Here is a 114,473-nt window from a genome sequence, read left to right as displayed (position 1 = left end):
CCACAGAGGCGACGGACACGCGCCATACCGAGCGGACAGGAGACCGGCACCTGTCTCAAGGTGGGTCGCACGAAGACGCGGTTTAAATGGTGAGGCCCTTGTCGCCGCGCGAGATGCCGGTGGGCCCCGAGCGGACGACCTCGACGATCAGTCCTTCCGGAACCGCGTCGATGAAGGCGTCCAGTTTCTTGGACGCCCCAGTCAACTCGATCACATAGCTGGTATCGGTCACATCAATGATCTTGGCGCGAAAGATCTCGGTCAGGCGTTTGAGCTCCTCGCGGTCCTGCCGCTCGGCGCGCACCTTGATCATCATCATCTCGCGCTCGATGTGCGGACCCTCGGAGAGGTCGAGCAGCTTCACGGTGTCGATCAGCTTATTCAACTGCTTCTTGATCTGCTCGACCACGTCGTCGTTTCCGGTGGTGACCAGGGTCATCCGCGAGAGGGTCGGATCGTCGGTCGGGGCGACCGTCAGTGATTCAATATTGTAGCCACGGGCCGAAAAGAGTCCGGCGACGCGCGAGAGTGCGCCCGCCTCGTTCTCCAGCAGCACGGCAATGATATGTCTCATGTCTTAAGATCTCTTTCGCTCGGGACGCGGTCTAGGCCAGCTCGCGATCCGACAGACTCGGCGCCAGGTGCATCTCGTGGTGGCCCTTGCCGGCGGCGATCATCGGATAGACGTTTTCAGTCGGATCCACGATGACGTCCATGAACACGAGACGGTTCTTCATCGCGAATGCCTCGGTCATCGCGGCCTCCAGATCGGCCGGCCGGTCGACGCGCATGCCGACATGTCCGAAGCTCTCGGCGAGCTTCACGAAGTCCGGCAGGGCGTCGACATAGGAGTTCGAATAGCGGCTTTCGTAGAAGAACTCCTGCCACTGCCGCACCATGCCCATGTAGCCGTTGTTGAGCAGGATCACCTTCACGGGCAGCTCGTACTGAAGGCAAGTAGCCAGCTCCTGGATGCACATGAGGATACTCGCCTCCCCGGAGATACAGGCAACCTGCGCATCCGGAAACGCCAATTGCACGCCCATCGCCGCGGGTAGGCCGAACCCCATCGTACCGAGTCCGCCCGAGTTGATCCAACGCCGCGGCTTGTCGAACGGATAGAACTGGGCGGCAAACATCTGATGCTGACCCACGTCCGAGGTCAGATAGAGATCGCCGTTGGTTACCTTGTAGAGTGTTTCCACCGCGAACTGCGGCTTGATGGCGGTGCTGTTGCGGTCGTAGCGCATGCAGTCCACCGCACGCCACTCGGCGATCTTGGCCCACCAGTCGGCAACCGGCTGCTCGTCGGAGCGCGGGGGCAGCTCGCGATAGACCTTGAGCATATCGGAGAGCACGTTGGCCACCTGCCCCACGATCGGGACATGGACCTTCACGTTCTTGGAGATCGAGGAAGGATCCACGTCGACATGGATAATGGTCGCATGCGGGCAGAAGTGCTCGATCTTGCCGGTGACCCGATCGTCGAAGCGCGCGCCGATGGCGATCAAGACATCGGTCTCGTGCATCGCCATGTTCGCCTCGTAGGTGCCGTGCATCCCGAGCATGCCGATGAACTGCGGATCGGTCATCGGATAGGCGCCGAGCCCCATCAGGGTGCTGGTGACGGGAAAACCGGTCATGCGGACGAAATCCGTCAACTGCGCCGATGCCTCGCCGAGCACCACGCCGCCGCCGGTGTAGAAGACCGGCCGCTTGGCTTGGCGGATCAGATCCACAGCCTTGCGGATCTGCCCCGGATGCCCCTTGAGCACCGGGTTGTACGAGCGCATCTTCACGTCGCGCGGATAGTGGTACGGGATCTTGATGTTCGGATCCGTCACGTCCTTCGGGATATCGACCACCACGGGTCCGGGCCGACCGCTCGTCGCGATATAGAAGGCCTTGCGGATGGTGACCGCGAGATCGCGCACGTCCTTGACCAGGAAGTTGTGCTTTACGCAGGGCCGGGTGATGCCAACCGTGTCGACCTCTTGGAAGGCATCGCTGCCGATGACCGGGGTGGGCACCTGGCCGGTCAGGATCACCATTGGGATGGAATCCATATAGGCGGTCGCGATCCCGGTGACCGCGTTGGTCGCACCGGGGCCTGACGTCACCAGACAGACGCCGCACTTGCCGGTCGCACGCGCGTAGCCGTCCGCGGCGTGCGAGGCGCCCTGCTCGTGACGCACCAAGATATGTTTAACGGACTCCTGCCGAAACAGGGCGTCGTAGATGTGCAGCACCGCGCCGCCGGGATAGCCGAAGACGAACTCGACGCCCTCGTCGGCGAGCGCCTGAATGACGATCTCGGCGCCGCTCAGCTCGACACCACTCCGCTCCGGCCGCCCCGGTTCGGCCCCATCGGGTTGCGCTTCAGACAGTGCCACCTCGGTGACCTCCGATCAGTCCTGAGAAATGGTTCAAAAGCGGTCGAAGTTACCGCGATCGGTGTAGCTGGTCAAGCGATGCGCGGCCATGCTGTCCTCGGACTTGGTGTTGTATCACGGGGATGCAAGGAAAGGCTCCAGGTCGGCAGGCATAACCGTGGTCTGTCCCTGTTAGCCTCCAGGTCGGCAGGCATAACCGTGGTCTGTCCCTGTCAGCCTCTCTGTTAGCCTCTGTTTGCCACGACACCGTTGCCGCGGTCGTCCGGGATGCGCACTGTTCTTAAACCCTAGGGGTCGAATCCATGACGAAGGCGATTGCCGGTTTGCTCCTCTTCGCCGGCTTGCTCGGCACCGCCAGTCTGCCCGCAGCGGACGGGCTGCTCTCGCGCCTGCTCGGGGACGGCTGTTTCGCGGCCTATGCCGGAGCCATCGGCGATCGCCCCATCACCCTGCTGATCCGCCAGGGTCGCTGGCCAGACGACCCGACCGCCTGGTACTACCTGGACGACACGGGCCAGTATGACGCGGTCGCGAATCGCTTCGACTTTTCGGCGCTCCACATCGCGGATGACGGGAGCCAAGGGGATCAGGTACGGCTTTTGGAGCGAGCGGAAGAGACGGGGGCGATCATCGGGCGCTTTACCGGCCAGTTGGACGGCGAGGGTCGCATCGCCGGAGAGTGGCGTTCGGAAGCTGGGGGCGTGGTATGGCCTTTTTCGCTGCAACCGCTGCCCCTGTTGCGGCAGGGCAGGGCCCCGGCCTTTTCGATTCACATCCGGGAGGCCGTCTTGGAGATTGCCGGCGAGGAGCGGGTGGCGATCACCGGGGCCGAGGGTCTGCTGACTGATCTCTACACGGACTGCGGCCCAGACCCCTTCAGCCTCTTGGTTCGCCGCTTGAGCGGACCGCCCGATCTCTACGTGATCGAGATGGAAGGGTCTGGTGCCCCCGGATTCACCGACCCTCGCGATTGGATCTTCCTCCGTCCGGGTGCGGTACAGGATCCGCTCTACGTCGCCACCGAAGTCGTGATGTGCTCGACCACCGTTGGACTCGGCTGTTACTGCACCGACAACGAGCTGCGCTACTCCTATGAGGGCGGCGTGCTCACCATCGTGGACGAGGAGGATGAGACTTCGGACATCGAGCCCGAGCGCTATGGGAGCTGCGGCTGTATGAAGGTCGATCGGACGCTGCAAGTGCTCCGCGTCGAGGTGGCCACCGGCGCCTTCCGGTTGGATAAGCTGGTGGAGCTATCAGGCCTTGGAGGTGGCGACTGCCACGAGGACGGGCAGGGGCCAAGCCCGGAGAACGCCGAGCCGATCCATGACGCACCGTCGCCGACGCCCCAGGGCCAAGCCACCGCGGCCCTGCGGCCGCGGCTCTTCGACGACGGCATTTCCGCTTGGCTGCTCGTCCCCGCGGATCCGAGGGCATCAGTCTTTCGGATCAACCAAGTCCCCGCCGACCCCGCGCTGGAGATCCAGCCCGCCAAGCAAACCCCCGACGCCCAAGGGCCCGTGTCGGCAGAGCACTACAATGGGCCTGACACGCCGCTCAAGGCGGCCTGTTGGCTCTACAATCGGACCGATACGCCAGGGCGTTTCCAGGAACGGACCCATCCGCCGGCGGCCCGTGCCGACGCCTTCGGTCTGCCGCGAGAACCGGCGCCTAACCTGGTGCTGGTCGGTGTGGAAGCCATCGCCGAGTCGGCCTTCAACGATGGGGATGGCGCCTCTTGGACCCTTGGCGGACTGGCGGTGCGTTGGACTGAGGACGGCACCGCGCTGGTCGTGAGATACGAGGAAGCACCGCTGATGCTCTTTGATGGCGAGCATTGCTATCACCGGCACCTGACCGAGCCGGGGCGCTGGGGAGTGCCGTGGAGCGAGGGGCGCTACGCCGAGTTGTTCGGCCCTGCCAAGGCCGCGACGGGTGGCAACTGATTCCCGGGTGACCCACGAGACCATCAGGTGCAGTCGCGATAGCCAGTTACCGGAGCATCGATCCCGCCAATGGAGCTGCTGTTCATCATTCCCTTCTCCTTCCTGCTGCTCGGCGGCGGTGCGCTGGTGGCACTGGTCGTCATGGCGCGCACGAGCCTGCGTCAGCCCGCACCCGCCAAGACCGTCGGCCGTTGGCTGCTGGTGCTTGCGCTGTGCGCCGCGCAGGTGGGTTGCTGGCAGGCGGCCGACCGGTTCGGTCAAAACGTCGGGGGTGGCGCCGGAACGACCGGCCTGTTGCAGTGGGCCGTGATTGGTGTCGCCACACTGTGGCTGGTTCACCAGGTGTGGCGTCTCGTCCGGTCGCCCTGCCGGCGCAGCGCAACGCCCGATTGATCGCGCTCGCGAGAGTGGTCGAATAGCCGGCGGACGAAGTCCTTGCGTAGCCCACGTCCGAGCCGTTAACGCTCAAGACGGTCGATCCTTGTCTCGACGCATAGCACCCCGCGAGCTATGGGGAGCCGGTCCCCCTGCCGTGAGGGGCATCTCTATCCAGATAGACTCGGGACATTTGTACTTTGGTCTACAGCTCGGCACGGATTCGAGCCGCCGGGTCGACCTTACCGAACTCAACGGCAACGCGTCGGGCGTAAACGGCTCAGTCTGGTTCCAGGGAGACCGTAGACGCAGTCATGAATGTCTTGGAGAAAACCCAGCTCGTCCCAGGCATCCTCCGGCCAGCCTCCCGGCTCGACCCGATTGCCCAGCGTCAGTTCCTGGAACGCGAGATCGAACGCCTCGGGGTCTCCCCACACCAAGCGAAGGCTTTTCAAGGCGCCGGGAAAGCGCGACTCCAGGATCGAAACGTCGCCGTGATCATCAAGCGCGAGATCTTCCGTTGGTCGGGCGAGATGCATCGCGCGCAGCCAATCCGGGGCACCCGCAAAGCTGGACTTGGGATCTTTCCACACCGGCGGAAGCTGCTCGATCAAGAGGTCGACGAATGTCTTGATCGCAGGTGTCGGATGCTCGAATCCGAGCTCGAGACCGAAGAGCTCCGATTGGGCAAATCCATCCATCTTCACCCGCTCGACCTCGCGCACCCGTGCGCGCAACCGAAGGCCGGGTAGACCATCCGCCCCGCGAATGGAGAGACGGATGCTCTGGCCAGCCTCGTAGGCATCGAAGACGGTAATGCTGAGACGGCCGGCCGCGATCTGCTCGAGCATCTCGCGCATCGCTGCGGCGTCCTCGACCACAACCTCGAGCTCGCGCACCAGCGCATCTGCGTCTCGGACGGTCGAGTCGTCCGCCGCATCGAGCATCTTCAGAAGCTTTTCCAACCGAGCTTGGCTTCGGGGCGAGAGGCTCGCGAACCGCACCGCGACCTGGTGATGGCCGGACTCCAGCCGCTGCGCCCGCACGACCTCCGCGTCGATTGAAACCTTCTCCTTTCCTATCCAGGGAAACATCAAGCGGAGCGTCCCGGTCAAGGAAGCGAGCGGCACGGCGACGACGAACTGGGCGCCGCCCCAGGAAATGTCCTGATTCATCGCGGTGATCGGCTCGGTGAGTTTCGGAAGGAAGATCTCGATCGGGATGTGCACGGAAATGCGGCGCTGAGTGCGCCGATTCGCGACCGACGCCCTGTGGATTGGACTGCAATCCTCTGATCGTTCTGTCATTTCACACTCGAATCGAATCCGACCCGAGATGCCTTCGGATCGCGACAGTGTCGGGGTTGCCGACGCCAAAGGAGACGCCCCCGAAAAAGAGCGACACATCCGTACGGCGCACGAGACATGGGGTTGGCCGAGGTTTCCCGAAGTGATCGCTAAGTATATCTCGGGCGCTCCGAGATCGAGCACAAAGCCGCATCGAGACCCCGCATCGACGCCTTCCGGATCTATCCGGCGACTTCCAACCATCCAGCAGATCATCCCGCGGTTGTTTCGATACTGATTGAACCATACACTCCGCGCCTTTACGCCGCCGATAGACCTGCCGATGCGCACCTCTCAGTTCCCGATCCAAACCCTCAAAGAGACCCCGTCCGACGCGGAGATCGCCAGTCATCGCCTGATGCTGCGCGCCGGCATGATCCGCAAGCTCGCGGCCGGACTCTACACCTGGCTGCCGATGGGGCTGCGCGTCCTGCGCAAGGTCGAAGGTATCGTCCGCGATGAAATGGACCGCGCCGGTGCCTTGGAGGTTTCCATGCCGGCGGTGCAACCGGCCGAGCTGTGGCAGGAGTCCGGCCGTTGGGACCACTACGGCCCGGAGCTGCTGCGTCTTCGCGACCGCCATCAGCGCGACTTCTGCTTCGGCCCGACACATGAGGAGATCATCACGGATCTCGCCCGCAACGAGCTGAAGAGCTACAAGCAGCTCCCGATCAACTTCTATCAGATCCAGACCAAATTCCGCGACGAAATTCGGCCGCGTTTCGGCGTGATGCGCGCCCGCGAGTTCCTGATGAAGGATGCCTACTCCTTCCATCTCGACGACGCCTCGCTCGAAGACACCTACCGACAGATGCACGGGGCCTACAGCCGAATCTTCAGCCGCTGTGGGCTCGATTTCCGCCCTGTGCAAGCCGACACCGGCAGCATGGGCGGCAACGCCTCGCACGAATTCCATGTGCTGGCGGACTCTGGCGAGGACGCCATCGCCTTCTCCGACAGCAGCGACTACGCGGCCAACGTCGAGCTGGCCGAGGCCCTTGCCTTGGCCGACGCCGCCCCGGCACCGCAGGAGACCGCGCGCTTGGTCGACACCCCGAACGCACGCACCATCGCAGATCTGGTCGAACAGTTTGCTCAGCCGATCGAGCGCACGGTCAAGACCCTGGTGGTCGCCGCCTCCGCCGAAAGCACGTCCGTCCTGATCGCCCTGCTGGTCCGCGGCGATCATGAGCTCAACGTCCTCAAGGCCGAAAAGCTGCCAGGGGTCGCCGCGCCGCTGCGCATGGCAACGGAAGCCGAGATCCGCGAGGCGATCGGCGCCGGTCCCGGATCGCTCGGTCCGAAGGATCTGCCGATCCCCTGCATCGTGGATCGTACCGTCGCCGTGACCGGCGATTTCAGCGCCGGCGCCAATCAGGACGGCAAGCACTGGTTCGGTCTCAATTGGGGGCGTGATCTGCCGCTTCCCGAGGTCGCCGATCTGCGCAACGTGATCGACGGCGACCCGAGCCCGGATGGATCGGGCCATCTCCGCATCGCGCGCGGGATCGAGGTCGGACACATCTTCCAGCTCGGGCGCAAGTACAGCCAAGCCATGAAGGCGAACGTGCTCGGCGAAGACGGCCGTGCGACGACCCTGACCATGGGCTGTTACGGCATCGGGGTCTCACGTGTGGTCGCCGCGGCGATCGAGCAGCATCACGACGAACGCGGCATCTCTTGGCCGGCACCGATCGCACCCTTCCAAGTCGCCCTCCTCCCGATGAAGCTCGGCAAGTCCTATCGGGTTCGCGAGGCGACGGATCAGCTCTACGCGGATCTCAAGCAGGCCGGGGTCGATGTCCTGCTCGACGATCGCGACGCCCGCCCCGGCGTCATGTTCGCCGACATGGAGCTGATCGGCATCCCGCATCGGATCGTGGTCGGCGACAAGTCGCTTGACGACGGCCAGGTCGAATATAAGGGCCGCAACGACAGCGAGACGCAGCTCATTCAGATCGAGGAGATCGTCGGCTGGATGTCGGCGCGGCTACAGGCGGGCTGATTCAGTCGCCAGTCGCCAGTCGCCAGTCGCCAGTCGCCAGTCGATGCTCGACTCGAACACGGGCCGCGTCAAGACTCACTGCGCCCCGAGCAGTCAATGCCACCCGACGACCTCTAACGACGCTGGAGGCTGGAGGCAGGAAGCTCCCTAAACACTGGAACCGCAAGACACACAGGACATCACCCCAAATGACTAAAGAAGCCTCCTTCGACCGCGACGCGCTCCTCGCCTGCGGACACGGCGAGATGTTCGGTCCGGGCAATGCCCAACTGCCTGTGCCGAACATGCTGATGATGGATCGCGTACTGCGCATCGCCGATTTCGGCGGCGCCAACGGCAAGGGCGAGATCCTGGCCGAGCTGGATATCAAGCCTGAGCTCTGGTTCTTTCAGTGCCATTTTCCCGGCGACCCGGTTATGCCGGGGTGTCTGGGTCTGGATGCACTCTGGCAGCTCGTCGGCTTCTATCTGGCCTGGATCGGCAACCCGGGGCACGGGCGTGCACTCGGGGTCGGCGAGGTGAAGTTCACCGGACAGGTGCTCCCGACCGCGAGCAAGGTCACCTACCACATCGACATGAAGCGGGTCATCTCGCGCAAGCTGGTGCTCGGCATCGGCGACGGCGTGGTGCAGGTGGACGGGCGCACGATTTACACGGCCAAGGATCTGAGGGTGGGTCTCTTCACCTCGACCGAGGGCTTCTAAACCGCGTCCCGAGTGTCGCCCGCCGGTTCGGTCGATAACGAATCCTCGGTAGACACCGTACGCTTGGTGGGGGACGCGGTTTAGGGTAGTCGAAAAGCGCTTCGCCGCCCCAGGTTCCGCGCCCGGAAACCGGAGTCAGCGTAACGTGGAGCTGCTCGGTGCTCGCATCGGCGACCGCTCGGTAGAAGCGGGTCTGTCGGAATCGCGCCTCGTCGCCGGGATTCGCGAGGACCCGCATCAGGCAGTAAGCACCGAGATCCGGCACCACTGAAAACCCGTTCACGTTCATCCCTCGCTGCGATTGCAACGACACGCCGATTACCCTGGTAACCCTCTCGGACGGACGCCCCAACCGCGTCCTACACAACATCGAAGCCTGCTATGTTCGCGGAACGATCCACGCACCCGGAGCAGGTCGCGACATGCGATTCCCCTATGGATTGAGCGACTTCGGTAAGCTGATCCGCGAAGGCTATTTCTACCAGGACCGCACCGACCGCATCCCGCTGCTGGAAGCGGCAGGCGATCAACTGCTCTTCATCCGCCCGCGACGCTTCGGCAAAAGCCTGCTGCTGTCGATGCTGGAATGCTACTACGATCTCGGCCGAGCCGAGCAGTTCGACGCCTTGTTCGGATCGCTCGCCATCGGTCGCGACCCCACGCCGTCGCACAGCCGCTATTTCGTCATGCGGTGGGATTTCTCGCTGGTCAAGGCGCAGGGCGAGGTTCGGGACATCGAGGCGGCACTGCACCAACACATTAACGACCGTATCCTACGATTCCAGCAAGACTATGCAGACCACCTGACGACGCCTATCGTCTTGCACGCCGATAACGCCATCTCAACCTTCGAGTCGGCCTTGACAGTGGTCTCGCAGACCCCGCACAAGCTCTATCTGCTGATCGACGAATACGACATCTTCGCCAACGCGGTCCTGATGGCGATGCGCGAGCAATACGAAGCGCTGCTCTCCGGCGAAGGTCTGTTGAAGACCGTCTTCAAAGCGGTCAAGGCCGGTGCCGGCGGCCAGGGGCTCGATCGGGTGTTCATCGCCGGCGTCTCGCCGGTCGTCCTGAGCGACATGACCAGCGGCTACAACGTCGCCAAGAATATCTACCCGGAACCCGAGCTCAACGACCTCTGCGGCTTCACGGAGCCGGAGATCGCCGCCGTGCTGACCCTTCTGGCGAGCGACGACGCCGACTGGTCGCAGGCCGAAGCGCTGGACACCATGCGCACCTTCTACAACGGTTACCGCTTTAGCGAAGACGCCGAGGCCCGGATCTACAACCCGACCCTGAGCCTCTATTTCCTGGAGCATCTCGACAAACGCGGACGCTATCCGCGCCGGATGCTCGACGAGAATCTGGCGATGGACCGTTCGAAGCTCGTCTATATCGCGCGGCTGCCGCATCGAGCAGCGCTATTTCAAGATCCTCTCCAATCGGGACTGCCGCTGGAGCAACGAGCTGCTGCTCAAGACCGCCTTCCTCACGCTCCTGTTCAACGACCGGCTTTACATGATGGTTTCGGAGCTGGAGACCGAGCGTGGATACGTGGATCTCGCCTTGATCGTGCGTCCCGACATGCGACGCGTCCGGGCGCTGGATCTGCTGCTGGAGCTCAAGTATCTCGGCCCCAAAGAGTTGGGGCTCAGCGGCGAGCAGATCCGCGCTCACTCCCGCGAGGCGCTCGCCGCGCTGCCCGCGGTCGCCGCCAAGCTCGACGAGGCCGAGAAGCAAGCACGACGCTACGGCGCCGCCTTGCGCGAACGCTATGCCTTGACGGACCTGCACGCCTTCGCCGTCGTCGGCATCGGCCACGAACGCCTCGTATGGCGCGCGGTCGACGCCGCGATGGTTGACGAGCCCAGGTTGACCTGAATCCGGCGCGGTTTAGGTTCAAAGATCCAGCCGCATCTCCTCCGCATCGTGTGTGCGTTTCGCCTTTGACCGCTTCGGCTCGGCAGCGGGCGTCTCGCGCCAGATCAGAGGCTTGGAAAGTCCCTCCCAGCCCCAGCGCAGCCAGTCGAGCAGCCGCATCGCAAGCCAGAGTGCCCAGGCGAGCATGAGTGCGCGGTAGACCCACATGGGGACCGAGAGCACCCACACCTCCGGCAACGCGGGTCCGCCGCGATCCTGGTACCAGTTGAGCGTGGTCGCGGTCGAGCCGTTCCCCATGATCTGCATCTCGGGCGTACCCAGCAGACCCTGTTGAACGGCGCCGACCAGGCCCGCCAAGGCGAAGAGCGTCAGGATCACGAGGCCCGTCTGAATCAGGTTGAAGCGCCAGGCCGGACCTGCCAGAGGGTCCAAGCGATGCCGCAGGCCGAGCGCGAAGAGCCAGCCGATGACCAGCAGCACCACCCAGACCTGAGCCAGGATCAAGCCGACGCCGAGCAGGAGCCAGTCGTGAACGCGCAAAGGTGTCAGGCGGCTGCGACCCAGACCCGCGGCCAGCCCGATCAGCACCAGCAGGATCCCCCAGAAGAGCGCGGCCGGCCCGATCCGCGGACCCCAAGTCCAGAGGACCCAGCGATCATCCGGTAGGTTCAGCGTGAGATTCAGATTGACCGCCGGACTGCGCAGATCCGGCAGGCTTGGTCGGTAGCCGAGCCCCAGCGGCTGCGGCTCGCGCCAGGTCAACTCCGCCCGCGTCGAGCCGGGCGTCAGCGGCAGCTCGACCTCCGGCGCCGTGTCGGGCAGCGGAAGGCTGCGGCCGTCGAGGCTGAAGGCGATCGGCTCGGCGGCGTCCGGCAGTCGGATGACATGGCTGCCGCCTTGGCTGCTGCGGATCGCCAGGGTCAGTGTCGAGAGGGTCCCGCGCTGGCCCGGCTCGACGCGCGTGTCGACACGATCGATGGTCAATGTCGGCCCGGGGACGCCCGGTGGTCGGGTGAGGGTCAGGACCAAGGTCTCGCCCGGCAGGGGTCGCCAGTTGGGCAGCCATCGCTCGGCCGGACCCAGCCGATGGATCGGAGCGATGCCTGAGGGCTCCAGATGCCAGAGCGGTCCTACGTCGAGGCGCCAATCCTCGCTCAGGCGCGGATCCAGGGGGGCGACGAGGCGCAGCTCGCGGGTCGGCTCCAGACGCGACGACCAGGTCACCTCCGAGCGTCCGGCGGGCAGGTCCGCGAGAACCGCGGCACCCTCGACCTGGACGCCGGGCGTCTGCACCGACTCGCCCGGCAGCAGCGGCACCGGGATCAAGACCGGAAATTCGCTCGGCGAGAGACGCTGCACACGGGTGTCCACGCGCCAGTCGATCCCCATCCGCAGGGTCCGCTCGACGCGCAGCAGCGGGGGCAGCGCGCCCTGGGCGAGCGACGCCTCCTGCGGGGCGCCGGTGCCGGAGAGGCGGACGAGGCGAATCTGGGCACCGGCACGCCCGTCCGCATCCAGCCCTTCGAGGTTCCAGCCTTCGACGGTGGCCCGGATCAGACGCGGCGGCATCGGCAACGGGATCTCGACCTGATCGCGGCTCGCCAGCGGGCCGAGGAGCCTGACCTCGTGTCGGCCGGCGGGGAGCATGAGCAGGAGGCGACCGGCCGCGTCTTGGCGCAGGCCGTCCGAGGGCTCGCCGTCCACGCGAATCTCCGTCGGCAGCCAGCCCCCTGCCCCGCCCGGCACTGGCGCCGCGACCGCGACCGCGACATCGAAGATCAAATCCAGCACCAGGCGATCCGAATCCGCCGCGAGGACCATCAGGGGCAGATCGACACAGTGCGGCAGACAGTCCGGCGGGTCGAGCAGGCGGGTGCGAAGCTCCTGAAGCAGCTCGGGGCTTGGCAGATCCCCGGCGGAGGCAGGCTCGGTATCGAGCGCCGTTCCCAGCCCCAGGGCAACCAGCAGGGCGAGACCCGCGCTGTGATGACCGCGACCGCCGACGAGCCCGGCCAGCCGCAGACCGAGCAGCACGAGTAGAACGGAGCCGAGGAGCGACAGAACCAGGTTCAAGGTCGGGGTGAGCAACCAGAGGCGTGCCGATTCCTGCTCGCCGACGGGTCCGCTCCAACGCAGATCGACGCTGTTCCAGCGCCAGTCCGGGATGCCGGCTCCGGTTTGGAGACGCGCTTCGGGATCCATGAGGTCGATGGGCTCGGGCATCGGGGCCGCGGGCTCGGCCAGTGCGTCGGAAAGCCGCTCGCGTTTCGACATCGCATCCATGTCCATCGCGCTGCGCAGCTCGAACGCAGGCGCGGGAGCTGCGGTCGTGCCGGTGCCCGATCCCGCATCGCCCAACGCCATCCAAGGACGCTCCAGATGCGGAAAGAGCCCGTCGCGGACCTCGGTGACCAAAAACGGCAGTCCGATCACCACAAGTCCCAGCAACGCCAGTCTGAAATAAAGCGTCGCCAGGGTCCGCAAGCGCCGCAGACCGGTGCGCACGGGCGACTCCGGGATCAGCCGCAGCAGGGCCGCGGCGGCAAGAAGGTGTAGCCAGATCAGCCGCGGCGCGCCGGGCGCCTGCCAGGTCAGACCCAGCGTAACAAGGGCAAGCAACGCCCAACCCCAGCCCCAGATCCGGCCGATACCCAGTGTCGTGATCAGCACCAGAAAGAGATCCAAGAGGCTCCAACGGCCCACCCAGGTACTCGGCAGATTGTCGACGCCCCGGACCGTCAAGAGATCCCAACCCGGCGGAAGATAGAGCCGCGCGTCCACATTCTCGAGCTCGGTCGCCCAGCCGGAGGCCGGAACGCGCCCGGGTGCCGACTCAAGCCGAGCATCGGCGACCAGCTCAAGGTTGCCTCGTCTGACCTCGACCCCGGGCGAGGTCTCGTCCTCGAGACGCGTGATGAGCACCGGACGGCCGTCGAGGGTCACGGCGCCCAGCGCGAGTGCCGGGCCGGCGTCCAGACGCCACCCGCGCGACAACTGACCGCGGATGCGATCCTGCACGCTGTAGCCCTTGCCGTCGAAGTCGAGCCAAAGCTCGCGATCCAGGCGCAGACGGTCCGGCCCGGGATCCGGATCCCCTCGTGCCTGCTCGGTCAGACGCAGGACGGCGCCCGGCTCGGCCCGATAGACCGGCAGACGCGACCACTCTTCGGGGATCCCGGTCTGGCGCGGATCCACGGCATCGAGTCCGGAAGGTTCGACACGCCGCAGCGCGGGTTCCGCGGCGAAGGCCCAGATCTCCCGCTCCGGCCAGGGTGCGCCCGTTTCGCCGCGCGACAGCTCCAACACGTCGCCCTGATGATGCGCCACGACATCAAGATCCCAACGCCCGGGGCGTACCTGCACCCGCAGCATCCCGTCATCTTCGAGACGCGCCGGCAAGGGGCTGTCGATCCGCAAGGGGATCCCGCCGGGCAACAGCACGGGGCCCAGCCGCACCTCGCGCGCGCCGCCGGACACCTCGAGCCGAAGCAGGGTCAGCACCTCGAGCGGCAGAGTGTCTTGGATGCGTCGATAGACCTCCAGGCTCACACGATCGCCCGAGCGCTCCGTCTCGGATCCGGTCGGGTCACCGAGCCAGAGACGATTGGCTCGGTCCAATCGAGGCGTCGGCACCGCAAGTCCATCGCGCACCAACGCGACCAACCCGACCATGGGCGGGATCAGGAGCGCGTCCGGAGGACGATCCCAGACGAAGCGCCCGCTCACCCAGTGAACCCCGGCCGCGAGCGTCACCGTCGGCCGGCCGTCGCGCTGGACCACCGGCAGCGCGGCCCCGTCCGCCTCGACCCCGAGCGGCCAAGCATCCGCGTCGCCCGGCAGCGGCACCGCGGACTCGGCCAGGATCTGCCAGACCTGAGTGAAAGTCCCGCCCTCCCCGCTCAGCGTCAGATCCAGGCGCCCGGGCCATGCGCAGATGCGTGCGCCGTCGGCTGGATCGATCGGACAGAGACGTTGATCCTGTCCCTCGGGACCGCCTTCCAAGACCCAGGGGATCCAGGGCTGCAAAGCCGCGGGGACGTTCGGTGCGGAACCTGTTTCGGAGCCGAGTGCCCCGAAGCCGTCCGGAACGGTATCGATCTGCGCCCGCACGGGCGCCGACAGGATCAGGAGAAGCAGCAGCAGAGGTCGCGGAATGTTCGGCATATTGTCACAAGAAAGTAAGGGTCTTTCTGTAGATTGCGCCATGCCGATCGAGGCAGGCCCAATCCACGGGCCGCTTCCCGACCGGTCAACCGGCCCCCTGTCGAGGGCCAACTATGACGAGAAGCGGAGAGAAGGCAAGTGAAACCGCGCAATCTGATCCTCAATCTATCCGCCACGGCACTGCTTGTGGCGGCGACATCGGCAAGCGCAGCGCTGCCGAAGTATGTGTTCTTCTTCCTCGGCGACGGCATGGCAAATGCCCAGGTTCAAGCCACCGAGGCCTATTTGACGACCATCAACGGCGGGGATGCGACGGTCGCCGCTGACCTCATGCGCCCCGAGAATCGGCTCAACATGACCAAGCTTCCGGTTCAGGGCATGCAAACGACCTACGATGCCTACGCCTTGATGACCGACTCGGCGTCCTCGGCTACAGCCTTCGGGAGCGGGCTCAAGACCAAGAGCGGCGTCATCAATATGGACCCCGAAACCCAGACATCATGCTACAAGAGCGTCGCCGAGCTCGCCCATGAAAGCGGCAAGAAGGTCGGGGTGATCAGCAGCGTCTCGCTGGATCACGCCACACCGGCCGCCTACTATGCCAGCGTGCCGAATCGCGGTCTGATGAACAACATCGCGACCCAGCTTGCAAACACCGGCTACGAGTTCTTCGGCGGCGGCGGCCTAGTCGCACCGGAGGGGCCGGCGCGCTCCGGCGATACCGAGAACAACATTTGGGATCTGTTGAGCACGAATGGCTATACGGTACTCAACGACCGTGAGTCGATCATGGCACTGAAAACACAACCGATGGAGAAGGTTGTCGCGATCAACCCGACGCTCGACCGCAGCTCGGCCATGCCCTATGCAATCGACCGTCCGGAGGGCAATCTCTCGCTCAAGGAGATGGTCGAGGTGGCCATCGCGAGTCTCGAAGACCGTCCGAGAAAGCCCCTGGACATGGAGAGGGGCGCGGCCCGCAATGGCTTCTTCCTGATGGTCGAAGGCGGCAAGATCGACTGGGCCGGCCATGCGAACGACGCCGTCGCCAACATCAACGACATCTTGGACTTCGACGCCGCGGTCGGGGTCGCCATCGAGTTTGCGAGCCGGCATCCGAACCAAACACTCATCGTCGTCACGGGCGATCACGAGACCGGCGGCATGACTATCGGTCATGCGACGACCGCCTATACGGCCTATTACGACCGTTTGCTCGGTCAGAAGCACAGCTACGAGCACTTCCAAGCAAACCAGTGGGCCGAGCACAAGGCCGCCAACAGCGAGAGCATCTGTGCCGGCGATGCCTGGAAGGCGGACGACAATCTCGCCAATGATGCGGTCATGCTCGGACTCATCGCCGATGTCTTCGGCATGTCTTGGGCAGACCTGAACACCTACCAGAAGGAGAAGCTCGAAGACGCCTACGATAAGTCCATGTGCGGCGCCAACGACAACAGCACGGACGAGAACAAGCTCCTCTACGGCGGCTACGAGCCGATCGTCGTCACCATCACCCATCTGCTCAACGAGCGCGCCAGCATCGGCTGGACCTCCTACGCCCATACCGGCGTTCCCGTGCCCCTGTATGCACAGGGATGGGGCTCCGCTCTCCTGACGGGCTTCTACGACAACACGGATATCGCCAAGCGCCTTGCCCAGATCATGCGTTTGCCCGAGATGCCGGTCGCGAAGACATGTCCGTAGTCGCAACGACGGGTTAGATCGAACCCGCGCCTCCTTCGGGCGCCGCCTTCGCGGCGCCTTTATCGCGTTCAGAATGTTCAGATCCGAGGTATCGCTCCGTGTCGAGATTAGGTCGCGAATGGCTTTTTGCCGCGGTCATCGCCGTCGCCTGCATCCTCCTGCTCACCCTCGATTTAGCACCGCCCGGTGCGCCGGTCGAACAGGGACTGCATGCGCGCGGGTTGATTGTCGACGTCGACAACAGTCGCGTCCGCACGAACCTCATCATCAAGACCGAGGCCCAGGTCTTGGCCGTCCGATTGCTCGACGGACCGGCCAAGGGCGAGGAGATCGCCGTCACCAACATGCTCACCGGTAAGCTGGAGCTCGACGAATTCTACGAAACGGGCTCGGTCATCCTGGTCGAATACGACCTCGTCGACGGGCAGCCGGCCCACGGGATGGCGCGAGGTCACTATCGACTGCAGATGCAGTTGCTCCTGATCGGCTGCTTCGCCGTCCTCTTGATCGCCATCGCCGGAGTCACCGGGCTCAAGGCGGCACTATCCTTCATCTTTGCAGCACTGGTACTCTGGAAGCTGTACTTCCCGCTCCTGCTGCTCGGCTATCCGCCGATCCCGACGGGCCTCGCCATCGTCGCCGTGCTGACCGGCGTCATCACCTTCTCGGTGGGCGGACTCACCAGACGCGGTATCGCGACCTTCTCGGGATCCATGCTCGGCGTCTTGCTGACCTGCGGTCTCGCCGTCTGGTTCGCACACGCCTTCAACCTGCACGGCGCCATCCGTCCCTTCGCAGAGTCGCTGCTCTACTCGGGCTATTACGAGCTGCGACTGACCGACATCTTCATCGCCAGCGTCTTCATCGCCTCCTCGGGCGCGGTCATGGATCTGGCGATGGATATCGCCGCAAGCATGGAGGAGATCAAGCTGAGTAAGCCGGAGATCGGCGTCTTGGAGCATATCGCGTCGGGGCTCCGCGTCGGTCGCGCGGTCATCGGCACCATGACCACCACGCTGCTGCTCGCCTATTCGAGCAGTCACATCTGCATGTTCCTGCTCTTCATGGCCAAAGGTCTGCCGGCGGAAAACATTCTCAACGCGCCCTTCGTCGCCGCCGAGACCCTCAATATCCTGGTCGGAAGCTTCGGCCTCGTCACGGTCGCCCCCTTCACCGCCGTGGTTGCCGGGCTGCTCTATCGGGCGAAGGTCGTGCGGCCGAGCTGGATCCGAATGGTATCCAGAAACGAAACGGTCTGAACAAACCCGCCCCTAAACCCAAATCGCCGCAAAACCGTCACGAAATCATCACGTCCGTGTCACGGATTTGGCAGACACTTTCGCGACAATCGCGCACGGCCCATCCATGACACCCGACAACATCCATTCCGGAGGCTCTTGACTCATGCGAATCTCATCGCTCTTGAAAACAGTCGCTATCGCAGGCGGCCTCTCGGCCGCCGCCTTCTCGCCTGCCGTCTTTGCCGACGTCAAGCTCATCGGCTCTGGCGCGAGCTTTCCCGCGCCGATTTACGCCAAATGGTTCAAGGACTTCAGCGCCGCGAACAAGGGCGTCCGGGTCGACTACCAGTCCAAGGGCAGCGGCGCCGGCATCCAGGATTTCGTCAACCAAGTCGTCGACTTCGCCGGCAGCGACGCGGCCATGAGCGACGAGGAGATCGCGCAGGTCAAGAGCGGCGTCGTGCTGCTCCCCGTGACCGCGGGCGAGATCGTCCTGACCTACAACCTCAAGGGTGTGGATGAGCTCAGGCTGCCCCGCGACGTCTATCCCGCGATCTTCTCGGGCGAGATCACCAAGTGGAACGATCCGAGGATCGCCGCCGCCAATCCGGGCGTCGAGCTGCCCGACCAAGACATCACGGTCGTGGTCCGGTCCGACTCGTCCGGCACGACCTATGTGTTCACCGGCCATCTGTCCGAGATCAGCGAGTCCTTCAAGGCGAACATCGGTCAGGAAAAATCGGCGCAATGGCCGAAAAGCACCAAGTTCGTGAAGGCGCCCAAGAACGACGGCGTCACCGCGACCGTCAAGCAAACCCCGGGCTCGATCGGCTATATCGAGTACGGTTTTGCGAAGCTGACCAAGGCCCCGTCGGCGGTGCTCGAGAACCAGGCCGGCAAGTTCGTGGCCGCTGGCGCCGATACCGGCGCGGCCGCCCTGGCAACCGCCGAGTTCCCCGCAGGCAACCTGCCGGGCTCGAACGTCCCTGATCTGCGCGCCTGGATCATGGACCCGGCGGGCGATGAGGCCTACCCGATCGTCAGCTACACCTGGCTGCTCTTCCCGGAGACCCAGGACCCCGAGAAGGCCAAGGTGGCGCGTGACCTGGTCGAGTACGTCCTGACGGAGGGTCAGAAGAGCGCCGATTCCATGGGCTACATCCCGCTGCCCGCGAATGTAGTCGAGAAGGTCCGCGAGGTCTCTGCGCTGATCCAGTAATGAGTCAGCACGGCAGGACCGGGGGCTTCGGAGCATTTCGGGGGGATGGGGCGCGCCGGTTGACATGGGGTGAGCCGGCATAAGCGCCCGTGCGGAACCTCCGTCCGGATCGCCGTCACGGGCGACCCGGACGGATGGACCCACCGCATTCGATCCGCTCGGCAAGGCCGAGGAGACCGCAGGTCCATCGTTCCGATCGACGCACATCAGGCAGATTCAAACCCATGGCCGTGAATCCATTCCAGCATGCCGACTCGGCAAGCAGTATCTCCGGGCCACCCTCCGGAGGCGACTATCTCGCCGATTCCATTTTTCGCATCATCGCGCTCTCCTGCGCGTCCCTGATCGTTGTCCTGATCCTCTATATCCTTTGGGAGATCGGCGGTCTGGCGTTGCCGGCCATGGCGCAGCACGGTCTCGGCTTCGTCTCGGGTACGACCTGGAATGTCGGCACACAGGAGTTCGGCGTCCTACCGGAGATTTGGGGAACCCTCTACAGCTCCTTCCTGGCCTTGATTCTCGGCGGAACCTTCGGTGTGGGCATCGCCATCTTTCTCACCCAGGACTTCATCCACGCCCGTCTCGCTGCGGTCTTCCGGACCATCGTCGAGCTGCTGGCGGCAATCCCCTCGGTGGTCTACGGCCTCTGGGGCATCTACGTCGTCATCCCGATGCTGCGCCCGGTGGCCGAGTGGCTGCATCGCGACCTCGGCTTCATCCCGATCTTCGGCACCGAGCTGAGCGGTCCGGGCATGGCCCCGGCGGCATTGGTGCTCGCCATCATGATCCTGCCGACGGTCGCGGCCATCACGGTCGATGCCTTCCGGCGTATCCCCTACAAGGTCAAGGAGGCCGCTTACGGGATGGGTACCACCCGCTGGGAGGCCATTCTCAAGGTGATGCTGCCGACTGCCTCATCCGGCATCCTCGCGGCCTTGGTTCTGGGATTCGGACGGGCACTGGGCGAGACCATGGCCCTGGCGATGCTGATCGGCAACAGCAATCAGATCAATCTGTCGCTGTTTGCGCCGGCCAACACACTGGCCTCGCTCTTGGCCTCGAGCTTCCCGGAAGCCGGCCAGATCGAGGTGCAGGCACTCATGTATGCCGCCGTGGTGCTCCTCTTGATCACACTCATCGTCAACATCATCGGGCTGGGCATTCAGCAATACACGGTCCGCAAGTTCGAGGGCAAGGCATGAGCGACATCGATCTGACATCACGTCCGCAGGCGATGCAGCCGTTGAGCCTGGAGCGTCGGCCGTTCGAGCTGCGTGCGCTGACGAGCGGACTCCTGACCGGCCTCACCTGGGGCATCGCGATCTTGGGCAGTATCCCGCTCTTCTCGGTCATCATCATGTTGGTGGCCGAGGGCGGTTCCCGGCTGGACATCGAGGCCCTCACCGCCCTGCCGCCCGCCGGATTCGAGATGGGCGGCGGCTTCGGCAACGCCATCATCGGTACACTGGTGATGGTCGCCATCGCGGCCGCCATCAGCGTCCCGATCGGTCTGCTCGCGGCCATCTATCTGGCGATCCTGGATCCCTACAGTCCGTTGGCCGGAGCCTCGCGCTTCGTCGCCAAGACCCTGACCGGTTTTCCATCGATCCTAGCGGGTGTCTTCACCTACGCGGTGCTGGTCATCAACTTCGGTTATTCGGCAGTGGCGGGCGGTGTCGCCCTCGCGGTCCTCATGCTCCCGACCGTGGTATTGGCCGCGGAGGAATCCATGAAGCAGGTGCCTCAGAAGATGACGGACGCTGCCTTCGGCATGGGGTGTACCCGCAGCCAGGTGATCTGGAAGGTCGTGCTGCCGACCGGGCTTCCCGGCATCCTGACCGGTATCATGCTGGCCGTCGCCGGCGCGGCGGGCGAATCCGCGCCGCTGCTCTTCACCGCCCTCTTCAGCAACTACTTTATGTCCGAGCTGATGGAGCCGACCGCGTCGCTGTCGATCCTCATCTACAACTTCTCGGCCATGCCCTTCGACAACCAGATCGAGCTCGCTTGGGCCGCGTCGTTGGTTTTGGTTCTCATGGTCCTTGTCTTCAATATCCTGGCGCGCCTCATCGGGCAGTCCAAGGTGTAACCCAATCCCGAGGTATCAGTCATGAGCGCAACAGCTGAAGCAATGGCGCCAAGCGCGGCGGCCTTCACCCCGGTCGGACCGACAGTGATCGACTGCCAGCTCCAGAAGGTCTTTTACGGCGATTTTCTCGCCGTTCGCAACAGCAACGTCCCGGTCGAAAAGGGCAAGATCACAGGCTTCATCGGCCCGTCCGGCTGCGGCAAGAGTACGGTGCTGCGCAGCCTGAATCGGATGAACGACCTCATCCCGATCTTCCGGTTCGAGGGCCATGTCAAGTACCACGGTCAAGACGTCTACGGTAAGAATGTCGACCCGGTCGTGGTTCGGCGGTACATCGGCATGGTCTTCCAGCAGCCGAATCCCTTCTCCATGAGCATCTTCGACAACGTCGCCTTCGGTCTGCGGCTGAACCGCTACAAGGGCAACCTCGAGGAGCGTGTGCAGAAGGCGCTGGAACGCGCCGCACTCTGGAAGGAGGTGAAGGACAAGCTGAACAAGAGCGGCCTCTCCCTCTCCGGCGGCCAACAGCAGCGGCTGTGCATCGCCAGGGCGATCGCGACCGAGCCCGATGTCCTGCTGATGGACGAGCCCTGCTCGGCGCTGGACCCCATCGCGACCCGTCAGGTCGAGCAGCTCATGCTCGAGCTCAAGGAGCGCTACACGGTCGCCCTGGTCACGCACAACATGCAGCAGGCGACCCGCGTGGCCGACACCACGGCCTTCTTCGGTGTCGACATCTCGCAAGGCGGACGCACCGGCTATCTGGTCGAGATGGGCGAGACCCGCCAGATCTTCGAAGACCCCCAAGAGGAGCTCACCAAGCAATACGTCTCCGGCGAATTCAGCTGATCCTGTCGCAGCGCGCGCCCGCCGTGGTGCGGCTTGGTGCGCGCCCATCCATTTCAGTTCACGAGGACGGGCCATGACGAGTCTTCCCGGGGTTAGGCGCGCCGCTTCGGCGGTCTTTGTCTCCATCCTATTGACGGCATGCGGCGGGGAGTCGACGGAACCGACGACGGATTCCCCGACCGGGCTGCAGATTACCGGGGCAGGTGCCACCTTCCCCGAGCCGATCTACCAAGAGTGGCTTCGCCGCTACAACGAGGAGCAATCAGAGGCGCGCTTCAGCTATGAAGGCGTCGGCAGCGGCGAGGGCGTAAAGCGCTTCATCGCCGAGACGGTCGACTTCGGCGCCAGCGACTCCGCCATGACGGACGAGCAGATCGCCCAAGTCGCGCGGGGTACCAAGCTGATCCCGGCCACCGCCGGTATGGTCGTGCTCGCCTACAACCTGCCGGGCGTGGAAGGCGAGCTGCGGCTACCGCGCGATGTCTATGTCGACATCTTTCTGGGCAAGATCTGGCAATGGGACGATCCCCGTATCGTCGCGGCCAATCCGGATCTCGACCTTCCTTCGAAGCTGATCCAGACGGTGGTGCGCCGCGATGGCTCCGGGACCACCTTCGTCTTCACCAACCATCTCAGCACCATCAGCCCGGCTTGGCTGAACGAGGGTCCGGGTACCGGAACCCTGATGGAATGGCCCGGCGGGGCCATGACCGGCAACGGCAACGAAGGGGTCGCGCACAAGATCAAGATCAGCCACGGGTCGATCGGCTACATCGAATACTATTTCGCGAGCCGTCTTGGACTGCCGATTGCCACCCTGCAGAACAAGGCCGGTAACTTCGTCAGACCGGATGCCGAGAGCGGGCGACGCACCCTCGAGGCAGCGGCCGAGGCCCGCATGCCCGAGAATCTGCGGCTCTTCGTTCCCGATCCGGAGGCGCCGGATGCCTACCCCATCGTCAGTTTGTCTTGGCTCTTGCTCTATGGCGCCTATCCGGAGCCCGAGAAGGCGGCGGCGCTGAAGGCCGCAGTGACTTGGGCCCTGAACGAGGGACAGCCGATCGCCGAGGAGCTGGGTTACATTCCGCTTCCGGCCAACATCGTCTCCGCAGCGTCACGCGCCCTCGGAACCATCCGATAGTCGGAATCACATCCGTCGAGAAGGTCGATCCAGGGATGGATCCTTCGGAGACCGAGGCGCGGGCACGCGTCACGGTCAAGACGTCTCCCGCAACCACCGACATCGGCGCCGGCGCGATCGGCCGTTCTTGCTTCGGAGATCGCCTCATGGCCCCCATGCGTCTGAACCTCAACGCGATCGATACGTCTCTGCGCGCTGTTCAGATCGATTTCGACCGTATCAACCGAACCCTAAGCACACCCAGAGATCCGATGACCGAGATGGTCCGCCGGAATATGATGGCCAGCTACCGAATGGTCGACGAGGCACTGGCGAGCAGGTTTGACCCCTTCGAGGTGGGACATTCGCACTGGCTTCTGGAGCTTAACACCTGCGTGCTGTGCGGACAGGATGGCGAGAGGCGCCGGGAGTTCTCCATGCACATCGCCTCGACCGAGCGGCACTTCTACGAGCAGGAAGGCGCCGGCATCAGCGGCCTGATGGAGTGGCTTTCGCATCACCGGGACGAGAACGTCTGGTTTCGCGCGGCCGGTGTCTACGTCTACATCCTGAGCCGCCCGCAACTCTATATCGAAGGCAACCACCGCACTGGTTCCCTGATCATGAGCTATCTGCTTGCGCGTGAAGGCCAGCCACCCTTCGTCCTCTCCGTGGAGAACGCGAAGGCCTATTTCGATCCATCCACGCTGGTCAAGGAGTCGCGGAAACATAGCCTCGACATGCTGATCACGGTGCCGAAGCTCAAGAAACGCCTCGCTCGCCTCCTGCGAGGCAATGGCGCTCCCCAGTACCTCGTCCCTGCCACCTGACGCCCGGGCCGGAGGTCGCGGTTGGCGTATCACAAACGGCCGCGAGCCGCACGCATCGCTCGGCTGGACGGAACCTGCCGGCATCGATCAGCGCCTATCCGAGATTCCGACCCATGCTCGACTCCATCGCTTGGACTGCCTTTTGGATGGGCATCATCAGCGCCTGCTCGCTTCCGTTGGGCGCCCTGACGACCCGCTTCTGGACGCCGGGAGACCGCTCCACGGCCGTCCTCATGGCCTTCGGCGGCGGCGCCTTACTCGCAGCGCTGACCATCGATCTCGTCGGGTCAGCACTGGATTCGGGCAACTTCAACGCCTTGGCCCTTGGAGCCCTTGTGGGGGGCCTCCTGTTTGTGGGGCTCAACCAGGTCGTCAATGACTTCGGCGGATTCCTTCGTAAATCCTCGACCACCCTCGACTACCTGCGCCGTCAAGAGCATCGACGGGTCAAGCAGATCACCGCTCAGATCGGGCGGACGGATCTATTCCGCGATCTCGCGCGACGCGACTACCTGGCGCTCGCCCCGTCGGTCCGAAGCCTGGATCTCGCCAAGGGCACCGAAATCTACCTCGCCGGCGATCCCGCCGATGCAATCTATATCGTCGCCAGCGGCGATGTGGAGCTCTACGCGCCATCGGACCAAGACAAACCGATCGAGCGGATCCAAAGGAACGAGGCATTCGGATGGCTATCCTGCATCACCGGCGCCCCGACCAGCGAAGCAGCGCTGACTGCCACCGATGCCTCCTTATGGGTCATCCCCAAGGCCGCGATCGACTCCTTGATCCGCAATTCCCCGGAATTGAACCAGCGTGTGCATCGTCTTCTGCGAAGCGAGCAAATGGACGCGTACCTCGTTGAACGGCAAGCCATGGCTCCGGACGCGGCGCGAGCCTGGCTGGATCGGGCCACACAGACCCTGCTCTCCTCGGGGCGGGTACCGCCCGCACTGCCGGTCCAACGCAAGCGTGACCTGTTCCGCGACCGCCTTGCCGAAGTCCGGCGTTTTCCGATGATTCACAGCCTCCCTCCGGAGGAGCAGGAGTTGATCGCCAGCCGGCTCATCTACAAGACCCGGCGTCGCGGGGAGCACTTTTTCCATCGCAACGAGCCCGCGGGGCGGATGTTCTTCATCGAGCATGGCGCGGTCAGTCTCATCGACCCGCAAGCCGGCCACCGGGCTCCCGAGACGATTCACGAGAACGATGCCTTCGGGGGCTCGGCGATGCTCACGGGAGCGCGTCACACCGTGACCGCCGTGGCCACCGAAGACACCAACGCCTGGGAGCTGCGTCGGTCCGATCTCGACGAGCTGCTCCGGACGGCACCGGCCTTTGCTCAGCGGGTTCGGGCCTTCGTCGAGAGAGATGAAGCAAGGGACTATTTGACCGAGCGTCAGCAGTTTTCGGGGGAGAAGGCCGAACGCTGGCGGCGCTCGGCGCTCCGCGCACTGGCGGCACGTCAGCCCCTGCCGGCGGCCGCAGCCCTGAGCATGGCGCATCGGGAGGTCGCGGGTGCTCCGCTCGCCATCTTCCTCGGCATCACACTTGACGGCATACCCGAATCGCTCGTCATCGGCGCCAGCACGACTCAAGCATTGGTGAGCATCTCGCTGATCGTCGGTCTCTTCTTGTCCAACTACCCGGAAGCCCTGTCGAGCTCGGTCGGCATGCGTCGACAAGGGATGTCTTTCGGAAGAATCCTCTTGATGTGGTCGGGCCTGATGCTGATTACGGGCATCGGTGCCGCGGCCGGAAGCCAACTCTTCGTCGGAGCCGGACCCGAAATCTTTGCGCTCATGCAAGGATTGGCCGCGGGCGCCATGCTCACCATGATCGCCGAGACCATGCTCCCGGAGGCCTACCTCAAGGGCGGCTCGGTCGTCGGCCTCTCGACCCTCCTCGGCTTCCTGGTGGCCATTTACTCCAAGACACTGGAGCCGACGGAACCGCACAGTCCCGGTACACACAGCACAGGCTCCGAAACCTCGATCCGGATCGAGGGAACCCCTCAGGTGCAAACAAGGCATCCGAATCAACCCTAGACCCCGCAATCGCGGCAGCCCGTGCGCCGCAACGCACACCGAGATCACACAAACGCAACACAACCGTCGTATGTTCTAGGCCTAGGCCGGCAGGGTCCGGCGGATTCCAACCTCGCAGGCACTCTCCCCATGACCACGACGCCGACTTCTCGCCAACTGGAAAGGCCGATCGCCCAGCTCGCCACCCTCCGCGATGGTGCCGTCGAGTTCGAGCGAGCGTACAGCGCCGAGATCGAGAAGGTCGAGCCCGGCCATCGCAACAGCGCACGCAACTTCCTTCACTATCTGAGCATTCGTCAACACGACATCCGCAGTCTGCAACAAGACCTCGGTGCCCTGGGACTTTCTTCGCTCGGAATACTGGAGCCCCATGCCATGGCGAGCCTCAACTCGGTGATGGCCATCCTGGAGCAGCTCAGCGGCAAGGATTTGGGTGCGGCGCCGGAGCCGCCGGTGGATTTCCGTTCCGGACCCTTGTTGCTTCGGGATCACACCCGTGCGCTTCTAGGGCCCGAGCCCAGCGACCGATTTGTTCGCATCATGGTGACCATGCCCAGCGAAGCCGCCTCGGATGCGCAACTGGTGCAGGACCTCCTCATCGCTGGGATGGATGTCATGCGCATCAACTGCGCCCACGACGGTCCGGATGCCTGGTTCGCGATGGTGGACAACCTGCGCCGTGCAGAGCGTGTCGTCGGTCGTAACTGCCGCGTACAGGCCGACCTTGCCGGTCCGAAGCTCCGCACGGGCGCCATTCGGGCGAGCGGGCGGGTGAAGCGCTTGGCGCCCGATCGCGATGTCTTCGGTCGCGTCGCCAGGCCCGCTCGGATTTGGCTGACCACGACGGCCGCGGCCGAGCCGACCCCCGTCGATGTTCGCTTCACCCTCCAGATCGAGTGCCGTCTGCTCGCACGGCTCGCTGTCGGCGATTACATTGGTTTGACCGACACGCGCGGTCAACACCATGAGCTGAAGATCGTCGAGGCGGTCGGTCAATCATTCATCGCCGAAAGCGAGCGGACCGCCTATATTCAGGACGAGACCCAGGTGACGGGCCTGCACGACAGCAAGTCGATCGGGGAAGGGCGCATCGTCGGGATCCCCGAAGTGGTCAACCCCATCGGCCTTCTGCCGGGCGACACACTGATTCTAACCCGTCGCGACGAACCCGGTACCGAGGCCGAGCGCGACGCATCCGGTCGCATCGTCGCGCCGGCACAGATTCACTGCACCCTCGATGCAGCGTTCGAGCAGGTCGCGCATGGGCACCGTGTCTGGTTCGACGACGGTAAGATCGGCGGGCTCGTCCAGGAGAACGACGGCCAGCAGATCCGGGTCAAGATCACCCATACCGGACCCAGCGGCGCGAAGCTGCGCGCCGAGAAGGGCATCAACTTCCCCGACACCGCGCTTGAGATGTCCGCCCTGACCGACAAAGACATGGATGACCTTCAGGCAGTCGTCAAGCTCGCCGACATGGTCGCCCTCTCCTTCGTGCGCGGACCCGAGGATGTCGAGCGTCTGCATGACGAGCTCTACCGGCTCGGGGCGAACCGTCTCGGGATCGTGATCAAGATCGAGAACCGTCAGGCATTCGAGAACCTCCCCCGCATCTTGCTGGCGAGTCTCAACTCGCCTCCCGTCGGGGTCATGATCGCGCGGGGTGATCTGGCGGTCGAGGTGGGCTTCGAGCGACTGTCCGAAGTCCAGCAGGAGATCCTGTGGCTCTGCGAAGCGGCACATGTGCCGGTGATCTGGGCCACTCAGATCCTCGAAGGCATGGCCAAAAAGGGAGCACCGTCACGTGCGGAGGTCTCCGACGCTGCCATGAGTATCCAGGCGGAATGCGCCATGCTCAACAAGGGTCCGAACATCGTCGAGACCGTCCGTTTCCTCGACGGGGTTATCGGTCGCATGGACGAGCACTACGTTAAACGGCGGGCGACCCTGCGCAAGCTCTCGGTCGCACAGTTGAAGTAGATCTCTTCGAGCTGTCACGATTCGGTCGCCTTTCTCTGCCATGCTTTTCGGTAAGCGTCGGCTTTCTCTGCCATGCTTCTAGGTAAGCGTCGACAATGCAACGCCCTACCCCGAGCCGCGGCGCGGGATCCTGTTGGTCGAGGCGGTCGTCAAGGATATCGATCCGGAGGATCGGCCGCGGCCCGGTCGGATCTTGTCGCCTTCCCCGGCTCCCGCACAACGCCTTTGGAGGTCTTATGATCGGGAATCCATCACGTAGCCTTCTGCTCGGCGCCCTCGCGGTACTTGCCTTGGGTCCAGCACCCGGTTCCTCTCGAGCCGCCGCTTCGGAGAATGCCTGTTCTCCGGCGGCGAACCAGGTCGTGGTGCGTTTCACCTACGGCTCGGAAAAGGAATCCTGGATCGACGCCGTCACCGACGGTTTCAACCGCCAAGGCCAGACCACGACCTCCGGAAAGCGGATCTGCGTCCAGGCGATTCCGAAGGGATCGGGCGACAGCGTGAACGAGATCAAGGATGGTCGAGCAGGACCTGACGAGGTCCATGCCACCAGCCCCGCGTCGGATCTCTACGTCAATCTGGTCAACTACGAGGTCGGCGAGCAGCAGGGGGGCGATCTGCTCAAGGTCGAGGGCTTTCTCGTCTCCTCGCCGGTCGTGATTGCGGTCTGGGAGCCGGTGCTTGCGACCCTCGGGCCGATCGACCAGGTCGGATGGGCGGAGATCTTCAAACGCTCCGGCGAGGGCCAATTTCGCTACGGTCAAACCAATCCGGAGACCTCCAACAGCGGTCTGTCGGCGCTGATCGCTCAGTTCTACGCGGGCGCGGAGGCTCAGGCTGGACACCCGGTTCCCCGGCTCTCGACGGCAAAGCTCGAGGATCCCCAGATCCGCGACTTCGTTGCGAAGGTCCACGAAAGCGTGATCCATTACGGGCGCTCCACCGGCTTCTATGCCGAAAAGATGCGCTCGGACGGACCCGCTTACGCCGATGCAGCGGTGGTCTACGAGAGCGACGTCATCCAGGCCAATCACGTCATCCGGGAGAAGGGTCTCCCCTTCCCCAAGCTGGTGGCGGTTTACCCCGCGGAGGGCACCTTCGCCACCAATCACCCCTTCGCCATCGTCAAGCGCGACTGGGTCGACGCCGACGAAGACGAGGGCGCCAAGCGTTACTTTGCCTATCTGATGTCGCCGGAGGTCCAGGCGCAGGCGCTGCAGTACGGCTTTCGACCGAGCGTCGCCTTGGACGTCGATCCCAAGATCTACGGGATGGTCTGGAGCGCGGAGAACGGGGTGCAGCCCTTCGACACGGTTCATCGCTTTCTGGCCACTCCCGGCGGCAACGTGGTCCTGGCCGCACGCAACGCCTTCCGCGCCATCAAGAATCGAGCGCATGTCGTGCTCGTGATCGATCGCTCGGGAAGCATGGACGCCAAGCTCTTCGACCGGGAGCGGGGCGTCGAGCGATCGCGCATGGACCTTGCCGTCGAGAGTGCCAACCTGCTCGCGGAGAGCCTTCAGGATCGCGATCGCCTGTCGCTGCTGCTCTACAGCTACGATGTCGCCTATTCCGACCTGACGCCCAAGGGACAGCCGATCGCCATGGATGCGACCGGGAAGCAGCGTTTGGCCGCGGCGCTCGCCGGGGTTCGACCGGCCGGCGGAACCGCCATGCGCTCGGCGATCGCCACGGCCTGGACCGATCTGTGCGAGGCGATCAAGGCCAATCCGGATGACCGCTCGATTCGGGTCCTGGTGGTGCTGACCGACGGGGTCGACAACGCCTCGAAGGTGTCCGACAAGGACCTGATCCGCCGGATCGGCTTCGCGCAGTCCGACGGTCGCTCGGGGCATCTGGGCGACCCTGCATGCAAGGTTCCGGTCTTCGGAATCGCCTTCGGCACAGAGGCTGACGACGCCTCGCTCAAGGCGATCAGCAGCGCGGCGGGCGGCGAGACCCGCCGAGGCGATTCGGCCGAGATCCGCGAGATCTTCAAACGCTTCAGCGAGCTGCTATGAACGCCGGCACACGGGCGGCACATGCGGTGCCGAGGAGAACCTCGATGCTTCGACACGACAACCTTGACCGGGGCCTTGTGCCCCTCCCGATCGCAATCTTACTCGCCTGCTGGCTCGCGCTAATCGGTATCGCAGTCCCGTCGGCGCACGCCGCGGAGAAACTCTTCGATTTCGGCGACTTGAACGTCGATCTCTCGAAGGTCCAGGCCAAGCCGAGCCCGGATCAAGCCGGAGCCGGCGCGCAGGCGGATCAAGGCCCGAGCCTGGGCCTGAAGGACGCGCCGACCCAGGCGCTGCCCAGCACGCCCGAGAGCCCGGCCCCCGCCGTCCTGCCACGCGACGGACAGGAGGCGATCGACGAGACCATTCGCAGCCAGGCCGTGACGGTGCAGCCCGTCGCGGTCGCTGGGCCGAAGACCTCCCGCCAGGAGGTAATCTACCCGGTCTCGGAGGATCGCGCCGTCATCGAGGTCAAGATCGCCGCCGGATCGGAGAAGAAGGACTGGCTGGAAGAGGCGGCACGACGCTTCATGGCGGATCCCGCCCTCAACCGGATCGACGGCAAACCGATTCGTCTGGTGATCGACAAGATCGGCTCGACCCAATCGGCCATGCTGCTGGTCGAGGGTAAAAGCATGCAGGGAGGCCGCAACGAGTTTCAGGTCTGGGCACCTGCATCCAGCATCTTCCGCGGCCTGGTCGAGGAGGCCTTTACCGGCGGCAAGCTGTTCGAGACCGACGACTCGATCGCCCGCAGCCCCATGGTCTTCGTCACCTGGGGGCCGGTTCAAGAGGCGATCGACCGGACCATCCAGAAGTCGATGAGCTTCGACACCGTCACCGAGATCTACGCGCGCGAACTCGGCGGCGAGGGCATCGACCCCAACGGCCGCAGCTTTCAATTCGGCTTCACCCGCCCGCAGGACTCCAACAGCGGCGCGGTCGCACTCGTCACCATGGCCTACGAGTTCTTTGCGAAGGATCGCGCGCACTACAAGATTCGGCTCGAGGATCTGAAGGATCCGGACTTCCAGGCCTATCTCGCATTGATGAAGTATATGTCGGACCAGACCAAGGACAGTACCGGCAAGCTCGCCGAGCCCCTCATGCAGGCCGGCTACGGCGGACAGCCCTTGTCCAGCGTCTATGTCTACGAAAACCTCGGCGTGAAGCTCGCCTTTATTCGCCGAGTCAATGATCCAGCCGGGGCCAAGCCGGTGCTGCGTTATCCGAAATACAATCTGATCTCGGACCATCCCTACTATACGCTTCGTCATGGCAACTCGCGCGAGCAGGTCGAGGCCGCACGGCGATTCAAGGATTATCTCCTGACCCGAGACATCCAGCTCCTCGCATTACAGCGCGAAGGCTTTCGACCGGTCAGCACCGAGATCTCGAATCAGGAGATGAACGAGGTCCTGGGCGACTTCGTCACCGAGAACGGTCTGATTCCCGATCTGATCAAAGCGTCCCAGATTCTCATCCCCGCGCAAAGCGGTGAGGTGATTCTGGCCCTTATTCGCGGATATCAGGCTCTGGGAGATCCGGTCGGCCCGAATCTCTGACCAGATCATTCAAGTGCGCCGACCCGGTTGATTCACCGGCAAGATGAAGGAGAGATAACGATGACTCGCACGGACTTGATTCGAACATCGCTGATCGCGTTGACGCTCATGACGCTGGCTGTTACGACCAACGCGAAGGCCGCGAGCTTCGGCGACTATCTCAAGCAGATGGGCGCCTTTTCATTCGGTGGCCCCGAATTGGACACCGCGGATCTCCAAGGCAACCAGAAACAATGGGCGGATCGAGAGCGCTGGGTTCGGGAGGCGCTCGACCAAGCCTATCAGTCCTTGGCGCGCTCCGATCAGGACGTGAATCTGTTCGAGTTCCAGAACTATTACAACGTCCTTTCGATCGAGTGGACCCCGGACTACCTGACGGATCCGTCCAATATCGGCAATCTCAATGCCTATGCGACCTTCACCGAGTATCTGTCGCGGTACCTGAAGGTCAAACAGGAGTTGATCACCAAGATCGCAGAGCTCAATCGCCACTATGCCGTTCTGAAGCAGGTCGACCCGCGACAGCTGACGGGCCCCTTTCAACTCAATACCGGGGCCCAGGTGCAGTCCTATACGCAAAAGGCAGCCGGCGCCGTCGATGCCACCGCGCATCAAGCCGCGCTCGCCACCGCTGCCGGGGCCGTCGAGAAATACACGGCAGAGCTGAACCGGGCGATCGACTACGGCATCAAGCTGGAAAGCCACTTCAAGGAGGCGGCGGGCATTCCCTGACGCTCATTCCGAAAACCAGGTGAGATCAACCATGAGAAACGCTGTTATTCTCGCGACCGGTCGCTACCTCCCCAGTCAAGAGGTCACGAACCAGGATCTCGATTGGTTTCCTGCGGGGGCGCTCGGCAAGATCTCCGAAAAGACCGGGGTTTTGTCGCGACGCTCCGCAACCCATGACGAATGCACCTCCGATCTCGCCGCGCATGCGGCCCGCGACTGCCTTGAGAAGGCCGGGGTCGCGCCGGACGATCTGGAAGGGATCATCGTCTCCACGTCCTCGCCCGACCGCCTTCAGCCGGCGACCGCGACACGTGTCCAACACCTGTTGGGTGCCCGCCGGGCGTTCGCGTTTGATATCAATTCGGTTTGCTCGGGAAGCGTCTACGGCATTAGCCTGGCGGATGCGCTGATCAAATCCGGAAACTACGAGCGCATCCTCTTCATTGCCGCCGAGCTCTATACCAAGATCCTCAATAAGCAAGATTTCTCGACCTTTCCCTATTTCGGCGACGGAGCCGGAGCCATCCTCTTCGAAGCCGGCTCGGAGCGCGGGGTGCTCGACTCCGTGCTGCGCACCGACGGGAGCGCGTGCGACACCATCAGTGTCCCGGGCGGAGGGACCATGATGCCCTTCGATCGGATCACCAATCCGCGCTCCGCCTACTTTCAGATGGACGGAAAACGGGTGTACGCCTTTGCCATCGAGAAAGGCGCGGAGGTCATCCGCGAGCTTTTGACCCGATCGGGTATCGCCGCGGGAGATGTCGACCTCTTCGTCAGCCATCAGGCGAACATCAACATCATCCATGCGATTGCAGACCAATTGGAGGTCCCTCGCGAGCGATTCTTCGTGAATCTGGATCGCTACGGGAATACCGCAAGTGCATCCGTTCCGATCGCGCTGGACGAGGCAATTGCGTTGGGGAAGGCCAAAGAGGGTGATCTTCTAGTCACGGTTGCCTTCGGAGGGGGTCTGTCCTGGGGAGCCAACCTGATCCGACTCTGACGAAGCCGCGTGTATCGCGCCGCTGTCCGTCGAGCTCTCACCAGCCTCGTTCCATTCGTCATCCATCGACACACCTGCGGAGTCAACCATGGTCAACGCCGTCAATATCGACACACTCTCGACCTGCATCAAAGAGCTGTTTCCCGATGCGGCCGATGTGATCATCGGGTCCGAGACGCTTCTGGACGACATCCCCGGCTGGGACTCCATGTCGGCCGTCAATCTTCAAACCTATCTGGCCACAACCTTCGGCGTCACCATCCCGGAGGAGATGCTCAGCAGTGAGACCAGTGTCGGAGAGATCATCGAGCAGATCCGAAACGGGTGACATCATGATCCCGAATCCCGAGCCTTGGGACCCTCTGCTCGTGTCCACAAGCTTTTTGAAGCTCGCCCAGACCTGGTCGTATGACCCGGCCGGCCTACACAGGCGGTTCACCGAGGCCGCCGTCAAGATCAACCGGTCGGTCGTCGAGGAGATGGGCCGTGCCCTGAATGATTCATCCAGCCCGCACAGATCCGAACCCAATCAAGGTGTCGAGCCCGGAAAAGCCTGGTACCTCGACGCGGCCAAACGCAATCATCGGGTTCTGCGCGAGAGCCACGCGGCTTGGTCCGAATGGATGGCTGCCTCGATCGCGGACGCACCCGGCTTGGACGACGATCACCGCGAGCGCTGTCGGTTCTGGTCCGCCCAAGTCTCGGGGGCCTTGGCGCCGAGCAACTTCTTCTGGGCCAACCCCGGCGCCGTTCAGCGCTGTTTCGATACCGACGGCGAGAGCCTGCAGAAAGGCTATGCAAACTGGTTGAGGGATCAACAGGAAACGCAGGGACTGGTCGCGACGGTCGATCGGGACCGTTTCCAGGTCGGGGTGAATTTAGCGGCCACGCCGGGGGCGGTGGTTCACCGCAATCGTCTGATGGAGCTGATTCAGTATGCGCCAAGCACCGAGCGGGTGTTCCAAACCCCGATCGTCTTCATCACCCCTTGGATCAACAAGTATTACATCCTGGATCTCGCCCCCGAGCGCAGCCTGATGGCTTGGCTGCGCGATCAGGGTTTTACCGTCTTCTCGATCAGTTGGAAGAATCCCGACTCGGCGATGCAGGATGTCGGGTTCGAGGACTATGTCCTGGAAGGCGCCTTGGAGGCGATTGAAACAGCGCGGAGCATCGCCGGCACCGAGTCCGTCCACGCGGTCGGCTTCTGCATCGGCGGGACCGCCTTGGCCAGCCTCATGGCCTGGCTTGCCGACCCGGCGTCGCGGACCAACGGCGACCGACCTGCTTCCCCGGTTGCGCATTGGACGCTCTTCACGACCCTCGTCGACTTCTCGAACCCCGGCGAGCTGGAGCGCTTCACCTCCGAAGGCGCCGTGCAGTCGGCCGAGACCCTGATGGAGCGCGACGGCTATCTCGACGGCAAGGTGACTGAGACGGTCTTTCGGCTGTTGCGCTCCGACAGCCTGATCTGGCATCACGCCGTTCGCAACTATCTGTATGGCGACGCACCCTCTCGATCCGACGTACTCTATTGGAACAGCGACTCGACGCGACTGCCCAGACGGATGCTCTCCTTCTACCTTCGCGAGCTCTATCTGAACAACCGCTTGGTGTCCGAGCAGGGCCTGACGCTCGCCGGGCGCCAGCTCCGACTGAGCAACATCGAGCAGCCGCTCTATGCCGTCGGCTGCATTCAGGACCATATCGCTCCCTGGACAGAGGTCTTCCGAGTCCGCGACCATGTCCGCGTCCCGATCCGCTTTAGCCTCTCCAGCGAGGGTCACGTGGCAGGCATCCTGAACCCGCCGTCCGCGAAATCGCGTCGACGCTATTGGTCCGGGGATGTCGAGCTCGGTACTGCACCGGACGACTGGCTGGCCACCCAAACGCCTCTCCAGGGATCCTGGTGGACCGACTGGGCGGGTTGGCTGTCGGACCGCTGCGGACCGCAGGTCTCGCCTTCCTCCTTGGGAACCGCCGAGCATCCGGTGCTTTGCGCTGCACCCGGAACCTACGTCTTGGAGTAGTATCACCGCGCGGGCGCTCGATCGGCCTTTCGTTTGGTACCTTGAGAAGCTTCGGCACGCCTCCGGCCTACACTGCGGTGAAATGCCGGAGCCATGCGACGCGGCGCCCTCCGTCCGAGCCGCTCTTTCAAGGATCCCCATGACCAAGCTCACCTTAAGCCAGCTGTCCAACCTCCTGTTCCGTGCCTGCGACGACCTGCGCGGCAACATGGATGCCTCGGAGTACAAGGAATACATCTTCGGCATGCTCTTCCTGAAGCGGCTCTCCGAGTCGAACTTCATCCAGAACTTCGAGAAGATCCCGCTGCGCGACGAGAACTTCGAGTTCCCCGATCTGCTCGGCGCCGCCTACGAATACCTGATCAAGTACTTCGCCGACTCCGCCGGCAAGAAGGCCGGCGAGTTCTACACCCCCGCCGACGTGGTCCGCACACTCGTGGAGATCGTCGAGCCGCAGCCGGGCATGAGCGTCTACGACCCCACCTGCGGCTCGGGGGGCATGCTCATCCAGACGCGCGACTACATCCGCAAGATCGGCGGCGACCCGCGCGATCTCTCCGTCTACGGCCAGGAAAGCATCGGAACCACCTGGTCCATCTGCAAGATGAACATGCTCCTGCACGGCTGAGTGCCACCGAGAAGAGGCAAGAAGACCTGGTCGCCGCGGCCCGCGAGAAGATCGACCGGGACGAGGCGCGGAAGGTCATCGTCGAGCGACTGCATCGGCTGCTGGTGCAGACCTATGAGTTGTATCTGCGGGCGGATCAGCGGGCGTGTTTGGCAGCGCTGGAGAACCTCCACACCAAGTACGCCACGACCGCCACTGACATCGAGCGGAAGCGCGACGCGGCTAACGGACTGGCACTCACACGCATTCATGCCAGGACCGCGGCGACTACTGTAAAACACCTCTCAGTCCGAGATCTCGACAAGGCGTCTGACCTTTTCCCCTCTTTTGAGCAACAGCAGCGCATCGCCGAAATCCTCTCGACGGTCGACGAGGCCATCGAACAAACAGAAGCGCTCATCGCCAAGACGCAGCAGATCAAGGCGGGCCTGATGCACGACCTCTTCACCCGAGGGGTGGCCTCGGACGGTCAGCTTAAGCCCGCGATCCGGTGTTCCCGCACCCAGTTCGGTTTGCTGCCTCAAGGCTGGGTCACGGGCTCGCTTCTTGATGTCGCGGATGAGAAGAGGCAGCCGATTCTTACCGGTCCGTTCGGGGCAGATCTCGGTAACGACGATTTCGTGGACGACGGGGTTCCCGTTCTGAGAATCGGCAATGTTCAGGCAGGGTATCTTGAGCTTTCCGAGCTGCTATTCGTGACGCCGAGCAAGGCGCGAGAGCTTGCGCGCTACGTTGTGAGAGCCGGCGATCTGCTTTTCGCGCGACAAGGAGCGACAACGGGGCGCAATGCGCTGGCGACGAATCTCGTTGATGGCTGCCTTATCAACTATCACATCATTCGCGTTGCCCTTGACTGCTGCAAGTGTGCGCCCCTTTTTATCGAGGCCGCTTTCAATGGAGAAATCGTCAAGCGGCAGGTCGAGCGTGACAAGGGCCGAGGCACACGAGAAGGCATCAACACGGCGCAATTGAAAGCCTTGCAGGTGCCTCTTGCTCCGATCAATGAGCAGCGCATGATAGCCGAGATCCTTCTTGCTCATAACGATGAAATTCACTTGCTGATACTGGAGCGCGACAAACTAAGGAAACTCAAACACGGCCTCATGACCGACCTCCTTTCAGGAAGAGTTCTTGCGAGCGCGAACGCAACCATAGTGCCTGTGGAGGTCGCGGCAAATGTCTGAGGATCTTCACGTCGAAAGGCGCTTCCGCGACCAGCTCGACCCGCCGGGCTCGAAGGTCCTGGAACAAGGCCCGAGCATTATCCCATCGGAGCTGTCCGCACGGGCCGCACTTGCGACCGCCGAGGGAGGTCAGCCATGACGCTTCAGGAGTATCGGTTTCTTCAGGCGGAAAAAGGCGCCATCGAGCGCATGCTTGAAGAGATTCCGGAAGAGCATGTGATCGACCGCCTCGGTCTCGAATCCCGTAAAGACGAGATCGAGGCTTTGCTGGCGGCCGAGCCGCAGGCCGGCGCGGGCTCGCCCGACCTTTCGCGGTAGGCCGACCGATCAGCAGCGTTAGGACAGTATCCACACGGTGGCGCTTCGCTCACCCGACAGAACCCCCATCCTGGAGACCGGCCGGTGTCCCGGAGAGCAGTTGCCCGGACCCTTCTCGCGTGACCGCGCAACCCGACCTGCGATCAGATGCTACCGCCGGGCCTCCGGTGTAGACTTACACCAAAGCTGACGACTCCGGGCGGTGCCGGCCGTCCGTCGCGAAACGCGATCCCGCCGCACCTCGGACCGGTTCCTTCTCGCTTTTCCCTTTTTCACAAGTGACCAGGGATATCGGCATGACTCGACTAGAGCAGGTGATTCAGTGGGCATCGGCCTTGCCTTTAGAGATTCAGGACGAAATGGCCGATCAATGGCTCCAGGATATCGAGAATGAATTGGCCTGGCAGACGACTCTGCAGCAGCCGCAGGATAGATTGTCGGAGCTTGCGCGAGATGCGTTGCGGCAATCCGCTCAAGGCCGGACACTGTCAAAGGGCTTCGATGAAATCCGAGTTGATCCGTGAATTCCTGGGGCATTTCCGACATCTCCGAGGTCTAGAAATTGTTCGAGCCGACCCAGACCTACTCTACCCCGCGAAAGCGCAGCGGCAGCGAGAGGTTGACGCCGGCGCGCGCACTCGTTGCGGAGGCCGTGCGACGTTACTCGGTCTTGGGCATCGAGTGTTCGATACTCGAGGTCCAGAAGCTCGCCTATTTTATCGAGCGCTGCGTGACGTCCTTGGGACTGAGAGATCCCTTGCGCATGCAGTTCAAGGCCGATCGTTACGGTCCCTATTCGGATCGCTTGAGACATCTGCTGAACGACCTGGATGGTGCCTGGCTGACCAGCGAGAAGCGGCTTGCCGACGCCGGACCATTGGACCGCATCTATTTTCGAGACGAACGCCGTGCTGCGTTGGCGGAATATCTGGCGAGCGCGCCGGCTGCGGATTATCAACCGGCGCTCGCGCGGCTGAGCGAGGTCATCGACGGGTTCGAGTCTCCGCTCGGTATGGAGCTGCTTGCCACGGTCGACTGGCTGCTGGTACACGAGCGCGCGGAAGCCACGATCGAAGGACTACGCAAGGGCCTGCGCGAGTGGCCCGCCGGCAACGCGGCCGCACGTCGCAAGGAGGGCCTGTTCGATGATCGTCTGCTCGGGTTGGGGTTGGATCGGCTGGCGGCCTAAGCACGGGTTCGCGACGTGAGCGAATACCTCCACGTCGAAAAACCCTTCCTCGACCAGCTCGCCGCGCTGGGCTGGAAGGCCATCGACCAGGGCCAGGGCATCATCCCCTCGGACCCGGCCAAGAGCCTGCGCACGAGCTTCCGCGAGTGGTTCCTCTCCGAGGTCTTCCGCGAGTCGGTTCGCGCCATCAACCCGACCCGGGACGTTCAGCCCCGCCCGCGTCGGGTTACGCTTCGCTAACCCAAACCACTTGCTCGCCCAACTCGCCGCGCTGGAATCGGCATACCAGGAACCACCAGAATCGCGAAAGGAAAACGGAATCCATGCGCGCAAAGACTATCCCTGGCTGGACGTCCTCGGGCGTCCTACCCTCGATCAATCCTGCGTCGCCAACGTCCATGGATCGTTCACCGTATCAGGTCGGCATCTTCGACTTCGCGCTTCGGTTCGGCACCTCCTCCGACCGAAACCGAATCCTGCTTGGGCTCCTGGAATATCGTCAGGTCCTGCGCGAGCTGGGTATCGCCCGGGGATTTCAGTGGGTCGACGGCAGCTTCTTGGAAGACGTGGAGCGTCTGGAAGGTCGCGCCCCTAATGATCTCGATGTGGTCACCTTCGCCCATTTGCCCAGCGGCATCACACAACGGGATTTGATCGCCCGACGCCCCAATCTTTTCGACCGGAACCGTTGTAAGCAGGACTATCGCGTCGACGGGTTTCTCGTCCAACTGAACGGCGCGCCTCCCGAGTACCTGGTGGAGCGGTCGCGTTACTGGTACAGCCTTTGGTCGCACCGCCGCTCGGGCGTCTGGAAAGGCTATATTGAGCTGAGCCTCGACGCGGACGACGATCGCGCGGCTCGACAGAATGTGCAGCCTGACACCCTCGAAGAGGATGCAGACCTATGAACCTTGGAGAGTATCGCCAGCTTCAGGCCGAGCTCGGTAGCCTTGAGCAGATGATCGCGTCCACACCTGATGACTTCGTCATCGAACGGTTGGGGCTCGAAAGTCGAAAAGCGGACATCGAACATCTTCTCGCGGCCCATCCGGACTTGATTCGCGACCCGCTCCGCCTTCGTCTGACGTTCCGGGGCAAGCCGATCGTGGGCAGTTACGGCATGTTCGCCGAGTTCGGAGCGACAGCTGTAGGCACCTTTACTGATGCTGTCGCGGCGATCGGGGCGAGCATGAGCCGCTCGCTCGGAAAACGAGGTTCCCTACCACAGCGAGAAGAGTTTCGACTCTTGATTACCGGGACCACGACGGGATCGTTCGGCTTTGTGCTCGAGGAGCCGGCGGCGGAGGATCAGGCGAGCATGCTTCCATCGGCGCTCGATGCGGCTGTCGAACAGACCCAGGCGATCATGGTGGCGTCGACCGGGACGGATGATGAGCTGTCCGAAGCTTTGGCCGAGGTCGATCCGCGGGCGCTCGACGCATTGCGCAAGTTTTTGGAGGAACTGAGCAAGCACGAGGCTGTATGCGCCTTGGAGCTCAAGGAAGAAGTGTTTCGTTTTGCAGATGTCGAACAACTTCGCCGCAGCTCTGAGCGTTTGCGGCAAGACAATATCCATGAGTCAGACGAGACACTATTCGGTCATTTTCTCGGCGTGTTGCCTAAGCGCAGAACCTTCGAATTCGAAGTTGCGGATGCGCAGACGGTCATTGCGGGCAGGGTCGGTGAGGAACTTGAGGATGCGGCCCAACTGAACCAGGTGATTCAACGGCCCGTGAGCATACAGGTCCGTTCCCGGTACGTTGGCGCAGGGCGGCCACGGTACACGCTGATGGGCTATCGATGCGACACGAATCAAGAGGCTGGCGCTCGGGATGTCTGAGTACCTCCACGTCGAAAAACCCTTCCTCGACCAGCTCGCCGCGCTGGGCTGGAAGGCCATCGACCAGGGCCAGGGCATCATCCCCTCGGACCCGGCCAAGAGCCTGCGTACGAGCTTCCGCGAGTGGTTCCTCCCCGAGGTCTTCCGCGAGTCGGTTCGCGCCATCAACCTGACCCCGGACGGTCGGCCTTGGCTCACCGACCGCCAGCTCGACGACCTGCGCGATCAGATCCTGCGCCAGCCCAACCGCACCCTGCTCGAAGCCAACGAGACGACCCAGGGTCTCTTTCTCAAGGCGCAGGTCGACCGGAACAAGGTCACGGGCGAGTCCGACCCGGTCGTGATGATGATCGATTTCGCCCATCCCGAGCGTAACCGGTTCCACGTCATCAACCAGTTTCGCGTCGACACCCCGGGCTGCGTGAAGGGCTTCATCATCCCGGACATCGTCCTCTTCGTGAACGGTATCCCTCTGGTGATCGTCGAGGCGAAGATCGGCGACCCGAACACGGCGAACCCGCTGCACGCGGCCTTCGAGCAGCTCTTGCGCTACCGCAACGGCCGTCCCGAGACGATCGAGGCGGGACTGCGCGAGGGCGAGCCGCGGCTCTTCTACACCAACCTGCTGGTGGTGCGGACCTGCGGCGAGAAGGCCGAATTCGGCACCCTCACCTCGGGACACGAGCACTTCTACGCCTGGAAGGACATCTGGCCCGAGAGCAATCGGGCCTATAGCCGCCGCTCGGCATCGAGCGCGAGCAGGAACGGCTCATCCAGGGGTTGCTCGCCCCGGCGACGCTGCTCGATGTGCTGCGCACTTGCACCGTCTTCATGGATACCGATTCGGGCCAGCGCATCAAGGTGGTCTGCCGCTATCAGCAGTATCGGGCGGCCCGCAAGATCGTCGAGCGCCTGCGCTCGGGCACGGTGAAGCGCTTCGGCGAGTACATCGATACCTACAAGCTCATGGACGCCGTCCATGACGGCGCCACCCTGCAGATCCTTTACGAGGGCCGCACGGCAGACACGGCCATCAAGGACAAGCACGGCTTCGACATTAAGTTCGAAGACCTCTTCAAGGACCGCAGCCAGGAAGAGATCCTCGCGATCAAGAAGAAGTACGGCGCCAGCGGGGACATCCTCGAGGCCGAGAAACGCATCGAGGCCATCGCCAAGGATCTGGTCGACCATTACATCGACAACATCCTGCCCGACGGCTTCAAGGCGCAGGTCGTGTGTCACTCGAAGCTGGCGGCGATCCGCTATCGCAAGGCGATCCGCGAGGCGCTTCGGGAGCGGGTCGAGCGCGAGATGCGGCAGGCCCGGCCGGAGGCGGAACTGATTCGGCGCATCGCGTTTTTCAAGGCGGTGGCGGTCCTGTCGTCGGACCCGACCAATGAGCCGGCGGCCATCACCGACGCGCGCAAGGAGGCCAAGCGCTGGAACGCGGTGGAGAATTTCTGCCGGCCTTTCGACTTCGACGACCATGACAAAGAGCTGACGGGCATCGCCTTCCTGATCGTCTGCGACATGTTGCTGACGGGTTTCGATGCACCCATCGAGCAGGTGATGTATATCGACAAGCGGCTGCGCGAGCACACCCTGCTGCAGGCCATCGCCCGTGTGAATCGGGTCGTGGCGAACAAGCATCGCGGATTCATCGTCGATTACATCGGCCTGGCCAATCATCTGACCCACGCACTGTCTATCTACTCCGAGGAGGACGCGCAGGACATTCGCGACGGGCTGAAGAGCATCCTGAGCGAGATGCCCATCCTGGAGGAGCGCTACCGGCGTCTGCTACAGCATTTCATGGCTGCCGGCGTGGCCGAGATCGAGACGTTCGTCCAAGGACAGCTCGGGTCGCCCGACGCCGACGTCGCAGTCATCCATGCGGCCGTTTGTGCGATGGAGGACATCAAGCGGCGCGCCGACTTCGAGGTCTATCTCAAGAAGTTTCTCCAGAGCCTCAACTTCATCCTGCCGAGCCCGGCGGGCCATCCCTACCGCGGGGCGGCTCGCCGCTTCGGCTACCTGCTGAGGATGGTCAAGGAGCGTTACAAGGATGACTCTCTGGACATCGCCGACGCCGGCGAGAAGGTCAAGGCGCTCATCAACGCGCACCTGATCGACTTGGGGATCGACCCCAAGATCCCGCCGGTCGAGCTGCTGTCCGATGACTTCCTGGCGCATGTGGACAACCACGCGCGGGGCAACGACGAGGCGAAGGCCAGCGAGATGGAGCATGCCATCCGCAAGCACTGCACCGTTCACTTCGACGAGCGGAAGGAATGGCTGCGAAAGAACGGGGCGGGTCTTGACGTGTGAAATCTCCATGCGAGGCGAAGTGGTCGACGACGCCTTGTCGGACCCGGGCACAAACTTCGAAGGTCTCCAAGACACTGCTGCCTGACCCAAACCGTGCTCGCCGCTCATCATGGGTGGCAGCTGGTCCAGTCGCGGCGGGGAATGTCGCCGGGTGGTTGCCCTTGGCGGCGATGGAACCAGCGCCCCCGGGCGTCCACGCCGTAGAGGGTGCAGTGTCCGTTGGGAAAGTAAACCAGGTCGCAGACCGGTGCGCCGCCGAGTTGGGCGTGCAACCGTGCCAGGTTCAGGTAATCGGCCAGCGATGGCATTTCATCCCCCAACTCGTTGCTGAATTCAGGGTGGGTGTGGAAACAGGGGAGGACCAGATAGTCCGGTGAGGTCCCAAGATAGAATCCGAGGTCGGAGCAGACCCCCCAGCTGGTCCCGCGCGTCACCAGGGGAAAGCAACGGACCCGCCGCCGGTCGTAGACCAGATCCAGGGCCAGCTCAGCCCCGATTTCCGCCTGGCAGGCAAGGGCAAGACAGGGATCCAGGGCACCGACGGTGCTTTGGTTGTCCTCCGGGAGCTCCCGGATGAGATCACCCAGTTGACGGAAGCAGGGCACCTCGGCCGGCCGAAGGTCCGGCTCGCAAAGCAGCTCGCGGAAACACCCCGCCAATGCCTGATCTTTACCGGGCGGCTCCGGGCCCTGCACCTGCTCGGCAGCCCCCAGCATCCGGCACAGAGCGCGGCGGGTTGCACCTTGAGCGGCGAACCAGGTGGGATCAAAGCCCCAGGATGGAGGCGATCCTGTCGCAGACACGGCTTACCCCTCCTGTCGGTCCTGGCCCGGGCGGGCAGGTCATCAAGCCGGAACGATGCGTTTCGCCCTGCCATCATTCTTCACGGATTCGAGATCCGAGCAACCCTGCGATGACAGGGTGACCGCAGATGTGAGGCTAGCGAGCGCCTGCGGGTCGGCCAAGCCCAACGCGAGGGGTTTCCGGACTTCTCGGGCTGCAAGCGCGAGACTCGGCGAAGCAACGGACAATCGATGACGCCACCGACTGCGCCCCGCGGCGCCGATCGACCTCATGCCGGAGGTCACACGGGCGTCACCTAGGGCCTCGTCCTTATGCTCGAATACGCCTATCAGATGCACTCGACGCTCCATTCCAGCCCTAGGGAACGATTCAAGAACAACATGAACATGTCGGTTGGGCAAAGCGCAGCGTGCCCAACCCGCGCCGGCATCACTGGAAGCAGTTGGGCACGCTGCGCTTTGCCCAACCTACGTCTGATGCCGGTCACGCATCTCTACACCTGCCGATGATGCGCGAGCACTTCGCGGAGGTGTCTGAGCGCATCCGCTATTTCGAGATCGGTGACCTCGATGTGGAAGCACCGGCGACGGCGATCGCGAGACTCACGCAAGCGATCGATCTGGAGATCGCTGCGCTGCCGAGCAATCACGGTGTCTGAGCCCGCACGACACGGCCCTTCAATCGGATCGTCCGTCGGCGCCTGGACAGTTCTGACATGAACGCCGGTGCTCCTGCGCAAAGAGGGCGTCGATCAGCCGGATCCCGGCCGAAGCGCTGCGGAGTGACGGCTCCCGGCAGGGGATCATCGATGCTCAAGCGACGCGGCACCTACGTCGTGTCGCGTCGCCAGTCTCGATAGCGGCCCTACTTCAGACCCATACAGTTCGCATAGTAGGTTACAGTCGCCGGCCAGTCGGAGAAGATTCCGAGGATATTCACCTGCCGGGCTAGAACATCAAGCGCCTTATACATGTCGCTATCCTTCCGGATGGCTTTGCCCTTAGGGTCGAACTGGTAGTACCAACCAGCCTTAGAGGCGCCCTCGCGAAGATCGGAGCGCTCGAAGGTCCAGGTGATGATGTCGAGCCCGGCCGACTTGATGTCTTTGGCATACTGCGAGGGCACCACGCGGCCGACGATGTCGACGTCGAGCAAAGCCCACATCGGCGGAGCGAAGATACGCACACCCGCCGCCGTGAGCGCATTGAGCTGGTCCGGCGTCAGACGCGAGATAGGCGGATTGGCGGTCGGATCGATGCTGTCCAGGTAGACGGCCTGCTCGCCGAAGGCAGGCGTGTTGTCGATCCAGTAGATCACGTCGTCCAAGTTGAAGGATTGGAGCCAGACATCTTTTGGTTCAACCCCTGCCTCGATCAACTCGTCGACGAGCTTCTGCGCGTACTGCTCCTGACCTCCAAAGATTGAATCGATGCGATCCTGATAGGTCGCGCCTTTGAGCTCGGGGGTATGCTTGACGCCGTTCGCCCGGTTGAGCGCGACGCTCTCTTTGAAGGTCAGGATCTTCGCGCGTCCGGTGTAGAGGTCGGTGCGCCAGCTCGCAGTGCCTCCGAGGAAGTCCTCTGCCGTGGTGGCCGCAGGATTGCTCGCATCCATCTTCGGCTGCAGACTCTTCAGCTCATCGAGGGTCAGATCACTGGTGCAGCATTGCACGGCCGGGTTCTGGCCGGAGCCGGTCCAAGGCACGCTGCACTTGGCGTTGAGCGGGGTGGCAACGATGTCGGTCGTGGTCGCCAGGTCGCACTCGCTGTGCCGGCAGACCAGATCCCCGTCGCTGGTGAAGGTCACGTCGCACTCCACGATTCCCGCGCCCATCCGAGCACCCGCCGTATAGCCTAGATCAGTGTGCTCGGGCATCTGCAGGGCCGCACCCCGGTGTGCGATCGAGAAGTCGGTCCGGTAGAAAGGACCGTCTTGACAGGCCATGAGGCGATTCTTAAGCCGCCCGGCATCCATCCCCTGCACGAGGTAATAGGGACGCGGACCAAGCTGGATTGCGTCATGGCTAACGCCCGGGCGGGTAGCCTGATTCAGGTTGAAGTCATCGATCTCGGCATGCGCCTCGGCGATTCCCGCCGTCGCGAGCACCGCAAAAGTCACGGCAAGCGTCTTGGTATTGGTCATGGATCGAGCCCTATCGAGTTGGGTTGGATACGAGACGCCTCGGCGTCAGCGCGAAACTCTAGGGCTCAGCCGTGAAGCTGGAGTGGCGGTTCGGTTGCCGGAGTGTGAATTAAACCAAGCTTTGGGCTGAGCAACCCCTTTGGAAGGCGTAGCAGTCGGACCGTTGCAGTCCAGACGCGTCATTCTCCCACCTCGGGAGCTGCCGATCATCCAGTGCCTAGCGCAGCACCCGGGAACCACATCTTGGAGTAGTATAGGAGCTGCAAATGAACTGTTGTCGCATGGCTCGCGGAACAGATTAAGCTCTCCGAAAAACCGACGCGCGCCGGGGCCATCGAATCGCGGGGCATCGGTCGGCCTTTCGTTTGGCGTCATGAGAAGCCCGGGCCGGCCAATGAACTTCTCGGATCCTGAGGTTATCCATGACGGGAGTGCCTGCCCGACTCATCCGCGATGCGCGGCTCTTGTTGTTGGATTTCGACGGTGTGATTACGACCGAAGCGGAGGACGTGGCGCTCAAGGCGCAGACCCTATCGGTCTTTGCCGCGATCAGCACGCACTTCGGGGAACGTGCACTCAAGATGATGCGACTCGCGGGCCGAGCCATCTACGATGCGGGCGGAAGTCTGCAGCTCGGACCGCTCTTGTACCATACGGCGAAGCTGCTCAAGCCCGCCGAGGACCCGATCGAGCCGACGCTCGCGAGGCTTATCGACGCCTGCACCGGAAACCTCGACTATCGCGGGATCAGCCGAGCAGGAGACCGAATCCACGAGGGACTGGATCTGCTGAGGGATCACGACATCCAGGTCGCCATCTTGACCAACGGGGTCCGGGAGAACGTCTTCCGGGTTCTCGATGTCAAGGGACTCACCCAGATGTTTCCGCTTGAGCACATCTTCGATGCGATCTCGACGCTCGACAAGAAGGACAAACTGCATCCGAAGCCGGATCCGGAAGGCTATCGTTTCGTTCTCAAGGAGCTGGGTGTCGAGCCACACGCCTGTATCGTCGTCGACAACAGCCGTAAGAACATCCGAGCGGCAAAACGCGAGGTCGGCTGCGGCGGGACCGTCTACATCGGCAACAGTCTCAAGAGGAAGGACAAAGGGGTGATCGACCACTTGGCACCATCGTTCGAGCGGCTGATGGAAGAAGTGGTCGAGGTGCTGCGACCGGAGCGTTGAGGCTTCGGCGACATCCCAGAGCAGCAAAGCCGACGGGGCAGATGCCACGCCGCCATGACATCCGCGAAGAGCTACCGGCGACCCCGGCGCTTCGCCGGCGGCCGCGGGCAGGCATGCGTAGCGGCGCGCAAGCGAGGTTAGGGGTTCGCCGTATCCTCGGTGGTCCTAACCCCCGGATCGCCGTAGAAGACATAGTTCGTCGAGTAATCGCTGATCTCGAAATAGACCGACCTCTCGCCGCCGTCCTGGATCCCGTTCTGGTTTAGATCGAGGACGCCGTAACCGAAACGATAGGGTCGTGAATCTCGACCGTCGGTGGCGGTGGCCGTGGTGAGCTTGTCGATCTTGATGAATCGGCGCACCAGCTTATCCCCGGCGTAAACCTCGAGGATGCCGTTCGCCCCGGTCCAGTTCTGGAACGTTCGACCGAACTTGTTCTGGGTCTCTTGGGTGCAACCGACGGCCAGAAGGGTTGCCGTCACGCCCAGTACAGTCCTGTAGAAAGCCGTGGTCTTCATGGCACTTGGATTCCTCGATTCACTTTACTCGGCAGGCCCCAGATGCTGCAGGATCAGCGTGACCGCCTGCTGACTCAGCGGAATGTAACCCAGCTTCGCGGCATCGGCCTGTCCGTCGGTCAGCGCGTACCCAAGCACATCCTTCATCGCCTGCCACTTGACGTCGCCGTCGCCCCCGCGGCGCGTCACCAGCCAGGACAGGGACAAGATCGGATAGGCCCCGGCACCTTCCGGATCGGTGAGCTGGGACGGGTCAAGCTTCGCGCGGAAGACCTCGACCGCCGCGCGAAAGGAATCGCTTCCCGGCGCGACAAAGACGCCCTCGCGATTCTCGACCGACGCCATCTGCATGCCGGGCAGATGGGCGTAGGCATACTGAACATAGCCGATGGCACCGACCGTCGCCTGAACAAAGGCCGCCACACCGCCGTTGCCGTGACCGCGGATAAGACCCCCTCGCTCGAGCAGCAACGAGGGCCATGCCGGCGACTGGCTCTCGCCCACCTGTTTCGCGAACGCCGCGCTGATCGCACTCAGGTGCCGGGTCATGACCAAGGTGGTCCCGCTCGCATCCACTCGCGTGACCACCACGATCGGCAGATCCGGTATCTCGACACCCGGGTTGGCCGCAAGGATCAGCGGATCGTTCCAACGCGCGATCGCGCCGAGAAAGATGCCGGCGAGCGCCTCGCGCGAGAGCTTCAACCCGTCGATTCCCGGAAGGTTGTAGGTCAACACCACAGCGCCCGCCGTCAGCGGGATCTGCAGGAGGTCGGCGCCGACCCTCTCGGCAAGCTCGCCGGTCAAGGGCTGATCGGACCCCGCGAAATCAAGCCGACCTTCGATGAAGCTGTTGACGCCGGGTCCGGAGCCGATCGGCTGATAATCGACCTGGATGTTCGGATGGGCCAGGAAGTAGTCGCGGAACCACCGCTGGTAGAGCGGCGCCGGAAAACTCGCCCCGGCGCCGTGGACCTTGATCAGGTCGGAAGCCATCGCCGAGGGCCACATGGATGCGGAGACCAGCGCCGCGAGGGCAAACGTCAGGACACGCAGAACGGGAGACAGGGGCATCTTGAATTCCTCTCGGGACTCGGTCTGGTCGGTGGTCGTTCGGGAACCGGTGATGAAGACGGCGTGGGCGGATCCTCAGGCCTTTTTATCCTCACCGCGGTTGGCCTCCAGGATCCGCGCGTAGCGCGCGGGATCGTTTTTGAGCATCAGAACGTAATCTTCGACTAGTCCTTGCCACCCGAATCCGCCATGCGCCTTGAGCTTGAGCAGGGCAATCATGAGCAGCTTGGAGGCGGCGCGGATTTCGCGGTCGGAGCCTTCCCCGTACCAATCGACAAGCTCCTCGTAGAGTGCTTCGACCTTCTCGACGGGTGTTCTTCGATCCGGATCTACCATAAGGACCTCAGGCGGTCGCCTCGACTGCACGAGGAAGGGCCAATCCATTCCTCGGCCGTGTGCACGACCCGATGCTCGGCCGGATCACGCACAGCGCCATACAATAGCCTTGGAATGTGTTGAAAAGATGACGGCGACCTGTCCGAACCGGTCGGGTCAAGACCCACTAGCCACGCTCAGGTCTCTTCGGACGCCGGCCCCCCCGCGTCGGACGAGGCCCGAGTTGCCCTGGTCCCTGCATCGGCGGCATCCCGATAAGGGATCTCCTCCTCGAACTCCAGCACGTTGATCTCGATCGCGAAGAAGCAGAGGATCCAGAGCAAGGCGTCGTAGGTATCCAGCCATTCCCCCTCGAGCCCCCAGAGCAGGGCGAAGACAAAGAGGGCCGCGTAGAGCACCAGCTTTGCCCCGTTGCGAAGGTACCATTCCCAGCGGGCATACTCCCCCGGCGAGTAGACATCGTACTCGAGCAGGAGGACGATCGCGATCCAGGCCAAGGCGTTCCAGAGGTCGACCGGGCCATGCTCGGCGATGTAGTCCGCCGCGCCGTATCCCACCGCGCTGTGCAGAATCAGACCGTAGGCCAGGATGCGCCCGGCATGAATCCCCCATTTCTCCCATCGCGAGACATAGGGCTTGTCGAGCTGACTGGTCTCCCACTCGAAGAGCAGCAGCAAGGTCAGCCAGGCCAGGCTGTCCAAGCCCTCGACCAGCGTTTGCTCGGTGAAGAAGAGGAAGACGTTGACGCCGAGCAGGCTGAAGACCGTCCACTTGAAGTAGGGAAACGCCTTGCGCAAGAAGGGATGAGCGGCCGCCATCGGTTTAATCCTTCATCCCTTCGATTCCGCGCTTGGCCTCTTCGCGGCTTTCGTAGACATGCGGGGCCAGACCCCGTGCCGCGAGCGACTCGCCGAGCTTCATGCGGAGGAAGGCGCTCGTGGTGTAGCGCGTGATGTCCCGATAGAAGCGCGCCACCAGATCCTCCACCATCGCCGCATAGGGACCGACCAAGTCGGGGCGGATCGAGAAGTTGTCGTAGTTCACGACCGCATCGACCTTGTGACCCAGGGGCTCGACGACGGACTCCACCGCCGCGCGGATTCGTGCGATATCGGCCGGGTCGTTGACCGCGAAGGCCTCGAGGTTGATGAAGAGCAGATTCTTCTCCGGTTCGTAGACCAAACGATCGACGAGCGGGATCTCCAGCAGATCCTTTTCGAGCCCCATGGGCTGGTCGGTGAAAATCCGCGGATCCATGGTCTCGAGGGGCTCGGCGATCCGCGGACGGAAATCCATGTGGGCGAGAATGTCGCGATCCAAATCAACGCCCGGTGCGATCTCGACCAGGGTCAGGCCCTCGGGACGCATGGCGAAGACACAACGCTCGGTGATGTAAAGGACGGGCTGACCGACCCGGCGGGCACGCTCGCCGCTGAAGGTCACCTGCTCCACCTGCTCGATGAACTTGCGCCCGCCATCACCCTCCGCCACGGAGACCCTCCCGTCGCCGATCCGGATCGCGCCCTTGGCGGTCGTAAAGGTCCCGACAAAGACCAGCTTCTTCGCGTTCTGACTGATGTCGATGAAGCCACCGGCGCCGGCCAGCTTGGGACCGAAGCGGCTGACATTGACGTTGCCCTCGGCATCGGCTTGGGCCAGACCGAGGAACGCGAGATCCAGGCCGCCGCCGTTGTAGAAGTCGAACTGGGCCGGTTGGTCGACCAGAGCGGCGATATTGGTCCCGGCGCCGAAGTTCAACCCGCCGGCCGGCAGTCCGCCGATCAGCCCCGGCTCGGCCGTGAGGGTGACATAGTCGAGGATGCCTTCCTCGTTGGCCACGTTGGCGATGCCCTCGGGCATGCCGATGCCGAGATTGACGACGGCGTTCGGTCGCAGCTCGAAGGCCGCACGCCGTGCGATCGCCTTGCGTGCATTCAGCGGCAGGGCAGCAATCGACTGCATGGGCACCCGGATCTCGGCGCTGAAGGCCGGACTGTAGGGTTCGGCAAAGGTCTGCCAATGATGCTCGGGCGGTGCCACCACGACGCAATCCACCAGGATGCCCGGGATGCGCACCTGGCGTGGATTGAGGGTGTGCCGGTCGGCGATCCGCTCGACCTGAACGATCACCATCCCGCCCGAGTTGTGCGCCGCCGTCGCCAAGGCGAGCGACTCCAGAATCAGCGCCTCCTTCTCGATGGTGACGTTGCCGTCCGGGTCGGCGGTCGTCCCGCGGACGATGGCGACGTCGATCGGGAATGCCTTGTAGAAGAGATACTCCTCGCCGTCGATCTCCAGAATGCGGACCAGCTCATCGGTGGTCCGATCGTTGAGTCGACCGCCGCCGTTGCGCGGATCCACGAAGGTCTCCAGACCGACCCGGGTGATGGTGCCCGGCTTGCCGGCCCCGATATCGCGAAAGAGATGGGCAAGGACACCCTGGGGCAGGTTGTAGCCCTCGATCGCCCCGGAGTTGACCAGCTCTTGGAGCTTCGGCACCAGTCCCCAGTGGCCGCCGATGACCCGACGGACCAAGCCCGCGTGCCCCAAGTGATTGAGCCCGCGCTCCTTGCCGTCACCCTGTCCCGCGGCATAGACCAGGGTCAAATCGCGCGGCGCGCCTGTCTCGAGGAAGCGTTGCTCCAAGGCGCGCGCGACCGCCTCGGCGAAACCGATGCCGACGAATCCGCCGGTCGCAACCGTGTCGCCATTGCGGATCAGCCGAACGGCATCCGCTGCGGTGACCAGCTTGCCGCGCGCGGCTTGGCCTCCGGACGGGCGCTGGGCCATCGGGTGCGCCTTGGGCGCCGCGTCTGCGGCGGCGTCGGATTCGAAATGCGCGGGCCGGGATGTCGTGCTCATGGATGTGTCTCGACTGCTGTTTGAAGTCGGATGCGGTGCGCCTGCCGATCGTATCGCGTGCTCGCGCGTGCAATCATGCAGCCAAAAAGGCACCGATCGTGTCGTAAACCTCGGCACAGGCCTCCGGGACCATGGCCTCGAGGTTCAGAAACCCATGGATCATCCCCGGCATGACCCGTTTCTCCGCGCGGATCCCTTGAAGCTCCAAGCGGTCGGCATAGGCAATGCCCTCGTCGCGCAGTGGATCGAATTCGCCGGTGATCACCAGGGTCGCGGGATAATCCGGGGTCAGATCCATATAAAACGGCGAGATGGCGCGCCGATCCTCGGCATTCTGGAGATAGGCATCGAACATCCAGAGGATCCGCTCGCGCTCGAGGAGGAAACCCTCCCCGTTCTCCGTCACCGAGGGTTGCGACAGGGTGTAATCCAAGCTCGGGTACAGCAGCACCTGACGCTCGATCGTCATGCCCGCGTCGAACTGTGCCAGATGAGACACGGTCGCGCAGAGCGCACCCCCGCCGCTGTCGCCCATCAAGGCGAGGCGCGGCTCATGGGGCATGTCCAGATTCTCGAGCAACCGAAAGACCCGCTTGGCGCAGGCCATGGCGTCCTTGAGTGCGGCCGGATAGGGACACTCGGGTGCCAGTCGGTACTCGATCGAGACCACCAGCCGATTTGCCGCGAGCGCCAAGCGCCGCGCAATCGGATCGTAGAGTGAGACGCCGCCGGCAATATGGCCGCCACCGTGGACGAAGAGGGCTACGGGGAGCGGCCGATCCGGTTGCGGGTGATAGACGCGGACCGGAACCCGATAGTCCGGCCCCGGGATCAGGTCGTCGCGCACCCAAGCAACCTCGGGGGACTCGGTCACGAACCGACGGGTGACCAAATCCCATCCCTCGCGGGTATTGGTGGCCGTGCGCCGATAGCCATGCTCGCGGGCCTTGTGCTTGGCCTCGCGTTGGGCAAAGAGCCAATCCCGCAGGGGCTGCGGGATCCGCAGGTCACGCTCGTTCGTCATTCGCGCTCCTCGCTCGATCGCGATTTCGCCTCGCCGGCATGGCGGCTCGGCTTCGATTGCGGGGGCAGGTCAATCCGCCGTCGACCGACCTGCCCTGCTCCGCGGCCTCAGGCGATCTTACGCAGGGTTTCGGTTTCGACCAACGCGGGCGACGGCTCGAGATCCAGCGCCCGCGCCAAGCGATCGAGCATCGCAAGCGTCTCCGGACTCATCTCGTCGCGAGCGCCTGCGATCTCTTCGCAGAGGGCCATGGCGCGGCGCCGATCCTCCATCGAGACGATCAGCTTCGGCAAGGCGGCCAGCGCCGCTTCCGGCTCGTAGCCGACGATCAGGCTCTCCTTGTGGATCATGCGAGTGCGGTGCTTCGGCTTCATGCTCGCAAAGGGCTCGGTCGCCATCAGCATGCGGTTGGAGCGCTCCAAACGAGAACGCCGCACCTCTTTGCGCGACTGAGCCAGGAAGATGAGCATCCGAATGACGCCGTCGGCAAAGTCGCCGAGCTCGATCCGATCAAGCGCATCCTGGACCGAGGTCAGGGTCCGCAGATCTTCGCGCGGCGCCTCGCTGACGGTGCGGCTGAGCTGCTCGCCCATGGCCTGCACCGGCGGCGCACCCCAGAGCAGGTGGAAATTCCACTCGATCATGGCGTTCTGCATGTCGCGCGCGTTGTCCAACCACTGGGTGACCAGACCGGCACCGGCCCGCTCCATGATCCGGAAGGGATTGTCGTCCGCGGCCGGACGGCGTTGCTGACGGACCTCCTCAGCGAATCCCGGGAGAGGCTGCATCAGGGGGTTGCGATCGCTCTCGAGCCAGCGTTGCATCCGCATCGGGCTGGTATCGGCGAGCAGTTTGGCGGTGGTCTCGTTGCTCATCGCCTGGACGAATGGACGCAGGGTCAGGTCATACATCTCGGTGCCGATCTCGGAGAAACGGGCGACCGCAGCGAAAGGCCGATTGGAATCGTCCCCGCCGGTCTGCTCCATCATCTGCTCGATGCTGCGCTCGGCGAAGGCGACCTTGAAGGTCTTCTCAACGCCTTCGCCCTGGACCTCGGCGATGACCATCTCGTAGAGTCCGGGCGCCAGGGCCTCGATCGCCTTGAGTGTGGAGATGATCTGGTCATGCTCCTTCTTGGCGACCGACGAGGAGACGAAGATCCCCAGGTGACCGACATTCTCGTGGAGCGTGTAGAGGATGCGCTGTCCGCGGGCCCGGATCTCCTCGACATCCTTGTAGTGATCCGCGATCCACCCCAACGCCTGCTGCGGCGGCGTGATGTTGTCCCCGTGCGAGGCGAAGATGATGATGGGGGAGTTGATGTTGCGCAGATCCACATGGGTGCGCTCGTTGAGATTCGCACAGCCGCGTCCGAGACGGTTGCCGACGAAGAGATTCTCGACGATCCAGCTGATCTCCTCCGGGGTCATGTAGTAGAAACTGCCCCACCAGCGCTCGAAGCCGACGAAGCGCGGGACCTCGGTGTCGACCTGATCCCAGAGGCTGTAATACTTCGACCACCAGGTCGTGCTCGGGCTCAGGCGCTCGAAGTTGGAGACCAGATTGGCCCCGTCGAACTGGCCGTTGCCGAGATCCGAGAGGAGCTTCACGGAGGTCGCGCCGCCGACCAGCCCCCCCAGATAGCGCATGGGGTTTTTGCCCTTTTGTCCCGCCCAATAGGAGAGCGGCGCGCCGTTCGCGACGACCGGACCCGTGATGTCCGGGTTGGTCGCAGCCAGCAGCATTGCCGCCCAGCCGCCCTGACAGTTGCCGATCACGACGGGTTTAGGCGAATCCGGATGGCGCCGACGCACCTCCCGAACGAAGTCGGCCTCGGCCGCCGTCACGTCGGCCAGGGTCTGGCCGGGCATGGGCAGGCGCGTGAAGGTCACGAAATAGGTCGGATGGCCCTGATGGATGGCGGCACCCACCTCGCTTTCGTTCTTGAATCCGCCGATTCCCGAGCCGTGGCCCGCACGCGGATCGATGATGATGTAGGGCCGACCATCCTCGCGCACCGTGACGCCGGTCGGCGGGACGATCCGGACCAGCGAATAGTTCACCGGACGCGCCAGCTTGGTGCCGTCGACGACCATCTCGTGATCCCAGCTCAGCACCGTCTTGTCGCTGCCCTCTTCGTGCTCGACAAAGAAGTTGCCCCGCTGACGCAAGGCATCGGCGTAGAGCACGGAACGCTGCGACGCATCCAGCATGTAGTCGAGCCAGTCCTTGCCCAGCATGGGCGTCATGAAGGCACCGCTGACCTTGGTCCAGACATCGATGTTCTTACGGATGTTGGCCAGTGCGCTCTCGGACGCCTGCCAACCATGGGCTTGAAGGATCCGCTCCAGATCCTTCGCATAATCGGCGTACTCGTCGACCTTGAGGTCGGGCAGACCGGAACCTGAGTCGGCGGGCTTGGACTCGGCGCCGTTCGTCGAGGCTCGGGACAACGGCAGGAGTCGGGCCCAAGCGTCGAAGACGCCCTGCGGGTCGAGAGGTTGTGCGAGCAGCTTGAAGGGATCCGAATACTTTGCGAAATCGGCGACATCGAACATGGCATTGCTCCGCTGAATCAGTGCGTTTCTCGGTATGGATCCGGTCACGACGTCGACTCCCGACCGAAGGCCCGATCTCGATCTCAACCCTTGATGTGGTAACCGCCGTCCACGTAAATGGTCTGGCCCGTCAGCATGACGCCGGTGCGGGTCGCCAGCATGGCCGTGACCGCCCCCACGTCGTCGATCGTCGCGAGCCGACCGAGCGGCGATTTGGTGCGGGCCTCCTCCATCAACTCGTCGAAGTCCTTGAGGCCCGACGCCGCACGGGTCGCCAGCGGTCCGGGAGAGACGGCGAAGGCGCGGATGTTCTTGGGCCCCAGCTCCTCGGCGGTGTAACGCACCGCTGACTCAAGCGCCGCTTTGACCGGTCCCATCAGGTTGTAGGTCTTCACCACCCGCTCGGACCCGAAGAAGGTCATGGCGAAGAGGGAGCCGCCGTCGCTCATGAGGGGCTCGGCGAGCCTGGACATCCGCAGGAAGGAGTGGGCCGAGACATCGACGGCCACGCCGAAGCCGTGCGCGGAGCTGTCGACCAGCCGACCCTGCAGATCCTCACGCGGTGCAAAGGCGATCGAGTGGACGGCGAAGTCGAGCCGGCCCCAACGCTCCCGAATCGTCTCGAAGACCCCTTCGAGCTGGCCCTCCTGGGTCACGTCGCACGGCAGAAAGAGGCCGGCATCGACCGCTTGGGCGCAGGGCTCGACAAAGGGTTGCGCCTTCTCGTTCAGATAGGTCACAGCCAGATCGGCACCCAGGGTTTTGAAGGCGCGGGCACAGCCGTAGGCGATGGAATGCTCGTTGGCGATACCGAGGATCAGGCCCTTCTTGCCGGCAAGGGAGAAATAGTCTTGATCGATCATGTGCGATTCCGGTGAGATGATTCAGCAAACGCAAAGTGAAAATGACGCATGTCGCGCTGGACGCGGTTTAGGCCGCGGCGCGCACGACCCGCAACGTATGGATCGCGATCATCCGCTCCTCGTCGGTCGGGATGACCCAGACCGACGGCTGCCGACCCTCGGGGCTAATGCACAGCGCCCCCGCGGCGTTCGCCTCCGGATCGACGACGATGCCGAGCCAGGCGGCATCCCGACAGACGCGGGCACGGATTTCGGCGTCGTTCTCGCCGACCCCGGCCGTGAAGACGAGTGCATCGATTCCGCCGATCGCGGCGCAGAGCGCGCCGAGTGTCTGCCCGATGCGGTAGACGAAATAGTCGATTGCTTCCGCCGCCTTGGGGTCGTCGCTGCGATGAAGGTCACGCAGATCATTGCTGACGCCCGAGAGACCGAGCAGACCCGAGTCTTTGTAGAGCAGCCGCTCCAGATCGGCGACGCCCATGTGCTCCTCGCGCATCAGAAAGAGGATCACGCCCGGGTCAAGCACCCCGCAACGTGTCCCCATCGGGACACCGTCCAGGGCCGAGAAGCTCATCGTCGTCTCGACGCTGCGACCCTCCTTGATCGCGGTCATGCTGCATCCGCTGCCCAGGTGCGCGACCACGATCCGACCGGAGGCCAGCTCCGGGGCGAGTTCGCGGAACCGCTCGACGATGTACTCGTAGGACAGACCATGGAAGCCGTAGCGCTTGATCCCGCGATCGAGCAGCGCACGCGGCAGGGCAAACTGCTCGGTGACTGTCGGACGACCCCGATGAAAGCCGGTGTCGAAACAGGCGACCTGCGGCAGATCGGGGTGATCCGCCGCGACCGCACGGATGGCAGCCAGGTTGTTGGGCTGATGCAGGGGGACCAGCGGGATCAGGCCGGTCAGAACATCGATCACGGCGTCGTCGATCAGGACCGGCTGAGCGTACGCCTCGCCACCATGGGCCACGCGGTGACCCACAGCCTTAATCCGATCGCCTTCGGCAGCCGATGCCAGCCAATTCCAGATCTGTTTGAAGGCACGCGCATGACCCTGTGCGCCATCGACAGGCTCCCAGTAGCTTTCGCTCAATAAGGCCCCGTCTGCGGACTTGGCGACGAAATGCGGCCGAGTGCCGATCCCCTCGACCTGCCCCTTCATCGTCTGCTTCAGGCGGTCGCCCTCGACCGCGTAGACCGCGAACTTAATGCTCGAGGAGCCGGCGTTCAGCGTCAGGATCAACTCGCTCATGGCTGTCTCCGGCGCTCCTTCAGTGCTCGGCCTTGTGGAGACCGCGTCGCACCGCATGGGCATGCAGGACCGCCGTGGCCGCGGAGGCACGGCGGGTCCGCACGCTGTCCGCGCGCGAGGTGAGGACGATCGGCACCCGCGCACCCAGGACGATCCCGGATGCCTCGGCGTTTGCCAGGAAGATCAGTTGCTTGGCCAGGATGTTGCCGGCCTCCAGGTCCGGCGCGATCAGGACATCAGCCACCCCGGCAACCTCCGATTCAATCTTCTTGATACGGGCCGCCTCCAGGTTGATGGCGTTGTCCATCGCGAGCGGACCGTCCAGGATGCCGCCCGTAATCTGGCCGCGATCGGCCATCTTGCAGAGCGCCGCCGCATCCAGCGTCGACTGGATCTTGGGACGTATCGTCTCGACGGCGGAAAGGATCGCGACCTTGGGTCGCTCGACGCCAATCGTGTGGGCCAGGTCGATCGCATTGCGGCAGATGTCGGCCTTGGCCTCCAGGTCGGGGGCGATGTTGACCGCGGCGTCCGAGATCAGCAGCAGTTTGGGATAGGTCGGCACATCCATCAGAAAGATATGGCTGATCCTCCGCTCGGTGCGGATCCCGGTCGCGCGGTCGACAACCGCGGCGAGCACCTCGTCGGTGTGAAGACTGCCCTTCATGAGGATCTCGGCAACACCCTCGCGCGCCAACCCGACCGCACGGGCCGCCGCGGCATGGCTGTGCTCGACATCGATGATCCGTGCACTGCCCAAACCGATGCCGTACTGCTCGGCGATCGCTCGGATCCGCGCCTCCGGCCCGATCAGGATCGGCAGGATGAAGCCGCTCTCGGCGGCCTCCATCGCACCTTCCAGCGACACCTGATCCACCGGATGAACAACCGCGGTCGGCACGGGCTCGAGCCGTGTCACCTGCTCCAGGAGAACCCCGAAGCTGTCGTGATGACGCACCGAGATCTCGGCGAGATCCGGGATCTCGATCCGCAGCTTCTCGGTCGGCGCATTGACCGAGGCGAGACCCGTCATCACAGGTTCGTGGCGCTGGTTGAGGACCTCGCAGGCGAAGACCACCAGCGTCTCGGGCCCCTTTTCAACGACCTTGACACGGCCGGTTAGGGAATCGCCGAGATCGACGGTCCGATGAAAGACCGCGTCCTGGGTGCGGTAAACCGTCCCGGGGCCGGGCAGAACGTTTGCGAAGAGGCTGGAGATCAGGCTGGTTGCCCAAAGGCTGTGACCGACCACGCCTTTGGCACCCCGCGCCTTCGCATACTCCTCGTCGATGTGGGTCGGATTCAGATCGCCCGAGACCTTGCTGAAGAGTGCGATATCGTCACGCGTCAAGGTGCGTTGAAGCTCTGCGGTCTGACCGACTTGGATCTCGTCGAAGACCCGGTTCTCAAGGTACTCGGCCATGGTGAAGACCTCCGGCTGAGAAGATTGGCGGCTGACAGGGTCGGGAACAAAAAATGGCAGGGTGCCGCGGGATGTTGCGCTGCACAACAGGATAACGGGCGTCGATGAAGAAGACGTGTCGAAGAGATGTCGATTCCGAGAAACTCGATGGAGCCGGACGGCCGGCATGAAGCCGAGTCGGCGTCCACGCAAAGCCAACGCCGGTCGTATCTTTTCCGGAAATCACCCTAGTCCAGCACGGCAGATGGGGCGAGATCGTTCGTTGTCGTTGTCGTTGTCGACCATCGATACGACAACGACCACGATTACGACAACGACAACGACAACGACCGGTCGGGAAAGAACCGGTCAGGGCAAGGGCTCGAACGACTGAGTCGAGAAGTCCGGCTGATGCGGCACGAAGAGGTTTCCACCGCCGAGATCCTGGACCAGGTAGTCGACGAATCCCTGTGCGTAATTGATGAAGGTATCGGTCACTCGCCGGTCTTCCGCGGCGGCCTTGAAGGTGGCGTACCCGTCACCGCCGTTGGCCAGGAAGCTGTTGGTCACGACGATATAGGCCTCCGAGGGTTCGAGCGGCGCCCATATCCCGGTGGATCGATCCTTCACCTCGACGTCGCTGATCCGCGCGCCCTTGGCTTGGGTCATATCGATGTCCCAACGGATATGCGAGCCGTAGGGGAAGGCCCCCGTGTTGCCGCTCGGATTGGACGCGTAGAACGCGAGACCATCCTCGATGCTGTCGAGCACCTCTTGCCCGGACAGCTCAAGCTCGACCAGGGTGTTGGAGAATGGCAACAGGGTATAGGCGGTCCCGATCGTGATATCTCCCTCCGGAATCGTGATGCGGACGCCGCCGCCGTTCTGTAGCGCGATGTCCGCCCGGAAGGCGCGCGCCAAGAAGGCGTCGGTCACGATCTGCTGGCTGAATCCGCCGTTCACGTTCAGCTCCGCCCCCGATATGGAAACGGCGTCGCCGTTGCAGGGTGCACTCCCGCGGGGCTCGGTCGGGACACGGCGCTCGCAGATGACCTCGCCCGCTTGGCCGATCACCTCCTGACTGAGCTCGTCGACCTGGGCCGCATACTCGGCAAGGATCGCCTCGGCTGTTGGATCCGGCGTCACAAGACCAAGGCTCGGATCCGCATCGATGAGCGTCAGGATCTCGGTAAGCTCCGGCTCGGGAATCGGTAGACGGCTTCGCTCAAGGCCGTCGCCAAGCAAGAGATGAGGCGTGCCGCCGCAGGTGTCGACCTTGCCCTCGCGGAAGGTGACGGCCAGCTCGCCGACGACCTGGGCATACTGCCAAGCCTGCGCGACGCAGACCGGGTCGCCGTCCGCGTTCGTGGTGAGGGTCGGGTAGTCACCGGCCGAGGGCAAGCCGTACTGCCCGAGATCGCCGAGCAGGGTGTGCGAATCGCCGCCGATGATGGCATCCACACCGGTCACGGCTCGAGCGAGTGCGAGGTCGTTCGCATAGCCGTAATGGGTCACGAGGACGATGTTGCCGATCCCCATCGCAGACAGCTCGTCGACATAGGCTTGCGCGGTCTGTACCTCATCGAGGAACCGCGTGGTCGGCAAGGGCTGAGATGAGAAGCGCGTCTTCTCGGCGATGTCGATCCCGATGAATCCAACCTTCTGGCCTTGAAACTCCTTGATCACGTAAGGCTGGATGTAGTCGTTTGCCGTCTCGGGCGCCAACGGCGTTCCGAGCGCCGGAACCACGTTGGCGGCGATCGTCGTGGTGTCGCATGCAGGGTTCGACCCCAAGAAATCGAGGAACTTCACCAGGGTCCCGTCACCGTCGTCGAACTCGTGGTTGCCGAGCGCAAAGACATCGAAGCAGGCCGTATTCATGAGATCGGCGTCGGCCTCGCCCTGGAACAGGGTGTAGAAGAGCGTTCCTGTGATGGCGTCCCCGGCGTGGATCTTGACGAGGTTGTCGAGCCGCGACTCAAGCGCTTTGATCTTGGCCGTCACCCGCGGGAAACCACCGATCGGGGCGGAAAAGGGACCGCCGGATGTGCCGAGGTCGAGCGTCGTTCTGATTTGCTGGAGGTTCGAGTGATGATCGTTGATGTGGAGCAGATTGATCGTCAGCGGCTCATCGTCGCGGATGGTGCCGATGGCCGTGCCCTTCGCGACGATCGCACCGGGCGCAGCGGCGATCCCCAGGGTCAAGGTGACGTCCGGACCGACAACCCTATTATCGCGGATTCCGACCTCCAGAGACCCTTCGGTTGCGCCCGCGGGGAATGTGGCCCACACGGGGCCGGGGCGATAGTCCACAACCGGCCTTGCGGTATCCGGAAGCGGAACGGCGATGATGCGCAGATCCCTCGGCGCGGGTCGGTCGAGCTTAATCGGAAAGGACAGTCGACCCTCGCCTTCGTAGGCGGCGGCGTCCTGAACCGAAAGAATTGGAAGGCCTGACTGTCCGGGCAGACGGGCGTTCGCCGCGCCGGGGAGGGCGAGGACCATACCCGCGATCAACGCGGTCGCCAAGGCGAGCCAAGGGGCTCGGATGATGATCATGCTGGATTCCTCCGGTCGGCTCGATTCTGGTTTGGTTGGGGTCCCGGCCGGTGAGTCGCCAAGCTGCGTCCGATCCGCGACCCACTCGATTCGCTCCCGAGCTAGTGTGGCAAGATTCGGTGACAGCCAGCCGAAGAGACGATGACGCTTCGATGACGACCGCTGCGCGGGATTGCGGAGCGAGCCTCCGCGGTAGCTCGGTCGCGGTCATTGCATCGCGGCGGTGGCCTCGAGCATAGCCGCTGCCGCAGGAATCGGCGGGGTACCCCTTGTCTCGAGGTTGGCCTTCCTCGAATCAGGATCGCTCGGGTAATATCTCGCAAAGACTAAAGCTAATTATATGGTATGATATATGCTTTAAAATCAGTACTCCTAAGGCATCGGCAATCCTGGAGCACCTCGCACGCCCACTGTCGTCCGGCGCACCCTTTTATCGATTCGGCCCAGCAAGACCCAGCCGGGAACGCAGCCATGCACACAACCTGGAAAGACAGTATCTATCGTCAGCGCGAACAGCTCGCGCACATCCTCCATCAACCCATGGCCGCTCTCGCCGCGCGCTGCGGGGCCGTCTGGAGCGACCGAGCGGGCCTCAATCGGGTCCTCGCCGAAGGCTTCCCGGAGATTCCGCATCGCGCCTTTCTCTATTGCCTGGGGATCGACGGCGTTCAGGTCTCCGACAATCTGGGAGCCAGCGGGATGGAATCGGGGCACTTCGGACGCAACCGATCGGACCGTCCCTACATGCGCGAGCCTGTGCCTCCCTGGGGATTCCTGCTCTCGGACGCCTACATCAGCTTGAGGAAGCGGCGGCCGTCGCTGACTGCGCTGCAGATGGTGTGGGGGGATAGTGGGCCGCTCGGGTACTTGGGGGCCGACTTCGATCTGCGCGACCTGCCGGTGACCGCGGAGCTTTATAGGGAGCCCGACGCCTGGCGTCAGGTCAAGGGGGATCCGGCGATCCGAGGCAACCTGTTCCTGCAGTGCCGGGTCGAGAGCTCGATGGACCGCAACCTGGATCGCGCCCTGTCGATCCTCGGCGAGCTGTTGACCGAACGCGGGGTCTTCCAGTGCCAGATCCACTTCTCCAGCAGCCAGGCCACCATCTGGACACTGAACGACCCCTACCGCTATCGCATCCTGGACCAAGAGGCCCTGTTGGATCCCGACATCTGCCTCCTGTATCCGCCCTGCCGCTATCCCATCGACGCAGTCGTTCCGAACACCGACATCGTCCCGATCCTCGACCGCTTCAAGGGATTGCGGCTGGTGGACGAAAACATCTACCTGCGTCAGTCGTCCATTAACCTCTTCAACGGCATGGTTGGCCTGACCTTCTCCTGCGACGGCTCTCACTACATGCCCCACGGTCAATTCTTGGGGGCAGACACCGCCTTTTGGTTCGGCGGCGTCGGCTGACCGGCCTTGTTGGCGACAACCTCCCGACCCCTCGCAAGCGATCCGCAATATTCCGACCTCGAGCAGCGGGGTCGGCACGGACCCCACTGATCCCAGTACCTGCGAGGCACCGCATGAAACAGGCACCGATGGCGCTCAATGATCGCCTTAGGGTTCATGAAAGGGTCATTTCCATCTGATTTACTCCCGTCGAGCGGGTCTATGAAGCGACCCGGGTTCATGGGATCCCGGTGTCGGCGGACAGGATGCAATCGTTGCGGCGAGGATCGAAGACAGCCCGCTCGATCCGCGGGATGACGAACATTCGTCCAAACACAACTTTCATTCGCGGCGGGTATGGAGCAACACGATGACGATCGATAACGAAAACCCGGAAGCCATGGACTGGCTGGCGTCCGAGCTCGCGGATACGCTCGACGAAGACTACGAGCTCGAGATCTCCGAGCCGGCACTCTCCGAAGAGCTCCGCAAGACCTACAAACGGACGCACCCGGCAACCCTGGATCGGTTGACCTATTTCCGCTCCCTGCTGGGGCTGCAGGCCGAGCTCATCAAGCTCCACAACTGGGTCGAGCACACCGGGGAGAAGGTCCTGGTGATCTTCGAGGGGCGCGACGCGGCGGGCAAGGGCGGCGTCATCAAACGCATTACCCAGCGTCTCAATCCGCGCGTTGTTCGGGTGGTCGCGCTGCAGAAGCCGACCGAGCAGGAGAGGACCCAGTGGTACTTCCAGCGCTACGTCTCACACCTGCCCTCCGGCGGGGAGATCGTGCTGTTCGATCGCTCATGGTACAACCGCTCCGGGGTCGAGCGCGTCATGGGCTTCGCCAACGCGGAGCAAGTGGAGCAGTTCTTTCAGGACGTACCCGAGTTCGAGCGGATGCTGGTGCGCTCGGGCATCCGCTTGATCAAATACTGGTTCTCCATCACCGACCAGGAGCAGCAGCTGCGCTTTCTCATGCGGATTCATGACCCGCTGAAGCAATGGAAACTGAGCCCGATGGATCTCCAATCCCGAGTTCGGTGGGAGGACTACACGAAGGCAAAGGAAGAGACCTTCGCGCGCACCAATATCCCCGAGGCACCCTGGTTCGTTGTCGAAGCCAACGACAAGAAGCGCGCGCGGCTCAACTGCATCCGCCACTTGCTGAGCCAGGTTCCCTACAAGGAGGTGCCGCACGAGCAAATCACGCTCCCCGACCGGGTCTTCAATCCGGAGTACGAGCGCGAGCCGCTGCCTGAACAGCTGTTCGTGCCGAAATACTACTGACGGTCGGGCGTACCTCGCCCACGAGGCCGCCGCACGTTCGCCAGCGAGGCTTTGCCCGTCGCCGTGGGTCATCCGCGTAGAACCCCCGGCGTCGGCATGAAAGCCGCCGAGCCAGCCCACCTGAGCCCGGCCACCCCGCCGAATCGCCGCAAGAAATCTCCCGTTCGATCGCAATCATCGGGAGTTTTCGCGGACCTGACAGGCTGTTCGCGGTACCCTTGCACGAGCCCCGAGGATTCCGAGCGCCCCCGGACCGCATCGGTCCTCGGCAGCCCTTCTCGCTAGAGCATGCGAGCCGATGCTGGTACGCTCGGCGATCCGCTCGATCAAGGACTGGTTCTCCCTCACGGACGAGGCAAGGCCGCCGCGCTGCCCGGTGCGTATCCGTGACCCGCTGAAGCAATGCCGGCTCGGGCCCATGGATCCAGTCCCTATCCCTCGGAAGCACGCCGCGAAGGCAAGCGAAGGAGACCTTTCGACCAATCGAAGGGATCCGACGTCTTCGCCTCCCTTTCAATTCCTTTTTCCGGTGCCCGACCGACAGTCTCGACGGTCACGGCACCGAACAGCGAGAGCATCACGATGGCCAAGACAAACTATGCGTTCGAGAAACGCCAGCGCGACCTGCAGAAGAAAAAGAAAAAAGAAGATAAGCAGAAGCGAAAGACGGAAAACAGCAGCACTCCATCCGAAGCGGCCGATGTTGAGCGATCCGAGGGTGATCTTCAGGAGACCGACGCCGGGCAGAGCTCGGACTGAATCCCGCCGGTGTTGACCACGCGATACCGGCCCGGAAGGGTATCGCTTGCCTGCGCGATCTGCGGCGCGTCGCGACACGCGCGATCGACTTATGAAGGACGCTTGAGCAGGGATCGAGAGCCGGGGTCGTGTCTAGTCTTCGTCACAACCCCCGGTTACACTCGCGCCGCCCAACAAGGACCCTCACGGCATGTCACTCCTCTTTAAAGAGCATCTGCTCCGTCATCTCGTCACCGACGAGCTGCACGCCCGCACCTTCGAGCCCCTGCGCGCGCCCGAACGGGTCTCGCACCTGGCCGCGGTCTCGGGCGAGCGCGGGGGCGGTCGCAACGTCGAGCACCTGAAGCGACTTCTCGCCCACTACGGGCTGCCGATCCCGGCGACGGTCGATCAGCACTATTGGATCGACCTCGGACCCATGCGTCTACGTTGGGAGCGCCATACCGAGTTCGTCACCTATACCTTCAGCCAGCGCGGCGCCTTCGCTCACCCGTTCGCCGATCCGCTGCTCGACGATCTGCCGCAGGACTGGCTGCGCGACCTGCCCGGCGAGGTGATCACCGCGACCTCGCTGGCCATCGAGCCCTGCGATCTGCCCGAGCGCACGAACGATGAGCTGGTCGCGCTCTTCGACGGCAACCCCGTCATCGGCTCGGAAGTGGTCGGGGGTGCGGGTCGTGCTTGGTCCGACCATAAGATCCATGCCGACGGGTACTCGTGGATCCTGCTGCGCGCCTGCGGTCTGTCCGACAATCAGGCCGGGCGACTGGCCAAACGCGTGCTGGAGATCAACGCTTACCGGGCCATGGCGCTGCTCGGGTTCCCCCTGGCGCGGGGCGTGACTGCAGCCCTCAGCGACGCCGATCGTCGCTTGGCGATGGTCGTATCACGCCTATCGAGTCAAGGCGCGTCCGATCAGACGGCCTTCGAGAGCGAGCTGCTGGGCGAGCTGACCAGGCTCGCCGCGGACATCGAGGCGGTTTCGGCCCGAACCACCTATCGCTTCGATGCCTCGCGTGCCTATTACGGGATGATCCAACAGCGGCTCGAGCAGCTTCGCCAAAACAGGATCGAAGGCCTGCAGACCCTGTCCGAATTCCTCGACGCGCGCTTGGCCCCGGCGATCGCGACCTGCGAGGCCACCCAACGCCGTCAGCACGACTTGGCCGAGCGCGCGGCCCGCATCACCGGCCTTTTGCGCGCCCGTGTGGATGTCTCGCTGCAAGAGCAGAACCGGCGGCTGTTGGAGTCCATGGATCGCCGCGCCCATCTCCAGGTGCGCCTGCAAGAGACCGTCGAAGGGCTCTCCGTCATCGCGATCGGCTACTACGGCGTCGGCCTCATCGGATACGCGCTCAAGGGCCTTCAGAGCGGCGGTGCGCCGATCGACGCCGCGCTCTGGATGGGGGTCGCCCTCCCCTTCGTGATCGGATTCGCCTGGTTCGGACTCAGACGGATCAAACGGCGTCTTGCCGGATCGGAGTGATCCTGCGCCCAGCCCCAGCCCCAGCCCCAGCCAAGCGGCCGAGCGACCGGGCGACCCGAGAGCGCATCAGGCGCCCTCGCGCTTGAACCAACCGCGCTTGCCGACGCCGGGCGTGGTCCGCCCCTGCAAACGCTTGGCGAGGGTCAGCCGGCGCGCGTCGTCCTCGTCTTCGACCAATGGCTCGAGACTGGCGAGCAGACCGTCCGCAGCCGCCTGGTCGCCGCGCGCTCGGCTCAGCATCGCGAGTGCGCCATAGAGCACGAAGATGTCCTGCACGTGCAGGCTCGGGCGCTCGTAGAGCCCCTCCAGCAAACGAGCGGCCTCGTCGAGCTCGCCGGCCTCGATCAGCATGACGGCCAGATTGCAGCGCGGAAAGATGTAGTCGGGATAACGGGCGATGACATTGCGAAGCAGATCCAGCGCCTCTTGAGGGCGGCCTTGAGCGCCGCGGATCGCGGCGAGGTTGCCGAGTGCGACACGATGCCCGGGGGCGTACTCAAGGATCCGAGTCAAGAGGATCTCCGCGCCCGCATAATCGCGCTCATTGAAGCGGTCTATCGAGCGTTGGAGGAGCATCTCGAGATCCTTGGGAAGATTGCTCGGCTCGGGCTCACGTCTGATCTCGGTGCTGACCAATCTGACCTGCGTCACGCGCTCGCCGTCCCAGATTTCGAGCGGCTCGCCGTGCGGCAGCAGACCCTTGTCGTGGAGCGGACGCAGGAACCCGAAGCGCGTCTCCCGGGTCCCGATCGGCAGGCAGGCGAACCGTTTCAAACGCACGACCGCGTCCGGATCGCCCCGTTCGGCGCGATATTGGAGGATGAAGGCGACCAGACCGCGCAGGCCGTCGTCACCGCCGACGTAGAGTGCATCGAGGAAGTCATTGGATGCCGTCACCTTTCCGAGGTGCGAAAAGCCGTCGTTCCCGGCATCACGCATCCGGTTCAGCCAGATCAGCGGCAACGCCTGCCCGAGACCGAACACCGGCGGATACGCCAAGGCATCGCCCGCGTCGTCGAGAATCGTGCGAGCCTCGAGGGCGGGTTTGAAATTCGGCACGCGCTCGAGCGATGCCTTGCAGAGCGCCCGCGCCCGCTTTGCCTCACCCAGCCGACTCGCCGCGCAGGCGGCCAAATGGTTCAGCATCGCCTGTTGCCGAGGCTCTCCGATCCCGAACCAGTCACACCGCTCGACCCGCGCGAAGGCGTCCAACGCGGCGCCATCCTCGCCCAACAGCAGCAAGGCATCGAGCTGCGGCACGGCATCCTCGAGCCGGCGAGCCGTCGCAGCGGCCAAAGGCGTCGTCAGGCCCAGGGCGCCGGTCTCGTCGCCCTGGTAGAGTCGCAAGCGCGCTGCCCATCCCAAAGCGAAGAGGTTGTCCGGATCCGCCTTCCAGAGCCCCAGGAAGGCCGCCAGGGCATCCTCGATGCGATCGAGATGGAACAGCGACATCGCTCGATTGTTCTTGGCCGGCGTAAGATCGACCCCGTCCAGCCAACGCACGACGCCGGCGAAATCATGCCCATCCAGATGGAGCTTGCCGATATCGAAGAGCAGCATCTGCTCGGCGGTCGCGTTCGACCCGTCGGGCTGCCGCAGCAGATCCTCGCGGATCGCGGGCGCCACCGGAAACCCAGGCGTTTCGGAACCGAGCGCACGCAGCCGCTCCGCGGTGCGATCCGCCAACATGACATGCCCGAATTGCAGTGCGTATCGAAAGAGCATCTCCTGTGCGGGCAAGCTCTTGGGTCGACGCTCCGCCCAATCGAACGCGGCGATGGCCGCAGCGCCGCTTCCCTGGCTACCCTGCAGCGCCTCCACGAGCAGGCGCCGGGGACCGCTTTGATCCGGGTGGGCCTCAATCAAGGCGCGCAGCCGACGCGCCGCGGTCGCGTAATCTCTGCGCTCCATCAGACGCTCGATCGCCTTGAGCTGGCTGGACAGCACGGCGGAGGCACCCAACTTAGGCTTGGCGGTCTTTCTGGACATGAGAACCTCGAGACGCGGACATTGACTGGATTGGACTCCGAGGGAGCCGATCATCGGCAGCTCACCATGGCAGAACGGTGCGCAGAGGCACAATGGCCAGACCGACGAGGAGTGCGAAGAGGCAGGCGACCCGGATCAGGCGCAGCGCGCGCTCGAGGTCCCCTGCCCCGAGATCGGCCGGCCAATCGGGATCGCCCATATAATCTTCGGTAACGAGCATCCCCCCGTAGCGAATCGGACCGACCAGGCGGACCCGCAGCGCGCCGGCGCAGGCGGCCTCGCTCCAGCCGGAGTTCGGGCTGGGAAGCATGGCGTGATAGTCGGACGCGGCACGAAAGACCAGCTGCGGGTGCAGCTTGAGCACTGCCGCCGCGGCCGCGATCAAGGGGACCGAGAGCCTTGCCGGGATCCAATGGACGAGATCGTCCGAGCGCGCCGCGGCCCAGCCGAAACGGCGGTAGCGTTCGTTCTTGTAGCCGACCATCGAATCCAGGCTCGACACGGCCTTCACCAGGATCAGACCCGGCAGACCGAAGAGACACAGCGCCCACAAGGGCGTCAGGACCCCGTCGGTCAGATTCTCCGAGAGGCTTTCGATGGTCGCGCGGACGATGCCGTCGCGCTCCAATTGGTCGGTATCGCGACCGACCAGCATCCGCAGCCGCGCGCGGGCCCGCGGGAGATCGTCGAGCGCCACGAGCACCCGGCGTCCGTGATCCAGGAGATCACGGGGGCAGATCAGGCTGTAGGCGATGAAGACATCCCAGGCAAAGGCCACCCACGGGTGGACGACGCCGAGCGTGGATCGAACGCCCCACCAGGCCGCCAGCGCGCCCCCGACCACCAGCAGCCAATGCAGGACGCCGCCGGCACGCCCCTTCAGACCGACGGCAAACAAGAGACGCTCCAAGCCGAGACTCCAGGCCCCGATGATCCGAATGGGATGGAAACGATAGACGGGATCGCCGATCAAGGCGTCCAGGAGACAGGCCGCGAGGACGAGTGCGAGATGCTCGGTCAGTCCCATTTGTACGCAAACCCCCGCACGACGGCGAGCGCGGCCAAGCGCCCGTCCGGCAACCCTTGATGCGGCGCCAGCTCCGCACGCAGCGCGAGGAACCGCTCGGGCTTGACCGCGACGGCCGCCCCGAGCAACGCCGCCTGGTTCAGGATCGCCTCGCGCGCGACCTCGGCATGCAGCACCCCGGTGCGCACCAGATCCAGGATCTCGGCCAGACCATAGGCGGCTGCGGCGCTGTGCGGATCATGAATGATGGCCTGGAGATTCGCGGCGAAGACGGCCGCGCCCGGCGCATCCAGCTCGGACTCAGCGCAGGCCCGCAGCGCCGCCTCGTCGCAACCGAAGCGACCCAGCGCCGCACAGATGGTCCGCCTAAGCTCGGGAACGATACCGTTCTGCAGCAGCAGACAGCGGGTGACGGCGTCATGCGTCGCCCGCCCGAGCAGCTCGCCCAGGGTGTTGTGACCGCCCGCCCAGTGCCGCTCCCACTCGGCCTCGCGCGCCAGCGGGGCGGCGATGGCAAGCTGATCGGTTCCGGTGCCGGTCGCGAGACACGGCGACTGGAGGCTCGGCATCCGCAGGTCGAGCAGAGCCGTGCTTTTCGCCTCCGTGACCATGGTCGCCGCGCGCACCAAGCACGCGGGCGTGCAGGGCCGATTGATCAGGACCAGGGTGACGATTGTTCCCGAGCCTGAATCGTTGGGCGGTGTATCGCCGGCGGTCGGACGCGCGAATCCGGTCTGCCCCGCCATTTCCGCTGAACACCCGCGACGTGCGGGACGACTGCCGTCGGCCTCCTCGTGCCAAGCGGCCGTATCACCCGCTCGGACGGCGTTGCCGGTCACCCCGGCGGTGGCCACCACCGTCACCCGAAGATCCTCCGCATCTGCGTGCGCCACGACCGCACACTGCATATTGGCGGCGGTCCCCATGAGGGCCGTCGTCTCGGGCGGAAGCCCGGCCTCGGAGCAGGTCCGTCCGTGATAATCTCGGGCGCCGAGACCCAGGACCGTCTCGTAGCGCACCAGATGAGCGACACCCTCGCAGCTCTGATGGTTCGCGAGGTGGGTCAGCGACTCGGACATCCCGCCGTTGACGCGACAGGTACTGATGACGCGATGCGCACGTTCGAAGGCCGCAAACAGGTAGCGACCCTCGCGATGCAGACAATAGCGGTCGGTGTCTTCGAGCAGCATGCGGGATCTTGACTGCAGGGTTCTTGTGGATACCTGAGTGGATGTTTGGGCGATGGCCGGCAGATGGACGCCCGAGGCTAGCTCAGGAGTCCTCCTGATCGCAACGTCAATCGGGTCGGCAATCGGTTCGCTTGAGTCCGGATGCTTAATCGGCGACCGTGTCGCCGATCACGATGAGATCGAGACGCACACCCATGGGAAAACATGAGTCGAAGACCTGCCCACGCTGCGGAGCCAGCTTCGAATGCAAAGCCAACCGGGTCGAGCGGTGCTGCTGCATCGGTGTTGCCTTGACACCCGAGACGCTCGACTACCTCGGCGAGCACTACCGGGACTGTCTCTGCGTCGCCTGTCTGGAGGCGGTCAACCGGCGCGTCGGCAGCCGCGGCAGTGACGAGGAGCCGATTGCTCGATAGGCCGAGAGTCCGCGGGGACCGCGACAGGAGGCCCGTCGTTCGGGCACATCCTGCGATTGCACGCGAACGGCGACGAAATCTATCCTTCTGACCGCCGCGCCCTACAGCCGCGAGAACGCGCTCCCAGAGATGAGGACACCGCGATGACTGCACTCTCCGATCTCTACAAGACCGATTTCCACGCAAACAGATTCAGCGTCAGATCCAGTCAAGCCCCAGCGTGAAGCCATTCGTGCCGGAGGCCGTCGAGGATGCCTACCCCGACGCCGTCGACATCGCCGTGCGGGAGACCCTATTGAACCCCGAGCGCTTCCCCCAGACGTGCCCCTACGCGATCGACCGGATCCTCGATTTCGATTTTTACCCGAATGAGCTTTGACCCCAAAGGTTAAAGGTAAAAAGCTAAGGCCTAAGGGCTGGAGGCTAACACCCTCGCCCGGCATACATTGACCGCCCGAATTCTAACCATTGCAAACTTCGAGCGCTGATATACTCCGTGCTTTGCCCGTGCCGACCGCTTCGACCGCTTCCGGGAAACATCATGACCAACAAGCCCGATATCGATCCCCAAGAGACACAGGAATGGCTCGATTCGCTCGATGCCGTGCTCGAGAACGAAGGCGTCGAGCGCGCCCATTTTTTGCTCGAGCGACTGATCGACAAGGCGCGCCGCTCGGGGGCCTATCTCCCGTTCACCGCCAACACCGCCTACGTGAACACCATTCCGGTGCAGCAGCAGGAACGCTTCCCCGGCGATCGCGCGATGGAGCGACGCATCCGCTCCTTCGTGCGCTGGAACGCGATGGCCATGGTGGTGCAGGCGAACCGGCTCTCCACCGAGCTTGGGGGTCACATCTCGAGCTTCGCCTCCTCCGCGACCCTGGTCGACGTGGGCTACAACCACTTCTTCCGTGCGCGCGACAAGGACCACGGCGGTGATCTCATCTTCTTCCAGGGCCACGCGGCGCCCGGCATCTATGCCCGAGCGTTTCTGGAGGGACGCATCAGCGAGGAGCAGCTCTACAACTTCCGCCAAGAGGTCGACGGCAACGGCCTGTCCTCCTATCCGCACCCTTGGTTGATGCCCAACTTCTGGCAGTTCCCGACCGTCTCGATGGGGTTGGGTCCGCTGATGGCCATCTACCAGGCGCGCTTCATGCGCTATCTGAACGACCGGGAGCTGGTCAACACGAGCGAGCGTAAGGTCTGGGCCTTTCTGGGCGACGGCGAGATGGACGAGCCCGAATCGCTGGGCGCCATCTCCCTGGCGGCGCGCGAACGCCTCGACAACCTGGTGTTCGTGGTCAACTGCAACCTGCAGCGTCTCGACGGTCCGGTGCGCGGCAACGGCAAGATCATCCAGGAGCTCGAAGCGGTCTTTCGCGGAGCCGGCTGGAACGTCATCAAGGTCGTCTGGGGGAGCTATTGGGACCCCTTGTTCGCCCGCGACAAGCAGGGTCTCCTGCTCAAGCGCATGGAGGAATGTCTCGACGGCGACTATCAGGCTTACAAAGCCAAGGGCGGCGCCTACACCCGCGAGCATTTCTTCGGCAAGTATGCCGAGCTCAAAGACCTGGTCGCCAATATGACCGACGAGGACATCTGGCGCCTCAATCGCGGCGGTCATGATCCGGTCAAGGTCTATGCGGCTTACGACGCGGCCATGCGCATGAACGGCAAGCCGACGGTGATCCTGGCCAAGACCGTCAAGGGCTACGGCATGGGTGTGGCCGGCGAGGGCATGAACATCACCCACTCGCAAAAGAAGATGGGCGAGACGCACCTCAAAGCCTTCCGCGACCGCTTCAATATTCCGATCTCGGACGACCAGATCGGCGCCGCGCCCTTCTACAAGCCGCCGCAGGACAGCCCCGAGATGCAGTATATGCACGAGGTCCGCGAGCGGCTCGGCGGCTTCCTGCCGTTGCGTCGCGACGATGCCGCGGTGCTGCCGATCCCCGAGCTGGATGCCTTCAAACCGCTCCTGGAAGGCAGCGGAGACAAGGAGATGTCGACCACCATGGCGATGGTGCGCATCCTCACCATCCTGGTGCGCGACAAGGCGATCGGCAAGTACCTGGTCCCCATTGTTCCGGACGAGGCGCGCACCTTCGGCATGGAGGGCATGTTCCGCCAGCTCGGCATCTACTCCTCGATCGGCCAGCTTTACGAGCCGGTCGATGCCGATCAGGTCATGTACTACCGTGAGGATAAGAAGGGTCAGATCCTGCAGGAAGGCATCAACGAGGCGGGCGCCATGTCGTCCTGGATCGCGGCGGCCACCGCCTATGCGAACCACGGCCAGAGCATGATCCCCTTCTACATCTACTACTCCATGTTCGGGTTCCAGCGCATCGGCGACCTGGCCTGGGCGGCGGGCGACATGCAGGCCCGCGGCTTCCTGATCGGCGGCACCGCCGGACGCACCACGCTCGCCGGCGAGGGCCTGCAGCATCAAGACGGCCACAGCATGGTGGTCGCCGCGACCATCCCGAACTGTGTCGCCTACGACCCAGCCTACGCCTACGAGCTCGCCGTCATTATCCAGGACGGCCTACGCCGGATGTATCGGGAGAAGGAAAGCGTCTTCTACTACGTCACGGCGATGAACGAGAACTACGTCCAACCGGCGCTTCCCGAGGGCGCCGCTTCCGGGATCCTCAAGGGGATGTATCCGGTCCATCAGGGCGAGGAGCACACCCATCGGGTTCAGCTGCTCGGTGCCGGAACCATCCTGCGCGAGGTCTTGGCCGCGGCCGAGCTGCTCGCCAAGGACTTCAACGTCGGCGCCGATGTCTGGAGCGTCACCAGCTTCAACGAGCTGCGGCGCGAAGGCATCGACGTGGAGCGCTGGAACATGCTCCACCCCGACCAGCCCCAACGCACCACCTATGTCGAGGAGCAACTGGCCGGGACCCAAGGCCCGATCATCGCCGCCACCGACTATGTCCGGACCTACGCCGACCAGATCCGCCCCTACATCCCACGCCACTACCTGGTACTCGGAACTGACGGCTTCGGGCGCAGCGATATGCGCAGCCAGCTGCGAAAGTTCTTCGAGGTGAATCGTTACTACATCGTCGTCGCCGCCCTGAAGGCATTGGCGGACGAGGGCGAGATCCCGACCGCGACGGTCTCCGAGGCGATTCGGAAATACCGTATCGACCCGGAAAAACCCAACCCGGTGACGATCTGAACCGCGCTAAACCGCGCTAAACCGCGTCCGTCATCCCATGCGGTGATACGGCAAGTCGACCGACGACGAAGCACCAAAGAAGGGCTCGGTCGACGGGGTTTAGGAAACTTATCTATCGATGACTGGACCGCGTCCGGGACGAAGCGCTCGGGTCAAGCCGAGCGGCGCAACACAGGGATCTGGTGTGATCGCCCCGGACGCGGTTGAGGGAGGACAGAGCGTGGCAACCGTCGAAGACATTCTGCTGCCGGACATCGGGGATTTCTCGGACGTCGAGGTGATCGAGATCCTCGTCGCGCCGGGTGACCGGATCGAGGCCGAGCAATCGATCCTCAGTCTGGAGAGCGACAAGGCGACTATCGAGATCCCCGCGCCGCTGGCGGGGGTGATCCGAGCGTTGAAGGTCAAGGTCGGCGATCGGGTCAGTCAGGGGGATCTCCTGATGACGCTTGAGACCGATGGGGCTGGCTCCGAGGAGGCTCCCTCCAAGGATGCCTCAGCCGGCGATGGGCGCTCTGCGCAACCCGAGGCGAGCGGGCCGGGCGCTGTTCCCGCGACACCACGTCCGACAGCCCCTGCTCCGGCATCGCCGCAGGCTCCGAAGTCGACCCCGCCGCGTATGCCGAGCAGCGGCGAGACCATCTCCGTCGTCCTGCCCGACATCGGCGATTTCACGGACATCCCGGTGATCGAGGTCCTGATTGCTCCGGGGGATCGCATCGAGGTCGACCAGTCACTCCTCACGCTCGAGAGCGACAAGGCGACCATGGAGATCCCCTCACCCAACGCGGGGATCGTCGAGGAGCTGGCCGTCGCGGCCGGGGATACCCTTAACCAAGGGGATCTCATCCTGACCTTGCGCACCGACGCAGCGGTGGATACCGGCAAGCCGATCCCGGCGGCCTCGCTGATGGCTGCGCCGATGGCCGCGAGCACTGCCGAGGAGCTCGAGGCGCCGCCGGGCCCAGCATCGAGCACCAAACGCGCGCCCGGTGAATCCGAGCGCCGACCCGCTCCGGTATTACCGCGTCCGGAGGACATGGCGGCCATCGCCAAGGGCCGCAAGGCGCACGCGAGCCCCACTGTGAGACGGTTCGCGCGTGAGCTCGGCGTGGATCTGACCTTCGTCAAGGGGTCGGGGCCGAAAGGTCGCGTGCTCAAGGACGACGTCCAGGGCTTCGTCAAGCAATCACTCGCGCAAGGTGCCCCGACCGGGGCCGGCGGTGCCCTGCCCTTCGCCTTGCCCGCCGCGCCCGAGATCGATTTCGCCAAGTTCGGCCCGATCGAGCTCACCGAGCTCTCCCGCATCAAGAAGCTCAGCGGCCGGCATCTTCACCGCTGCTGGCTCTCGGTGCCGCACGTCACGCAGTTCGACGAGGCGGACATCACCTCGCTCGAAGACTTCCGCAAGGCGCAGAAGGCGCAGGCCGCCGAGAAGGGCATCAAGCTGACCTTCGTCCCCTTCCTGCTCAAGGCGGTCGCCACCGCCCTGAACCGAATGCCGGTCCTCAAGGCGTCGCTGACGGCGGACGGCGAGAGTCTCGTGCTCAAGCACTTCACCCACATTGGGGTGGCGGTCGATACGCCGCAGGGTCTGGTTGTCCCGGTCGTGCGCGACGTCGACAAGAAGGGCATCTTTGCCCTCGCCGCCGAGCTGTCCGAGCTCGGTGAGAAGGCGCGCGCCGGCAAGCTGCTGCCCGGCGACATGCAGGGCGGCTGTTTCTCCATCTCCAGCCTCGGCGGCATCGGCGGCACCGCCTTCACGCCGATCGTGAACGCTCCCGAGGTCGCCATCCTCGGCGTCTCGCGCGCGACGACCAAACCGGTCTGGAACGGCCAGAGCTTCGAGCCACGCCTGATGCTGCCGCTGTCGCTGTCGTACGATCACCGTGTCGTCGACGGCGCGGAAGGGGCGCGCTTCACCAGTCTGCTCGGTGAGCTGCTCGGGGATCTTCGTCAGCTCCTGCTGTGAGGCGGGCGCGGGGGCGGGGGCGGGCGTGCGGACGTGCCGGCGCCTCGCTCAGGAACGGTTCAAGAGTAAGTAGAACAACTCGACGAGAGAATACCTTTGCCAGGGTTGTCGTGGTCGTTGTCGCAATCGTAATCGACAACGACAACGACAACGACCACGATTAGATTCGGTGCTCAACCTAATTCTGACACGTCGTTTGGGGCTCCGGACTCCGATGCCCGAGCGCGGCGCCAGAATCCAATGCAGTGAATAGGGCCGAGGGTTTCGCCTCGCGACACGCTTTCGTCTAGCATTGGGCGCTATCGACATTATCATCGCGCGGCCTCTGCGGCCCCAAGAGAAGAATCACACCATGAACGACAAGAGCGGCGACATCATCGAGGTCATCGAGGTCAAGGTACCGGACATCGGCGATTTCAAAGACGTGGAGGTCATTGAGGTCCTGGTTTCTCCCGGTGACACGGTGATCGAAGAGGCGTCGCTGATCACGCTGGAGAGCGACAAGGCGAGCATGGAGATCCCGGCGCCGCGTGCCGGGATCGTGCGCAGCGTCGAGGTCGCGGTCGGCGATCGGATCTCGGAAGGCATGCGCATCATGACCCTTGAGATCAAGGCGGCACAGACGGCGGGCGGAGCAGAAACGGTGAAAGAATCCGCGAGCATCGCGCCTGCCGCCGCGTCGCATGATATCGTCACCGAGGTCGTGGTACTCGGTGCTGGCCCCGGCGGCTACACCGCCGCCTTCCGCGCCGCCGATCTCGGCAAGAAGGTCGTCCTGATCGAGCGCTACGACACCCTCGGCGGTGTCTGTTTGAACGTCGGCTGTATCCCCTCGAAGGCTCTGCTGCACACGGCGGCCATCCTCGAAGAGGTCAAGACACTCGGGACCATGGGCGTGACCTTCGGCACGCCCGAGATCGATCTCGATAAGATGCGCGCCGGCAAGGAGCAGGTGGTCGCCAAGCTCACCGGTGGTCTCGCGGCGATGGCGAAGCAACGTCGGGTCGAGGTGATCCAGGGTACCGGTCGCTTCGAGGCGCCCAACCGAATCGCCGTGGCACAACCCAGTGGTCCGGTGCGGATCCTCTTCGACCACTGCATCATCGCCTGCGGCTCTGCGCCCATGAAGATCCCGGGCTTTCCGCATGACGACCCGCGGGTCATGGACTCCACCGACGCGCTCGAGATCACAGACATTCCCGCGCGTCTCCTGATCGTCGGCGGCGGCATCATCGGGCTTGAGATGGCGAGCGTCTACAGCGCACTCGGCTCGACCGTCGAGGTCGTCGAGATGAAGGATCAGTTAATGCCGGGGGCGGACATCGATCTGGTGCGCGCGCTCGAAAAGGTGATCAAAAAGCGCTACAGCACCATCCGACTCGAAACCAAGGTCGCGCAAATGAGCGCCACAGCCGAAGGCATCAAGGTGGTCTTCGAGGGCAGGAAACCGGGCGAGGAGATCTACGACAAGGTCCTGGTCGCCATCGGCCGACGCCCGAACGGCAAGCTGGTCAATGCCGAGGCCGCCGGCGTGAAGGTCGATCAGCACGGATTCATCAAGGTCGATGCCCACATGCGCACCAACGTGCCGAACATCTTCGCGATCGGCGACGTGGTCGGCGGGCCGATGCTCGCCCACAAGGCCACCCACGAGGCCAAAGTCGCGGCCGAGGTGATCGCCGGTATGCCTGCCCTCTTCGACCCTATGACCATCCCGTCGGTCGCCTACACCGACCCCGAGGTCGCCTGGATGGGCCTCACGGAGACCGACGCCAAGGCCAAGGGCATTGCCTACGAGAAGGGCGTCTTCCCCTGGGCCGCGAGCGGTCGCGCGCTCGGCATCCATCGCGACGAGGGTCTGACGAAGTTGCTCTTCGATCCGGAGACCAAACGCATCTTGGGCGCGGGCATCGTCGGCCCAAACGCCGGCGAGTTGATCGGCGAGACGGTTCTGGCGCTCGAGATGGGTGCGGACATGGAAGACATCGGACTGACCATCCATCCGCACCCGACCCTGAACGAGACCATCGGGCTCGCCGCCGAGATGGCGCACGGCTCGATCACGGATCTATTGCCGCCGAAGAAGCGCTGATGCCGGACCGAGGTAGGGGCGACTTAAGTCACCCCTACACGGGCGAGATGCCTCCCCGGAAATCGGACCGAGGTAGGGGCGACTTAAGTCGCCCCTACACGGGCGAGATGCCTCCCCGGAAATCGCCTATGCGGCGAGGACGGCCGAGAACGGATGACGGCGTTCAAGCAGCTGCCTTACCGCTTCGCCCCGCAAAATTCCAAACAACGCTGCAGGGTCGGAAACGGCACCCGACCCGCGCAACCGCCGTAGGTAAATGCCTTGCAACGATCGTCGCGGTAGTCGTAATAGAACCCGCGCTGATTGGAACGGCAGGGCCCGGGGTCGGGTTTAACGAGGCAGGTGACGGGCAACTCATCGCTGCCGCCCCCCCTGGGTACACCGCCACATCCCGCGAGGCCCACCATGAGGATCACGAGCACCGGAACGCGTAACGGGCCGAGCCCCACAGCCCTCATCAAGAACCACTCCGCGCCGCCGCCCGGATCTGCGCTCCCGTCGGTGCGTGCTTCCACCAATCGCGATGACGGAACTCGGTGCCGTCCCTGGCCATCACCTGAACGGACCCGCCTCGACGAAATCCCCAGCCCTTGACCCTCGGACCGTGCAGGAAGAGCGTCCATGCCGGCACGCCCGCACGCAAGACCACCCGGTGATAGTCCGAGCCGCGTAGCCTGTTGAATCGCCCCGGAGCACGAAAGCGCACTTGGATCTGCTCCGAGTCGCCGTCGAGTGCGCGAATCTCGTCGTAGCCGCCCGAGAGCACCAAGCTCAAGGCATGTCCCCAGGGGTGATCATGAAGGCCTCGATCCGGATCCGAATCGACGAAACGGTGCAGGTAGAGATGCCAGCCGAAAGCGCCGAGGAGATAGTAGCGTTCGAGGTAGGGCTCGCCTTGGTCGCCTCCGATGAGACGACAGGGTCGACGCGCGCTGATCCATTCAAGCAGCCTTTCCATCCGGTCCTTTAGACCGCGTCCGGTGCAACAGGCACTCTTCTCACGCAAACTCCGCGTCGCATTGATTCACAGGCGTCGCAGCGGACGCGGTTTAAAGAATTCAAAAGGTTCAAGGCGGATCAGGCCATCTCGCGCGGATGTTATCTGTCGACCCTCGTGCGTCGTTGGTCGATACCTAAGAAGACTCGGCTTCCAGCGATTGGAGCGCGAGCCGCGATTAAGCGTGCCTAGGATCGCAGCATGAGGCCGCGAGGGGCACAAGGGCGCCGAGGAGCTCTTGCGAGGCGCGAGGGCGATTTCCGGACGTCGGCGTCCGGACTACGCCTCATCGCAAAACGAGAAGGGGCGACTCATGTCGCCCCTAGATGCCCGTCGCTCACCCTCGAGACGTCACCGAAGGCGCTTTCTTTCTAAACCGCGTCCGACGACGAGGCCCTTGGTGTCGCCCATGTCAAGCATGCCGCCGAGCCGATCCGGTTGCTCGGGGGACGCGGTCTAAGCGTCGAGATTGTCGAGTGCCTTCTGGAAGCGGTTGGCGTGGGAGCGCTCGGCTTTTGCCAATGTCTCGAACCAATCGGCGACCTCGTCGAAGCCCTCGTCACGTGCGGTTTTGGCCATGCCGGGGTACATGTCGGTGTATTCGTGCGTCTCACCCGCGATGGCCGCACGCAGATTGTCGCCGGTCGGGCCGATCGGCAGGCCGGTGGCCGGGTCGCCGACCGCTTCGAGATACTCAAGGTGGCCGTGTGCATGGCCGGTTTCGCCCTCTGCGGTCGAGCGGAACACCGCCGCCACGTCGTTGTAGCCCTCGACGTCCGCCTTGGCGGCGAAATAGAGGTAGCGGCGATTGGCCTGAGACTCGCCCGCGAAGGCCTCCTTCAAACTCTCTTCGGTTTTGCTGCCCTTGAGCTCCATGTCGATCTCCTCACGATGGATTGAACCGGGGTTGGCTGAACCTGCACTCGAACCTTAGTCACCTCGAAGCCGTTTCAGAAATTGTTTGTTCCAATGATTGCAATCGTCTCTTTTGATGAGCGACGACGCTCTTCGACAAGTCTGTGAACTGGTTCGGCAACGCCCCCATGCACAACTGCTATATCCTACGCAGATCAACAAGGAGCAGATTATGCCAGCGTCCAACGGCTTACGGACATTCGACATCGCCCTGTCATCCACAATGGGGGGAGCCCGCCCGGACCAGATCGCGCAACGGCGCACGCTTCTGCAGTTGACCGATCCGCATCTCTTCGCCGATCCCGACGGACAGTTGCTCGGCGTGACCACGCGGCGCAGCTTCGGAGCGGTATTGGAGCTCGCACTCGCGCATTCGCCGCCTGCCGATGCCTTGGTGCTCACGGGTGATCTCGTCCACGACGAGTCGCGCGAAGGCTATCGTGCGCTTCGTCGCTTGCTCGATTGCATCGGATTACCCTATTACTGCATTCCCGGCAACCACGACTCGCGGCCTCTGATGGAAGAGCTGCTCGGACCTGCAGCGCTCGGGCCGGTTGCCGTGCGCAACCTCGGCGACTGGAATCTCGTCTTCCTCGATTCCACTCAGCCGGGCCGAGAAGGCGGGCGGATCGGCCGAGCTCGACTCGCAGCGCTTCGCGACACCTTGGCGGCGCACCCCTCGCCCACCATCCTCTTTCTGCATCAGCATCCGATCCCTGTGCAGAGCGCCTGGATGGACAGACTCTCGGTCGATAACGGAGACGAGCTGATCGCGCTTTGCGACCGACATCCTCAGGTCAAGGCCCTGGTGTGCGGTCATATCCACCAGGAATTCGAGCAGCGTATCGACGGGTTCAGGGTCATGGGAACACCCTCGACCTGCGTTCAGTTCGAGCCGCGCCGGTCCGATTTCGCGATCGATACCCGAGCCCCCGGCTACCGAGAGCTTACACTCCTTGCGGACGGCGCGCTGGAGACACGCGTCATCCGTCTCGACGACTACCCGGAGCGCCCGAGTCGGACGGTGGGCGGTTATTGAGGCGCCCGACGCCCGTGCGACGTCGCTCGGGGGACGCCCCGTCAGTCGATGGCGAAGCTCGGGTACTGCTGAAAGTCCAAGGGCTCGCAAGCAACCCCGGTCACCGCGGCACCCGGTGGACCGGTGCGCAGCCAGTCGCGCAGATGACCGACCGCATTCGCTTCCCCGCAAACCAGCAACTCCACGCGGCCGTCGGGGAGATTTCGCGCGTATCCGGTCACCCCCAGCCGCATCGCCTGCTCGCGGGCCGACGCACGGAAAAACACCCCCTGCACCCGCCCGCCGACGAGGCAGTGGTAACAGATGCGATGCTCGCTCTGATGCTCATCCATTCTCTGCTCCTCGGATCACGCCCCGCAGGTCGCCGGGATTCGGTCTGGGCTCGCGGTCTATCCCTTGGCGGCGGCTTGGCGCTCGCGCTTGTAGGCCGGAAAGGTGAGATCCTTATAGCGCTCCTGAACCACGTACTCCCCGAGCCACATGAATTCGGTCGCATCGCCGGTCGCTCCGGTGTACCTAGCCACCAGATTGCCGTCCAGGTCGAAGAAGGCAAACACCGGCGTCGCACGCACCCGATGCGTCTTCAAGGCGAAATCCTTTTGCGGCATCGCAGTACCCGCGAAATCCTGGATCTCGACATCGCCCTCGATATCGACCGGGAAGATCATGAAGTGCTCTTTGAAGTAGTCCTGCACCTCGGGCTGGTTCAGCACCGTAGTCTTCATGCGATGACAAAAGGGACACTCGTCCATCTCGAACATCAGCAGAATGCCCTTCTTGCCCTCGGCTCGCGCCGTCTCGAGCTCCTCGGCAAAATCGCCGAAGGTCGCGTCGAAGAAGTACTGGGCCGGATCCCGGGTTGCAGCGCCAACCGCAGTCGCCCATAGCACAAGCAGGATGAACATCAGTCGAAGCTGTCGCCGACCGTCACGCGCACGTGTTCGAGCCATTTTTATCATGCCTCCTCCCAAAGTTTCCGGCACCGGGTGAACACCGGCGCGGGGTCGGCTGATTCTCGCCACTTCGGCTCGACAGTTCAATGCCCGGATATCGCTGCTTCGGATGCGAGGGCGCGGACGGACGAAACATCGGCTTTCGCCGGCGACGCGGTTTAGACTAATCCCCGACCCACGCCATCAGCAACACACCGAGCGCCCGTCCGATCCGGGACCCGCGCATTCCGGCGTCCCTATTCGGAGATCGATCATCCATGAGCTACGTCCTCGTCCTCTACTACAGTCGCTACGGCGCCACCGCAGAGATGGCCCATCATATCGCGCGCGGAGTCGAAGCAGGCGGGCTGGAAGCGCGCCTGCGGACCCTTCCAGCCGTCTCGACCGTCTGCGAAGCGACCGAGGACAGTGTCCCCGCCTCCGGTGCACCCTATGCCGACCAAGACGACCTGCGCGGCTGCGCCGGCCTTGCCCTCGGTAGCCCTACGCGGTTCGGAAATATGGCCGCCCCGATGAAATATTTCCTCGACGGAACCAGCAGTCTTTGGCTCTCCGGGGCCCTATCCGGCAAACCCGCCGGCGTCTTCACATCGACATCCAGTCTGCACGGCGGTCAAGAGGCCACCCTGCTCACCATGATGATCCCCTTGCTTCACCACGGGATGTTGTTGACGGGTCTCCCCTACACCGAGGCCGACCTGCTTCACACCCGCTCCGGCGGCACGCCCTACGGACCCTCGCACCTAGCCGGACCCGACAGCGCCCTGCCGGTCACCGACGAGGAAAAGCGTTTGTGTCTGGGCTTAGGGCGTCGGCTCGCCGAGATCGCGGCGGCACTCTCGCGCCGCACGGACTGAAGCGCCGGACCCGCATCCCCGAGCAGGCGGAACCTTGACCGACCATCCCGGGCAACTGCATCTGCCGATCACTCTGATCCGCGAGCCGACACTCGCGGACTATCGCGCCGGGCCGAATGCAGAGGCGCTCGCCGCGGTCGAGGCATTGGCGTCCGGGGCCGGAGAGCCTTACCTATTTCTGTTCGGCGGGGCATCGACCGGCAAGACCCATCTCCTGCAGGGCGCCTGTCAGGCTGCGATCCATCGGGCCCGAACGGCCCAGTACATCCCGCTCGGCGAGACCGGGCTGCTGCCCTCGATCTTCGACAACCTCGAGAGCCGCGATCTGTTGGCGATCGACGATGTACAGGCCGTCGCCGGCAAGGCGGACTGGGAGGTCGCCCTGTTCGATCTGTTCAATCGAGCGCGCGCGCGCGGATGCGCGCTCCTGATCGCGGGGAGCTCGGCCCCGGACGCCATCGGGCTTGGTCTGGCGGACCTGTGCTCGCGCCTGCAATGGGGGCCGCGCTACTGCCTGCTGCCGCTGAGCGATCCGGACTGCGAGCGCTTGCTCACGGAGATTGCCGCGGAGCTCGGCATGCGGCTGGGACAGGAAACCGCACGCTACATCATGAACAACTATGCCCGGGATCCCGGCTCTCTGGTCGCCCTGATCGAGCGGATCGACCAAGCCAGCCTGCGCGAACAACGCCAACCGAGCATTCCTCTGGTGCGTCGGGTCATGCGCGGCGAGGGCTGAACGGCGATCGACTTGCGGTGTGACGATCCGGCGCAACGATCCGACGAATCGACACCCGACGGGCTGATTCCCGATTCGCGGGTCGCCGTCGAGCAACGTCGCCGATGCAGGCCCCGACAGGCATCAAAGCCCTCACTCCGCACAAATCAGACGACCGAACCGCGTCCGATCGAGCGTCGCCGGCTGTGTGCAGACCCTCCTCAAGCGTTCCACGAGCGGTCCTTCCGGATCGAAGATCAAAACCCAAGACGTGGCGGCCATGCTCATGCCCTCGAAGCCATCCACTCGGCACGCCGCATAGACCTGCTCATAAAGGTCGTCGCAAAAGGCCGGTCCGATGCGCTCGGAGCGATAACCGCATTGATCGATGACCGCTTGGAGCGCGCCGGTACCGGTCGCACCCGTATAGGCGCTCACATCGCCGAAATCCCGTAGCCCGGCAGCCTCGAGGCTCGCGATCACGCGATCGCGGCAAGCATCCCAGGCCGGCCCGGACATGGCGGAGGCGCCAAGAGCGTCATAAGGCACAAGGAGCAGGAAGACCGCGGCGACAAGCAAACCGTGAAGCCGTGGGCGGGAGACATGAACCATGTTGAGCTCCTGTCCGGACGACGAAGGCAACGCCCTCTGGCTCGGCGATGGAGATGAGCAGGGCGCCACTCACGACGACCCGGCGATCTCCGTCTCGAGGGTGCGCGGCCGTTGTCGGTCCCGTCCTCCGCAACGCGCTCGAGGGCATGAGTGTGTTGTCTTGAGTCTATGCCAAGACCGAGCGTCCTGCACCCGACACCGGATCTCGAGCGTCTCGCTCAAAAAGGAGGCTCCTCGACCGGAGCGTTTGGAAAGGCAGGCCGACGCCATCATCTTACTTTTTTAGAACACTGTACGCTGAAGACGACCGGAAAGGTCGAAGGTTCGGGCGCAGTCTTCCAAGCCGTATCGGAGCTCGACCGACATGCTCACAACCCTGAGTCTCTTCGCCGTTTTGGCCGCAGCCGCAATCCCGGCCGGGGTGCACTTGGGTTTTCGTGCACCACGGCTGCGCGAAATCGGCACGCCTGCGAGCTCCGGCCTTACCTTCGAGGCGGTTCGCATTCCGACCGTGCGACGCCGATCCCTCTTCGGCTGGCTGATTCCGGCAGCGGACTCGACACGCACCCTCGTCGTCCTCCACGGCTGGGGCGGCAACGCGGAGTTGATGCTGCCTCTGGCAATCCCCTTTCGACAGGCCGGATTCAACGTCCTGCTCTTCGACGCCCGCAATCACGGCGGAAGCGACGCCGATTCCTTTTCCTCCTTGCCTCGGTTTGCCGAGGATCTCGGAATGGCCATCGCCTGGCTGAAGCGGCATCACCCGGGACGTGCCGACTGTGTCGCCGTCCTCGGTCACTCCGTCGGGGCAGGAGCCGCCCTGTTCGAGGCATCGCGCAACCCGGGCATCTCGGCCGTGATCAGCATCGCTGCGTTCGCCCACCCTGCTCGTGTGACCGAGGCATCGGTGCGTCACCTGCATCTGCCTGGTCCGATTGTCTACGGGATCATTCGCTACGTGGAATGGCTGATCGGGCACCGCTTCGACACCATTGCACCCATGAACACGATCACCCGCATCACCTGTCCTGTCTTACTGGTGCACGGCCGAGCGGATCGCGTGGTTCCGGTGGAGGATGCACGCCTGATCCATGCGCGATCCTCGGGAACGCATGTGCGTCTGCTGGAGATCGACGGCGCCGATCATGACTCGGTCGATCGCATCGAGGACCACGTCGGCGCCTTGCTGGGATTTCTGGAGAATCAGTGCGCCGTTGCGGTGCCGGCTTAGGCAAGCTCAAACGCGCCTGCCGCGGCGAGACCGGCTCACGGGTGTGCAGGGTTGCGCCAAATCACCAGACCACTCGTAGAACCTGGTAGCGGAAAAGCCGAACAAGCCTAGACTGCCGCGCGGGTCCACTTTAGCGCTTTGCCATCGTGGATCTCACTCTTCGCCGGACAGACGTCGCAAGACTGCACGCAGGACATTTGCGTCTGCCTGATCCTTCGGCCGTAGACCTTGCTTCGTCTTCAACAAGCCCTCCAGATCCAGAACGGGGACCCGTTCGCCCTCCAGCTCAAGCCATGTCATATGGCCTTCCAGCTCTGCGAAACCCACGCCGCACACTGAGGGCATGATGTCGATCGTAAACTCGTCATTGATCCGAATCGCGTGCAGGTAATCGCCTTCGAACGGATCCACCTCGCCGGCCAGTGCTTTGCTTGCTCCATCCGGCAAGTCGGCGAGAGCTGCGATCCAACGTGCAGAGTTTTCCGGATCGGGAGCAACGGCGATGTCGATGTCCTCGGTCATCCGGACATAGCCATGGGCGGCGAGTGCATAGCCACCAACCAAGACATAGCGCACTCCCTCGCGATTGAGCAACCGGATGATCATGGCGACATCAGACCAAGTCGCCGGCCGCGTAAAATCGTTCGGGGACTCGCCAGCAGGTACCGTCCCCATCGGGGATTCAGCGCCGAACAGTCGACGTAACCAGCTCAACATGCCAGCGCTCCCAATCCGCATTCGCCTCCTCCATGGATGCGTAACGAAAGACACCTTTGGGGACACGGGTACGTGTCCGAGACATGGCCTCGCGCCATGCAATCTCCTCCGCCGAGGGTGGCGCCGGCACGCCCACCGGTCTTTGTAAGCGTCGACCAATCGTGCGACGGATTTTCATCGTGTCATTCCGCTTGTGTGCGTGTGAACACGCGGACATTTTCGATCCCGTATCGAGCGGCGATCTCTCCGATCCGTGGTCCATATTCTTGAAGCAGTGGATCCACACCGACCTCCGCCATGACCCGCAGGGCTTGATTCGGGGCCTAACGCTTTAAGACGTGACACCGCCGAGCGGCGTCACGATCGACCTGACTGCGCATGTCTTGGGTCGGCTTGCCGTCGAGGATCCCGCTCAGCTTGGTCCGTTCCTGCTCAGGCAGCGCCTTCAAGGCTGCGATACCGTCAAACTCATACAGGGTCATGCAGCAGGCGCTATCTCTCATCGACATCCAACCGCGCGCTTCGCAAGCTTACCCAAATCGTGCAGGAAAGCCGCAAAGGCGGCCCGGCACATCTGACCCTGAAGTCTACGATCATGCATTTCGTGGCATCCCGTTCGAAAGCGTCGTTGTGACCGAGTCATGAGCCGGGCGATCGCGAACGCTGGCCATGACCCTGTTCGGCTCGCCGGTCGCCATCATGCCACGTCCACAATCCCCGTTGAAACCGTCGCAAGCCTGCGAGTCCGCCCATCTGCATCAGGGTGTTTTGCCGGAAGGATCGGAACCATAATCGGGAGTGCGTGTACCGGGGATTGCCGGATAGACGATCCCCTTGCGCTCGATCAAGAGCGACCCGCCGCTGTCCGGCGTCTCGGTTCCCGGAATAGGCGTCCAGATCTCGGTGTCGGCGTTCGCCGGCGGGGTCAATGTGACGGCGACGATCGGCAGCGCCGTCCGCCATGCGGCTTTTGCGGTCTTGTTCATTCGGTCCCTCCGATTTCATTTGGCCCCTTAAATCGGCCCCCGGTCCGATCGACCGCAAGGGACGCGACAACTGACGATGCCGCGCGAAGGATCGGCTGGGTCGGATCGACGGCTCAACCATCGCTCCCCGATGCCGTGTCAGGATAGACCGAAACGAGTGACACCGGAGTGCCGACAAGCTTGCGGCAAACGGTCGCGAGACGCCGCGCCGGACCTGTCCGCTCGACTCAGCCGCCGGCCTCCGGTCGCATGTGCGGGAACAGCAGGACATCCCGGATCGAGGGCGAGTCGGTGAAGAGCATCACCAGGCGGTCGATGCCGATGCCCTCCCCTGCGGTCGGCGGCATGCCGTGCTCTAGGGCGCGGATATAGTCGGCGTCGAAATACATGGCCTCGAGGTCACCGGCTTCCTTCTCGGCGACCTGCTGACGGAAGCGGTCGGCCTGGTCCTCGGCGTCGTTGAGCTCGGAGAAGCCGTTGGCGATCTCGCGCCCGCCGACGAAGAGCTCGAAGCGGTCGGTGACGAAGGGGTTCTCGTCGTTGCGCCGCGCCAGCGGGGAGACCTCGGTGGGGTACTGGGTGATGAAGGTCGGGGCCATCAGCCGGTGCTCGGCGGTGTGCTCGAACAGCTCGATCTGGAGCTTGCCGAGACCCCAGCCCGGCTTGACCGAAATCCCCAGCCGGGCGGCGACCGCGCAGGCGCGCTCGAGGTCGTCGACATCGGCCGGCCCGAGATCCGGATTGAAGTGCAGGATCGCCTCGCGGACCGTCATACGCGCGAAGGGCTGTCCGAAGTCGTAGTCCTCGCCTTGGTAGTGGATCAGCGTGCAGCCGAGGACCCGCTCGGCCATCTCGCGGAGCATGTTCTCCGTGAGATCCATAAGGTCGCGATAGTCCGCGTAGGCCTCGTAGAACTCAAGCATGGTGAACTCGGGGTTGTGACGTGTGGAGAGCCCCTCGTTGCGGAAATTGCGGTTGATCTCGTAGACCCTCTCCAAACCGCCGACCACCAGGCGCTTGAGAAACAGCTCGGGCGCGATGCGCAGAAAAAGCTGCATGTCCAAGGCGTTGTGGTGCGTGATGAAGGGACGCGCGACCGCACCGCCCGGAATCACCTGCATCATCGGGGTCTCGACCTCCAGGTATCCGCGGGCGTTCAGATAGTCGCGGATGAACTGGATGACCCGGATGCGGATGCGGAAGGTCTCGCGCGTGCCGCCGTTCATGATGAGATCGAGATAGCGCTGGCGGTAGCGGCTTTCCATGTCGGTCAGACCATGGAATTTCTCCGGAAGCGGCCTCAATGCCTTGGTCAGCAGACGAATGCTGTCGCACTTGATCGACAGCTCGCCGGTCTTAGTCTTGAAGAGCAGACCCTCGGCGCCGAGGATGTCGCCCAGATCGTAGTCGCGCTTGAAGACGGCGTAGGCGTCCTCGCCGATCAGATCGCGCTGGACAAAGAGCTGGATGCGCCCGGACATGTCCTGCACATGGGCAAAGCTCGCCTTGCCCATGATGCGCCGGCTCATCAGCCGGCCGGCGACCTTCACGCGCAACCCGAGCGCCTCGATCGCCTCGGGCTCGTACTCGCCGTATTCGGCCAGCAACTCGCCCGCGATCACATCGCGCCGGAAATCATTCGGAAACGCGGGGCCTTGGGCGCGCAACTGCGACAGCTTCTCGCGTCGCTGCGCGATCAGCTTGTGCTCGTCGACCGCGTCCTCGTGCGACGCCGCCGTATTGGTGTTCTGATCTTGCTCGCTCATCGAACCCCCTATTAAACCGCTTCCGGCAGAACATGCACCGCCGTCGCGTCGTTCAGTGCCCCACACGCCGGCAGTCGTCGCAGTAGAAGCGGTTTAAGAATTTAGGAATTTAAGGTGATTTCCGGGAAAGGATTGACCGACCTGTCGGGGCGACCTGTAGGGGCGACTTAAGTCGCCCCTATAGGCATGCGTGGCCATGATGTTTATTCACGGAAATCGCCTAAGCTTTTGATGTCTTGAACCGCGTCGTCTCACAGCTATCCGGTAAGCGCGACGCCACAGCCACCAGCAATGCCTCCGAGTACACTGGGACGCGGTTCACTTAGAGACCGCTTTTGAGACTGGCCTCGATAAAGGGATCCAGATTGCCGTCCAGCACCGATTGGGTGTTGGCGATCTCCACGTTGGTGCGCAGATCTTTGATGCGTGATTGATCAAGCACATAGGAGCGAATCTGGCTACCCCACCCGATGTCCGACTTGGTGTCTTCGATCGCTTGCTGACTGGCACGCCGGTTCTGCATCTCAAGCTCATAGAGCTTGGCCTTGAGCTGCTTCATCGCGTGGTCTTTGTTCTTGTGCTGCGACCGATCGGTCTGGCATTGGACGACGATTCCGGTCGGGTTATGGGTAATGCGCACGGCGGACTCGGTCCGGTTGACGTGCTGACCGCCCGCGCCGCTCGCTCGGTAGACATCGATGCGCAGGTCCGACGGGTTGATTTCGATGTTGACGGTGTCGTCGACCTCGGGCGAGACGAAGACGGCAGCAAAGGAGGTGTGGCGCCGGTTGCCCGAGTCGAACGGCGACTTGCGCACCAAGCGATGCACGCCGGTCTCGGTACGCAGCCAACCAAAGGCGTAATCGCCCGAAAACTGAATGGTCGCCGACTTGATGCCCGCGACCTCGCCGGGCGAGACCTCGAGCAGCTCGGTCTTGAAGCCGCGACGCTCGCCCCAGCGCAGATACATGCGCAACAGCATCTCGGCCCAGTCCTGCGCCTCGGTCCCGCCCGATCCGGCCTGGACATCGACATAGGCATTCTTCGCGTCCATCTCGCCGGCGAACATGCGCCGAAACTCGAGCGCGGCGACCTTCGACTCTTGCTGATCCAGGTCCTTCGCGACCGCGGCGAGCGTCTCCTCGTCCTGCTCCTCGGCGGCCATCGCCAGCAGATCGTCGGCATCGACCAGCCCGGTCGTGAGCTCGTCGATCGTGAGCACGATCGCCTCGAGCGTCGCACGCTCGCGCCCGAGGGTCTGAGCACGTTCCGGTTCGTTCCAGATCTTGGGGTCTTCCAGCTCGCGCAGGACTTCCGTCAAACGCTCTTTGCGTTCCGGGTAGTCAAAGATACCCCCTAAGGGACTCGACACGTCCCTTGAGGTCACTGATTTGGTAAGCGATCGGGTTGATGTCGAGCATCTTCGACTCCGTCCGGAAAAATCCGTGAGTATACGCCGGCGCCGAGTCGAGCGTGTCGCCGTGTTCCGACCGGCCCTCACCACCTATCGGTCAACGTCGGCACAGGGGTTCCAGCTCGAAATGCCTCTCACGGAGACACGGAGGTCACGGAGAATCAAAGTGACGAAGAACCCGCCGGTTGCCTGTTCTCTTTTCGGATCGGTTCTATACTCAGAAGCAGGTCAACCAACCGGCTCCGACCCTAACCATGGCACGCTTGCCCAGATTCATCCTCCCCGGCTATCCGCAGCATGTCATCCAGCGCGGCAACAACCACGAGCGCATCCTATATGAGGAAGAAGACTATTGGTTCCTCTGGGAGAAGATCGGGGCTGCTGCCGAAAAGTTCGGATGCGAATTGCATGCCTATGTATTGATGCCGAACCACTTCCACCTCTTGCTCACACCGCACCTGGATAATGGTGTCGGCAAACTAATGCAGTACGTGGGGCGCTACTATGTCCAGCACTTCAACGCCCGCTACCAGCGCACCGGCACCCTCTGGGAAGGACGCTACCGCGCGACACTGCTTGATCCGACACATTTTCTGCTGCCGGTCAGCCACTACCTAGAGTCCAACCCGGTGCGTGCCGGGCTGGTAAGGAGCGTCGGCGATTACGGGTGGTCGAGCTACGGGGCCAACGCTCGGGGCGACGACGACCCCTTGGTCACGGTCCACGCGGAGTACGATCGACTCGGGCGCAGTGCGAAGGCACGCCGTGCCGTCTATGCCGCGCAGGCCGAGCAGCCCTTGGACGATGCCCTCCTGGCCCGGATTCGGGATGCCACCAACAAGGCATGGGTGCTGGGCGATGAAACCTTCTGCGGGGCGATCGAAACGGCGCTGAACCGGCGCGCCTTGCCGCGCCAACGCGGCGGCGACCGTCGCTCGGCGGCCTATCGGCGCGCGACGGCGCGCGCATGACTCCGCCGCTCGGAGTGATCCACACGCCGCGCGAGGCCGACGAATTCTTCACGGACGAAGGCTGCCACATCCTCGAGACCTGGAATCGTGCGGACGACCCGGCGGTCTCGGTCGCACGCGCCAGGGTCGAGCCCGGCGTCACGACACGCCTGCATCGTCTCGCCGGGATCGTCGAGCGGTATCTGATCCTCTCGGGTGCGGGACGCGTCGAAGTGGAGGGCATCCCGCCGCAGTCCGTCGGGCCGGGTGATCTGGTCTACATCCCCGCCGATCAGGGCCAACGCATTGCCAACACCGGGGACGGCGACCTCGTCTTCCTGGCCATCTGTACCCCGCGCTTCGTACCCGAAGCCTATCTGGACATCGAGACCCACCCGCCGACGTAACCCGATCTGCTCGGGATACCTTGACCGGCTCCCGACACGGACCAACAATAGCGACATGGCAGACATCTTCATCGAACGCGAGCACACATTGGGCCTCGATCGGGCGCTCGACCAGGTCGAGGCCCTCGCCTATCTGCTCGTCGAGGAGCTCGATGCTCGATGTGCGTGGGACGGCAATCGGCTCGACTTCGCGCGGCCGGGCGCGAGCGGATGCGTCGAGGTGACCGAGACCCTGCTGATCCTCGAGGTCTCGCTCGGATTCCTGCTCAAACCCTTCAAAGATCGGATCGAGCAGAGCATCACCGAGAAGCTCGACAGCCTGGTTCCGTCCCTTCCCTCGGTCTGACGCGTCCCTCTGCAACAGCCGGCCGACATGACATGAGCACCGAGGCGCACGTCAGAAGCCCAGCGGCGATCAACGCCATCAATGAGGTCTTCCATCTCTACGACCCACCCCTGTGGCTCGTGACGGCGCGCGACGGGGCACGCCGCGGCGGCTTCATCGCCACTGCCGCAACGCGCGCATCCATCGTCCACGAGATCCCGCGCATGCTCGTCGCGGTCGCCAAGCACCACCACACCTGGGGCCTGATCGAGGCGAGCGGATCCTTCGCACTGCATCTCATTGCAGCCGATGATATCGCGAGCGTTCGGCGCTTCGGGCTCGCCTCCGGGCACAGTGCGGACAAGTTTGCCGACCTGCCGCCGCGCGAGACATCCGCCGGCGCGCCCTTGATCGAGGGGGCCGTGTCCTGGATGGACTGTCGGGTCGAAGCGCGCATGGACATCGGCGACCGCACCACCTATCTGGCCGAGGTCACTGCAGGCGCGGTCTTGCGGTGCAGCCCGATCCTTACGGTCGCGGGACTGCTGCGGGATGCGCCAGAGGCCGATCGGGCCGAGCTGAAACGCCTCTATGCGCACGATCAGGAGACCGACCGAGCGGCGATCCTGGTCTGGCGCCGGTCTCGTGACGAGGCGTAAGGCAGCTGCGCGCATCGGACCGGCCACCCCAACCTCAGGGAGCTCGTGACAGCCGCTCCGCGGTTTCACGCATGCCCCTTGGCGCTCTGCGCCACGTGTCACGACGGCCGCGGTGACGGGCAAGCCCCGTCAGGCAATTCGCGAGAATCGCCAGACCCCGCCGCAGGTCGGTCTCCTGTCCGACGGACCCTAGGTTGTGCCGAGCCATGCGGGGGCCACCCAACCATCGGCGCACGTCGTGCTTCCTATCGTCAGCACGACCTACGGGTACCGAATTCTCCGGAAATCGCCTAAGACCACCCCACCGACAGACCCAACGACACGCAAACATCACAGTGCGTCGGTATAACGACAACCGCCGCGGGCGTTCGGGCGCCGGACCATCGGTGTCACGTCCAGACCGAACAACCCGGCCGGCAACCCGCACGCGAGCAGGCACTCCCGCCGGATCGTGATCTGACATCTGGCGCAAGTTATGCTTAGATGACGAGCAACCGGTCATGCTCGGCTCGGGCCCGCCCGAAACCTCGACCGAGCCATCCGAGCAACAAACCCTCCAGCAGTACGAGATCCAGACATGCAACTGCCCAACCACAAGACCAAGATCGTCGCGACGATCGGCCCGGCGTCGGATTCGCCCGAGATGCTCTGCGCCCTGATCGAGGCCGGGATGAACGTGGCCCGATTGAATTTCTCGCACGGTGATCCGCACTATCACGGGGCGCTGATCGGGCGTATCCGCGAGGCCGCGACAGCCACCGGGCGCCGTGTCGCCATCATGGGCGATCTGCCCGGCCCCAAGATGCGCATCGGCGATCTAGCCGAGGAGCCGGTCGAGCTGCTGCGCGACGATATCCTTACCCTCACGACCGAGGACATCATCGGCGACAAGTCGCGGGTCTCCATGAGCTTTCTCGACCTCCCGGCAGCGGTTCAACCGGGTGACAGACTCTTCCTCAACGACGGCTTCATCCTGCTGAAGGTGCTCGAGGTCGAGGGCTCCGAGATCCGCTGCAGCGTGCGCGTCGGCGGTGAGCTGCGCTCGCGCAAGGGGCTCAACTTTCCGGGCATCAATCTCGGCATCAGCGCCTTCACCGAAGACGATCACGGTTGGCTGCACTTTGCCGCCGAGCACGGCCTGGATGCCGTCAGTCAATCCTTCGTCGCCACGGACGACGATATCCTTGCCGTGCGCCGCGCGGCGGACGCCATCGGCTATGCCCCCTTCATTATCGCCAAGATCGAGCGCGCCGATGCGCTGGACAACCTCGAGGCCATCCTGCGCGTCGCCGACGGCATCATGGTCGCGCGGGGGGATCTAGGCGTGGAGATCCCCATCGAGCGGATCGCCGTGGTGCAGAAACACATCACGGAGCTCGCCAATCGCTTCGGCAAGCCCGTGATCACCGCCACCCAGATGCTCGAATCCATGGTGACCTTCCGCCGCCCTACCCGCGCAGAGGCGACCGATGTCGCCAACGCCATCCTGGGCGGGACCGACTGCGTCATGCTCTCCGCCGAATCGGCAATGGGGCGCTACCCGATCGAGTCCGTCGCCATGCTGGCAAGCATCGCCAACCATGTGGAGCCCGAGCGCAGCAAACAGCCCTTCGTGCGCACCATGGACGGGTTCCACAGGTCGGGGCCAATGCGCGCCGTCGACCTGATCGCCGCGAGCGTCTACCACACCATCAAGGACAGCGCCCCGCAGGCGGTCGTCGTCCCCACCCAGACGGGCAGCACACCCCGCAACGTAGCGCGCTTTCGGCTCCCGGTCTGGATCATCGCCTTCAGCCCGAACAGGGCCACCTGTCAGGCGCTGCAGTTCTCCTACGGCATCCATCCGATCCAGGTCGAGGCCGACCGCTCCGACTGGTCGAGCTTCGTGCGTCAATGGCTTTTCGAGCGCGGGATCCGCGAGGGCTTGGTCTTGCTGACCCAGGGTCCAACCGCGGAGAACCCCTGCGGCAACTATCGGATGGAGATCCTGGAGCTGGAAACGCCGTCCGGACAGCGCTGAGCTTGAGCCCGACCGGGAACCGGCGACAACAAGGTCCTCGAGAGAGCGGTTTCCGGAAAAAATCTCCATGCTGTAGGGGCTGTAGGGGCTGTAGGGGCTGTAGGGGCGACTTTAGTCGCCCCCTCATCCTCGCCCCCTCACGCCATCAAGACCGAGTCGGCCCCCGCGCAGCTCTATACTCCAGCGCAAACAAAGTCACTCCGAGACCCGGTTCAGCGCCCCAACTGATTGAGATGAAAGCGGCTCCTCAGAAACCCCTGGAAGTGTCCGACTTCTTCGAGCGCGAGCTTCAAACGCCCCTCCTCGATCCGATTCAGCCGTTCGAGCGGTAGATAATTGTTCGGCTCGCGGTCCTCCTCGAGTGCGAGCAACTGCGCGCGCAGTCGCAGGGTAACCAGAAAATCCAGGGCCGCGATCAGACTCTCCGCCTGCTCCGCGCGCAGGATCCCGGCCTCCTGCAAACCGAGCACCCGGCCGCGGGTACCGCCGTCGCCGACACCCGCCTGTAGGGCCATCGCTTTCACCCCCTCGGTGATCGGAAAGATGCCGGCCTTCTTCAGCTCGATGCTGCCGCGGTGCGCTCCCCGTTGCTCCGGCTTGATCCCCCCGAAAAACCCCAGCGGCGGCTTGAAGCCGACCGCATTGGCGGCGCTATAGGCCAGAAACAGGTTATTGGCACGCAACTGCGCCGTGATGTGGGCCTTCAAGTCGGCCTCGAAGCTCGCGTCTCCGTAAAGGGTGCGAAGATCGAAAAACATGCTGCCCGAGAGGATGTTCTCCGGCGACGGGGTCCGCAGCCATTTCTCGAGAACACGCTTCCAGTCGGAGAGACTGCGCCGCCACGCCTCGTTCTTCGCCATGATGCCGCCGGGGCACGCCGGCACGCCGATCCCGATAAGCTGATCGATCAGGTCCACGCTGAAGGCCGCGAGGCGCTCTCGCTCTTCCGATGTCAGATCGTCCGCATAGACGATCGCATTGTCCTGATCCGTGGAGAGCGTCTGTTCCTGCCGACCTTCGCTCCCCAACGCAAGGAAGGCAAAGCGGTCGGTGAGATCCTGGTAGCGCGCAGCGCGCACCAACTCGATCAAACGCACCAGGATGCGGTCGTTCAGATGGGCCACCGTCTGCACCAGATCCTTGGTCGCCACGCCCGTGCCCGCCAGGTGCACAACGAGCTGCTCCAGCTTCTCGTGCAGGATCTTCAGATCATCGACGTCGGCCGCCTCCTCGATCTCCTTCACCAACTGCTGCGGCGAGCGACTTTGCAACCGCAGTGCGTCGGTATCCGTCACGATCCCGCAGAGCGCGCCGCTCGCATCCACCACGCAGAGCCGGTGGATTCGTCGCCGACTCATGAGGTGGAGCGCCTCGAACAGATAGTCGTCCTCGCCGATCGTCACCAGCGGGCTGTTCATGATGTCGCTCACGCGCAGCTCGCCGGGATCCAGCCCCCGTGCCACGACCTTGTTGCGCAGGTCGCGATCCGTCACCATGCCGACCGGCACCTGATCCGAGCACACGACAATGCTCGAGATATTGCGCCCGCGCATCATCTCGGCGGCGACGACCAGCGACTCATCCTGCTCGCAGGTCACGACATCGCGTTGACACAGATCCCTAATGGGAACGAAAAACACATTATCAGCGGACATTGGGCCTCGATTGCGACTGATTTTGACGCCTTCATCGACGGTTGACGTGCGCGTTGAACCGCAGAGCTCTCCATCCGCGATCCGATGCATTCGTGAGATGGATCGACCCAACGGGACTGGAACGAATCCGCACACGCCACTTTAGCCCGGGGAACCCAATCACGCGAGAACGAGCGAGCAGCACCGCCGACTCACCGGCGTTGACCTCGCCAACCTTGCCTGGTAGATTGCTCCGCTGAGTCGGGCGCATAGCTCAGCGGGAGAGCACTGTCTTCACACGGCAGGGGTCGGTGGTTCGATCCCACCTGCGCCCACCATCAAAACAAGAGCTTACGAAGAACCGGCCTAGAGCCGGTTTTTTTGTAAGTGTGTGGGAAGTGCTCGGCGGGGTCGGCACTTCCGGTCGAGATCCGGGGCGAATCTGGAGACGCGCGCAGTAAGTGCGGCCGATCGCAACCTGAAGGAGGTTGCGGCCGATCTTCACGTGAAGATCGGCGAAGAGCTAACCGCAAGGGATGCAGTCAGCTCGGAAGGGTGCCGGGGCAAATTCACCAATGGTGAATATTTGGGAAAGCGGCCTGTTTCAAGTCGATCGGGGGCGGTGCCCAGGGTCGCACCAGTCCCCGAGCGATGCATGCGCCTCCTCAAGCCTAGCAAGTGCGGTTCTGGCTCTGCTCGTGCGGCTCATCGCATCTGCAACCTTGCACCCGTATCCATGTTTTTCACGGATCTGGCTTTCTCTCATCTGTGCATCCTTAAGCGATGCCCTAGCGGCTTTAACTGCATCCGACAGCGAGGGTAGATCTAGCCATGACGCCACAACCTTCTGTCGCGGTCCTTTCGATGTTCTTACGGCTTCAATGACCATGTAATGGGTCGCTTGAGTGCGTGCGTGGTGGCGTGCGCGGCCAGCGGTAAGAAAAGGACCATTGGTACCTTGCGCGATTCTTGTGCCACGCCAGCCGGGACGGTCATAGGTTCTAATCCTGACGAACATGATTGGCTAATGTAGTGACAAAGATATGCGGACACGATACCCGAACCATTGCGTAGTGACAAAGATATGGCGATCATCGGCAGGCGCGCCATAACGCCCGGACTCGCCGGGCGGTTGGGTCAATATGCCGGCTGGCTGGATTTCCGAAGATTCCGAATCAGGCGAAGCGCGTCGGCGAACTTCGATATCGTCTCGGGGTCTCCGGCCGGGTCGATCGGACGCATACTCCGGGGCAGCCGGCGACCGCCAAGCTCGCAGATATCCGCGGCGGCGGTAAGCCGCTCGACCTCCCCGTATGACTGAAGACCTACCAGAAGCATGTCAGTGACGAGCTCCAAGGTGTCTTCCTCAATGATGCGCGCGCAGGTGTCGATGTCGGTGGTATCGGTCATGCTTGCATGCTCCTAGTTCTGGCGAGTTCCGAAAGAAATTTGATGTCGTCCATCGCCGGGTGTGACGGCGCCACGTAGATCAGGGTGATAAGGATCGAAAACAGGCGATCCGCGACGTCGTGCCAGCGTTCCAGGTGCCAGATTGCGGCGATTGCCGCCTCCACGATGAGTTCCGAGTCGTTCATCGTGTCACCTCCAACGGCGTGCGGCCTTCGTTGGCCCGGGACAGCATGCGGGTCAGCTCCGCGGTGCGTTCGCTCGGGTCGGCGGCGACCAGGTGCAACAGTGCTTCGTGCCAGCGGTGCGCATGCACCACATCGGCGGCGCGTACGGGATCGCAGCGCATGGCGTAGCGCACGACTCCGCCGAGTTGATGTGACAGGGCAATACCCTTGTGCGCGAAATCGTCGCCTTCGACCGGCTTGCCGCAGCGGTGGAGCTCCGAGACAAGATCGCGGACCAGTAGGACGGCCGCGCGGGACGGCTTGCGTTCACCTTCCATGTTGGCGAGCTCCAAGGTAGCGGCTCGCGGCGGCGCAGCGGGCCAGAGTCGCAAGGGCCCGGGTCTTGGCGGGGCCGGTGAAGGTCGCGGTGCTGGCTGCGATGTTGGCCTGCAGGAACCGCAGATAACGGCGGTCGCGGTGGGATAGCGCATCGGAAATCGATCGATTCCAATGCAGCAAAACGCGCTGCTGCGCGGTGGTACCATTGTCGTGCATCGTCTCACCTCGGTGTAGGTGGGTTGGTGTAGGACCTCGATCGCGCGCCAACGCGGTCGGGGTCCGCTTCCTCGTTACTTCGTCTTCTTTGCCTTCTTCGTCTCCCTCAATTTTCGGCAGATGTCGTGCACCAGCTCGGCGGATTCGCGCGGCGCCCAGTCATGGATGGGCACCATGTCTGCTGCGCGCATGCGGTCGCGGTACGCCTTCTGTTTCTCTTTCGGGTCGAGTGCCATGCTTTCGCCGATTGGTCACGTGTTACCCATAGCCTAGACCAGGTGTGCGGCGTGCGCAAGGGTCAAATGCGGATCCGCCAGCGGTACACGCTCCCGGAGCCGAGTCTACTCATCGTCGTGACCGATCAGGCGCGGATTTTGCGCCTACGGCCGATCATTGGCTTACGCGATTCAAGCATGCGGTGTGCCTGATAGGCGTTGACTATCGAACGGGTGCGACATGGTTTGACGCATGCGAGGGTCCGCAAGGGGTCGCGCAAGGTGGCGCCGATGCTGGCGATTCTGGCGGGTGCGGTCGGAGAGCTCGACCGGATCCAGGGTGGGTTCAGACACTACACGTGTGGTAAATCTCAGCAGCTTTAATCCGTCGGAGAGCTCGACCGGATCCAGGGTGGGTTCAGACCTCAAATCTGATAGGCGCCTATCAAATTGGAAAGTCGGAGAGCTCGACCGGATCCAGGGTGGGTTCGGACGGCTGAATGGAACATCTAACCGCCGGCGGTTAGTTGCCGGAGGGCTCGACCGGATCCAGGGTGGGTTCGGACAACGTCACGACGTCGTGACATTTCAAACTTCGCGGTCGGAGAGCTCGACCGGATCCAGGGTGGGTTCAGACGTAGGACGTCGTGACAGTCACGGCGCTTACTTTTGAAAAGTCGCGACGTCGCGACCTTCTGACCGTCACTGTAACGATTGAGGGCAATCTCGCGGCGCAAGTTTGAGCCGCGAGATTACCAGGGACGTCTCCGCACCAGTGCGGAGAGCTCACTCCACGGGCCTGCGGAGTGAGCGCAACCGGGGCAGGGATCCGTTCAGTGAGGCGGGGTCCGCATCCTAAACCGCGTCCGGCGCTTCGGGCTGGCGTCGGCGATCGGGGCGGATTTGCCCAGCAGACCGGGAATGACGGTGGCGCTTTTCGTCGGAGGGCCTACGGTTGAATATCGGCGGCCAAGGGAAGCGGGGCGGGGCATGGGCTAGTCCTCGAGGTGGTGCGGGGGAACAAGGCGAATCCGCATGCGGCGGGCGGCGGCGGCGTCTTCGCGGTCCAGGCGGCGCCGTTCGGCTCGGAACCACTCCACGAACAGGCGGGTTGCAAGGGCCTCGTCGGTCTCGAGCAGGATGAAGCCGCTCGAATCGTCGACGGCGTACAGCTCGCCATCAACAAACAGGGTCAGACTCACGGGAGGGCCCGGGCTGGCGTACCAGGTGCGCGGCGGTGGCGAGGGCGGGCGTCCGGGTGATGGTCTCGACCGTGCTGAATCGGAAACGGCATCGCAGGCACGCGCGGCGGCGCTTGATGCTGTCGGGGCCGGGTCGGCGGGTCTCCAGGACGGCCGTGTCTTCGGCGCTGCAGACCGGGCATTGCACGCACATGACGCCTCCTCAGTGATAGGGTGCCGGCGGTTGCGACCGGGCCGGCGCCGGGAGTGTCGCGGAGGAAAATCGCGAACTCGCGTCCGTCCAAAAACGCCCGCGCCACGAATCTAGGCGGCGAGCCGGTCGAGATCGGGCGTAAGCACAACCTCGGGGCTGGCGTCGGCGCGGCGGGTGATGGGCGTCGGGCTGGAGCGGATCAATCGCTCCTCGTCGAGCTCCAAGGCGCGGAGTTGGTCGGCGATCTCGGCGAGGCGGCGCGCTCGGTCGGGCGCCGTGATCCCCGGGGCCGGGTGATCTTCGGTTGCCAAGTCGACCAGTCGGGCGGCGACGCGCTGGGGGTCGGCGACGGCCATCAATGCCAAAAAATCGCGAGCGGATGCGGCGAAATGCAAGTCAGGCAATTTGCCACGCCGCAGGTACGCGGGGTTGAGGATTTGCCGACCACGCGCGGCGAGGCGCTCGACCTCCTCGGCGATGGCCGCGGCGGCTTCGGCGTGCGCGGGCCACGCGCGCGCGATGGCTTCGCGATCGGCTTTCAATCCGTCGATCAGGTCGCGGATTTGCATAAGTTCCATGTCTCAGGGTCCCGTAAAAATTCGTAAGTTGGAATTCGTGATGACCGCGGGCGCGGTCGGCGGTAGCCGAGCCCATGCGCGCGCGGTGAGATCGCTGCGGCTGAAGACCGCCATGCCGGGATACCACAGACCCGCCACGGCGCTCGGCGGCTGGTCGGCGCCGTAGGCGATCTCAACGCCATACTCGCAACCGGACTGCCCCTCGAACGCCACGCCGGCCGCGGCGATCTCGACCCAATCGCGCCCCACGTCCATGTCATCCTCCGGCCGCGATGCGGTCGGCGTGCTGCTCCAGCCATTGCTCGCAACTGAAAATCAGGGCGCCTTGCGGTTGCCAAGCGGCTTCGGCCGCCTCAATCGCCTCATCCAGCTCGGTGATACGCCGTTCCACGCTCGCGAGCTCCAGGCGCAGCTCTTGAAGATGCGGCGGTTCGGCCTCTGGCGGCGGATTGATGCGGCGGTCCTCGGTCCACAGACCGATGTGGCCGCGCAGCTCGCGGCGTTCGGTGTAGGCGTTGACGCGCTCCTCGGTCAACGCCAGAAGATCGGCGTGCGCAGACTTGGCTTGTCGGCGCAGCGTGCGCAAGCGAGCCTCGAACGGCTCCAGGCGCAGCTCGCGGTCTTTGCGGTCGGCGAGGGTCAGGCGGCGGGCAAGGATCATTTTCGGAAGCCTCCACGCTCGGGCCGCACGACACGCGACCGCGGCGGCTCAAGGCTCACGTCGTGATGTGTGCCGGCCGTTTGGTGTTTGGCGAGATAGGTGTCGATCTGCGACTCAAGGGCCGGTCGGCGAGCTGCGGGCGGAGTGTCGTCGCGGCTGCCCTCGTTGGCGGCGATCTGTGCGATAGCCTCGTCCAGCTCGGCGCGTTGCTCGCGGGGCATCGGCGGCGACTCGGGAAAGATGGCGGCGTGCAGCTCGGGGCCTGCGGGGCCTCCCATCGTCGCGCCGGCAGGTGCCAGGGCAACATGGTCGGGGTGGTCGTGTCGGCTCATTGTCGGGGTCCGGTGGTCGAAGTGCAGCCAGTTTGCGGCGAGCGGTCAACCATGAAAACGGGTCATTTCGCGGTCGGCGTTGCTGCTCACGATGCGCGTTAGACTCGTCCGGCTTGTCGGCACAGGGCCGCATTGCAGCGCGTGCCACAGCTCGACTTGCAGCGGTGTCAGCCTTGCCGGTGGTTGCGCATGGTCGCGAGACCAGCGCCAGGATGTTTGCTCGAACATCACGAGCTCGCTCGCCAGCTCGCGGACGCGCGAGGTGGTTGTGGTGCTTTCGCTGAATGCGATCAGGGTGAAGGCTCGGCAAACGTGACGGTCACGCCGGGCCAGTCGCTCGCGGGTTTCAAGACTTGAAATTCCACGGCCGCGAATCTGGAGGGCAATGTCGAGACTGCGGGCGGCGCCGGCCTGCACCAGGGCGAGCCCATCGGCGAGCCAGCGCGCGGCCTCCGGGTCGGTACCGTGGGCCGCCTCGATCGCTCGCGTGAGCAGGTGGAGCGGTTCATCCTGTCTCATGAAAGGTTTCTCGATGTATTGGACGGTTCACTTCGGTTCAACTGCTGCCGAAGGCCAGGGGGGTCGAAATTGTGTCGAAAGCCGGGGCTCGAATTTCCCGTGGTTTTGGCGCCGGGGGCAGGGTCCCATCGGCCGCGAATCTTTAGATAAGACATAGGGTTGCGCGACTCGGCGGGGCCGGATCGGGCCTAGCTTGAAAGCGTGACCCTAATTTCTAAAACGAGTAACCATCCCCCGGCAAAGCCGGGGGCTTTGAATTCGTGAGCCGCTCAAAGCGGCAAAGGGGTCGCTAACGCGGCCCCACGGTTCTTGGGCCGCCTAAAGGCGGCAAATCAGCGCCACAGTTTGAGCTGATCCAGGCGCTGGTCTTCGCTCTCTTGGTGCTGGATGTACTCTCGGATCGTCGCTTCATCCCGACCGACGGTCGAGACAAAGTATCCCCGAGCCCAGAAGTGCTGCCCCGTAAAGTTGCGCTGGCGCTCGCCGTAGACGCGCGCCAGATGGATCGCGCTTTTGCCCTTGATGAAGCCGATCACCTGGCACACGGCATACTTCGGCGGAATCGAAATGAGCATGTGAACATGATCCGACATCAGATGCCCCTCTTCGATCCGGCTTTCCTTTTGCCGGGCTAACCGGTGAAAGACTTCCCCGAGGTGTGACCGCAGTTGCCCATAGAGCACGCGGCGGCGATATTTCGGGATGAAAACAACATGATATTTGCACTCCCATTTGGAGTGACTTAGGCTCTCGAAATCGTCCATCGGGACTCTCCACAAGCGTGTGCTTGGCGGCTCACGCTGCGGAGTGTCCCCGATGGACTCCCGGAAATGTCAAACTGCTACTGTCACCCCGGCAAAGCCGGGGGATTACCCGTTTTATTCATCGCTCGCCAACAGCAGCGGCGCATTGCTGGCGGATAACGCCGTTCCGTATTCGAGCCCTGTCTTTGAGATACGCCGCGGCGGCGGCTCGGGTCTCGAAGTCGAGCCCAATGGGCTTCCATGCGCAGCCGGTCGCCTTATCCAAGATGACCCAATCATCATCGACAACGCCCACGCAAACGGGGCGCTCGACCCTGATAGCGTCCTCGTCGTCGGAAAAGGCACCTAGATCGATGTGCCATCCGACGATGGGCACCTCGCGGACTATCCAATCGGTGTCGTCGTTTTCCTCCACCCATACCGTCAGCACGACGAGTGCCGGATTCGCGTTCGGGATGACGTGCATGTCGGTGTGCGTTGGCGGTTTCATGGCATAAATTCCTAAAGGTTTCAGTAGATAGTTCGGACGATCTGGCCCTCTTGATATGACGATAATGACGATCATGACGATCTTTTGGCCATATCTCGTAAACTGTCATTACACACATTTTCCCTTCTGACACTTTCTCGCGTTTAGCTAAAACATCGTCATTATCGTCATTATCGTCATATACAACGAATTCAACGACTTGGTGGTTCACTTCAACGACTTAGGGATTCATGACATTCCGATCCTGCGGACGGCGTAGGCGATTCCGGTCATCGTTTTACGGTCCCGGTCGAGCCGTAACCCGCCGATGATGCGGCCTTGCCATGCGCGCAGCCTGTAGCCCAGCTCCCGAGATCCACCTGTCCGCGGATCGATGCCCATCGCGGACATGGCGTCATGCAGGGCGGGGGCTTTGCGGGCGGCGGGCGTCAATCCTCCGCCGATGAACTCGGCGGCGTCTTGGGCCGCACGGGCGGCCGTAACGGGCGCATCGTCGTAAATCTCGTGCCATGCGCGCAGCAGATCGCGCATGGCGATGAACTCGTGGTCCTCTTGGCGCAGGTCGCCAACAGCGTCGAGCGGGTCGGGCATTCCTGCCCAGATCAGGGGGCGTCGAATCATCCGGTCCCAATCGCCGAAGGATCCGTAGGGACTAACCGTCTCGCGGCCTTCAGGGTCGGGGCGTGCGGGCGGGCAACCCGCTCGGAAATACGCCACGGAAACGGTGAGTGCCGCAGCAATCAGCTCCGCGCGGCGGTCGCGTATCGTCTGCATCGCGTCGCGGGCGAAGGTCCGCAGCTCGGGCCGTTCGCATCCTGCATCCAGGCGAATCATGAGAATCCGGCGCGCAAGGTCGCCCAGCAGGGAAAGGTTGTTCCCGGTGAGAATGAACAACGAGCTGATCGGCGTTCGGATGCTCCGGGATGACCCGAGTACGCGAATCACTTTTGTCGAGTCGGTCGCGCAGACACACAGGGCGTCCGAGCGTATCGGAAAGGAGATGTTATCGAGCAGGATGAACGCGTCGGCGTCCAGTAGAGCCGCGTCCACGCGCTTTTCCAGTTCGGCGGGGTCTTTCGCCACGGTCATCGGACTTGCGGGGCGCCCGGTGGCGACGGCCGCGACGACGTTCGCGAGCAGTGTCTTACCGCTGGCGGGCGTGTTGGCGTTGATTGCGATCAAAGGCGCGGCGGGCATGGTCCGGCGCGATAGCCCCGTCATGATCGCGGCGAGGCACGCCGATTGATCGGCCGTGCTCACAAAGGGGAATGTCTCGACCGCTTGATACATCGCCTCGCAGGCGGCGGCCGCGTCCGCACGGGTCGGGTTGTCGGGGATTTCAATCATCGCGATCCGGCTCCAGAAGAATTAAAGCGGTCTCGGGGTCGTAGCCAGGGACGCGGATGACGCTCCCGTCCGGTAGCAGCGCGGGCGCCTCGACGAACCCCGCCAGACGTCGAAAGGGCCAGGACCCCGAGCGCGCGATGATGGTCTCGGCGACGGATCGCGGCGCGTTCGTCGCGACCCAAGCCCCATAGCGGCGGTCGAACTTGACCCACTTGACTTGGCGGGTGAGCTCATCGACCAACCACGGAACCGATAGCTCGAAGAGCAGGGGTGAACCGGGCGCTCGGGCTCGCTTGCCGGGGCGGTCGGTCGCATCGGCGCGACCGATCCGCACCAGGCGCGGGCCGTGCTGGTAGATGCCGGCGCCCGCGGACAGTAGGGCCGTGGTCGCGCTGTCCGCATTCGCGGACAGGGATCCTCCGGTGATCGGAATTGCGCCCTCGGGCGGCGGCGGGGCCGGATTCCCGGAATCGCCGGAGCCCTTCGGTTTTCGGGGTTGTGCGTTGCCTTCAGCCAGTTTCAGAAGGCGGGCGGCGGATAGGTCGGCGGGGGCCTTCATGCCGCACACTCCAGGCGCTCGACGGCGATCTGCACGCGGGCCTGATCCTCGACGCTGAGGGCCTCGCCACGCTTCAAGGCGGCGGCGGCGATCCGCAGGACTTGCCTATCGACCTCCAGGGGGTCGAGATCAACCAGGCGGCGGCGTAGGACCTTGTTCGGGCGTTGCGCCAAGCGGGCGGCGTCCCATCGATCCGGGTAGATGTCTTTCCAGCCGAGACCGACGGCGGCGAGCACGTCGTCCGCCTCGCAGCCTGCAAAGCAGTAAATCAGGATCCGCTCGCCAGTGTCGCGGATCGATAGGGACGGGCCGCGGTCTTCATGCGCGGGGCATCGGGTTATCCACTTCCCGGGGCCGGTCGACCGCACGCCGTCGAGCCGGGATAGAAGGGTCCATGCGTAAGGAGGTATGCTATGCTCTGCCATGCCGGTCCCCTCCGTGGTCGGCGTTCAGGGTCATGTTTCTTGCTGTATCCGCGCCCGCTTCGATCTGGTCCATCGAGCGGGCGCACTCATGTGCGGTGCTTGCCGGGGCCACGTCCAGACCCGCAGCCACGGCAGACGCGGCGGCGATGCGTTCTGAGACGATGCCGGCGCGGTCGAGATAGACGCAATAGCGGCGCAGCCATACCGGGCCGTGCGCCTCACCCCAATGGCCAACAAGGTGCGCGGCTTCATGGCAAACGATGCCTGAATAGCGCATCCCGGGGGGCAGAATAACCACGCGCGCGAACATCCTCGCCTTCGCGTTGCGGGTGTTTTTGTGACCAGGTAGGACCTCCACGTCCGCAAGCCCGGTCAACGCCTCGATCAGGGCGGCGGCGGCGTTCAAGTCGATGGGGTCGCGTTCACACCAGGGTTGCCGCTGCTCCCATCCATAGACCCTTTGCCGCTGATAATCGCGTGGGGCGCGGGCGCGCGGGTCGCTTGTCGCCCATGCCGCGACACGCGCGGGGTCTTGGGCCGTGTCCAGATCCAGTGCTACCCGCGCGGGCGGCGCCTCCCGGAGGTAGACGCCGATCCTACGCAGTCTGGCCAAGTGGTTGCGGTGATTGCGTGTCCGCAGGTGCTGTAGATCCTTCGCCCACTCGGGCGGCGAGCCGAACATATCTGTCTGATTGGGGGAATCGCTCATTGATTGCCCCGCTATGCCGCTGCGCGCTCAAGAGACTTCACCCATTCAGACAGGGCCGCAGGGGATACCAGGCGCCGATTCCCGACCCTGAAGGTCTTGAGCCGACCGGAGTTGATTTCGTTGTAGACACTCTGGCGACACAGCTTTGTCCGCTGCATCACGTCTTTGACGGTAAGGGCGACTTCGCCGGGGACGTACGAAGCGGGCTTATCGATCTTCATGTATCGTCTCTCAGTGAAAGGGTTACATCACATGAGATAACGATAGCGCGCAACGCGCTGTAATAACTGGCTATTTTAGGATGCTAACCGGTTAGCATCCGAAAACAATCTGGATCAGGGTCGGTCGGTGGCTTTTTCGGCGGAGTGAGCCAAACCCTTTCGCTCGTTCTCGAACCTGTTCCACCAGGTACGAACCGTGCCATCCTGTACGGTCGCCTTGATTTCTGCATTGGCCTCATTCAGTGCGGCCGAAAACGCCTTGAAGTCGGGCCAGTCTTGGCGGGTGTCGTAGATCTCTTTCGCCTTCGGCATGTACTTCGATCGCCCGGGGCCTTTCTTGCCCATGCGGTTCCGGGCCTGATGCTGGCGGTACTGCCCCCCTCCGGTCATCCGCCCGAGCCAATGGGCGGCGTTGGCGACGGCGAAGACATCCTTTCGCTGGATCGCCCTCCAGACTCCGCAGATAGCATCGATAACCCTCCCGGCCTCGATCGCGTCGGGCTCCACGATTGTCTGTGTCGGCGGGGTGCCTGCCCAAGGGTACAGATCGTCGCCATCAGGAAGGCGGTATCCGTAACGGATCAGGATCGCGGCGTTGTGGCTCCATGCCAGGGTGAGCAAGTCCATCAGCGCAGCTTGCTGCGCATAGGGCGATTGGCGGCGATCCCACTCGGCTTCGTCGATCTCGCCCGTCTCGACGTGAAGGAACGCCATCAGGCGCCCCCGATCAGCTTCGCGACGGCGGCGGCCTTGTGCTCTGGTGCAAGGTGCGCATACCGCAAGGTCATCTTCAGATCGGAGTGTCCCAACAGTTCACGAACGGTGTTGAGATCCACGCCGGCCATGACGAGGCGCGATGCAAAATGATGCCGCATGTCGTGCCAGCGAAAGCCCTCGATCCGGGCACGCTTGAGCAGGGTCGACCAGGCGGTCTTGATCTCGCTCAGCTTGCCCTTGCGCCCCGCGAAAACGAGACCGGTCGAGCCGGTTTGGTCCTGCCAGGTGTTGATGGCTCGAAGGGCTTCGCTGTTCAGGGGGATGTGTCGTGTTTGCCCCGACTTGGCGCCCGAGCCCTTTACAGTCAGGGACGCGCGCTCGAGATCCACGTCGGACCAGTCGAGATTGAACAGCTCGCCTTGACGGATCCCGGTGTTGATACTCACCAGGATCATGGGCGTGAGGTGATCGCCGAAGGTGCCGATCTCGGGCATCGGTTCATGGCCACGGGCGCGGCGCCACTCATTGCCGCGGGCGCGGCCGTCCCGGAGCTCGGCGTCCCGATCCTGAAGGGCTCGGCGCAGTCGCGCTTCTTCGTCCTGCGACAGATACCGCACGATGCCCGCTAAGTCGACCTTGCCGGGCTTCACCTTCGCCAACGGGTGCGCCTCGATCAGACCCCAGTCGAGCGCACGCGCAAGGGCGGATTTCAGGGCAGACAGATCACGGTTGACGGTAGACACGGTGCGGCCTTGCTGCAGGCGTCCCTTGCGCCACTTCTCAAGATTCCAGGCAGTGAGCTTGTCAAGCGGCGTATCTCCGAACTCGGCGAAGAAACAGGCGTCGATGCGGGCGACCAGGGCGGCGCCGGTCTTGCGGGCGGGCGTGACCCATTCGGCATAGTCGCCGGTGATGAAGTCGCGCAAGGTGGCGACCGTCGACACGTCCACGGTCTTGAGCACGTCGGCGGGGTCTCGACCTTCAGCCACGGCGCCGAGTACGGCCTTGGCCTTGAGGCGCCCTTGCGCGACCGTCAGGATATTGGCGTCGCCGATTCGTACCCGCTTGGAGCGGGCCAACTGCAGGTAGAAGGTGAGCACGCCGGAAGGCTGGACGCGCAACAGAAAACCCTTGATGTCGGCGTCCCGAATCTCCTCGGGCTTCTCGACCTTGCCCTCCCGGGCGCGCTTGCGGGTTTCGTCGACCAGTTGGCGGGTAATCGTCTTGCGCATGTCCCCTTCCCTGCCGACCCTCGTTTTACCCGGTTCGGGGCATGCGGGGGTCGGTGATTTGCACTTAGTAAGTGCTCCAGATCATACAGGGAACGATTTCGATAGACAATCATGGACACTAAGCACTTGTTTTTGTTGTATGTCTTTGAACGCAAAAAGGGGGAAATCGGCTTCACACGGCAGGGGTCGGTGGTTCGATCCCACCTGCGCCCACCAACACAACAAGTACAACAAGTTGTTACGAGAAGCCGGCCTAGAGCCGGTTTTTTTGTCGGTGTTGTGGAAGTGCATCGTGGGATCGGCGCCGTCTTTCGCTTGCCTTTCGACATACTCCAATAACGCTTGGCGGTGCATGCCGACGCCGGGCGGCAAGACATGCTGACAGCCCTTCGCGACGCGACCAACGGTGGCTTCGTCTTGGGCGGTCAACGCTTTTAGAAATAGATTGCGACGATGGTCGGTCGGCGCACGTGGCCCGGCACCTCAGGCCGACCGAGGAAAGAGTCGGCCGACTCCGCCGAGCTCCAGGTTATCCTGGAGTTGGGCGATGTCACTCAGTGCGTCACGGTCGAGGATGGTGACCTGGGCGCCATGGACATCGATCACACCCTGCGCGCCAAGATCCTTGACCACGCGGGAAAAGGTCTCCGGCTGGATCGACAGCCGCGAGGCCAGCACACCCTTGCGAACATCCAGTTTGATCATCCGCCGGTCGGGCGGAATCTTGGCGAGCAGATAGCGGGCAACGCGGCTGCTCGCGCTATGCATGGTCAGGTTGTCGATCTCGCCGATCAACCCGCGTAGACGCTGACTGAGTGATCCGAGCATCAGAAAGCAGGTCTCGACCGACTCACGCAGCATCTGCGCGAAATCCCGTGCGTCCAGACTGATCAGCTCGGTCGGCGCCAGCGCCCCGGCACAGACCGGGTATCTCGGCGCGTTGAGGAACATCAGCGCCTCGGCAAAGGTCTGCCCCGGCGACACCAGCTCGATCACCTTCTCGGCGCCACTGGGGGAGAGCCGGAACAACTGGATCTGACCTGCAAGCACCAGGTAAAAGCGCTCGGCTGAATCACCCTGACTGAACAGGATCTGCTCCGCCCCCAGCACCACGCGAACGGCATGCCGGCTCACACGCTCCAGCTGCTCTGTGCTCAGGCCGGCCAGCAGGGGGGCCGTTCTCAACGCTTCGATCATCTCGGGCCTTCTCGCGCTCTCGGCTTGGTTGACGTGACAGACGTCCCTCTTCGCGCCCGAGCGACCGGACCCCGGACGGCCTGTCAACCCGTTACAGGGCCGTGGTTGTCGGAGAGCAGGCTTGCTCGTGCTGATCCAAGCCCTCGACGCGCGGCGGGATCCGGCCCCTTTTCGTGGAGCATCCACTCGGGTTAGGCTGCACGGCCACGGCCACCGTTGCAAGAGTGTGACCGGGGGCAGTTGCCGATCCGAGGAACCTCTCGATCGCGCCAACCGACCATCACATCCATCACGTCGGGGACATCGCTATGCGTCTTTTATCCACACTTTTCGTGGCCTTCGCCTTGACCGCCAGCGGCCTAACGGCGCCCCTCCTGGCTGGCGACGGCGATCCGCTCTTCATCAACCTGACGACGGATGACCCGCACCGCGCGAACATGGGCATCACCTTCGGCAAGAATCAGCTCGAACGTGGCCACCCTTTGACCATCTTCCTCAACGATAAGGGTGTCTTCATCGGGGCCAAGGCAAATGCCACGACCTTCGGGGAGCACCAGGAGAAACTGGCCGCGATGATCGACAAGGGCGCCCTGGTGCTGGTGTGTCCCCTATGCATGAAGCACTACGGCGTCGCCGAGGCGGATCTCATCTCCGGTGCTCAGGTCGGCAACCCCGAGCTGACCGGCGGCGCACTCTTCAAGGACGACACGCAAACCTTGACCTGGTAGTTGCTCGAAGGGCAAAGCCGTCGCCGGCTTTCGCCCTTCGATTACTCTCGCGGACAGGTCGATGATCGCCGGACCGTCATCTTCGCTGCCGACCCGATGCCCTCCCCCGGTCCTGAACCGCTCCGGCGCGATGCGTCCGCCCAGATAGCCGATCAGGCCCGCGCCAAGCGCGATCGCCGGAAACGGCACGTTCGGCGCATGCAGGAATCGATGCTCGCTGATCCAGCGTCGCCGCTCCACCAGCTCGGTATTCCCCCCTCCGGGGTCTAGTTTCGCAATGGTGATCCGGGATTGGACGGTGAGGATCTTGCCGATGGCGGTCCTGGTCATGCAACCGAGGCGCGGGCTAAAGCCGACGGTGCCGCCTCACCGGATAGCGCCTAGCATGCAGCACCGCCAGTGGTACAGGGCTTGCCAAAAACCCGTGGCAGCCGCATAGCTTCGACGTTGGCGCCGCGCACCGCAGCGGGGCTAGACTTGCTAACGACGGCGAGGTTTACGAGGTCACGGGGAGGTTAGCGATGGGTCGCGAGGACCTAACCTCGTGGGTGTGCCCGCAGGGCGGCCGGCGTTTGGCTGTCTGTTTGCCGGTGCCGGTACCCGGCGAGCAAGGCGCGCCCCGCTCCGCTGACGCGGCGGAGCGCGTAACCGGGTCACGGAAGGCGATCCAACCACCCACCGCGCCCAGCCCCACGACCACCCCCGTCCCGCCCAACCACGACATGGCCGTTCTGAATGGCACGCTGCAATGACTGGCACCGAGTGCGCCCCGCGGGCCACGGTGGGCCGGTTGGCGCCACCCCTGACCCTGGGGGGCGCTGGTGCCGGTGCGCGACCTGCTGCAACAGCCAACTGAGAATGAATGAGGAGGGGCCATGGAGAGAGAGCCCGGATCAGCGGAACCTGGCGAAACGATCACGACGATTCTTGTGGTCGACGACGAACCGGCGAATCTGACGCTGCTGACGCATCTGTTACGGCCGGTTTACCAAGTACGCGCCGCCAATTCGGGGGAACACGCACTGCGTGCCGCGACCAGCGAGCCGCGTCCGGGCCTCATCCTGCTGGATGTCATGATGCCTGGGATGGATGGCTACAGGGTGCTGGAGCGCCTGCGCAACAACCCGGTCACCGCCGACATCCCGGTGATCTTCCTCACCGCAATGGCTGGCACCGAGGATGAAGAGCGCGGTTTGCAGCTCGGTGCTGCCGACTACATCGTCAAGCCGATCAAGCCTGCACTCGTTCTGGCCAGGGTGCGCACGCAACTCGAAGCAAAACACACCCGCGACTGGCTGAAAGACAAAAATGCCATCCTCGAGGCCGAGGTGGCCCGGCGGATGGCCGAGAACGACCTGACCCAACTGGTCAGCATCCGGGCGCTGGCGCATCTGGCCGAAACGCGCGACCCCGAAACCGGCAACCACATTTTGCGCACGCAGCACTATGTTCGTTCCCTGGCGCTACGGCTCCGGCAGCATCCGCGTTTTTCCGCCTTCCTCGACTCGCGCACCATTGACCTGCTAACCAAGTCGGCGCCATTGCACGATATCGGCAAGGTCGGCATACCGGACAGCATCCTGCAAAAGCCCGGCCCGCTGACGCCGGAAGAATGGGTGATCATGAAAACCCATTCCCGGCTGGGTTCAGATGCCATCGAACAGGCCGAGGCCGATGTCGATCAGCCGATCGACTTTCTTGTGCTGGCCAAGGAGATTGCCCACTGGCACCACGAAAAATGGGACGGCAGCGGCTATCCCGATGCCCTCAAAGGCGAAGAGATCCCGGTTTCCGCGCGCCTGATGGCCGTCGCCGACGTGTTCGACGCCTTGATTTCGTCGCGTGTCTACAAGCCCGCGATGAGTTATGAAAAGGCCCGCGAGATCATTTCCGAAGGCAGCGGCAGCCATTTCGATCCGGATATCGTGGCGGCCTTTCTCGACGGCTTCGATGCCATCACGGCCATCGCCGATCAATACCAGGACCGGGGCAACCCGAAAGGCTAATGGGCACCGCAACGGGGTCACGCACGATCGAGCCAACTGAGGCCGCTGCAGGGATGGGTGTTGCTGTTCTAATAGGACTGCTGCCAGAATAAACGCCAATATGATCAGACCACTGCAGCGCTCGCTCAAGACCCGCGTCACCCTGTTCTCTCTGGTGATTTTTGCCCTCAGCCTTTGGGCGCTCGCCTACTACGCGGCGAAGATGCTGCGCACGGACATGGCGCAGTTGCTGGGCGACCAGCAACGCTCGACAGTGGCCTTGGTGGCCGCAAACATCGATCAGGAGCTGAAGGACCGCCTGACTGCCCTGGAGACGATCGCGGCCGACTTTGGCAAAAGGGAATTGAAATCGCCAGCAATGCAGCAGGACAACCTCGAGCGCCGGTCTATCCTGCCCTTGCTGTTCAACGGTGGCTATTTCGTCACGGATGCCGCAGGCACCACCACCGCCTCCGTTCCGGTCAAGGCCGGTCGCATCGGCATCAACTACAGTCGCTTCGACAACGTTGCTGCGGCGCTGGGTGAAGGCAAGTCGGCAATCGGCGCCTTGGCAATCGGCGTGGTATTACGGGTTCCGGTCTTCAGTCTGGCGGTGCCGATACGCGACATGCAGGGGAAGGTCGTTGGCAGCCTGGTGGGTGTGATCAACTTGAGCGCGGACAATTTCCTGGACAGGATCACCTCGAATGCCTATGGGCGAACGGGAGGCTATGTACTCGTTGATCGGCAGCAACGGTTGATCGTTACCGGCACCGACAAGAGCCGCATCCTGGAAGCCCTGCCGCCGTCCGGGGTTAGTCCGGAAATCGACACCTTCCTGGCCGGGCGGGAGGGCTCGGTCATATTTCGCAACCCCAAGGGCGAGGAGGTGCTGGTCTCGGCCAAGAACATCCCGGTGGCCGGCTGGTATGTGGCCGCAACGCTGCCGACCGCAGAGGCCTTTGCCCCGATTCGTGACATGCAGCAGCGCATGCTGCTGGCCACGATCCTGCTCACCCTGATCGCCGGCGGACTGACCTGGTGGATGCTGCTGCGCCAACTGGCGCCGATCGGCGCCGCCGCCGCCGCCCTCGGCGCCCGCCCGGGGCAGGGCTTGATGCCCGCACCGCTACCCGTAACCACGCGGGACGAAATTGGGCAATTGATCAGCAGCTTCAACAGCCTGCTGGATGCGCTGCGGAGGATGGTCAAAGATCTGAGGGCAACACAGCGTATTGCCCATATTGGGAATTGGCGTTTGAACTTGACGACCAATCAGGTCGTTTGGTCGGAAGAACTCTACGAGATGTATGGATTCGATCCCTCGCTGCCTGTTCCGCCCTATACCGAGCACATGAAACTGTTCACCCCTGAGAGCTGGGAGAGGCTGTCGGCAACCCTAGCCCATACCAGGGAGACCGGCGTTCCCTACAGGCTCGAACTGGAACTCGTCAGAAAAGACGGAAACACTGGATGGATGTGGGTGCAGGGCGAGGCCGAAGTCGATTCGGCAGGCAAAACGGTTGGCCTCTGGGGCGCTGCACAGGACATCACCGAGCGCAAGCGGGCCGAGGAGGAGATCCGTCTGGCTGAAGCCCGTTTTCGGGCCATCATCGATGTATCCCCGATCCCGTTCGCGCTGAACGATTCAGCGCTGAATATTACCTACCTCAACAGTGCCTTCACCCGAACGTTCGGTTACGACCGAAAAGATATCCCGACGGTGGAAGCATGGTGGCCTAAAGCCTATCCGGACGAAATGTATCGCCACGAGGTCGCTAAAGAGTGGTTGTTGCGTCTTGATGTGGCGTAACTGTTCAGGTCGCCAACCGCCTTACGGCAAGCGCGGCATCGGGGGCTGACCTCGGAAGGTCATCACCAGGGCGGGGTAGAGAGCGATCGACTGCTTGCGCAGGGTGGACAGATAGG

108 protein-coding genes, 1 tRNA gene, 4 pseudogenes and 1 CRISPR repeat array are annotated in these 114,473 nt (G+C 63.6%); of the genes and pseudogenes, 58 read left to right on the top strand and 55 right to left on the bottom strand.

From position 1 onward, the window contains the following. Positions 1-82: 82 nt before the first annotated feature. Positions 83-574: an acetolactate synthase small subunit gene (ilvN, locus tag AADX97_RS10500; RefSeq protein WP_120798476.1), complete on the bottom strand. Its 492-nt coding sequence runs from the start codon at positions 572-574 to the stop codon at positions 83-85. Between the two features lie 31 nt (positions 575-605). Further along, complete coding sequence (locus AADX97_RS10495) at positions 606-2,393, bottom strand: acetolactate synthase 3 large subunit (RefSeq protein WP_374234581.1); 1,788 nt, start codon at positions 2,391-2,393, stop codon at positions 606-608. Between the two features lie 302 nt (positions 2,394-2,695). Between AADX97_RS10495 and AADX97_RS10490 the strand changes: the two genes are divergently transcribed. Together AADX97_RS10490 and AADX97_RS10485 are read left to right on the top strand one after the other, a co-directional pair. Continuing rightward, the gene (locus AADX97_RS10490) at positions 2,696-4,339 is read left to right on the top strand and encodes a hypothetical protein (RefSeq protein WP_374234582.1); all 1,644 of its coding nucleotides are present in this window, start codon (positions 2,696-2,698) and stop codon (positions 4,337-4,339) included. 69 nt (positions 4,340-4,408) lie between these two features. After that, a complete protein-coding gene (locus tag AADX97_RS10485) occupies positions 4,409-4,732 on the top strand; it encodes a hypothetical protein (RefSeq protein ID WP_374234583.1) in 324 nt (107 codons plus the stop codon). A gap of 233 nt (positions 4,733-4,965) precedes the next feature. On the opposite strand, the gene AADX97_RS10480 is transcribed toward AADX97_RS10485, so the two are convergent. Then, on the bottom strand, positions 4,966-6,021 hold the full coding sequence (locus tag AADX97_RS10480; RefSeq protein ID WP_374234584.1) for a PilZ domain-containing protein: 1,056 nt from the start codon (positions 6,019-6,021) through the stop codon (positions 4,966-4,968). 322 nt (positions 6,022-6,343) lie between these two features. Here AADX97_RS10480 and AADX97_RS10475 point away from each other — a divergent pair, with 322 nt between their 5' ends. The 4 genes and pseudogenes from AADX97_RS10475 to AADX97_RS10460 all read left to right on the top strand — a co-directional run bounded on the left by AADX97_RS10475 (position 6,344) and on the right by AADX97_RS10460 (position 10,653). Next, entirely contained in the window at positions 6,344-8,065 is a 1,722-nt protein-coding gene (locus AADX97_RS10475; RefSeq protein WP_374234680.1) for a proline--tRNA ligase, read from the top strand. Between the two features lie 188 nt (positions 8,066-8,253). Then, positions 8,254-8,769, top strand: coding sequence for a 3-hydroxyacyl-[acyl-carrier-protein] dehydratase FabA (fabA, locus tag AADX97_RS10470; protein ID WP_093186373.1), 516 nt, complete (start codon positions 8,254-8,256; stop codon positions 8,767-8,769). Between the two features lie 145 nt (positions 8,770-8,914). After that, on the top strand, positions 8,915-9,040 hold the full coding sequence (locus AADX97_RS10465; RefSeq protein ID WP_374234585.1) for a hypothetical protein: 126 nt from the start codon (positions 8,915-8,917) through the stop codon (positions 9,038-9,040). Between the two features lie 151 nt (positions 9,041-9,191). Then, a pseudogene (locus tag AADX97_RS10460) lies at positions 9,192-10,653 on the top strand (AAA family ATPase). Positions 10,654-10,671: 18 nt separating this feature from the next. On the opposite strand, the gene AADX97_RS10455 reads toward AADX97_RS10460, so the two are convergent. Then, complete coding sequence (locus AADX97_RS10455; RefSeq protein ID WP_374234586.1) at positions 10,672-14,817, bottom strand: hypothetical protein; 4,146 nt, start codon at positions 14,815-14,817, stop codon at positions 10,672-10,674. A gap of 138 nt (positions 14,818-14,955) precedes the next feature. On the opposite strand from AADX97_RS10455, the gene AADX97_RS10450 reads away from it, so the two are divergent. From AADX97_RS10450 to AADX97_RS10320, 27 genes and pseudogenes are all read left to right on the top strand, one after another. Further along, positions 14,956-16,524 carry an alkaline phosphatase gene (locus AADX97_RS10450; protein WP_374234587.1) on the top strand — a complete coding sequence of 523 codons (1,569 nt, stop codon included), beginning with the start codon at positions 14,956-14,958 and terminating at the stop codon, positions 16,522-16,524. 98 nt (positions 16,525-16,622) lie between these two features. Continuing rightward, a complete protein-coding gene (locus tag AADX97_RS10445) occupies positions 16,623-17,783 on the top strand; it encodes a YibE/F family protein (protein ID WP_374234588.1) in 1,161 nt (386 codons plus the stop codon). A gap of 145 nt (positions 17,784-17,928) precedes the next feature. After that, the gene (gene pstS / locus AADX97_RS10440; RefSeq protein WP_374234589.1) at positions 17,929-18,984 is read left to right on the top strand and encodes a phosphate ABC transporter substrate-binding protein PstS; all 1,056 of its coding nucleotides are present in this window, start codon (positions 17,929-17,931) and stop codon (positions 18,982-18,984) included. Between the two features lie 224 nt (positions 18,985-19,208). After that, the gene (gene pstC, locus AADX97_RS10435) at positions 19,209-20,186 is read left to right on the top strand and encodes a phosphate ABC transporter permease subunit PstC (protein WP_374234590.1); all 978 of its coding nucleotides are present in this window, start codon (positions 19,209-19,211) and stop codon (positions 20,184-20,186) included. Then, a complete protein-coding gene (pstA, locus tag AADX97_RS10430) occupies positions 20,183-21,073 on the top strand; it encodes a phosphate ABC transporter permease PstA (protein ID WP_374234591.1) in 891 nt (296 codons plus the stop codon). Before pstC ends, pstA begins: the two co-directional genes overlap by 4 nt. A 42-nt stretch (positions 21,074-21,115) precedes the next feature. Then, positions 21,116-21,922 (top strand): phosphate ABC transporter ATP-binding protein PstB, encoded by an 807-nt coding sequence (gene pstB / locus AADX97_RS10425; RefSeq protein WP_374234681.1) that lies wholly within the window; start codon positions 21,116-21,118, stop codon positions 21,920-21,922. A gap of 73 nt (positions 21,923-21,995) precedes the next feature. Then, on the top strand, positions 21,996-23,063 hold the full coding sequence (gene pstS / locus AADX97_RS10420; protein ID WP_374234592.1) for a phosphate ABC transporter substrate-binding protein PstS: 1,068 nt from the start codon (positions 21,996-21,998) through the stop codon (positions 23,061-23,063). Between the two features lie 35 nt (positions 23,064-23,098). After that, the gene (locus tag AADX97_RS10415; RefSeq protein ID WP_374234593.1) at positions 23,099-23,872 is read left to right on the top strand and encodes a hypothetical protein; all 774 of its coding nucleotides are present in this window, start codon (positions 23,099-23,101) and stop codon (positions 23,870-23,872) included. A gap of 113 nt (positions 23,873-23,985) precedes the next feature. After that, positions 23,986-25,917, top strand: coding sequence for a cyclic nucleotide-binding domain-containing protein (locus AADX97_RS10410; protein WP_374234594.1), 1,932 nt, complete (start codon positions 23,986-23,988; stop codon positions 25,915-25,917). Between the two features lie 129 nt (positions 25,918-26,046). After that, positions 26,047-27,897 (top strand): pyruvate kinase, encoded by a 1,851-nt coding sequence (locus tag AADX97_RS10405; protein WP_374234595.1) that lies wholly within the window; start codon positions 26,047-26,049, stop codon positions 27,895-27,897. A gap of 236 nt (positions 27,898-28,133) precedes the next feature. Further along, the gene (locus AADX97_RS10400; protein ID WP_374234596.1) at positions 28,134-29,918 is read left to right on the top strand and encodes an extracellular solute-binding protein; all 1,785 of its coding nucleotides are present in this window, start codon (positions 28,134-28,136) and stop codon (positions 29,916-29,918) included. Between the two features lie 44 nt (positions 29,919-29,962). Then, a complete protein-coding gene (locus tag AADX97_RS10395) occupies positions 29,963-31,483 on the top strand; it encodes a hypothetical protein (protein WP_374234597.1) in 1,521 nt (506 codons plus the stop codon). A gap of 60 nt (positions 31,484-31,543) precedes the next feature. After that, a complete protein-coding gene (locus tag AADX97_RS10390) occupies positions 31,544-32,215 on the top strand; it encodes a hypothetical protein (protein WP_374234599.1) in 672 nt (223 codons plus the stop codon). Positions 32,216-32,246: 31 nt separating this feature from the next. Next, entirely contained in the window at positions 32,247-33,221 is a 975-nt protein-coding gene (locus AADX97_RS10385) for a 3-oxoacyl-ACP synthase III family protein (RefSeq protein WP_374234601.1), read from the top strand. Between the two features lie 88 nt (positions 33,222-33,309). Further along, positions 33,310-33,549, top strand: coding sequence for an acyl carrier protein (locus AADX97_RS10380; RefSeq protein WP_374234602.1), 240 nt, complete (start codon positions 33,310-33,312; stop codon positions 33,547-33,549). A gap of 40 nt (positions 33,550-33,589) precedes the next feature. After that, on the top strand, positions 33,590-35,251 hold the full coding sequence (locus tag AADX97_RS10375) for a PHA/PHB synthase family protein (protein WP_374234604.1): 1,662 nt from the start codon (positions 33,590-33,592) through the stop codon (positions 35,249-35,251). A 139-nt stretch (positions 35,252-35,390) separates the two neighbouring features. Then, a pseudogene (locus AADX97_RS10370) lies at positions 35,391-35,876 on the top strand (N-6 DNA methylase); the annotation flags it as partial. 107 nt (positions 35,877-35,983) lie between these two features. Next, positions 35,984-37,063 carry a restriction endonuclease subunit S gene (locus AADX97_RS10365; protein ID WP_374234606.1) on the top strand — a complete coding sequence of 360 codons (1,080 nt, stop codon included), beginning with the start codon at positions 35,984-35,986 and terminating at the stop codon, positions 37,061-37,063. Beyond that, positions 37,056-37,202 carry a hypothetical protein gene (locus AADX97_RS10360; protein ID WP_374234607.1) on the top strand — a complete coding sequence of 49 codons (147 nt, stop codon included), beginning with the start codon at positions 37,056-37,058 and terminating at the stop codon, positions 37,200-37,202. The genes AADX97_RS10365 and AADX97_RS10360 overlap by 8 nt, the downstream gene beginning before the upstream one ends. Beyond that, positions 37,199-37,381, top strand: a complete 183-nt coding sequence (locus AADX97_RS10355; protein WP_374234609.1) for a hypothetical protein — start codon at positions 37,199-37,201, stop codon at positions 37,379-37,381. Before AADX97_RS10360 ends, AADX97_RS10355 begins: the two co-directional genes overlap by 4 nt. 296 nt (positions 37,382-37,677) lie before the next feature. Next, complete coding sequence (locus AADX97_RS10350) at positions 37,678-37,905, top strand: hypothetical protein (protein WP_374234611.1); 228 nt, start codon at positions 37,678-37,680, stop codon at positions 37,903-37,905. Positions 37,906-37,943: 38 nt separating this feature from the next. Beyond that, complete coding sequence (locus tag AADX97_RS10345; protein ID WP_374234613.1) at positions 37,944-38,570, top strand: phosphate phosphatase; 627 nt, start codon at positions 37,944-37,946, stop codon at positions 38,568-38,570. Between the two features lie 15 nt (positions 38,571-38,585). Beyond that, positions 38,586-38,810 (top strand): hypothetical protein, encoded by a 225-nt coding sequence (locus AADX97_RS10340; RefSeq protein WP_374234614.1) that lies wholly within the window; start codon positions 38,586-38,588, stop codon positions 38,808-38,810. A gap of 83 nt (positions 38,811-38,893) precedes the next feature. Further along, on the top strand, positions 38,894-39,478 hold the full coding sequence (locus AADX97_RS10335; RefSeq protein WP_374234615.1) for a DUF6932 family protein: 585 nt from the start codon (positions 38,894-38,896) through the stop codon (positions 39,476-39,478). Then, positions 39,475-40,410, top strand: a complete 936-nt coding sequence (locus AADX97_RS10330) for a hypothetical protein (protein WP_374234616.1) — start codon at positions 39,475-39,477, stop codon at positions 40,408-40,410. The genes AADX97_RS10335 and AADX97_RS10330 overlap by 4 nt, the downstream gene beginning before the upstream one ends. Further along, positions 40,403-41,341 carry a type I restriction endonuclease gene (locus AADX97_RS10325; RefSeq protein ID WP_374234617.1) on the top strand — a complete coding sequence of 313 codons (939 nt, stop codon included), beginning with the start codon at positions 40,403-40,405 and terminating at the stop codon, positions 41,339-41,341. The genes AADX97_RS10330 and AADX97_RS10325 overlap by 8 nt, the downstream gene beginning before the upstream one ends. Continuing rightward, complete coding sequence (locus tag AADX97_RS10320; RefSeq protein ID WP_374234618.1) at positions 41,242-42,738, top strand: hypothetical protein; 1,497 nt, start codon at positions 41,242-41,244, stop codon at positions 42,736-42,738. The genes AADX97_RS10325 and AADX97_RS10320 overlap by 100 nt, the downstream gene beginning before the upstream one ends. Before the next feature lie 107 nt (positions 42,739-42,845). Here the strand turns inward: AADX97_RS10320 and AADX97_RS10315 are convergent, their stop codons facing one another. Further along, a complete protein-coding gene (locus tag AADX97_RS10315; protein WP_374234619.1) occupies positions 42,846-43,541 on the bottom strand; it encodes a hypothetical protein in 696 nt (231 codons plus the stop codon). Positions 43,542-43,951: 410 nt separating this feature from the next. Between AADX97_RS10315 and AADX97_RS10310 the strand changes: the two genes are divergently transcribed. Next, positions 43,952-44,200, top strand: coding sequence for a hypothetical protein (locus AADX97_RS10310; protein ID WP_374234620.1), 249 nt, complete (start codon positions 43,952-43,954; stop codon positions 44,198-44,200). Between the two features lie 206 nt (positions 44,201-44,406). On the opposite strand, the gene AADX97_RS10305 is transcribed toward AADX97_RS10310, so the two are convergent. Beyond that, entirely contained in the window at positions 44,407-45,684 is a 1,278-nt protein-coding gene (locus AADX97_RS10305; protein WP_374234621.1) for a glycerophosphodiester phosphodiesterase family protein, read from the bottom strand. Between the two features lie 422 nt (positions 45,685-46,106). On the opposite strand from AADX97_RS10305, the gene AADX97_RS10300 reads away from it, so the two are divergent. After that, complete coding sequence (locus tag AADX97_RS10300) at positions 46,107-46,871, top strand: HAD-IA family hydrolase (RefSeq protein WP_374234622.1); 765 nt, start codon at positions 46,107-46,109, stop codon at positions 46,869-46,871. 137 nt (positions 46,872-47,008) lie between these two features. On the opposite strand, the gene AADX97_RS10295 is transcribed toward AADX97_RS10300, so the two are convergent. The 11 genes from AADX97_RS10295 to AADX97_RS10245 all read right to left on the bottom strand — a co-directional run bounded on the left by AADX97_RS10295 (position 47,009) and on the right by AADX97_RS10245 (position 61,325). Beyond that, positions 47,009-47,389: a hypothetical protein gene (locus AADX97_RS10295; RefSeq protein WP_374234623.1), complete on the bottom strand. Its 381-nt coding sequence runs from the start codon at positions 47,387-47,389 to the stop codon at positions 47,009-47,011. 24 nt (positions 47,390-47,413) lie between these two features. Continuing rightward, positions 47,414-48,463, bottom strand: coding sequence for a phosphate ABC transporter substrate-binding protein PstS (pstS, locus tag AADX97_RS10290; RefSeq protein WP_374234624.1), 1,050 nt, complete (start codon positions 48,461-48,463; stop codon positions 47,414-47,416). Positions 48,464-48,538: 75 nt separating this feature from the next. Next, the gene (locus tag AADX97_RS10285) at positions 48,539-48,799 is read right to left on the bottom strand and encodes a hypothetical protein (RefSeq protein WP_374234625.1); all 261 of its coding nucleotides are present in this window, start codon (positions 48,797-48,799) and stop codon (positions 48,539-48,541) included. Positions 48,800-48,975: 176 nt separating this feature from the next. Beyond that, a complete protein-coding gene (locus AADX97_RS10280) occupies positions 48,976-49,617 on the bottom strand; it encodes a hypothetical protein (protein WP_374234626.1) in 642 nt (213 codons plus the stop codon). Positions 49,618-49,621: 4 nt separating this feature from the next. After that, entirely contained in the window at positions 49,622-51,661 is a 2,040-nt protein-coding gene (locus tag AADX97_RS10275; protein WP_374234627.1) for an acyl CoA:acetate/3-ketoacid CoA transferase, read from the bottom strand. 73 nt (positions 51,662-51,734) lie between these two features. Next, complete coding sequence (locus AADX97_RS10270) at positions 51,735-52,685, bottom strand: alpha/beta hydrolase (protein ID WP_374234628.1); 951 nt, start codon at positions 52,683-52,685, stop codon at positions 51,735-51,737. 107 nt (positions 52,686-52,792) lie between these two features. Then, complete coding sequence (locus tag AADX97_RS10265; RefSeq protein WP_374234629.1) at positions 52,793-55,243, bottom strand: DUF3141 domain-containing protein; 2,451 nt, start codon at positions 55,241-55,243, stop codon at positions 52,793-52,795. Between the two features lie 83 nt (positions 55,244-55,326). Beyond that, complete coding sequence (fabI, locus tag AADX97_RS10260; RefSeq protein ID WP_374234630.1) at positions 55,327-56,106, bottom strand: enoyl-ACP reductase FabI; 780 nt, start codon at positions 56,104-56,106, stop codon at positions 55,327-55,329. Between the two features lie 67 nt (positions 56,107-56,173). Continuing rightward, the gene (locus AADX97_RS10255) at positions 56,174-57,364 is read right to left on the bottom strand and encodes an acetate/propionate family kinase (RefSeq protein WP_374234631.1); all 1,191 of its coding nucleotides are present in this window, start codon (positions 57,362-57,364) and stop codon (positions 56,174-56,176) included. Positions 57,365-57,383: 19 nt separating this feature from the next. After that, positions 57,384-58,787 (bottom strand): bifunctional enoyl-CoA hydratase/phosphate acetyltransferase, encoded by a 1,404-nt coding sequence (locus AADX97_RS10250; RefSeq protein WP_374234632.1) that lies wholly within the window; start codon positions 58,785-58,787, stop codon positions 57,384-57,386. Between the two features lie 348 nt (positions 58,788-59,135). Further along, positions 59,136-61,325 carry a bifunctional UDP-sugar hydrolase/5'-nucleotidase gene (locus AADX97_RS10245; protein WP_374234633.1) on the bottom strand — a complete coding sequence of 730 codons (2,190 nt, stop codon included), beginning with the start codon at positions 61,323-61,325 and terminating at the stop codon, positions 59,136-59,138. Positions 61,326-61,796: 471 nt separating this feature from the next. Between AADX97_RS10245 and AADX97_RS10240 the strand changes: the two genes are divergently transcribed. The 5 genes and pseudogenes from AADX97_RS10240 to AADX97_RS10220 all read left to right on the top strand — a co-directional run bounded on the left by AADX97_RS10240 (position 61,797) and on the right by AADX97_RS10220 (position 66,259). Continuing rightward, a complete protein-coding gene (locus tag AADX97_RS10240) occupies positions 61,797-62,744 on the top strand; it encodes a hypothetical protein (protein WP_374234634.1) in 948 nt (315 codons plus the stop codon). A 349-nt stretch (positions 62,745-63,093) separates the two neighbouring features. Continuing rightward, positions 63,094-64,014: a polyphosphate kinase 2 gene (ppk2, locus tag AADX97_RS10235; protein ID WP_374234635.1), complete on the top strand. Its 921-nt coding sequence runs from the start codon at positions 63,094-63,096 to the stop codon at positions 64,012-64,014. A 235-nt stretch (positions 64,015-64,249) separates the two neighbouring features. Continuing rightward, positions 64,250-64,429, top strand: a pseudogene (locus AADX97_RS10230) (hypothetical protein); the annotation flags it as partial. Positions 64,430-64,596: 167 nt separating this feature from the next. Then, on the top strand, positions 64,597-64,773 hold the full coding sequence (locus tag AADX97_RS10225) for a hypothetical protein (RefSeq protein ID WP_374234636.1): 177 nt from the start codon (positions 64,597-64,599) through the stop codon (positions 64,771-64,773). 190 nt (positions 64,774-64,963) lie between these two features. Beyond that, positions 64,964-66,259, top strand: a complete 1,296-nt coding sequence (locus tag AADX97_RS10220) for a DUF3422 family protein (protein WP_374234637.1) — start codon at positions 64,964-64,966, stop codon at positions 66,257-66,259. A gap of 66 nt (positions 66,260-66,325) precedes the next feature. Here the strand turns inward: AADX97_RS10220 and AADX97_RS10215 are convergent, their stop codons facing one another. The 3 genes from AADX97_RS10215 to AADX97_RS10205 all read right to left on the bottom strand — a co-directional run bounded on the left by AADX97_RS10215 (position 66,326) and on the right by AADX97_RS10205 (position 70,465). Beyond that, complete coding sequence (locus AADX97_RS10215) at positions 66,326-68,248, bottom strand: tetratricopeptide repeat protein (protein ID WP_374234638.1); 1,923 nt, start codon at positions 68,246-68,248, stop codon at positions 66,326-66,328. A gap of 61 nt (positions 68,249-68,309) precedes the next feature. After that, positions 68,310-69,275, bottom strand: coding sequence for an adenosylcobinamide-phosphate synthase CbiB (gene cbiB / locus AADX97_RS10210; RefSeq protein ID WP_374234639.1), 966 nt, complete (start codon positions 69,273-69,275; stop codon positions 68,310-68,312). Next, entirely contained in the window at positions 69,266-70,465 is a 1,200-nt protein-coding gene (locus AADX97_RS10205) for an adenosylcobinamide amidohydrolase (protein ID WP_374234640.1), read from the bottom strand. The genes cbiB and AADX97_RS10205 overlap by 10 nt, the downstream gene beginning before the upstream one ends. A 194-nt stretch (positions 70,466-70,659) precedes the next feature. Here AADX97_RS10205 and AADX97_RS10200 point away from each other — a divergent pair, with 194 nt between their 5' ends. The 5 genes from AADX97_RS10200 to lpdA all read left to right on the top strand — a co-directional run bounded on the left by AADX97_RS10200 (position 70,660) and on the right by lpdA (position 78,141). Continuing rightward, complete coding sequence (locus AADX97_RS10200) at positions 70,660-70,881, top strand: cysteine-rich CWC family protein (protein WP_374234641.1); 222 nt, start codon at positions 70,660-70,662, stop codon at positions 70,879-70,881. Positions 70,882-71,071: 190 nt separating this feature from the next. Next, positions 71,072-71,260 carry a DUF29 family protein gene (locus tag AADX97_RS10195; RefSeq protein WP_374234682.1) on the top strand — a complete coding sequence of 63 codons (189 nt, stop codon included), beginning with the start codon at positions 71,072-71,074 and terminating at the stop codon, positions 71,258-71,260. A gap of 162 nt (positions 71,261-71,422) precedes the next feature. Further along, the gene (gene aceE / locus AADX97_RS10190; RefSeq protein ID WP_374234642.1) at positions 71,423-74,077 is read left to right on the top strand and encodes a pyruvate dehydrogenase (acetyl-transferring), homodimeric type; all 2,655 of its coding nucleotides are present in this window, start codon (positions 71,423-71,425) and stop codon (positions 74,075-74,077) included. Positions 74,078-74,297: 220 nt separating this feature from the next. Next, positions 74,298-76,049 (top strand): dihydrolipoyllysine-residue acetyltransferase, encoded by a 1,752-nt coding sequence (gene aceF, locus AADX97_RS10185; RefSeq protein ID WP_374234643.1) that lies wholly within the window; start codon positions 74,298-74,300, stop codon positions 76,047-76,049. 352 nt (positions 76,050-76,401) lie between these two features. Continuing rightward, on the top strand, positions 76,402-78,141 hold the full coding sequence (gene lpdA / locus AADX97_RS10180; protein ID WP_374234644.1) for a dihydrolipoyl dehydrogenase: 1,740 nt from the start codon (positions 76,402-76,404) through the stop codon (positions 78,139-78,141). Positions 78,142-78,317: 176 nt separating this feature from the next. Here the strand turns inward: lpdA and AADX97_RS10175 are convergent, their stop codons facing one another. The 3 genes from AADX97_RS10175 to AADX97_RS10165 all read right to left on the bottom strand — a co-directional run bounded on the left by AADX97_RS10175 (position 78,318) and on the right by AADX97_RS10165 (position 80,014). Beyond that, positions 78,318-78,548, bottom strand: coding sequence for a BPTI/Kunitz domain-containing protein (locus AADX97_RS10175; RefSeq protein WP_374238621.1), 231 nt, complete (start codon positions 78,546-78,548; stop codon positions 78,318-78,320). Between the two features lie 50 nt (positions 78,549-78,598). Further along, positions 78,599-79,099, bottom strand: a complete 501-nt coding sequence (locus tag AADX97_RS10170) for a hypothetical protein (RefSeq protein ID WP_374234646.1) — start codon at positions 79,097-79,099, stop codon at positions 78,599-78,601. Positions 79,100-79,594: 495 nt separating this feature from the next. Beyond that, complete coding sequence (locus AADX97_RS10165; protein ID WP_093030780.1) at positions 79,595-80,014, bottom strand: rubrerythrin family protein; 420 nt, start codon at positions 80,012-80,014, stop codon at positions 79,595-79,597. A 211-nt stretch (positions 80,015-80,225) separates the two neighbouring features. On the opposite strand from AADX97_RS10165, the gene cpdA reads away from it, so the two are divergent. Beyond that, entirely contained in the window at positions 80,226-81,092 is an 867-nt protein-coding gene (cpdA, locus tag AADX97_RS10160) for a 3',5'-cyclic-AMP phosphodiesterase (RefSeq protein WP_374234647.1), read from the top strand. Between the two features lie 41 nt (positions 81,093-81,133). Here cpdA and AADX97_RS10155 read toward each other — a convergent pair whose 3' ends face one another. Beyond that, positions 81,134-81,424 (bottom strand): acylphosphatase, encoded by a 291-nt coding sequence (locus AADX97_RS10155; protein ID WP_374234648.1) that lies wholly within the window; start codon positions 81,422-81,424, stop codon positions 81,134-81,136. A 57-nt stretch (positions 81,425-81,481) separates the two neighbouring features. Next, positions 81,482-82,042 (bottom strand): thioredoxin family protein, encoded by a 561-nt coding sequence (locus AADX97_RS10150; RefSeq protein WP_374234649.1) that lies wholly within the window; start codon positions 82,040-82,042, stop codon positions 81,482-81,484. Between the two features lie 260 nt (positions 82,043-82,302). Here AADX97_RS10150 and wrbA point away from each other — a divergent pair, with 260 nt between their 5' ends. Both wrbA and hda read left to right on the top strand, forming a co-directional pair. Beyond that, positions 82,303-82,902 carry an NAD(P)H:quinone oxidoreductase gene (gene wrbA / locus AADX97_RS10145; protein ID WP_374234650.1) on the top strand — a complete coding sequence of 200 codons (600 nt, stop codon included), beginning with the start codon at positions 82,303-82,305 and terminating at the stop codon, positions 82,900-82,902. Between the two features lie 34 nt (positions 82,903-82,936). Then, positions 82,937-83,641 carry a DnaA regulatory inactivator Hda gene (hda, locus tag AADX97_RS10140; RefSeq protein WP_374234651.1) on the top strand — a complete coding sequence of 235 codons (705 nt, stop codon included), beginning with the start codon at positions 82,937-82,939 and terminating at the stop codon, positions 83,639-83,641. A gap of 132 nt (positions 83,642-83,773) precedes the next feature. Here the strand turns inward: hda and AADX97_RS10135 are convergent, their stop codons facing one another. Next, positions 83,774-84,232, bottom strand: a complete 459-nt coding sequence (locus AADX97_RS10135) for a hypothetical protein (RefSeq protein ID WP_374234652.1) — start codon at positions 84,230-84,232, stop codon at positions 83,774-83,776. A 364-nt stretch (positions 84,233-84,596) separates the two neighbouring features. Here AADX97_RS10135 and AADX97_RS10130 point away from each other — a divergent pair, with 364 nt between their 5' ends. Next, on the top strand, positions 84,597-85,463 hold the full coding sequence (locus tag AADX97_RS10130; RefSeq protein ID WP_374234653.1) for an alpha/beta hydrolase: 867 nt from the start codon (positions 84,597-84,599) through the stop codon (positions 85,461-85,463). 153 nt (positions 85,464-85,616) lie between these two features. Here the strand turns inward: AADX97_RS10130 and AADX97_RS10125 are convergent, their stop codons facing one another. From AADX97_RS10125 to prfB, 5 genes are all read right to left on the bottom strand, one after another. Next, complete coding sequence (locus tag AADX97_RS10125) at positions 85,617-86,180, bottom strand: hypothetical protein (protein ID WP_374234654.1); 564 nt, start codon at positions 86,178-86,180, stop codon at positions 85,617-85,619. Positions 86,181-86,503: 323 nt separating this feature from the next. Next, a complete protein-coding gene (locus tag AADX97_RS10120) occupies positions 86,504-86,683 on the bottom strand; it encodes a hypothetical protein (RefSeq protein WP_374238620.1) in 180 nt (59 codons plus the stop codon). A 255-nt stretch (positions 86,684-86,938) separates the two neighbouring features. Beyond that, positions 86,939-87,166: a hypothetical protein gene (locus tag AADX97_RS10115; RefSeq protein WP_374234656.1), complete on the bottom strand. Its 228-nt coding sequence runs from the start codon at positions 87,164-87,166 to the stop codon at positions 86,939-86,941. Positions 87,167-87,393: 227 nt separating this feature from the next. After that, positions 87,394-88,932, bottom strand: coding sequence for a lysine--tRNA ligase (gene lysS, locus AADX97_RS10110; protein WP_374234657.1), 1,539 nt, complete (start codon positions 88,930-88,932; stop codon positions 87,394-87,396). A 322-nt stretch (positions 88,933-89,254) separates the two neighbouring features. Then, positions 89,255-90,353 (bottom strand): peptide chain release factor 2 gene (gene prfB, locus AADX97_RS10105; RefSeq protein ID WP_374234658.1). Its coding sequence is split into 2 segments (ribosomal slippage): positions 89,255-90,277 and positions 90,279-90,353, totalling 1,098 coding nucleotides; the frame shifts between segments, so codons are not numbered across the junction. 247 nt (positions 90,354-90,600) lie between these two features. Here prfB and AADX97_RS10100 point away from each other — a divergent pair. The 5 genes from AADX97_RS10100 to pyk all read left to right on the top strand — a co-directional run bounded on the left by AADX97_RS10100 (position 90,601) and on the right by pyk (position 94,707). Then, positions 90,601-91,317 carry a transposase gene (locus tag AADX97_RS10100; RefSeq protein ID WP_374234659.1) on the top strand — a complete coding sequence of 239 codons (717 nt, stop codon included), beginning with the start codon at positions 90,601-90,603 and terminating at the stop codon, positions 91,315-91,317. Continuing rightward, the gene (locus tag AADX97_RS10095; RefSeq protein ID WP_374234660.1) at positions 91,314-91,703 is read left to right on the top strand and encodes a cupin domain-containing protein; all 390 of its coding nucleotides are present in this window, start codon (positions 91,314-91,316) and stop codon (positions 91,701-91,703) included. Before AADX97_RS10100 ends, AADX97_RS10095 begins: the two co-directional genes overlap by 4 nt. Positions 91,704-91,758: 55 nt before the next feature. After that, the gene (locus AADX97_RS10090; RefSeq protein ID WP_374234661.1) at positions 91,759-92,049 is read left to right on the top strand and encodes a polyhydroxyalkanoic acid system family protein; all 291 of its coding nucleotides are present in this window, start codon (positions 91,759-91,761) and stop codon (positions 92,047-92,049) included. Between the two features lie 32 nt (positions 92,050-92,081). Next, on the top strand, positions 92,082-92,687 hold the full coding sequence (locus AADX97_RS10085; protein WP_374234662.1) for a flavin reductase family protein: 606 nt from the start codon (positions 92,082-92,084) through the stop codon (positions 92,685-92,687). Between the two features lie 577 nt (positions 92,688-93,264). Further along, a complete protein-coding gene (pyk, locus tag AADX97_RS10080; RefSeq protein ID WP_374234663.1) occupies positions 93,265-94,707 on the top strand; it encodes a pyruvate kinase in 1,443 nt (480 codons plus the stop codon). 212 nt (positions 94,708-94,919) lie between these two features. Here the strand turns inward: pyk and AADX97_RS10075 are convergent, their stop codons facing one another. Beyond that, entirely contained in the window at positions 94,920-96,362 is a 1,443-nt protein-coding gene (locus tag AADX97_RS10075) for a DUF294 nucleotidyltransferase-like domain-containing protein (RefSeq protein WP_374234664.1), read from the bottom strand. Positions 96,363-96,604: 242 nt separating this feature from the next. Between AADX97_RS10075 and AADX97_RS10070 the strand changes: the two genes are divergently transcribed. Further along, positions 96,605-96,679, top strand: a tRNA-Val gene (locus tag AADX97_RS10070). Positions 96,680-97,478: 799 nt separating this feature from the next. Here the strand turns inward: AADX97_RS10070 and AADX97_RS10065 are convergent. The 22 genes from AADX97_RS10065 to AADX97_RS09960 all read right to left on the bottom strand — a co-directional run bounded on the left by AADX97_RS10065 (position 97,479) and on the right by AADX97_RS09960 (position 109,831). Continuing rightward, the gene (locus AADX97_RS10065) at positions 97,479-97,751 is read right to left on the bottom strand and encodes a hypothetical protein (protein WP_374234665.1); all 273 of its coding nucleotides are present in this window, start codon (positions 97,749-97,751) and stop codon (positions 97,479-97,481) included. Further along, positions 97,748-97,936, bottom strand: coding sequence for a hypothetical protein (locus tag AADX97_RS10060; RefSeq protein WP_374234666.1), 189 nt, complete (start codon positions 97,934-97,936; stop codon positions 97,748-97,750). Before AADX97_RS10060 ends, AADX97_RS10065 begins: the two co-directional genes overlap by 4 nt. Further along, on the bottom strand, positions 97,933-98,253 hold the full coding sequence (locus AADX97_RS10055) for a hypothetical protein (RefSeq protein ID WP_374234667.1): 321 nt from the start codon (positions 98,251-98,253) through the stop codon (positions 97,933-97,935). Before AADX97_RS10055 ends, AADX97_RS10060 begins: the two co-directional genes overlap by 4 nt. Further along, the gene (locus tag AADX97_RS10050; protein WP_374234668.1) at positions 98,243-98,470 is read right to left on the bottom strand and encodes a hypothetical protein; all 228 of its coding nucleotides are present in this window, start codon (positions 98,468-98,470) and stop codon (positions 98,243-98,245) included. The genes AADX97_RS10055 and AADX97_RS10050 overlap by 11 nt, the downstream gene beginning before the upstream one ends. Positions 98,471-98,544: 74 nt before the next feature. Continuing rightward, positions 98,545-98,706, bottom strand: a complete 162-nt coding sequence (locus AADX97_RS10045; protein WP_374234669.1) for a hypothetical protein — start codon at positions 98,704-98,706, stop codon at positions 98,545-98,547. A 294-nt stretch (positions 98,707-99,000) separates the two neighbouring features. Continuing rightward, positions 99,001-99,322: a CRISPR direct-repeat array (repeat unit 33 nt; unit sequence GTCGGAGAGCTCGACCGGATCCAGGGTGGGTTC). Between the two features lie 358 nt (positions 99,323-99,680). Next, a complete protein-coding gene (locus AADX97_RS10040) occupies positions 99,681-99,887 on the bottom strand; it encodes a hypothetical protein (RefSeq protein WP_374234670.1) in 207 nt (68 codons plus the stop codon). Beyond that, complete coding sequence (locus AADX97_RS10035; protein WP_374234671.1) at positions 99,865-100,080, bottom strand: hypothetical protein; 216 nt, start codon at positions 100,078-100,080, stop codon at positions 99,865-99,867. The genes AADX97_RS10040 and AADX97_RS10035 overlap by 23 nt, the downstream gene beginning before the upstream one ends. Before the next feature lie 110 nt (positions 100,081-100,190). Beyond that, on the bottom strand, positions 100,191-100,649 hold the full coding sequence (locus AADX97_RS10030; protein ID WP_374234672.1) for a hypothetical protein: 459 nt from the start codon (positions 100,647-100,649) through the stop codon (positions 100,191-100,193). 12 nt (positions 100,650-100,661) lie between these two features. Continuing rightward, complete coding sequence (locus AADX97_RS10025; protein WP_374234673.1) at positions 100,662-100,913, bottom strand: hypothetical protein; 252 nt, start codon at positions 100,911-100,913, stop codon at positions 100,662-100,664. 1 nt (position 100,914) lies between these two features. Beyond that, positions 100,915-101,319 (bottom strand): hypothetical protein, encoded by a 405-nt coding sequence (locus tag AADX97_RS10020; protein WP_374234674.1) that lies wholly within the window; start codon positions 101,317-101,319, stop codon positions 100,915-100,917. Continuing rightward, on the bottom strand, positions 101,316-101,651 hold the full coding sequence (locus AADX97_RS10015; protein ID WP_374234675.1) for a hypothetical protein: 336 nt from the start codon (positions 101,649-101,651) through the stop codon (positions 101,316-101,318). The genes AADX97_RS10020 and AADX97_RS10015 overlap by 4 nt, the downstream gene beginning before the upstream one ends. 45 nt (positions 101,652-101,696) lie before the next feature. Then, positions 101,697-102,170 carry a hypothetical protein gene (locus AADX97_RS10010; RefSeq protein WP_374234676.1) on the bottom strand — a complete coding sequence of 158 codons (474 nt, stop codon included), beginning with the start codon at positions 102,168-102,170 and terminating at the stop codon, positions 101,697-101,699. A gap of 332 nt (positions 102,171-102,502) precedes the next feature. Beyond that, positions 102,503-102,934, bottom strand: a complete 432-nt coding sequence (gene tnpA / locus AADX97_RS10005) for an IS200/IS605 family transposase (RefSeq protein ID WP_374234571.1) — start codon at positions 102,932-102,934, stop codon at positions 102,503-102,505. 118 nt (positions 102,935-103,052) lie between these two features. Next, the gene (locus tag AADX97_RS10000; protein ID WP_374237301.1) at positions 103,053-103,499 is read right to left on the bottom strand and encodes a hypothetical protein; all 447 of its coding nucleotides are present in this window, start codon (positions 103,497-103,499) and stop codon (positions 103,053-103,055) included. Between the two features lie 153 nt (positions 103,500-103,652). Continuing rightward, positions 103,653-104,771: a hypothetical protein gene (locus tag AADX97_RS09995; protein WP_374237300.1), complete on the bottom strand. Its 1,119-nt coding sequence runs from the start codon at positions 104,769-104,771 to the stop codon at positions 103,653-103,655. After that, positions 104,764-105,330, bottom strand: coding sequence for a hypothetical protein (locus AADX97_RS09990; RefSeq protein WP_374237299.1), 567 nt, complete (start codon positions 105,328-105,330; stop codon positions 104,764-104,766). Before AADX97_RS09990 ends, AADX97_RS09995 begins: the two co-directional genes overlap by 8 nt. Continuing rightward, the gene (locus tag AADX97_RS09985; RefSeq protein ID WP_374237297.1) at positions 105,327-105,755 is read right to left on the bottom strand and encodes a hypothetical protein; all 429 of its coding nucleotides are present in this window, start codon (positions 105,753-105,755) and stop codon (positions 105,327-105,329) included. Before AADX97_RS09985 ends, AADX97_RS09990 begins: the two co-directional genes overlap by 4 nt. Then, positions 105,742-106,464 (bottom strand): hypothetical protein, encoded by a 723-nt coding sequence (locus AADX97_RS09980; protein WP_374237296.1) that lies wholly within the window; start codon positions 106,462-106,464, stop codon positions 105,742-105,744. The genes AADX97_RS09985 and AADX97_RS09980 overlap by 14 nt, the downstream gene beginning before the upstream one ends. Before the next feature lie 11 nt (positions 106,465-106,475). Continuing rightward, the gene (locus AADX97_RS09975) at positions 106,476-106,685 is read right to left on the bottom strand and encodes a helix-turn-helix domain-containing protein (RefSeq protein ID WP_374237295.1); all 210 of its coding nucleotides are present in this window, start codon (positions 106,683-106,685) and stop codon (positions 106,476-106,478) included. A gap of 114 nt (positions 106,686-106,799) precedes the next feature. Further along, the gene (locus AADX97_RS09970; protein WP_374237294.1) at positions 106,800-107,399 is read right to left on the bottom strand and encodes a hypothetical protein; all 600 of its coding nucleotides are present in this window, start codon (positions 107,397-107,399) and stop codon (positions 106,800-106,802) included. Then, the gene (locus AADX97_RS09965; RefSeq protein ID WP_374237293.1) at positions 107,399-108,634 is read right to left on the bottom strand and encodes a tyrosine-type recombinase/integrase; all 1,236 of its coding nucleotides are present in this window, start codon (positions 108,632-108,634) and stop codon (positions 107,399-107,401) included. The genes AADX97_RS09970 and AADX97_RS09965 overlap by 1 nt, the downstream gene beginning before the upstream one ends. A 483-nt stretch (positions 108,635-109,117) precedes the next feature. Then, complete coding sequence (locus AADX97_RS09960) at positions 109,118-109,831, bottom strand: Crp/Fnr family transcriptional regulator (RefSeq protein WP_374237292.1); 714 nt, start codon at positions 109,829-109,831, stop codon at positions 109,118-109,120. 308 nt (positions 109,832-110,139) lie between these two features. Between AADX97_RS09960 and AADX97_RS09955 the strand changes: the two genes are divergently transcribed. Further along, positions 110,140-110,559: a DsrE family protein gene (locus AADX97_RS09955; protein ID WP_374237291.1), complete on the top strand. Its 420-nt coding sequence runs from the start codon at positions 110,140-110,142 to the stop codon at positions 110,557-110,559. Between the two features lie 57 nt (positions 110,560-110,616). On the opposite strand, the pseudogene AADX97_RS09950 reads toward AADX97_RS09955, so the two are convergent. Further along, positions 110,617-110,805 (bottom strand): annotated as a pseudogene (locus AADX97_RS09950) (hypothetical protein); the annotation flags it as partial. Between the two features lie 629 nt (positions 110,806-111,434). On the opposite strand from AADX97_RS09950, the gene AADX97_RS09945 reads away from it, so the two are divergent. Continuing rightward, on the top strand, positions 111,435-112,565 hold the full coding sequence (locus AADX97_RS09945; RefSeq protein WP_374237290.1) for a two-component system response regulator: 1,131 nt from the start codon (positions 111,435-111,437) through the stop codon (positions 112,563-112,565). 100 nt (positions 112,566-112,665) lie between these two features. Next, positions 112,666-114,357: a cache domain-containing protein gene (locus AADX97_RS09940; RefSeq protein WP_374237289.1), complete on the top strand. Its 1,692-nt coding sequence runs from the start codon at positions 112,666-112,668 to the stop codon at positions 114,355-114,357. Positions 114,358-114,473: the final 116 nt, after the last annotated feature.

The sequence above is a fragment of the Thiocapsa sp. C2-2m genome (assembly GCF_041903745.1).
GTDB lineage: Bacteria > Pseudomonadota > Gammaproteobacteria > Chromatiales > Chromatiaceae > Thiocapsa > Thiocapsa roseilacustris.
This window is presented reverse-complemented; position numbering and strand designations above follow the sequence as displayed.

Bases quoted from the DNA above. Each gene is read 5' to 3' on its own strand.
- AADX97_RS10380 (WP_374234602.1), top strand. From the start codon at position 33,310: ATGGTCAACGCCGTCAATATCGACACACTCTCGACCTGCATCAAAGAG.
- aceE (WP_374234642.1), top strand. From the start codon at position 71,423: ATGACCAACAAGCCCGATATCGATCCCCAAGAGACACAGGAATGGCTC.
- pyk (WP_374234663.1), top strand. From the start codon at position 93,265: ATGCAACTGCCCAACCACAAGACCAAGATCGTCGCGACGATCGGCCCG.
- AADX97_RS10050 (WP_374234668.1), bottom strand. From the start codon at position 98,470: ATGCACGACAATGGTACCACCGCGCAGCAGCGCGTTTTGCTGCATTGG.
- fabA (WP_093186373.1), top strand. From the start codon at position 8,254: ATGACTAAAGAAGCCTCCTTCGACCGCGACGCGCTCCTCGCCTGCGGA.
- AADX97_RS10355 (WP_374234609.1), top strand. From the start codon at position 37,199: ATGACGCTTCAGGAGTATCGGTTTCTTCAGGCGGAAAAAGGCGCCATC.
- AADX97_RS10285 (WP_374234625.1), bottom strand. From the start codon at position 48,799: ATGGTAGATCCGGATCGAAGAACACCCGTCGAGAAGGTCGAAGCACTC.
- AADX97_RS09965 (WP_374237293.1), bottom strand. From the start codon at position 108,634: ATGCGCAAGACGATTACCCGCCAACTGGTCGACGAAACCCGCAAGCGC.
- AADX97_RS10225 (WP_374234636.1), top strand. From the start codon at position 64,597: ATGGCCAAGACAAACTATGCGTTCGAGAAACGCCAGCGCGACCTGCAG.
- AADX97_RS10415 (WP_374234593.1), top strand. From the start codon at position 23,099: ATGGATCCTTCGGAGACCGAGGCGCGGGCACGCGTCACGGTCAAGACG.
- AADX97_RS10075 (WP_374234664.1), bottom strand. From the start codon at position 96,362: ATGTCCGCTGATAATGTGTTTTTCGTTCCCATTAGGGATCTGTGTCAA.
- pstB (WP_374234681.1), top strand. From the start codon at position 21,116: ATGGCGCCAAGCGCGGCGGCCTTCACCCCGGTCGGACCGACAGTGATC.
- AADX97_RS10295 (WP_374234623.1), bottom strand. From the start codon at position 47,389: ATGAAGACCACGGCTTTCTACAGGACTGTACTGGGCGTGACGGCAACC.
- AADX97_RS10400 (WP_374234596.1), top strand. From the start codon at position 28,134: ATGATCGGGAATCCATCACGTAGCCTTCTGCTCGGCGCCCTCGCGGTA.
- AADX97_RS09980 (WP_374237296.1), bottom strand. From the start codon at position 106,464: ATGAGCGATTCCCCCAATCAGACAGATATGTTCGGCTCGCCGCCCGAG.
- AADX97_RS09955 (WP_374237291.1), top strand. From the start codon at position 110,140: ATGCGTCTTTTATCCACACTTTTCGTGGCCTTCGCCTTGACCGCCAGC.
- AADX97_RS10000 (WP_374237301.1), bottom strand. From the start codon at position 103,499: ATGATCGTCATTATCGTCATATCAAGAGGGCCAGATCGTCCGAACTAT.
- AADX97_RS10020 (WP_374234674.1), bottom strand. From the start codon at position 101,319: ATGATCCTTGCCCGCCGCCTGACCCTCGCCGACCGCAAAGACCGCGAG.
- pstS (WP_374234589.1), top strand. From the start codon at position 17,929: ATGCGAATCTCATCGCTCTTGAAAACAGTCGCTATCGCAGGCGGCCTC.
- AADX97_RS10130 (WP_374234653.1), top strand. From the start codon at position 84,597: ATGCTCACAACCCTGAGTCTCTTCGCCGTTTTGGCCGCAGCCGCAATC.
- AADX97_RS10330 (WP_374234616.1), top strand. From the start codon at position 39,475: ATGAACCTTGGAGAGTATCGCCAGCTTCAGGCCGAGCTCGGTAGCCTT.
- AADX97_RS10175 (WP_374238621.1), bottom strand. From the start codon at position 78,548: ATGGTGGGCCTCGCGGGATGTGGCGGTGTACCCAGGGGGGGCGGCAGC.
- AADX97_RS10385 (WP_374234601.1), top strand. From the start codon at position 32,247: ATGAGAAACGCTGTTATTCTCGCGACCGGTCGCTACCTCCCCAGTCAA.
- AADX97_RS10275 (WP_374234627.1), bottom strand. From the start codon at position 51,661: ATGAGCACGACATCCCGGCCCGCGCATTTCGAATCCGACGCCGCCGCA.
- AADX97_RS10060 (WP_374234666.1), bottom strand. From the start codon at position 97,936: ATGAACGACTCGGAACTCATCGTGGAGGCGGCAATCGCCGCAATCTGG.
- AADX97_RS09975 (WP_374237295.1), bottom strand. From the start codon at position 106,685: ATGAAGATCGATAAGCCCGCTTCGTACGTCCCCGGCGAAGTCGCCCTT.
- AADX97_RS10485 (WP_374234583.1), top strand. From the start codon at position 4,409: ATGGAGCTGCTGTTCATCATTCCCTTCTCCTTCCTGCTGCTCGGCGGC.
- AADX97_RS10090 (WP_374234661.1), top strand. From the start codon at position 91,759: ATGGCAGACATCTTCATCGAACGCGAGCACACATTGGGCCTCGATCGG.
- AADX97_RS10250 (WP_374234632.1), bottom strand. From the start codon at position 58,787: ATGGCCGAGTACCTTGAGAACCGGGTCTTCGACGAGATCCAAGTCGGT.
- AADX97_RS10095 (WP_374234660.1), top strand. From the start codon at position 91,314: ATGACTCCGCCGCTCGGAGTGATCCACACGCCGCGCGAGGCCGACGAA.
- AADX97_RS10490 (WP_374234582.1), top strand. From the start codon at position 2,696: ATGACGAAGGCGATTGCCGGTTTGCTCCTCTTCGCCGGCTTGCTCGGC.
- AADX97_RS10025 (WP_374234673.1), bottom strand. From the start codon at position 100,913: ATGGACGTGGGGCGCGATTGGGTCGAGATCGCCGCGGCCGGCGTGGCG.
- AADX97_RS10270 (WP_374234628.1), bottom strand. From the start codon at position 52,685: ATGACGAACGAGCGTGACCTGCGGATCCCGCAGCCCCTGCGGGATTGG.
- AADX97_RS10205 (WP_374234640.1), bottom strand. From the start codon at position 70,465: ATGCTGCTCGAAGACACCGACCGCTATTGTCTGCATCGCGAGGGTCGC.
- AADX97_RS09940 (WP_374237289.1), top strand. From the start codon at position 112,666: ATGATCAGACCACTGCAGCGCTCGCTCAAGACCCGCGTCACCCTGTTC.
- AADX97_RS10155 (WP_374234648.1), bottom strand. From the start codon at position 81,424: ATGGATGAGCATCAGAGCGAGCATCGCATCTGTTACCACTGCCTCGTC.
- AADX97_RS10410 (WP_374234594.1), top strand. From the start codon at position 23,986: ATGCTCGACTCCATCGCTTGGACTGCCTTTTGGATGGGCATCATCAGC.
- AADX97_RS10475 (WP_374234680.1), top strand. From the start codon at position 6,344: ATGCGCACCTCTCAGTTCCCGATCCAAACCCTCAAAGAGACCCCGTCC.
- AADX97_RS10065 (WP_374234665.1), bottom strand. From the start codon at position 97,751: ATGACCGATACCACCGACATCGACACCTGCGCGCGCATCATTGAGGAA.
- ilvN (WP_120798476.1), bottom strand. From the start codon at position 574: ATGAGACATATCATTGCCGTGCTGCTGGAGAACGAGGCGGGCGCACTC.
- AADX97_RS10015 (WP_374234675.1), bottom strand. From the start codon at position 101,651: ATGAGCCGACACGACCACCCCGACCATGTTGCCCTGGCACCTGCCGGC.
- wrbA (WP_374234650.1), top strand. From the start codon at position 82,303: ATGAGCTACGTCCTCGTCCTCTACTACAGTCGCTACGGCGCCACCGCA.
- AADX97_RS10150 (WP_374234649.1), bottom strand. From the start codon at position 82,042: ATGGCTCGAACACGTGCGCGTGACGGTCGGCGACAGCTTCGACTGATG.
- lpdA (WP_374234644.1), top strand. From the start codon at position 76,402: ATGAACGACAAGAGCGGCGACATCATCGAGGTCATCGAGGTCAAGGTA.
- AADX97_RS10165 (WP_093030780.1), bottom strand. From the start codon at position 80,014: ATGGAGCTCAAGGGCAGCAAAACCGAAGAGAGTTTGAAGGAGGCCTTC.
- AADX97_RS10200 (WP_374234641.1), top strand. From the start codon at position 70,660: ATGGGAAAACATGAGTCGAAGACCTGCCCACGCTGCGGAGCCAGCTTC.
- AADX97_RS10120 (WP_374238620.1), bottom strand. From the start codon at position 86,683: ATGAGAGATAGCGCCTGCTGCATGACCCTGTATGAGTTTGACGGTATC.
- AADX97_RS10010 (WP_374234676.1), bottom strand. From the start codon at position 102,170: ATGAGACAGGATGAACCGCTCCACCTGCTCACGCGAGCGATCGAGGCG.
- AADX97_RS10405 (WP_374234595.1), top strand. From the start codon at position 26,047: ATGACCACGACGCCGACTTCTCGCCAACTGGAAAGGCCGATCGCCCAG.
- AADX97_RS10245 (WP_374234633.1), bottom strand. From the start codon at position 61,325: ATGATCATCATCCGAGCCCCTTGGCTCGCCTTGGCGACCGCGTTGATC.
- AADX97_RS10115 (WP_374234656.1), bottom strand. From the start codon at position 87,166: ATGAACAAGACCGCAAAAGCCGCATGGCGGACGGCGCTGCCGATCGTC.
- pstA (WP_374234591.1), top strand. From the start codon at position 20,183: ATGAGCGACATCGATCTGACATCACGTCCGCAGGCGATGCAGCCGTTG.
- AADX97_RS09995 (WP_374237300.1), bottom strand. From the start codon at position 104,771: ATGATTGAAATCCCCGACAACCCGACCCGTGCGGACGCGGCCGCCGCC.
- AADX97_RS09990 (WP_374237299.1), bottom strand. From the start codon at position 105,330: ATGAAGGCCCCCGCCGACCTATCCGCCGCCCGCCTTCTGAAACTGGCT.
- AADX97_RS10240 (WP_374234634.1), top strand. From the start codon at position 61,797: ATGCACACAACCTGGAAAGACAGTATCTATCGTCAGCGCGAACAGCTC.
- AADX97_RS10170 (WP_374234646.1), bottom strand. From the start codon at position 79,099: ATGGAAAGGCTGCTTGAATGGATCAGCGCGCGTCGACCCTGTCGTCTC.
- AADX97_RS09985 (WP_374237297.1), bottom strand. From the start codon at position 105,755: ATGGCAGAGCATAGCATACCTCCTTACGCATGGACCCTTCTATCCCGG.
- AADX97_RS09945 (WP_374237290.1), top strand. From the start codon at position 111,435: ATGGAGAGAGAGCCCGGATCAGCGGAACCTGGCGAAACGATCACGACG.
- AADX97_RS10045 (WP_374234669.1), bottom strand. From the start codon at position 98,706: ATGGCACTCGACCCGAAAGAGAAACAGAAGGCGTACCGCGACCGCATG.
- AADX97_RS10280 (WP_374234626.1), bottom strand. From the start codon at position 49,617: ATGGCGGCCGCTCATCCCTTCTTGCGCAAGGCGTTTCCCTACTTCAAG.
- pstC (WP_374234590.1), top strand. From the start codon at position 19,209: ATGGCCGTGAATCCATTCCAGCATGCCGACTCGGCAAGCAGTATCTCC.
- AADX97_RS10300 (WP_374234622.1), top strand. From the start codon at position 46,107: ATGACGGGAGTGCCTGCCCGACTCATCCGCGATGCGCGGCTCTTGTTG.
- AADX97_RS10055 (WP_374234667.1), bottom strand. From the start codon at position 98,253: ATGGAAGGTGAACGCAAGCCGTCCCGCGCGGCCGTCCTACTGGTCCGC.
- AADX97_RS10265 (WP_374234629.1), bottom strand. From the start codon at position 55,243: ATGTTCGATGTCGCCGATTTCGCAAAGTATTCGGATCCCTTCAAGCTG.
- AADX97_RS10395 (WP_374234597.1), top strand. From the start codon at position 29,963: ATGCTTCGACACGACAACCTTGACCGGGGCCTTGTGCCCCTCCCGATC.
- AADX97_RS10215 (WP_374234638.1), bottom strand. From the start codon at position 68,248: ATGTCCAGAAAGACCGCCAAGCCTAAGTTGGGTGCCTCCGCCGTGCTG.
- AADX97_RS10255 (WP_374234631.1), bottom strand. From the start codon at position 57,364: ATGAGCGAGTTGATCCTGACGCTGAACGCCGGCTCCTCGAGCATTAAG.
- tnpA (WP_374234571.1), bottom strand. From the start codon at position 102,934: ATGGACGATTTCGAGAGCCTAAGTCACTCCAAATGGGAGTGCAAATAT.
- fabI (WP_374234630.1), bottom strand. From the start codon at position 56,106: ATGATCGATCAAGACTATTTCTCCCTTGCCGGCAAGAAGGGCCTGATC.
- AADX97_RS09960 (WP_374237292.1), bottom strand. From the start codon at position 109,831: ATGATCGAAGCGTTGAGAACGGCCCCCCTGCTGGCCGGCCTGAGCACA.
- pstS (WP_374234592.1), top strand. From the start codon at position 21,996: ATGACGAGTCTTCCCGGGGTTAGGCGCGCCGCTTCGGCGGTCTTTGTC.
- cpdA (WP_374234647.1), top strand. From the start codon at position 80,226: ATGCCAGCGTCCAACGGCTTACGGACATTCGACATCGCCCTGTCATCC.
- AADX97_RS10335 (WP_374234615.1), top strand. From the start codon at position 38,894: ATGCGCGCAAAGACTATCCCTGGCTGGACGTCCTCGGGCGTCCTACCC.
- AADX97_RS10350 (WP_374234611.1), top strand. From the start codon at position 37,678: ATGACTCGACTAGAGCAGGTGATTCAGTGGGCATCGGCCTTGCCTTTA.
- pstS (WP_374234624.1), bottom strand. From the start codon at position 48,463: ATGCCCCTGTCTCCCGTTCTGCGTGTCCTGACGTTTGCCCTCGCGGCG.
- AADX97_RS10035 (WP_374234671.1), bottom strand. From the start codon at position 100,080: ATGTGCGTGCAATGCCCGGTCTGCAGCGCCGAAGACACGGCCGTCCTG.
- AADX97_RS10325 (WP_374234617.1), top strand. From the start codon at position 40,403: ATGTCTGAGTACCTCCACGTCGAAAAACCCTTCCTCGACCAGCTCGCC.
- lysS (WP_374234657.1), bottom strand. From the start codon at position 88,932: ATGAGCGAGCAAGATCAGAACACCAATACGGCGGCGTCGCACGAGGAC.
- ppk2 (WP_374234635.1), top strand. From the start codon at position 63,094: ATGACGATCGATAACGAAAACCCGGAAGCCATGGACTGGCTGGCGTCC.
- AADX97_RS10455 (WP_374234586.1), bottom strand. From the start codon at position 14,817: ATGCCGAACATTCCGCGACCTCTGCTGCTGCTTCTCCTGATCCTGTCG.
- AADX97_RS10030 (WP_374234672.1), bottom strand. From the start codon at position 100,649: ATGCAAATCCGCGACCTGATCGACGGATTGAAAGCCGATCGCGAAGCC.
- AADX97_RS10480 (WP_374234584.1), bottom strand. From the start codon at position 6,021: ATGACAGAACGATCAGAGGATTGCAGTCCAATCCACAGGGCGTCGGTC.
- cbiB (WP_374234639.1), bottom strand. From the start codon at position 69,275: ATGGGACTGACCGAGCATCTCGCACTCGTCCTCGCGGCCTGTCTCCTG.
- AADX97_RS10220 (WP_374234637.1), top strand. From the start codon at position 64,964: ATGTCACTCCTCTTTAAAGAGCATCTGCTCCGTCATCTCGTCACCGAC.
- AADX97_RS10085 (WP_374234662.1), top strand. From the start codon at position 92,082: ATGAGCACCGAGGCGCACGTCAGAAGCCCAGCGGCGATCAACGCCATC.
- AADX97_RS10100 (WP_374234659.1), top strand. From the start codon at position 90,601: ATGGCACGCTTGCCCAGATTCATCCTCCCCGGCTATCCGCAGCATGTC.
- AADX97_RS10360 (WP_374234607.1), top strand. From the start codon at position 37,056: ATGTCTGAGGATCTTCACGTCGAAAGGCGCTTCCGCGACCAGCTCGAC.
- AADX97_RS10320 (WP_374234618.1), top strand. From the start codon at position 41,242: ATGGATACCGATTCGGGCCAGCGCATCAAGGTGGTCTGCCGCTATCAG.
- AADX97_RS10135 (WP_374234652.1), bottom strand. From the start codon at position 84,232: ATGGTTCATGTCTCCCGCCCACGGCTTCACGGTTTGCTTGTCGCCGCG.
- AADX97_RS09970 (WP_374237294.1), bottom strand. From the start codon at position 107,399: ATGGCGTTCCTTCACGTCGAGACGGGCGAGATCGACGAAGCCGAGTGG.
- AADX97_RS10305 (WP_374234621.1), bottom strand. From the start codon at position 45,684: ATGACCAATACCAAGACGCTTGCCGTGACTTTTGCGGTGCTCGCGACG.
- AADX97_RS10390 (WP_374234599.1), top strand. From the start codon at position 31,544: ATGACTCGCACGGACTTGATTCGAACATCGCTGATCGCGTTGACGCTC.
- AADX97_RS10125 (WP_374234654.1), bottom strand. From the start codon at position 86,180: ATGTTGAGCTGGTTACGTCGACTGTTCGGCGCTGAATCCCCGATGGGG.